The 115,343-nt window shown below is 41.2% G+C and carries 105 protein-coding genes and 1 riboswitch (1 of these 106 running past the window's edge); of the genes, 61 read left to right on the plus strand and 44 right to left on the minus strand.

Features of this window, described 5'->3' with window-relative positions:
- The first annotated feature begins 288 nt into the window (after positions 1-288).
- From G589_RS18325 to G589_RS0100090, 17 genes are all read left to right on the plus strand, one after another.
- Entirely contained in the window at positions 289-660 is a 372-nt protein-coding gene (locus tag G589_RS18325; RefSeq protein ID WP_330366603.1) for a phosphorylase family protein, read from the plus strand.
- Positions 661-712: 52 nt separating this feature from the next.
- Positions 713-1,936 carry a BMP family lipoprotein gene (locus G589_RS0100015; RefSeq protein WP_026520619.1) on the plus strand — a complete coding sequence of 408 codons (1,224 nt, stop codon included), beginning with the start codon at positions 713-715 and terminating at the stop codon, positions 1,934-1,936.
- Between the two features lie 120 nt (positions 1,937-2,056).
- Positions 2,057-3,571: an ABC transporter ATP-binding protein gene (locus G589_RS0100020; RefSeq protein WP_026520620.1), complete on the plus strand. Its 1,515-nt coding sequence runs from the start codon at positions 2,057-2,059 to the stop codon at positions 3,569-3,571.
- A complete protein-coding gene (locus G589_RS18330; RefSeq protein ID WP_035775025.1) occupies positions 3,571-4,722 on the plus strand; it encodes an ABC transporter permease in 1,152 nt (383 codons plus the stop codon). Before G589_RS0100020 ends, G589_RS18330 begins: the two co-directional genes overlap by 1 nt.
- Positions 4,722-5,663 (plus strand): ABC transporter permease, encoded by a 942-nt coding sequence (locus G589_RS0100030; RefSeq protein WP_026520621.1) that lies wholly within the window; start codon positions 4,722-4,724, stop codon positions 5,661-5,663. The genes G589_RS18330 and G589_RS0100030 overlap by 1 nt, the downstream gene beginning before the upstream one ends.
- A gap of 17 nt (positions 5,664-5,680) precedes the next feature.
- On the plus strand, positions 5,681-6,100 hold the full coding sequence (locus G589_RS0100035) for a cytidine deaminase (protein WP_035775027.1): 420 nt from the start codon (positions 5,681-5,683) through the stop codon (positions 6,098-6,100).
- Between the two features lie 106 nt (positions 6,101-6,206).
- Positions 6,207-6,557: a 50S ribosomal protein L19 gene (gene rplS / locus G589_RS0100040; RefSeq protein WP_022763985.1), complete on the plus strand. Its 351-nt coding sequence runs from the start codon at positions 6,207-6,209 to the stop codon at positions 6,555-6,557.
- A gap of 68 nt (positions 6,558-6,625) precedes the next feature.
- Positions 6,626-7,225, plus strand: a complete 600-nt coding sequence (gene lepB / locus G589_RS0100045; protein ID WP_026520623.1) for a signal peptidase I — start codon at positions 6,626-6,628, stop codon at positions 7,223-7,225.
- 14 nt (positions 7,226-7,239) lie between these two features.
- Complete coding sequence (gene ylqF, locus G589_RS0100050) at positions 7,240-8,112, plus strand: ribosome biogenesis GTPase YlqF (protein WP_022767106.1); 873 nt, start codon at positions 7,240-7,242, stop codon at positions 8,110-8,112.
- A gap of 31 nt (positions 8,113-8,143) precedes the next feature.
- Complete coding sequence (gene lepB / locus G589_RS0100055; protein ID WP_026520624.1) at positions 8,144-8,677, plus strand: signal peptidase I; 534 nt, start codon at positions 8,144-8,146, stop codon at positions 8,675-8,677.
- Positions 8,677-9,330, plus strand: a complete 654-nt coding sequence (locus tag G589_RS0100060) for a ribonuclease HII (RefSeq protein WP_026520625.1) — start codon at positions 8,677-8,679, stop codon at positions 9,328-9,330. The genes lepB (G589_RS0100055) and G589_RS0100060 overlap by 1 nt, the downstream gene beginning before the upstream one ends.
- Positions 9,327-11,057, plus strand: coding sequence for a flagellar hook-length control protein FliK (gene fliK, locus G589_RS0100065; RefSeq protein WP_026520626.1), 1,731 nt, complete (start codon positions 9,327-9,329; stop codon positions 11,055-11,057). The genes G589_RS0100060 and fliK overlap by 4 nt, the downstream gene beginning before the upstream one ends.
- A gap of 9 nt (positions 11,058-11,066) precedes the next feature.
- On the plus strand, positions 11,067-11,366 hold the full coding sequence (locus tag G589_RS0100070) for an EscU/YscU/HrcU family type III secretion system export apparatus switch protein (RefSeq protein ID WP_022767110.1): 300 nt from the start codon (positions 11,067-11,069) through the stop codon (positions 11,364-11,366).
- Between the two features lie 10 nt (positions 11,367-11,376).
- On the plus strand, positions 11,377-11,739 hold the full coding sequence (locus G589_RS0100075; protein ID WP_026520627.1) for a YraN family protein: 363 nt from the start codon (positions 11,377-11,379) through the stop codon (positions 11,737-11,739).
- Between the two features lie 24 nt (positions 11,740-11,763).
- A complete protein-coding gene (gene pgeF, locus G589_RS0100080) occupies positions 11,764-12,636 on the plus strand; it encodes a peptidoglycan editing factor PgeF (RefSeq protein WP_051192081.1) in 873 nt (290 codons plus the stop codon).
- A 104-nt stretch (positions 12,637-12,740) separates the two neighbouring features.
- Positions 12,741-13,436, plus strand: coding sequence for a response regulator transcription factor (locus tag G589_RS0100085; RefSeq protein WP_026520629.1), 696 nt, complete (start codon positions 12,741-12,743; stop codon positions 13,434-13,436).
- Positions 13,433-15,916, plus strand: coding sequence for a sensor histidine kinase (locus G589_RS0100090; protein ID WP_026520630.1), 2,484 nt, complete (start codon positions 13,433-13,435; stop codon positions 15,914-15,916). Before G589_RS0100085 ends, G589_RS0100090 begins: the two co-directional genes overlap by 4 nt.
- 44 nt (positions 15,917-15,960) lie before the next feature.
- Here G589_RS0100090 and G589_RS0100095 read toward each other — a convergent pair whose 3' ends face one another.
- Complete coding sequence (locus G589_RS0100095) at positions 15,961-17,157, minus strand: ribose-phosphate pyrophosphokinase (protein WP_026520631.1); 1,197 nt, start codon at positions 17,155-17,157, stop codon at positions 15,961-15,963.
- Positions 17,158-17,263: 106 nt separating this feature from the next.
- Here G589_RS0100095 and G589_RS0100100 point away from each other — a divergent pair, with 106 nt between their 5' ends.
- The 4 genes from G589_RS0100100 to G589_RS0100115 are packed head-to-tail and all read left to right on the plus strand — an operon-like array spanning position 17,264 to position 21,675.
- Positions 17,264-18,610 (plus strand): DUF512 domain-containing protein, encoded by a 1,347-nt coding sequence (locus tag G589_RS0100100; RefSeq protein ID WP_026520632.1) that lies wholly within the window; start codon positions 17,264-17,266, stop codon positions 18,608-18,610.
- Between the two features lie 16 nt (positions 18,611-18,626).
- On the plus strand, positions 18,627-19,955 hold the full coding sequence (gene der, locus G589_RS0100105) for a ribosome biogenesis GTPase Der (RefSeq protein WP_026520633.1): 1,329 nt from the start codon (positions 18,627-18,629) through the stop codon (positions 19,953-19,955).
- Position 19,956: 1 nt separating this feature from the next.
- Positions 19,957-20,637, plus strand: coding sequence for a glycerol-3-phosphate acyltransferase (locus G589_RS0100110; RefSeq protein ID WP_026520634.1), 681 nt, complete (start codon positions 19,957-19,959; stop codon positions 20,635-20,637).
- A gap of 15 nt (positions 20,638-20,652) precedes the next feature.
- A complete protein-coding gene (locus tag G589_RS0100115) occupies positions 20,653-21,675 on the plus strand; it encodes an NAD(P)H-dependent glycerol-3-phosphate dehydrogenase (RefSeq protein ID WP_026520635.1) in 1,023 nt (340 codons plus the stop codon).
- A gap of 49 nt (positions 21,676-21,724) precedes the next feature.
- Here G589_RS0100115 and G589_RS18335 read toward each other — a convergent pair whose 3' ends face one another.
- Positions 21,725-22,336, minus strand: coding sequence for a folate family ECF transporter S component (locus G589_RS18335; RefSeq protein WP_051192082.1), 612 nt, complete (start codon positions 22,334-22,336; stop codon positions 21,725-21,727).
- A gap of 60 nt (positions 22,337-22,396) precedes the next feature.
- A riboswitch (THF riboswitch) is annotated at positions 22,397-22,493 on the minus strand.
- Between the two features lie 107 nt (positions 22,494-22,600).
- Here G589_RS18335 and G589_RS0100125 point away from each other — a divergent pair.
- The gene (locus tag G589_RS0100125; RefSeq protein ID WP_026520636.1) at positions 22,601-24,094 is read left to right on the plus strand and encodes a carboxypeptidase M32; all 1,494 of its coding nucleotides are present in this window, start codon (positions 22,601-22,603) and stop codon (positions 24,092-24,094) included.
- 11 nt (positions 24,095-24,105) lie between these two features.
- On the plus strand, positions 24,106-25,326 hold the full coding sequence (gene tyrS, locus G589_RS0100130) for a tyrosine--tRNA ligase (protein ID WP_026520637.1): 1,221 nt from the start codon (positions 24,106-24,108) through the stop codon (positions 25,324-25,326).
- Positions 25,327-25,551: 225 nt separating this feature from the next.
- Here the strand turns inward: tyrS and fsa are convergent, their stop codons facing one another.
- Positions 25,552-26,205, minus strand: coding sequence for a fructose-6-phosphate aldolase (fsa, locus tag G589_RS0100135; protein ID WP_022767123.1), 654 nt, complete (start codon positions 26,203-26,205; stop codon positions 25,552-25,554).
- 165 nt (positions 26,206-26,370) lie between these two features.
- Here fsa and G589_RS0100140 point away from each other — a divergent pair, with 165 nt between their 5' ends.
- Genes G589_RS0100140 through G589_RS0100155 form a run of 4 tightly spaced genes read left to right on the plus strand, consistent with a single transcriptional unit; the run spans position 26,371 to position 32,824 of the window.
- Positions 26,371-28,935, plus strand: a complete 2,565-nt coding sequence (locus G589_RS0100140) for a heavy metal translocating P-type ATPase (protein ID WP_026520638.1) — start codon at positions 26,371-26,373, stop codon at positions 28,933-28,935.
- Positions 28,936-28,986: 51 nt separating this feature from the next.
- On the plus strand, positions 28,987-29,424 hold the full coding sequence (locus tag G589_RS0100145; RefSeq protein ID WP_026520639.1) for a dUTP diphosphatase: 438 nt from the start codon (positions 28,987-28,989) through the stop codon (positions 29,422-29,424).
- A 21-nt stretch (positions 29,425-29,445) separates the two neighbouring features.
- Positions 29,446-30,909 carry a glutamate--tRNA ligase gene (gene gltX / locus G589_RS0100150; RefSeq protein ID WP_026520640.1) on the plus strand — a complete coding sequence of 488 codons (1,464 nt, stop codon included), beginning with the start codon at positions 29,446-29,448 and terminating at the stop codon, positions 30,907-30,909.
- Entirely contained in the window at positions 30,899-32,824 is a 1,926-nt protein-coding gene (locus G589_RS0100155) for an ATP-dependent helicase (RefSeq protein WP_026520641.1), read from the plus strand. The genes gltX and G589_RS0100155 overlap by 11 nt, the downstream gene beginning before the upstream one ends.
- Here the strand turns inward: G589_RS0100155 and G589_RS0100160 are convergent.
- Complete coding sequence (locus G589_RS0100160; protein ID WP_022767128.1) at positions 32,758-33,129, minus strand: DUF1292 domain-containing protein; 372 nt, start codon at positions 33,127-33,129, stop codon at positions 32,758-32,760. The genes G589_RS0100155 and G589_RS0100160 overlap by 67 nt on opposite strands.
- Before the next feature lie 139 nt (positions 33,130-33,268).
- On the opposite strand from G589_RS0100160, the gene G589_RS0100165 reads away from it, so the two are divergent.
- The 29 genes from G589_RS0100165 (at position 33,269) to G589_RS0100305 (ending at position 68,454) form a co-directional block, all read left to right on the plus strand.
- Entirely contained in the window at positions 33,269-35,254 is a 1,986-nt protein-coding gene (locus tag G589_RS0100165; protein WP_026520642.1) for an alpha-amylase family glycosyl hydrolase, read from the plus strand.
- On the plus strand, positions 35,251-36,483 hold the full coding sequence (gene pepT, locus G589_RS0100170) for a peptidase T (RefSeq protein WP_026520643.1): 1,233 nt from the start codon (positions 35,251-35,253) through the stop codon (positions 36,481-36,483). The genes G589_RS0100165 and pepT overlap by 4 nt, the downstream gene beginning before the upstream one ends.
- 24 nt (positions 36,484-36,507) lie before the next feature.
- Positions 36,508-37,959 (plus strand): tRNA (N6-isopentenyl adenosine(37)-C2)-methylthiotransferase MiaB, encoded by a 1,452-nt coding sequence (gene miaB, locus G589_RS0100175; protein WP_026520644.1) that lies wholly within the window; start codon positions 36,508-36,510, stop codon positions 37,957-37,959.
- Positions 37,956-40,634: a DNA mismatch repair protein MutS gene (gene mutS, locus G589_RS0100180; protein ID WP_242826391.1), complete on the plus strand. Its 2,679-nt coding sequence runs from the start codon at positions 37,956-37,958 to the stop codon at positions 40,632-40,634. Before miaB ends, mutS begins: the two co-directional genes overlap by 4 nt.
- Positions 40,634-42,583 (plus strand): DNA mismatch repair endonuclease MutL, encoded by a 1,950-nt coding sequence (gene mutL / locus G589_RS0100185; protein WP_026520646.1) that lies wholly within the window; start codon positions 40,634-40,636, stop codon positions 42,581-42,583. Before mutS ends, mutL begins: the two co-directional genes overlap by 1 nt.
- The gene (miaA, locus tag G589_RS0100190) at positions 42,583-43,518 is read left to right on the plus strand and encodes a tRNA (adenosine(37)-N6)-dimethylallyltransferase MiaA (protein ID WP_026520647.1); all 936 of its coding nucleotides are present in this window, start codon (positions 42,583-42,585) and stop codon (positions 43,516-43,518) included. Before mutL ends, miaA begins: the two co-directional genes overlap by 1 nt.
- A complete protein-coding gene (locus G589_RS0100195; protein ID WP_026520648.1) occupies positions 43,508-44,794 on the plus strand; it encodes a methionine gamma-lyase family protein in 1,287 nt (428 codons plus the stop codon). The genes miaA and G589_RS0100195 overlap by 11 nt, the downstream gene beginning before the upstream one ends.
- An 80-nt stretch (positions 44,795-44,874) precedes the next feature.
- Positions 44,875-45,879 carry a rod shape-determining protein gene (gene mreB, locus G589_RS0100200; protein WP_026520649.1) on the plus strand — a complete coding sequence of 335 codons (1,005 nt, stop codon included), beginning with the start codon at positions 44,875-44,877 and terminating at the stop codon, positions 45,877-45,879.
- Positions 45,880-46,749, plus strand: a complete 870-nt coding sequence (gene mreC, locus G589_RS0100205) for a rod shape-determining protein MreC (RefSeq protein ID WP_026520650.1) — start codon at positions 45,880-45,882, stop codon at positions 46,747-46,749. It begins immediately after the preceding gene.
- 4 nt (positions 46,750-46,753) lie between these two features.
- Positions 46,754-47,278, plus strand: a complete 525-nt coding sequence (gene mreD, locus G589_RS0100210) for a rod shape-determining protein MreD (RefSeq protein WP_026520651.1) — start codon at positions 46,754-46,756, stop codon at positions 47,276-47,278.
- A complete protein-coding gene (locus G589_RS0100215) occupies positions 47,271-50,123 on the plus strand; it encodes a penicillin-binding transpeptidase domain-containing protein (protein WP_026520652.1) in 2,853 nt (950 codons plus the stop codon). The genes mreD and G589_RS0100215 overlap by 8 nt, the downstream gene beginning before the upstream one ends.
- Positions 50,124-50,131: 8 nt before the next feature.
- Positions 50,132-51,262 carry an FtsW/RodA/SpoVE family cell cycle protein gene (locus G589_RS0100220; RefSeq protein WP_026520653.1) on the plus strand — a complete coding sequence of 377 codons (1,131 nt, stop codon included), beginning with the start codon at positions 50,132-50,134 and terminating at the stop codon, positions 51,260-51,262.
- A gap of 4 nt (positions 51,263-51,266) precedes the next feature.
- Positions 51,267-51,662, plus strand: a complete 396-nt coding sequence (gene mgsA, locus G589_RS0100225; protein ID WP_022763947.1) for a methylglyoxal synthase — start codon at positions 51,267-51,269, stop codon at positions 51,660-51,662.
- Entirely contained in the window at positions 51,646-52,611 is a 966-nt protein-coding gene (locus G589_RS0100230; protein WP_026520654.1) for a D-alanyl-D-alanine carboxypeptidase family protein, read from the plus strand. Before mgsA ends, G589_RS0100230 begins: the two co-directional genes overlap by 17 nt.
- A 69-nt stretch (positions 52,612-52,680) precedes the next feature.
- Entirely contained in the window at positions 52,681-53,100 is a 420-nt protein-coding gene (locus tag G589_RS0100235) for a hypothetical protein (RefSeq protein ID WP_026520655.1), read from the plus strand.
- An 84-nt stretch (positions 53,101-53,184) separates the two neighbouring features.
- Entirely contained in the window at positions 53,185-54,765 is a 1,581-nt protein-coding gene (locus G589_RS18340; protein WP_196811828.1) for an HlyD family efflux transporter periplasmic adaptor subunit, read from the plus strand.
- Between the two features lie 86 nt (positions 54,766-54,851).
- On the plus strand, positions 54,852-55,373 hold the full coding sequence (locus G589_RS0100245; RefSeq protein WP_022767143.1) for a cell division protein SepF: 522 nt from the start codon (positions 54,852-54,854) through the stop codon (positions 55,371-55,373).
- A gap of 76 nt (positions 55,374-55,449) precedes the next feature.
- Complete coding sequence (gene aroB, locus G589_RS0100250) at positions 55,450-56,553, plus strand: 3-dehydroquinate synthase (protein ID WP_035775030.1); 1,104 nt, start codon at positions 55,450-55,452, stop codon at positions 56,551-56,553.
- Between the two features lie 13 nt (positions 56,554-56,566).
- The gene (lspA, locus tag G589_RS0100255; protein WP_051192084.1) at positions 56,567-57,109 is read left to right on the plus strand and encodes a signal peptidase II; all 543 of its coding nucleotides are present in this window, start codon (positions 56,567-56,569) and stop codon (positions 57,107-57,109) included.
- Positions 57,109-58,041 carry an RluA family pseudouridine synthase gene (locus G589_RS0100260; protein WP_026520658.1) on the plus strand — a complete coding sequence of 311 codons (933 nt, stop codon included), beginning with the start codon at positions 57,109-57,111 and terminating at the stop codon, positions 58,039-58,041. The genes lspA and G589_RS0100260 overlap by 1 nt, the downstream gene beginning before the upstream one ends.
- Positions 58,042-58,081: 40 nt before the next feature.
- Positions 58,082-58,717, plus strand: coding sequence for a cytidylate kinase-like family protein (locus G589_RS0100265; RefSeq protein WP_196811829.1), 636 nt, complete (start codon positions 58,082-58,084; stop codon positions 58,715-58,717).
- Positions 58,718-58,935: 218 nt separating this feature from the next.
- On the plus strand, positions 58,936-59,520 hold the full coding sequence (locus tag G589_RS0100270; protein ID WP_026520660.1) for a DUF6033 family protein: 585 nt from the start codon (positions 58,936-58,938) through the stop codon (positions 59,518-59,520).
- A 216-nt stretch (positions 59,521-59,736) separates the two neighbouring features.
- A complete protein-coding gene (gene dhaL / locus G589_RS0100275) occupies positions 59,737-60,357 on the plus strand; it encodes a dihydroxyacetone kinase subunit DhaL (protein WP_022767149.1) in 621 nt (206 codons plus the stop codon).
- A gap of 3 nt (positions 60,358-60,360) precedes the next feature.
- The gene (gene dhaM, locus G589_RS0100280; RefSeq protein ID WP_026520661.1) at positions 60,361-60,756 is read left to right on the plus strand and encodes a dihydroxyacetone kinase phosphoryl donor subunit DhaM; all 396 of its coding nucleotides are present in this window, start codon (positions 60,361-60,363) and stop codon (positions 60,754-60,756) included.
- A gap of 17 nt (positions 60,757-60,773) precedes the next feature.
- Positions 60,774-61,769, plus strand: a complete 996-nt coding sequence (dhaK, locus tag G589_RS0100285) for a dihydroxyacetone kinase subunit DhaK (protein ID WP_026520662.1) — start codon at positions 60,774-60,776, stop codon at positions 61,767-61,769.
- A 252-nt stretch (positions 61,770-62,021) separates the two neighbouring features.
- Positions 62,022-65,429, plus strand: a complete 3,408-nt coding sequence (locus tag G589_RS20755) for a starch-binding protein (RefSeq protein ID WP_051192085.1) — start codon at positions 62,022-62,024, stop codon at positions 65,427-65,429.
- Positions 65,430-65,551: 122 nt separating this feature from the next.
- A complete protein-coding gene (locus G589_RS0100295; RefSeq protein ID WP_026520663.1) occupies positions 65,552-66,391 on the plus strand; it encodes a CPBP family intramembrane glutamic endopeptidase in 840 nt (279 codons plus the stop codon).
- Positions 66,392-66,418: 27 nt separating this feature from the next.
- Positions 66,419-67,255 (plus strand): CPBP family intramembrane glutamic endopeptidase, encoded by an 837-nt coding sequence (locus tag G589_RS0100300; protein ID WP_026520664.1) that lies wholly within the window; start codon positions 66,419-66,421, stop codon positions 67,253-67,255.
- A 218-nt stretch (positions 67,256-67,473) separates the two neighbouring features.
- A complete protein-coding gene (locus G589_RS0100305) occupies positions 67,474-68,454 on the plus strand; it encodes a tyrosine-type recombinase/integrase (protein ID WP_026487773.1) in 981 nt (326 codons plus the stop codon).
- 13 nt (positions 68,455-68,467) lie between these two features.
- Here the strand turns inward: G589_RS0100305 and G589_RS0100310 are convergent, their stop codons facing one another.
- Positions 68,468-69,595, minus strand: coding sequence for an MFS transporter (locus G589_RS0100310; protein ID WP_026520665.1), 1,128 nt, complete (start codon positions 69,593-69,595; stop codon positions 68,468-68,470).
- 96 nt (positions 69,596-69,691) lie between these two features.
- Between G589_RS0100310 and G589_RS20760 the strand changes: the two genes are divergently transcribed.
- A complete protein-coding gene (locus tag G589_RS20760; protein WP_026487771.1) occupies positions 69,692-72,178 on the plus strand; it encodes an EAL domain-containing protein in 2,487 nt (828 codons plus the stop codon).
- A 273-nt stretch (positions 72,179-72,451) separates the two neighbouring features.
- Here the strand turns inward: G589_RS20760 and G589_RS18360 are convergent, their stop codons facing one another.
- Positions 72,452-72,703, minus strand: a complete 252-nt coding sequence (locus G589_RS18360; protein ID WP_051192086.1) for a helix-turn-helix domain-containing protein — start codon at positions 72,701-72,703, stop codon at positions 72,452-72,454.
- Between the two features lie 188 nt (positions 72,704-72,891).
- On the opposite strand from G589_RS18360, the gene G589_RS21550 reads away from it, so the two are divergent.
- A complete protein-coding gene (locus tag G589_RS21550; RefSeq protein ID WP_035775032.1) occupies positions 72,892-74,202 on the plus strand; it encodes an IS30 family transposase in 1,311 nt (436 codons plus the stop codon).
- A 259-nt stretch (positions 74,203-74,461) separates the two neighbouring features.
- On the opposite strand, the gene G589_RS0100335 is transcribed toward G589_RS21550, so the two are convergent.
- The gene (locus G589_RS0100335) at positions 74,462-75,586 is read right to left on the minus strand and encodes a D-alanyl-D-alanine carboxypeptidase family protein (protein ID WP_026520667.1); all 1,125 of its coding nucleotides are present in this window, start codon (positions 75,584-75,586) and stop codon (positions 74,462-74,464) included.
- Positions 75,587-75,718: 132 nt separating this feature from the next.
- Here G589_RS0100335 and G589_RS0100340 point away from each other — a divergent pair, with 132 nt between their 5' ends.
- Positions 75,719-76,795, plus strand: coding sequence for a tyrosine-type recombinase/integrase (locus G589_RS0100340; RefSeq protein ID WP_026520668.1), 1,077 nt, complete (start codon positions 75,719-75,721; stop codon positions 76,793-76,795).
- A gap of 4 nt (positions 76,796-76,799) precedes the next feature.
- Here G589_RS0100340 and G589_RS0100345 read toward each other — a convergent pair whose 3' ends face one another.
- Together G589_RS0100345 and G589_RS0100350 are read right to left on the minus strand one after the other, a co-directional pair.
- The gene (locus G589_RS0100345; RefSeq protein ID WP_026520669.1) at positions 76,800-78,323 is read right to left on the minus strand and encodes a DHH family phosphoesterase; all 1,524 of its coding nucleotides are present in this window, start codon (positions 78,321-78,323) and stop codon (positions 76,800-76,802) included.
- Between the two features lie 56 nt (positions 78,324-78,379).
- The gene (locus tag G589_RS0100350) at positions 78,380-78,799 is read right to left on the minus strand and encodes a LysM peptidoglycan-binding domain-containing protein (protein ID WP_026520670.1); all 420 of its coding nucleotides are present in this window, start codon (positions 78,797-78,799) and stop codon (positions 78,380-78,382) included.
- A gap of 174 nt (positions 78,800-78,973) precedes the next feature.
- On the opposite strand from G589_RS0100350, the gene lexA reads away from it, so the two are divergent.
- Entirely contained in the window at positions 78,974-79,591 is a 618-nt protein-coding gene (gene lexA / locus G589_RS0100355) for a transcriptional repressor LexA (RefSeq protein WP_026520671.1), read from the plus strand.
- Between the two features lie 70 nt (positions 79,592-79,661).
- On the opposite strand, the gene G589_RS0100360 is transcribed toward lexA, so the two are convergent.
- Positions 79,662-80,303, minus strand: a complete 642-nt coding sequence (locus G589_RS0100360; protein WP_026520672.1) for a hypothetical protein — start codon at positions 80,301-80,303, stop codon at positions 79,662-79,664.
- A gap of 106 nt (positions 80,304-80,409) precedes the next feature.
- On the opposite strand from G589_RS0100360, the gene G589_RS0100365 reads away from it, so the two are divergent.
- Positions 80,410-82,152: a hypothetical protein gene (locus G589_RS0100365; protein WP_026520673.1), complete on the plus strand. Its 1,743-nt coding sequence runs from the start codon at positions 80,410-80,412 to the stop codon at positions 82,150-82,152.
- Between the two features lie 2 nt (positions 82,153-82,154).
- On the opposite strand, the gene G589_RS0100370 is transcribed toward G589_RS0100365, so the two are convergent.
- The 34 genes from G589_RS0100370 to G589_RS0100535 all read right to left on the minus strand — a co-directional run.
- Entirely contained in the window at positions 82,155-85,667 is a 3,513-nt protein-coding gene (locus G589_RS0100370; RefSeq protein ID WP_026520674.1) for a hypothetical protein, read from the minus strand.
- Between the two features lie 12 nt (positions 85,668-85,679).
- On the minus strand, positions 85,680-86,528 hold the full coding sequence (locus G589_RS0100375; protein WP_026520675.1) for a zinc ribbon domain-containing protein: 849 nt from the start codon (positions 86,526-86,528) through the stop codon (positions 85,680-85,682).
- A gap of 36 nt (positions 86,529-86,564) precedes the next feature.
- On the minus strand, positions 86,565-87,476 hold the full coding sequence (locus G589_RS0100380) for a zinc-ribbon domain-containing protein (RefSeq protein WP_026520676.1): 912 nt from the start codon (positions 87,474-87,476) through the stop codon (positions 86,565-86,567).
- 15 nt (positions 87,477-87,491) lie between these two features.
- Positions 87,492-87,980, minus strand: coding sequence for a hypothetical protein (locus tag G589_RS0100385; RefSeq protein WP_026520677.1), 489 nt, complete (start codon positions 87,978-87,980; stop codon positions 87,492-87,494).
- 199 nt (positions 87,981-88,179) lie between these two features.
- A complete protein-coding gene (rsfS, locus tag G589_RS0100390) occupies positions 88,180-88,542 on the minus strand; it encodes a ribosome silencing factor (protein ID WP_022763914.1) in 363 nt (120 codons plus the stop codon).
- Positions 88,543-88,556: 14 nt separating this feature from the next.
- Complete coding sequence (gene yqeK, locus G589_RS0100395) at positions 88,557-89,138, minus strand: bis(5'-nucleosyl)-tetraphosphatase (symmetrical) YqeK (RefSeq protein WP_026520678.1); 582 nt, start codon at positions 89,136-89,138, stop codon at positions 88,557-88,559.
- On the minus strand, positions 89,135-89,743 hold the full coding sequence (gene nadD / locus G589_RS0100400) for a nicotinate-nucleotide adenylyltransferase (protein WP_022767162.1): 609 nt from the start codon (positions 89,741-89,743) through the stop codon (positions 89,135-89,137). Before nadD ends, yqeK begins: the two co-directional genes overlap by 4 nt.
- Before the next feature lie 31 nt (positions 89,744-89,774).
- Complete coding sequence (gene yhbY, locus G589_RS0100405) at positions 89,775-90,086, minus strand: ribosome assembly RNA-binding protein YhbY (protein WP_026518925.1); 312 nt, start codon at positions 90,084-90,086, stop codon at positions 89,775-89,777.
- Positions 90,086-91,435: a GTPase ObgE gene (obgE, locus tag G589_RS0100410; protein WP_026520679.1), complete on the minus strand. Its 1,350-nt coding sequence runs from the start codon at positions 91,433-91,435 to the stop codon at positions 90,086-90,088. The genes yhbY and obgE overlap by 1 nt, the downstream gene beginning before the upstream one ends.
- A gap of 73 nt (positions 91,436-91,508) precedes the next feature.
- Complete coding sequence (rpmA, locus tag G589_RS0100415) at positions 91,509-91,796, minus strand: 50S ribosomal protein L27 (RefSeq protein WP_022767165.1); 288 nt, start codon at positions 91,794-91,796, stop codon at positions 91,509-91,511.
- Positions 91,797-91,799: 3 nt separating this feature from the next.
- Positions 91,800-92,129, minus strand: a complete 330-nt coding sequence (locus G589_RS0100420; RefSeq protein ID WP_026520680.1) for a ribosomal-processing cysteine protease Prp — start codon at positions 92,127-92,129, stop codon at positions 91,800-91,802.
- Positions 92,130-92,149: 20 nt separating this feature from the next.
- On the minus strand, positions 92,150-92,458 hold the full coding sequence (gene rplU, locus G589_RS0100425; RefSeq protein WP_026520681.1) for a 50S ribosomal protein L21: 309 nt from the start codon (positions 92,456-92,458) through the stop codon (positions 92,150-92,152).
- A gap of 87 nt (positions 92,459-92,545) precedes the next feature.
- Entirely contained in the window at positions 92,546-93,718 is a 1,173-nt protein-coding gene (locus G589_RS0100430) for a ribonuclease E/G (protein WP_026520682.1), read from the minus strand.
- The gene (locus tag G589_RS0100435; protein ID WP_035775034.1) at positions 93,711-94,433 is read right to left on the minus strand and encodes a TIGR03936 family radical SAM-associated protein; all 723 of its coding nucleotides are present in this window, start codon (positions 94,431-94,433) and stop codon (positions 93,711-93,713) included. The genes G589_RS0100430 and G589_RS0100435 overlap by 8 nt, the downstream gene beginning before the upstream one ends.
- Positions 94,433-96,304 carry a TIGR03960 family B12-binding radical SAM protein gene (locus G589_RS0100440; protein WP_026520684.1) on the minus strand — a complete coding sequence of 624 codons (1,872 nt, stop codon included), beginning with the start codon at positions 96,302-96,304 and terminating at the stop codon, positions 94,433-94,435. The genes G589_RS0100435 and G589_RS0100440 overlap by 1 nt, the downstream gene beginning before the upstream one ends.
- A gap of 10 nt (positions 96,305-96,314) precedes the next feature.
- A complete protein-coding gene (hisIE, locus tag G589_RS21555) occupies positions 96,315-97,622 on the minus strand; it encodes a bifunctional phosphoribosyl-AMP cyclohydrolase/phosphoribosyl-ATP diphosphatase HisIE (RefSeq protein ID WP_026520685.1) in 1,308 nt (435 codons plus the stop codon).
- A 2-nt stretch (positions 97,623-97,624) separates the two neighbouring features.
- Positions 97,625-98,215, minus strand: a complete 591-nt coding sequence (hisB, locus tag G589_RS0100450; protein ID WP_022767172.1) for an imidazoleglycerol-phosphate dehydratase HisB — start codon at positions 98,213-98,215, stop codon at positions 97,625-97,627.
- 183 nt (positions 98,216-98,398) lie between these two features.
- On the minus strand, positions 98,399-99,688 hold the full coding sequence (gene hisD / locus G589_RS0100455) for a histidinol dehydrogenase (protein WP_026520686.1): 1,290 nt from the start codon (positions 99,686-99,688) through the stop codon (positions 98,399-98,401).
- Positions 99,689-100,327, minus strand: a complete 639-nt coding sequence (hisG, locus tag G589_RS0100460) for an ATP phosphoribosyltransferase (protein WP_022767174.1) — start codon at positions 100,325-100,327, stop codon at positions 99,689-99,691.
- Positions 100,328-100,338: 11 nt separating this feature from the next.
- Complete coding sequence (hisZ, locus tag G589_RS0100465; protein ID WP_026520687.1) at positions 100,339-101,454, minus strand: ATP phosphoribosyltransferase regulatory subunit; 1,116 nt, start codon at positions 101,452-101,454, stop codon at positions 100,339-100,341.
- Positions 101,455-101,545: 91 nt separating this feature from the next.
- Positions 101,546-102,085, minus strand: coding sequence for a Holliday junction resolvase RecU (locus tag G589_RS0100470; RefSeq protein WP_026520688.1), 540 nt, complete (start codon positions 102,083-102,085; stop codon positions 101,546-101,548).
- A 9-nt stretch (positions 102,086-102,094) separates the two neighbouring features.
- On the minus strand, positions 102,095-103,069 hold the full coding sequence (locus tag G589_RS0100475) for an RluA family pseudouridine synthase (RefSeq protein ID WP_026520689.1): 975 nt from the start codon (positions 103,067-103,069) through the stop codon (positions 102,095-102,097).
- Positions 103,070-103,077: 8 nt separating this feature from the next.
- Positions 103,078-103,677: a hypothetical protein gene (locus G589_RS0100480; protein ID WP_026520690.1), complete on the minus strand. Its 600-nt coding sequence runs from the start codon at positions 103,675-103,677 to the stop codon at positions 103,078-103,080.
- Entirely contained in the window at positions 103,674-104,327 is a 654-nt protein-coding gene (locus tag G589_RS0100485) for an HAD family hydrolase (protein ID WP_026520691.1), read from the minus strand. The genes G589_RS0100480 and G589_RS0100485 overlap by 4 nt, the downstream gene beginning before the upstream one ends.
- 17 nt (positions 104,328-104,344) lie before the next feature.
- Positions 104,345-105,076, minus strand: coding sequence for a pseudouridine synthase (locus G589_RS0100490; protein ID WP_026520692.1), 732 nt, complete (start codon positions 105,074-105,076; stop codon positions 104,345-104,347).
- Between the two features lie 11 nt (positions 105,077-105,087).
- Positions 105,088-106,143 (minus strand): N-acetylmuramoyl-L-alanine amidase family protein, encoded by a 1,056-nt coding sequence (locus G589_RS20775; RefSeq protein WP_051192087.1) that lies wholly within the window; start codon positions 106,141-106,143, stop codon positions 105,088-105,090.
- A 70-nt stretch (positions 106,144-106,213) separates the two neighbouring features.
- On the minus strand, positions 106,214-106,915 hold the full coding sequence (locus tag G589_RS0100500; RefSeq protein WP_026520693.1) for an ATPase: 702 nt from the start codon (positions 106,913-106,915) through the stop codon (positions 106,214-106,216).
- Positions 106,916-106,932: 17 nt separating this feature from the next.
- Complete coding sequence (coaD, locus tag G589_RS0100505) at positions 106,933-107,418, minus strand: pantetheine-phosphate adenylyltransferase (RefSeq protein WP_026520694.1); 486 nt, start codon at positions 107,416-107,418, stop codon at positions 106,933-106,935.
- A gap of 2 nt (positions 107,419-107,420) precedes the next feature.
- Positions 107,421-107,975: a 16S rRNA (guanine(966)-N(2))-methyltransferase RsmD gene (gene rsmD, locus G589_RS0100510; protein ID WP_026520695.1), complete on the minus strand. Its 555-nt coding sequence runs from the start codon at positions 107,973-107,975 to the stop codon at positions 107,421-107,423.
- Complete coding sequence (locus tag G589_RS0100515) at positions 107,972-110,209, minus strand: DNA gyrase/topoisomerase IV subunit A (RefSeq protein ID WP_026520696.1); 2,238 nt, start codon at positions 110,207-110,209, stop codon at positions 107,972-107,974. The genes rsmD and G589_RS0100515 overlap by 4 nt, the downstream gene beginning before the upstream one ends.
- A 12-nt stretch (positions 110,210-110,221) precedes the next feature.
- A complete protein-coding gene (locus tag G589_RS0100520; RefSeq protein WP_026520697.1) occupies positions 110,222-112,144 on the minus strand; it encodes a DNA gyrase/topoisomerase IV subunit B in 1,923 nt (640 codons plus the stop codon).
- A 35-nt stretch (positions 112,145-112,179) separates the two neighbouring features.
- Positions 112,180-113,049 (minus strand): DegV family protein, encoded by an 870-nt coding sequence (locus tag G589_RS0100525; RefSeq protein ID WP_022767187.1) that lies wholly within the window; start codon positions 113,047-113,049, stop codon positions 112,180-112,182.
- A 66-nt stretch (positions 113,050-113,115) separates the two neighbouring features.
- Positions 113,116-115,185: an ATP-dependent DNA helicase RecG gene (gene recG / locus G589_RS0100530; protein WP_026520698.1), complete on the minus strand. Its 2,070-nt coding sequence runs from the start codon at positions 115,183-115,185 to the stop codon at positions 113,116-113,118.
- 63 nt (positions 115,186-115,248) lie between these two features.
- Positions 115,249-115,343: the 3' portion of a DAK2 domain-containing protein gene (locus tag G589_RS0100535; protein WP_026520699.1), read on the minus strand. 1,684 nt of this gene lie beyond the right edge of the window; the window shows 95 of its 1,779 coding nt (coding positions 1,685-1,779); its start codon lies off the right edge, out of view; it ends in the stop codon at positions 115,249-115,251.

A 115,343-nucleotide genomic window follows, 5' to 3' on the forward strand; every position in this document is an offset into this window, starting at 1 on the left:
TATCTTTCCTATGGATGTGGTCTGAGGAACGGTATATCCCTTCTTGGGATCATACCTCCGCCCATGCTCGTAGTAAACATACTTTGTTCCCTTTATCGGCTTTTGCGATATGCCGTTTCCAACAGCCGGTGTTTCTACCGTTATATTAAGATACATGGCTCCTCCTGACGAGTGTTAATTAACTCATTATTATGATACCATATATCCAGGTTGCATGCAATAAAAACGCCGATTTTAAGCCTTTTCTTTGATAATTATCTCATCATTGTCCAACGAGTGTTAATTATCGTGGAAGTTCACATAAATGCACTGGTAAACGGTGCTAAGAGCGTAGGAGCTAAATATCACGTCGGAGTTGCTCAGTGCAAGGATTCATTCTTTGGACAGCACGAACCTGAAACCAAGCCCGTAGGACCTGAGCTCCTTTATAAGTGGGATGCCTGGATCAAATGCGGATGCCTTTGCTCAGAGATGGAGAGCTCAACACTTTTCATTGTAGGAAGCTACTTAAGACTTCGTACCGGAGCCGTTCTTTTGGTAGTTGCCAATCAGGAAAGAGCAAAAAAAGGCCTTTCAAATCCACAGGTTCATGATATGGACGCGGTCTACAAGACCACGATCGAGGGTATCAAGAACCTCATAGCTTTGGATAAAGCCTGAAAAGGTTTTATTATAAATGTTTCTATTATTTCATTACAAACGGAGGGAAATTATGAAAAAGAAACTTTTCGCAGTTCTTATGGCTGCAACAATGGTATCTTCATTAGTAGCATGTGGCGATACAGCTCCTGCTGCAACAACAGATACTGCAGAGACAACAGAACAGACAGCAGAAGTAGTAGCTGAGCCAGCTGCTGATACAACAGCTGAGGCACCTGCTGCAGAGGAAGCAACTGACATGAGAGTTGCTATGGTTACTGACTACGGCGATATCACAGACCAGTCATTCAACCAGTCAACTTATGAAGCTTGTAAGGCATTTGGTGAGGCTAACGGTGTTGACTTCACATACTACAAGCCTGAAGGTGATTCAGATGCTGAGAGAGAGGCTATGATCGATAAGGCTGTAGCTGATGGCTACAACGTAATCGTTATGCCTGGTTACGCTTTCGCAGGCGCTATCAAGGATACAGCTGATACTTATCCTGATGTTAAGTTCGTTGCTCTTGACGTTTCTGAGTATGACCTTGAAGGTGATTCTTCAGACTTCAACAATGAGACATTTGCTAACGTATTCTCAGCAGTTTATCAGGAAGAGCTTCCCGGATACATGGCTGGTTACGCAGCAGTAAAGATGGGCTACACAAAGCTCGGTTTCCTTGGCGGAATGGCAGTTCCTGCTGTTATCCGTTACGGTTATGGTTTCGTACAGGGTGCTGACGCAGCTGCAGCTGAGCTCGGCGCTGATGTAGAGATCAACTATGCTTATGGTAACCAGTTCTACGGCGATGCTGATATCACAGCAGCTATGGATACATGGTACCAGGGCGGCACAGAAGTTGTATTCGCTTGCGGTGGTGGTATCTTCACATCTGCTGGTGAGGCAGCTGCTAAGGTTGGTGGCAAGGTTATCGGTGTAGACGTTGACCAGGCTGCAACAATCGATGGAATGTTCGAGAAGGGCATGACTGTAACTTCAGCTATGAAGGGCCTTCAGGCAACAGTTAACACACTTCTTACAGCAATCAAGGATGGTAGCTGGGATTCTTACGCTGGCAAGATCCTTAACCTTGGTCTTGTATCTGCTGATGACATGAGCCTTAACTATGTAGGTCTTGCTGACAGCACAATCTGGACTGATGGATTTACTGAGGCTGATTACAAGCAGCTCGTTGCTGATATGGTAAGCGGTAAGGTTACAGTATCTAACGATTCTTCAGCTGAGCAGCCTTCAGCTACAACAGCTAAGATCAACTTCCAGGGTAACATTAAGTAATTAATTCCCTAAGTTAATAAGGGCCGGATGATTCATAGTCTTCCGGCCTTTTTTCTGACAATAAGAAAATATAATGTGGAGGGAAAACAGGTGGCAGGAAACAGCGAATATGCTATCGAAATGCTGAACATTACCAAGAGATTCCCGGGAATCATCGCTAATGATAATGTTACAGTACAGCTCAAAAAAGGCGAAATCCATGCTCTTCTTGGGGAAAACGGAGCAGGAAAGTCAACCCTTATGAGTGTTCTGTTTGGCTTGTACCAGGCAGAAGAGGGAATCATTAAAAAGGATGGCGTTGAGGTTAAGATCAATAACCCCAATGATGCTAATGACCTTGGAATAGGAATGGTGCATCAGCATTTCAAACTTGTACAGTGTTTTACTGTACTTGATAACATCATCCTGGGAGATGAGACAACCAAATATGGATTTTTACAGAAGGATGAGGCAAGGAAGAAAATTCTTGCACTCTCTGATAAGTATGGCCTTAAGGTAGATCCTGATGCCAAGATAGAAGACATAACAGTAGGTATGCAGCAGAGAACTGAAATTCTCAAGATGCTTTACAGAGATAATGAAATTCTCATTTTTGATGAGCCTACAGCTGTTCTTACACCTGCGGAGATCGATGAGCTCATGGAAATCATGAGAAATCTCTCCAAGGAAGGAAAGTCCATTCTTTTCATTTCTCATAAACTTGCCGAGATTATGGCAGTTGCTGACAGATGTAGTGTACTCAGAAGAGGTAAGTACATCGGAACAGTTAACATCGCTGATACAAATCAGGACGAACTCTCAAGAATGATGGTTGGCCGTGATGTACAGCTTGTTGCAACCAAGGAAGACAAGGAGCCCGGAGATGTAATTCTTCATGTCGAGAACATGACTGTTCCCAGCAAGCTCCATCACAATAATGCAGTTAAGAACGTATCTTTCGATGTCAGAGCAGGAGAGATTGTCTGCATAGCAGGTATCGACGGAAACGGTCAGACCGAGCTTGTTTACGGACTTTCAGGTCTTGAGAACTGCACTAGTGGCAAAATTACACTCTCAGGCAAAGATATAACACATGCATCAATAAGAGAGAGATCCACCAGTGGAATGAGTCATATTCCTGAGGACAGACATAAACATGGTCTTGTTCTTGATTATTCTCTTGCATATAACCTTGTGCTTCAGAGATACTTTGAGCCTCAGTTCTCAACCAAGGCAGGTTTCCTTAAAAAAGCTGAGATCAATAAATACGCCGAGAAGCTCATAGAGCAGTATGATATAAGATCAGGTCAGGGTGCGCCTACAATCGCGCGTTCAATGTCCGGTGGTAACCAGCAGAAAGCCATTATCGCCAGAGAAATTGACAAAAATCCTAATCTTCTTATAGCAGTTCAGCCTACAAGAGGTCTTGACGTAGGTGCTATTGAATACATTCATAAGCAGCTTATTAAGCAGAGAGATGAAGGACATGCTGTACTTTTAGTTTCTCTCGAACTTGAAGAGGTTATGAGTGTTTCAGACAGAATCCTTGTAATGTACGAGGGTGAGATCGTAGGAGAATTTGATCCTAAGAAGACTACACCGGAAGAGCTTGGTCTCTACATGGCCGGTGCTAAGAGACAGGAGGTGGGCGCATAATGAATAACAAAACTAAATCAAGCTTCCTATCAAAGCCCGCTGTTCAGTCAACTTTAGCAGCTTTATTGTGCATTATAATAGGCCTTTTGGTAGGATATATTGCGCTTCTTATCATCAATCCAAAGGGTGCAACAGAAGCTATAATAACAATCCTAAAAAACTATTTTACTTATCCATCACCTAAGGCAGCTATGAAGTACCTTGGAAATACTCTTGTTAAGGCAGCACCACTTCTTATGTGTGCCCTTTCAATCCAGTTCTGCTATCAGGCCGGTCTTTTCAACATCGGAGCAGCAGGACAGTATGTAGCAGGCGCCGGAGCAGCTCTTTATTGCGCACTTGCACTTCACCTTCCATGGATTGTCTGCCTCATTGCTGCATTTGTAGCAGGTGGTGTATTTGGAATCATCGTAGGACTCCTTAAGTCTTACCTCAACGTTAACGAAGTTATTTCGGGAATCATGCTTAACTGGATAGGACTTTATTCAGTAAACATGCTTCTTTCAGGAGTAAAAGAGACAGCCAGCCCATATACAGTACAGCTGGCAAGCACCAATCCAAGCGCTCTTTTACCATCACTTGGAATGGAAAAGCTCTTTTCCAATAATAAGTACGTAACTATAGCTATTCCTCTGGCAATTATTATTGCTATTGTGCTTAAGGTTGTTCTCAGCAAGACTGTATTCGGATATGAGATTCGTGCAACCGGTATTGCTAAGGATGCTGCAAGATACAGCGGTATGAAAGAGAAAAAGAATGTTATCATAACTCTTTTCATCGGCGGAGCTCTTGCAGGACTTGGTGCAGCATTTTTGTTCCTTTCAGGATACGAGCAGTGGTCAGTAACACAGTCATCCGTACCGAGCATGGGCTTTAACGGTATCGCAGCTACATTCCTTGGCGGACTTGATCCTATCGGAACCATATTTGCATCATACTTTATTCAGCATATTACCAGTGGAGGATCATATCTTGATAAGAATATTTATCCTTCACAGATTTCAGATTTCATTTCTGCGATCATTATTTATCTTTGCGGTTTTGTTCTTTTCTTCAAGCTTCATCTAAATAGCTATTTAAGAGCGAAAGAGGAGAGAAATAAACAAAAACCAAGTGTTAAAGCAAATAAAGAGGAAGGAGGTAACAACTAATGGTACTGCTTCTTCAATACACACTTTTATTTGCATCAGTTCTTATTCTGGTAGCTCTTGGAGGATGCTTTTCTGAGCACTCAGGTGTTATCAACCTTGGACTTGAGGGAATCATGGTTATCGGAGCTCTTGGTGGTGCTCTGACACTTAAGTATATAAATCCCGCAACTCCTAAGGCACTTATCCTTTTTGCTGTTTTAGGTGCTTCAATAGTATGCGGTGTTTTATATTCAGTACTTCTCGCCGTTGCCTGCATTAACTTAAAGGCTGATCAGACCCTTGTAGGTACAGCTCTTAACATGCTCGCAGCTGCAGCAGCAACAGTTATTGTTAAGTCCATCAACATGGCAGAGAACCCTGACAACGTATCATCAACAGTACAGTACATGGCAGGTAAAAAAGCTCTTGTTGTTAATTTTGGATCATTCCAGTTCAACTGGTTCATGCTTGTTGCTTTGATAATGCTTATCCTTGCATATATCATTCTTTACAAGACAAGATTCGGCCTTCGTCTCATGGCCTGTGGTGAGCATCCTCAGGCTGCTGACTCAGTTGGTATCAACGTTTACAAGATGCGCTGGGCAGGTGTACTTATTTCAGGTATGCTGGCAGGTATCGGAGGAATCGTTTATATCACAGCCGGTGTAAGTGAGTGGAAGTTTGAAGTCGGCGTTGCCGGATTCGGATTCCTTGCTCTTGCCGTTATGATCTTTGGACAGTGGAAGCCTTTAAACATCGGTCTTGCAGCTCTGTTATTCGGTTTCTTCAGAGCTCTGTCAAACGTTTACTCAGGCTTTGACTTCCTGGCAGCCCTTAATATTCCGGGCTCCGTATATAATATGATGCCTTATATCATCTCACTTATCGTTCTTGCATTTACATCATCCAATTCAAGAGCGCCTAAGGCAGAAGGTATACCTTACGATAAGGGATCAAGGTAATAAAGAAAGAAAAAATTATGGATTCACAAATACAGGAATTAGTAAAAACAGCTCTTTCCATGAGGAAAATGAGCTACACACCATATTCTCATTTTAATGTGGGAGCAGCACTGCTTGGAGCTGATGGCAAGATATATACCGGCTGTAACATCGAGAATGCTTCCTATACACCCACAAACTGTGCCGAGAGAACAGCTTTTTTCAAGGCAGTAAGTGAAGGCGTAAGAGATTTTACAGCAATTGCCATCGCAGGCGGCAAAGAGGATGCCACAGAACTGGACTATTGTCCTCCATGCGGAGTCTGCAGACAGGTTATGAGTGAATTCTGCAAGGATGACTTTAAGATATTCCTTGTAAAATCAGAAACTGAATATAAAGAGTATACTCTTACAGAGCTTGTACCTGAAAGATTCACTCCAAATAATCTTTTGGGTTGACGAATACGCGCTTTATATGTTATATTAAAATGCGTTGTGACAATCAGACGGTCCTCTGATGTACAAATGTTACATTTAAGAACGTCCATTGAATAGGAGAAAAGATATGAGTACTATTATCGAAGAGCTCGAGAAAGAGCAGCTGAACGCTAACGCGCCTCAGTTCCACACAGGTGATACTGTAAGAGTACACGCTAAGATCAAAGAAGGAAACCGTGAAAGAGTTCAGGTTTTCGAGGGAACTGTCAAGAAGATCCAGGGCGGTAGCAACCGTACAACCTTCACAGTAAGAAAAGAGTCTTACGGTGTTGGCGTAGAGAAGACATGGCCACTTCACTCACCTATCGTTGAGAAGGTAGAGGTTGTTAGAAGAGGTAAGGTAAGAAGAGCTAAGCTGAACTACCTTAAGGGACTTACAGGTAAGAAGGCTAAGGTTAAGGAGCTTGTTACCAGATAATATGTTTTTTGAAGGGCAGTTACTATTTAGTAATTGCCCTTTTACGTGTATAAGGCAGTGAGGCAGATATGAGATCAAGACGGAATACTTTTACATTTCACCAGAAGAAAAAGAGAATAACCTCAAAGCTTATACGAGAGATCTTTTCATGGTTATTTATAACCATTCTTGCAGCAGTAATTGCATTTGCGCTTGTTATTGCATTTGGAATGCAGGTTAAGGTAATCGGCGATTCCATGGAACCTGCTCTGTATAATTCACAGGCAGTACTTGTAGATAGAGCGCTTTCTAAGATAATCAGTCCTAAGACAGGCGATATTATCGTATTTTTGCCAAACGGCAATGTTAATTCCCATTATTATGTAAAAAGAGTTGTAGCAACTCCCGGAGATAAGGTCCAGATCATAGACGGTAATCTGTACGTCAACGATGAGATTAGGATGGAAGATAGCGATATCTATGATAAAATGGAAGATGAAGGGATAGCAGCAAATCCGATAAAGCTTCAGAGCGGAGAATACTTTGTCCTTGGCGATAACAGAAACAGCTCTGAGGATTCAAGAAGTGCCAATATTGGTATTGTTAAATCCGGTATGATTGTAGGAAAGGCCTGGTTTAAGCTAAAAAGCGAAAATGCATCAGGTGGCCCCATCTTGAATCACTACTAAAGAAAGGTTAACTTATGAATTATCAGTGGTATCCCGGACATATGACAAAAGCCATCAGAATGATGCAGGAAAACATCAAACTGATCGATATAATAATTGAGCTTACTGATGCGAGGATCCCTGCTTCAGGAAGAAATCCCGATATAGATGAGCTTGGCAAGAATAAATTCAGACTTATCATTCTTAATAAAGCAGATCTTGCCGATCCTGAGATTACAGCTAAATGGCGAGATCTCTATCAGTCACAGGGGATGTTCGTACTTGAAATGAACTCCAAGACCGGCAATGAGGCAGGAAAAGTAAAAGATCTGATCCTAAAGGCCTGTGCTGAGAAAATTGAGAGGGATAAAAAGAGAGGCATCGTTGGCAGACCCATAAGAGCTATGGTTGCCGGAATTCCCAATGTCGGAAAATCCACTTTCATCAATAAATTATCAGGCAGATCCTCTGCCAAAACCGGCAATAAACCCGGTGTAACAAAGGGTAAACAGTGGATTTCACTTGGCAAGAACATGCAGCTTCTTGATACTCCAGGCATCCTTTGGCCGAAGTTTGAAGACGAAACGGTCGGACTTCACCTTGCGCTTATTGGCTCAATGAATGACGAGAATCTTGATACGACAGAGCTTGCATGTGAACTGATAAAGATATTAAAAGAGCTTTATCCCGGCGTTATAGAGTCCAAATACAATATTACCGAAGATCAAATAAGAAAATTTGAGGAGGAACAATATGCAACTCCTCTAAGTGCATATCTCTCAGCCATTGCCGAGAGCAGAAAGCTGATAAAACAAGGCGCTATGCCGGATATAGACAGAGCATCCGCACTTATTTTGGATGATTTCAGAAACGGAAGACTTGGAAGACTATCTATAGAAAGACCATAAAAAGTGCTAAGCACGGAAAAGAGATGATGACATGAATAAAGTATTAAAGGAAATACTAAGTACAGTTCTGTATCTGCTGGTTATCTTTGCTCTGACATTTCTGTTTATCACATTTGTTGCCCAGAGAACAGAAGTTAGCGGACAGTCAATGGAGCCAACTCTCCATGACGGAGATTCACTGCTTGTAGATAAGGTTACTTACAGATTCTCCGATCCTGCAAGATTTGATATTGTAATTTTCCCTTATAAATATGGGAATAGACAATATTTTATTAAACGTGTCATTGGCCTTCCCGGTGAGACAGTAAGAGTTGATACCGATGGAAATATCTATATTGATGATACTCTTTTAACTGAAAACTATGGCGCCGAGGTTATATTAGACCCCGGAAGGGCTATAGACGGTGTAAAACTAGGCCCAGATGAATATTTCGTCATGGGAGATAACAGAAATCACAGTATGGACAGCAGAGATATCACCGTCGGAAGCATCAAAAAGAGTGAGTTTTTGGGAAAAGCTTTCATAAGGATCTATCCATTTTCTACATTCGGAGGTGTTGACTGATGCCTTCAGCTTCCGAACAAAAGAAATTAGAGCGCTTAAACAAAGAAAGAGAGCGCATCTATGAGCTTAGCAAATATGAAAGAGAAAACGGGCAGTACGGTCTGTTATGCGGTATAGATGAGGTTGGAAGAGGCCCTCTTGCCGGCCCTGTCTATGCTGCAGCAGTTATTCTTGACCCGGAAAAAGAAATCTTATATCTAAATGATTCTAAGAAATTATCCGAAAAAAAGAGAGAGGCCCTCTATGATGAAATCATGGAGAAGGCGCTTGCTGTCGGAATCGGATGTTCTTCTCCCGAGCGCATTGATGAGATCAATATTCTTCAGGCAACCTTTGAGGCTATGACCATGGCTGTTAATAACCTGAAGGTTAAGCCAGGAGCTCTTTTGATTGATGCTGTTCATATACCACAGCTTGAAGATTATAAGCAGATATCCATCATAAAAGGTGATGCAAAGAGCGTATCAATTGCCGCTGCCAGTATTATAGCCAAAGTGACAAGGGACAGATTGATGAAAGAAATGGCTCTTAAGTACCCTCAGTACGCGTTTGATTCCAATAAGGGCTACGGAACAGCCGCTCATATTGCAGCTTTAAAAGAATATGGTCCCTGTGAAATACATAGAAGGTCATTTATAGGAAACTTCGTATGAATGTCATAAGTAATGTATCACAACAAAATACCGTCGTTATCGATGGCAGACACTTCGGAAATCAAAAAGCTGAAGAACAGCCTTTGGAATTAAAAAGAGGTGGAACCATCCAGGGTACGGTTGTGTCTGTAGCTGACGGCGAAGGCGGCGAGAAAATCGCCACTATCAGCGTTGGTGATAATGTCATAAATGCAAAGCTTTCTGAAGGGATGGGCCTTAGAGAAGGCCAGACCCTTAATTTTTCTGTGCGAAGCACCGGTTCTTCGGGTGTTACAATAACTCCTCTTTATGCGAACACATCTATTGATCAGAGTACTTTAAAAGCTCTGACAGCTGCCGGGATTGAAATAAATAACGACACTGTTCAGATGGTTAAGGATATGATGGAAGCAGGCCTTCCTATTGGGAAGGATGCGCTTCTTGAAATGAACAAAAACCTGTCTGCATATCCCAATACTTCTATATCAACCCTAGTTGAGATGAAGAGTCTGGGAATTCCAATCAATGACAATAATTTAGTCCAGTTTGAGAGCTACAAAAACTATGAGCATCAGGTTACATCTGCCATGGAAGACATTATGAATGAACTTCCGGGCGCTTTTTCGGAGCTTACAGCTGCGGGTAATGACAAGGCAGCTCTTGACCTCTACGGCTCGGTTTTAAAGCTCTTTTCCGGAGAAGAGGGTCAGGTCACTTCAGAGACTGCAGTAGCGTCAGAAGAAGCTCTATTGCCAAATGCAGCAGAAACAGCGCAGCAGGGCGAAGCTGTAAATCCTGAAACAGCACAGGCGCAGGTTCAAGGCGAAAAGGTTGCAACAGATGGAGGCCAGGCACAGACTGCAAATACAGTAGCCAATGGAAATATTCTCTCTGATGGTTTCATACAAGACCTGAAAAATCTCGGTGTTCCTGAAGAGGCAATTAAAAATTACGAAAATGCTCTTAAGGAGATAAGCAAAAATCCGGAGGGCGATAATCCTGCAGCACAGACAAAGCTTGAGACTGCGCAAAAAGATCTTTTAAAAGAGCTCTCAGCAGCCTTTGAAAAATCAGATATAACTTCTGATCAGACTGCTCAGACCTGGAAAAATGTCTTTTCCAATAATGACTATACAAAGCTCCTTAAAGATAACATGTCAGCTCAGTGGCATTTAAAGCCCGGCGAAGTTGAGAAAAAGGAGAATGTTGAGCAGCTCTATCAAAGACTCGGAAATCAGGTTAAAGGTCTTACATCCGCGATAGAACAGCATTTGGGAGCAGAGTCAAAGCTTGGGCAGACAGCCAATAACCTGCAGAGCAATTTAAATTTCATGGATCAGCTCAATCAGATGTTCCAATATGTTCAGCTTCCTCTGCAGATGGCCGGACAAAATGTCCACGGAGACCTTTTTGTATATAAAAACAAGCATAAGAAAGTCAGTGAAGATGGTTCAGTAAGCGCCGTGCTTCACCTCGATATGGAGCATTTAGGCCCTCTTGATGTATATGTCAAGATGAAGGACACCAAGGTTTCTACCAATTTCTACGTAGCTGACGAGAGTATATTGGATCTTATAAATGACAACATTCATATTCTTAATGAAAGGCTTGAAAAGCGCGGTTATACCATGAGTGTCAAGATGATGCTCCACGATGAAATGGATGGTCAGGATGCAGCAGTTGATGAAATGCTGGATGTTATGAAAACACCGCTCCTTTCAACAGCATCTTTTGATGCAAGAGCTTAAGGATTATAAATGCCGGATAATAATGAAAAACAAAAAGTAAAAACCGCTGTGGCTCTGGCTTATGACCCAAATGAAGATGGAGCCCCCAAGGTCATAGCATCAGGTAAAGGTGCACTGGCAGAAAAGATCATTGAACAGGCAAAAGACAACAAAATCCCTGTTCATGAGGATGATAAACTGGCAGAGACTTTATCGCGCCTTGAAATCGGCGAAATGATCCCTCCGGAGCTATATGAGGTAGTTGCTGAAATCCTTGTATTTGTTGATGCAATGGACAAGATTAAAGCAAAAGATAAATCAAGACATTAGGAGTTAATAATTGAATAAAAGAGTAGTTGGCGAAACGAGAGAGCTTCTTGCCTGCAGTTATCTTACTGAAAACGGTGCGATAATCCTTCATCGCAATTTCAGATGCAGGTTCGGAGAAATCGATATTATCGCAAAAGACGGAAATTACCTGTGTTTTATTGAGGTGAAATTCAGGACAGACGACAGGTTCGGCGCTCCGCAGGAGGCCGTTGATACAAAAAAGCAAAAGCATATTTGCAAAGTCTCACAATTCTATTTATATTCTAAGTATAAGTCTTTAGATATTCCCATCAGATACGATGTAGTAGCAATTTCCCAGAAAGACAATATATTTGCGTTCAAATGGATAAAGAATGCATTTGATTATATTTAAAATGAGTATCGGAAAGGATTTACTATGGAAAACAATATAAAAATAAAGCGCTGTGGCGGCGAAAAGACCTTAGAGCTTAGAGACCACAACGGGCTGAAATACCTTGTATTTCCCAAAATAGAAGAACTAGGTATGGTAGATCATCTCTTTAGTACAAGACTTGGAGGTGTGTCAAAAGGGTATTATTCAGAATGCAACCTAAGCTATACAAGGGGAGATGATAAAGAAGCTGTAGATGAGAATTACAGATTAGTTGCAGATGCCTTAGGACACGGTAAAACTCTCGATGACTTTGTATGTACATTTCAGACACATACAACAAACATCAAGGTTGTAACAGAAGAAGACAGAGGTAAAGGCCCTGCACGTCTTCGAGATTATACGGACATTGACGGCCTCATTACCAATGTTCCCGGTATCATACTAGGAAGCTTTCATGCAGATTGTCCTCCGGTATATATAATCGATCCTGTCAAAAGAGCTATCGGCCTTGTTCACTCGGGCTGGAAGGGAACTAAAGGAAAAATATCCGCAAAAGCCATTGAAAAAATGAAGGAAAACTATGGTTCAAATCCGGAAGACCTTGTATGTGCAATCGGACCGTCTATCTGCGGACCTTGTTATGAGATCGGCAGAGACGTAGCAGAGGAATTCGGAAGCTCTTTTACCGAAAAAGAACTCTCTGAATATGAGATTCTGATTCCTTATCCGAATGATAAATTCAGGCTTTATCTCTGGAATGCAATTAAACTGACACTGCTTCAAAGCGGTGTTAAAGAAGAGCATATATTAGTTACCGATATCTGCACAAGATGCAATCCTGAGCTGTTATTTTCACATCGTATACACCATGAAAATAGAGGAAATCTATGTGCTTTTCTGTCAATCAAAAAATAATTAACGTATATTCGTCTATTTCTTAAGAAATCTTAAGAAATTTCGACGGTAAATCTTAAGATTTTAATGATTTAATAGTTTATAAGAGATTATGTGAGGATGCTATGGAGAATATTTTAGTTTGTGATGACGACAAGGAAATAGTTGATGCCATTGAGATTTATCTCGAGCAGGAAGGCTTTAAGGTCTACAAAGCTTATGATGGAGAAGAAGGGTTATCGGTACTTCGTCATGAGGAAATCCATCTTGCAATCATCGATATTATGATGCCTAAACTTGACGGCATCCATCTGGTAAAAGAGCTCAGGGAATTCAGTACCATACCGGTTATATTCCTTTCTGCAAAATCAGAGGATTCCGACAAGATCCTTGGACTTAATATCGGCGCCGATGACTATGTGACCAAGCCTTTTAATCCGCTTGAACTGGTTGCAAGAGTTAAATCTAACGTAAGAAGGTACACATCTCTTGGAAAAGTGGTTGAGAGAGCTAATGTCTATACTTCAGGTGGTCTTATGGTTGATGATAATGCCAAGAAGGTCACTGTATTCGGTGAAGATATCAGGCTTACTCCCATTGAATACAAGATTCTTGTTTTCCTTGCAAAAAACAAAGGCAAAGTTTATTCCATCGATCAGATCTATGAGAATATCTGGAACGATATTTCTGTGCGTACCGATAATACCATAGCAGTTCACATCAGACACATTAGAGAAAAAATAGAAGTAGATCCGAGAGAGCCCAAATTCCTTAAGGTGGTTTGGGGCGTCGGCTACAAAATTGAGGATGACAGAAAATGAAAAGTGTAACAGGAAAATTGAGGGCAATCAGGTTTTTTCAGCATATTCTGGCAGCACTTATTGCCTTCGTTATTGCTGTTTCAATAGCAGGAAGCAGCATTATGATACAGGGAATTAACGGATATTATTCCTATAGCCTGTATGATTCAGACAGAAGCAGGGCATACGAAGACTCTTATCTTTTCAATAATATTCTTGGAAACAATATATCCGATGTTTTGAGACATGTTGCCATTAAAACACAGATGGAAACAAACGGGGAATATGACAGCAGGAAAAAGGTTGATGTTACAGCTTATGTCAACAGAGGCGCAAACCTCACAGGCGATTATGTCACAGCTGTATATTACCTCTCAGATCTCTTAAAATGGGCTCAGAGCGGCTTTAATTATGAAACAAAGAACTTCACCGAAGAAGAGAGCGAAGAGTTTTTAAGTCCAACTACAACCTATACTCATTTAAAAAGTAATGCCTATTCAGGCGGACTTAATTCATACCTCAATTCTCAGATTGAGGGAAACAGCTTAAATTTTGCCATTTCAGGCAACTCAGCTCCAAAAGAAGGCGGTGAACATACCTATCTCATAAACAGATATCAGACCGTTGACGGTAAAAATATAGAAGATATTGTATCAACCTGGGAAGAATATAACCTTGTCTGTTCTTATGTTGAGGAAGCAGCAAAAGATCTTTTATCCAATTATGAGGAATATATTAAGGCTGAAGGTTACTATGATTATGCCACAACTAACCTCAGATACTATATTGTAAGGACAATAAACGGGAAAAATGATGTCTATACCAATATTTCCGAGCTGACCGGTGAAACAACGGGAAAAAACATCAAGTCTATCTTTGAAGGCTATGGAAAGTATATCTATTACTGTCCTTATGAGCTTAATTATGAGACAAATACACTGATAAAAGAGGGCGTACTAAGAACTATTGTAAAGTCATTTAGCTATGCTTATCCGGATCAGGTCAAGATGTATATTGCTGTTGATACAAAGGATTATCCTGCTTCGGATGCATTTACGGAAGGGCGTAACAACTTTAACAGGTTCATGCCCTACAAATCGCAGCTTTATATACTCGGTATAGTATTTGCTTTTATTTACATTTTCCTTTTTATTCTTTATCTGAGACTTATGAACAAAAAGGAAATTCCGGAGACATCTAAAGATGCTCCTGCTGAATCTCATGGTCTTTACACTGAGGGTGTATTTTTGATCGGTGTACTGATAATGGCAGTTCCGATTTTCGGAGGATTCCTTATTAGGTTTATAACCGGAAGTCTTTCGAGTATGATACGTGAGACGTATTTCCCTTACGCATGTGCTCTGGCGGGATTTATATTCAATATCGGCCTTTTGTTTGCAATATATGGCATTATTCGGAAGGTCAGGAATAAGATAGCATATCAGGATAGCTTACTCAGAACAATCATTCTTTCTGTTAAGAACCTGATAACCAATACAACAGACAACGGAAACGTGATAATCAGGACCTGGATTCCGTTCATATTCTTTGTTGTGATGAACATTCTTCTTACCAGAATCGGAATCGCCGGAATTGTAATTGCTTGTTTGCTTGATCTTCTTGTTGGAATTTATCTTTACAGGCAGAATCTTGACAGAGATAAGATCATAGCTGTTATAAACGATATCAAGAACGGAAATGTCAAATCTAAGGTAGAGGTAAAAGAGCTTCATTCGGACAATATTTCTCTTGCTGAAGCCGTCAATTCCATCGGTGAAGGAATTGAAGAAGCAGTTAACATTAGTATGAAGGATGAGAAGCTTAAGGCGGACCTTATTACAAATGTGTCCCACGATATCAAAACACCTCTTACCTCCATTATCAATTATGTAGACCTTATAAAGAGGGAAGATATTGATAATGAGAGAATAAAAGAATATGTTGATGTTCTTGAGCTTAAGTCGCAGAAATTGAAGCAACTTACTGAAGATCTGGTTGAAGCTTCTAAGATCAGTTCCGGAAATATCAGCATACAGCTGACCCGGATCAATTTTGTAGAGCTTGTTAATCAGACAATAGGAGAGTTCTACGAAAAGCTGGAAGATAATGGTCTTTCTGTTATCTTTAAACCCGAGCAGCCTAATATGACTATTATGGCTGATGCAAGGCATTTGTGGAGAGTAATCGAGAACCTTCTTAACAATGTATGTAAATATGCTCTTACAGGAACCAGAGTATACCTCGATATGCATTATGAGACTGTTGAAAATGCTGAAAAGGTTATTTTCTCAATCAAGAATATCTCAGCAAAAGAGCTGAACATTGATGCTTCAGAACTTGCTGAAAGATTTATAAGAGGAGATGAATCAAGAACAACAGAAGGCAGTGGACTTGGTCTTTCAATTGCCAAGAACCTCACAACAGCTCAGGGCGGAACCTTTGAGATAAGGCTCGACGGCGATCTCTTTAAAGTAGTTATTACCTTTGATGCCTGCAAATAAAACACAAAAATTAAGCCTCCGGAGAATATCCGGAGGCCATTTTATTATTCGTAAAGTTCAGGCGCTATAAGACCCTTATTGTATTTGTCTACAATCTCATGAATCTTGTCAGTTGGCATATTAACCGTTGACATTGATGCATCATGATTGAGGAAATCTATGATCGTAGCAAGGAATTTACCCATATCTGCGATAAAGATGTATTCTCTGGACTTAACATCATCGTTCATGTAGGTGAGGTTAGTAGTAATGACTGCATCGAAGAAGCCTTCCTTGTAACCTTCATCAAACTTCTTCATTCCATCTGTGAATAGACCGAAGGTTGTGCAGATAAATACTCGCTTAGCGCCCATGCTCTTAAGCTGACGGGCAGTATCGATCATACTTGATCCTGAAGAGATCATATCATCTATGATGATAACATCGCGTCCCTTGATGTCAGAACCAAGGAATTCATGAGCGACGATAGGATTGGATCCGTTTACGATGTGAGCGTAGTCACGCCTCTTATAGAACATACCGGTATCTGCGCCGATTACGTTGGCAAAATATACGGCTCTGTCCAAAGCACCCTCATCCGGGCTGATTACAGTAAGATGGTCTTTATCTACTGTAAGGTCATCGATATGTGAGAGAAGTGCCTTCATAAACTGATAGGAAGCAAGGAAATTATCGAAGCCTCCTAAAGGCTTAGCATTGGATATTCTGGGATCATGAGCATCGAAAGTGATAAAGTTCGATATGCCCATGTCATGAAGCTCTTTAAACATCTGAGCTGCATCAAGGGATTCCATTCCGGATCTCTTATGCTGACGTCCTTCGTACAGGAAGGGCATGATAACATTTATTCTTTTTGCTTTTCCTGTGATGGCGCCGATGACTCTTTTAAGATCCTGATAGTGATCGTCAGGAGATTTGTGATTCTCATAATTGTACATCTTGTAAGTGATGCTGTAGTTACATACATCAGTAAGGATATACACATCATGACCACGAACTGATTCATTGATCGTAGCCTTGGCTTCTCCGCTTCCGAAGCGGTCAAGAGAGTAGGCTATCTGGTAGCTGTCCTTGGCATATCCGTGAAAAGCCGGATCGCCTTCGGGCATTTGGTGTAGATTTCTTCTGAATTCTGCGATATACTTGTCAACGCTCTCACCAAGTTCTTTGGCTGACTCCATAACAATAAGATTGAGAGGAGCTACAGGAATGAGAGACTCAAGCTGGTGAAAATCTGGCATGTTTAATCCTTCCTTACGTTTTGTATGTCGGTACATATCTGTTTTACCATTCAAATTACTGACACGTCAAGGAGAATAAGTTATAATATGTTGATAAAGGTAAATTATGAAAAAACACAGTATTCACATTATAAAATCAATAGCGCCGGGTAGTATTGCCGAGGAAATGGGAATTGAAACAGGCGATCAGCTCCTTAAGATAAATGATAATGAGATTGAAGATATCTTTGATTATCAGTATCTGGTTCAGGACGATCACCTCGATGTTCTTATTAAAAAAAGTGATGGCGAGGAGTGGCTCCTTGATATAGACAAGGACTATGACGAAGATCTCGGCATAGAGTTCGAAAACGGACTTATGGACGATTACAGGTCCTGCAGCAATAAGTGTATCTTTTGCTTCATAGATCAGATGCCAAAGGGTATGAGGCCTACACTTTATTTCAAGGATGATGATTCCAGGCTCTCTTTCCTTCAGGGCAACTATGTAACCCTGACAAACATGTCCGACGCAGACATTGACAGAATCCTTAAATATCATCTTTCTCCCATCAATATTTCTTTTCAGACCACCAATCCTGAGCTTCGCTGCAAGATGCTGGGTAACAGATTTGCAGGAGATGCTCTTAAAAAGGTGGACAGACTATGCGCAGATGGCTCAGGTATAGAGCTTAACGGCCAGATTGTGCTCTGCAAAGGCGTAAATGATGGAGATGAACTTGAACGGTCAATAAGAGACCTCACCAAATATCTTCCGAATCTTCAAAGCGTATCAGTAGTTCCTGTAGGATTATCCAAATACAGAGACGGTCTGTATCCGCTAGAGCCCTTCACATCAGAAGATGCTGTAAAAGTGATAGAAACAATAGAGAGCTGGCAGAAAAAGGTCTATAATGAATACGGTATGCATTTCATCCATGCCAGCGATGAGTGGTATTTCCTCGCCGGAAGAGATTTCCCTGAAGAAGAGCGATATGATGGCTACCTTCAGCTGGAAAACGGCGTTGGTATGATGAGGCTTCTTATCAATGAGTTTGATGAGGCTTTTGAAGAGATCATCAAAAATCATTCAAAAGAGCTTTCGTCTATAAATAGAGATATCTCCATGGCAACAGGAAGACTTGTCTATCCCTGCATAAGAGATATGGCTAAAAGAGCCATGGACATATGCCCGGGACTTAACGTAAAGGTCTACGAGATAGTAAATGAGTTCTTCGGAGAGAGAATTACTGTTTCAGGTCTTTTGACCGGACAGGATATTATAAAGCAGCTTAAGGGAAAAGATTTGGGAACAATGCTGTATCTTCCCGAAAACCTCTTAAGAAGCGGAGAAGATTATCTTCTTGATGATGTTAAGGTCTCAGACATTGAAAGAGAGCTTGGCACTACGGTCGGCATTGCAAAGTGCGACGGAAGAGATCTTGTATGTGAACTATTTGGAATTGAAATTTAAAAGATAAGGAAACAGAATGAGTAAGAAAAATATTGTAGCGGTTGTAGGACGACCGAACGTAGGAAAATCCACCCTTTTTAACGCCCTGGCCGGTAGCAGGATCGCTATTGTACAGGATACGCCGGGTGTAACAAGAGACAGAATCTATCAGGATGTTGAGTGGCTTAATCACAGCTTTACTCTAATTGATACCGGCGGTATCGAGCCTGATTCAAAGGATGTGATCCTTTCACAGATGAGAGAGCAGGCGCAGATAGCCATTGATACTGCTGATGTTATCATCTTCATGGTAGATGTTAAGCAGGGACTTGTGGATGCTGATGCCAAGGTTGCAGATATGCTCAGGCGCTCAGGTAAGCCCATAGTTCTTTGTGTAAACAAGGTAGATAACTTTAACCGCGATTCTATGGATGTTTATGAGTTCTATAATCTGGGAATCGGAGAGCCCTTCCCGATTTCAGCTGCCAACAAGCAGGGAATCGGCGATCTTCTCGAAGAAGTTGTAAGCCACTTTAAAAAGGACTCAACAGCAGAGGAAGAGGATGATTCCATCAAGGTTGCCATTATCGGTAAGCCCAATGTAGGAAAGAGCTCGATCATCAACAGACTCATTGGAGAGAACAGACTTATCGTATCTGACATTGCGGGAACAACGCGAGATGCCATTGATACTGAGGTTAAGCACAACGGCAAAAAATACGTATTCATAGACACAGCCGGACTTCGCCGTAAGAATAAGGTAAAAGATGCTCTTGAGCACTATATGATAGTCAGAACTGTAGGGGCTGTTGAGAGAGCAGACATAGCAGTCCTTGTCATAAACGCAGAAGACGGAGTCACCGAGCAGGATGCTAAGATAGCCGGAATTGCCCATGAAAGCGGAAAAGCTGTTATCATAGCAGTTAACAAATGGGACCTGATTGAAAAGGACAATCACTCGGTTAAAGAATTTACCAAAAACATCAGAAACACCCTTGCCTTCATGAATTATGCAGAGATCATGTTCATCTCGGCAGAGACAGGTCAGAGGCTTGTTAAGCTATACGACATGATCGACATGGTAAGCGAAAATCATGCACTCAGAGTTGCAACAGGTGTCCTTAACGAGATCATGACTCAGGCAGTTGTAATGCAGCAGCCACCGAGTGATAAGGGTAAGATCCTAAAGCTCTTTTACATAACACAGGCATCCGTTAAGCCGCCGACATTTGTAATCTTTGTCAACGACAAAAACCTGATGCACTTTAGCTATACAAGATATATTGAAAATCAGATCCGTGAGGCCTTTGGATTCAGAGGTACTCCGCTTAGATTCATAATTAGGGAGAGAAAAGAGGACAAATAGTATGTTGGAGAGAATAATCTGTTTACTTGTAGGCTATGCTTTTGGTCATATTCAGACCGCTGTAATGTATGGAAAACTTAAAGGTATCGATATCAGAAAGGTAGGAAGCGGAAACGCAGGAACTACCAACACTTTAAGAGTAATGGGTGCAAAAGCCGGACTTATAGTACTTCTTGGAGACATGCTCAAGTGCATGGCAGCCATTTTAGTCACTTATTTCCTGTTTGGAAGAAATACTCCAAACCTTCAGATCCTTTACATGACATATACAGCAGCCGGAGCTGTACTTGGACACGATTTTCCTCTTCATCTTAAATTTAAGGGCGGAAAAGGAATTGCCTGCACAGCAGGATATACAATTCACCTTGGAATTGTCTTCCATTGGAGCTTCATTCTCATGGGAGTTATCGCATTTTTCCTGCCGCTCAATATCTGCCATATAGTATCTGTTTGCAGTCTCTGCTATTACACAGCGCTGTTTATCATGGTTATCATCTGCGGACAGAACGGCTTTTTCCTTGATAAGTTCGGAGCAGTTCCTCAGGGAGTTTTGATCGAAGTTTATGTTATACTTTTCCTTTTAACTGCTCTTGCTTATTTCCAGCACAGGGGTAACATCAAAAAGCTTCTTGCAGGGAACGAAAGAAAAACATATATTTTCAAAAAGAATAAAATTGATTAAAACTGGAGGGATTTTTTGAGTAAGCAGATTGGCGTCATAGGCGCCGGAAGCTTTGGAATAGCTCTGGCATTTCTTTTATCAAACAACGGACATGATGTAACCGTCTGGTCCAGAAGTCAGGCATCGGTTGATAAGCTTATTGCTTATCACGGTAATGAAGAAAAGCTTCCCGGCGTAATCTTAAGTGACAATGTTAAATTTACCAGCAGTATGCAACATGCAGTTTCAGGAAAAGACATGGTGGTTCTTGTAGTACCATCGGCTCATATGAGAGAGACTGTTAAGCTTGTTGCACCGTTCATCGATACCGAGTCTGATGACCAGCCCATAATCGTAAACTGTACCAAAGGTATTGAAGAATCTACCCTGATGGTTATGAGCGATGTTATCTTGGATGAACTTCCCGGAGCCCGTGTCTGTGTTTTATCAGGCCCTTCCCATGCTGAGGAAGTAGGTAAAAAGCTTCCCACAACCATCGTTGTAGGCGCATTTGATAAAGAGACTGCAAAAGAAGTTCAGAATGTATTTATGAACGATGTATTCAGAGTTTATATAAGTCCTGATATGCTGGGAATTGAAATCGGAGCAGCGCTTAAAAACGTAATTGCTCTTGCAGCCGGAATGGCTGATGGATACGGCCTTGGAGATAATGCAAAAGCAGCTCTTATAACCAGAGGAATCGCTGAGATCTCAAGACTTGGAATGGCCATGGGCGGCAAATTCGAGAGCTTTGCCGGACTTTCGGGAATCGGAGACCTGGTTGTAACCTGTGCTTCAATGCATTCAAGAAACAGAAGAGCCGGAATCCTTATAGGCCAGGGAAAATCCATGCAGGAAGCAATGGATGAAGTAAAGATGGTAGTCGAGGGCGTATACAGTGCCAAGGCAGCTCTTGCTCTTGCCCGTCAGTATGATGTAGATATGCCGATAGTTCAGGGAGTTAACGAGATCCTCTTTGAAGGTAAATCCGTTGAAGAGGGAATCACAGAACTAATGATAAGAGAGAGAAGAATAGAGAATTCATCTCTTGACTGGTAAAAAATAAAGCCGAAGTCATTGCCATATGGTAATGACTTCGGCTTTTTGATTAACTTACTTTCTTTTGCTTTAAAGATTTCAAATTTATACTAAGAGCTGGCTTGATAACCTTGTTCACAACCGGTAATAATATCATAAGAATAATTACATCGGCGGGAAGCTTACCGGCATTTGCTGCAATTCTTGGAACCATTATTGCCTTAAATGCATTTCCTGTGGTCATCATAACCCAGATAGTGTTAAGGCCGAGGTTGCAGAATACTTTTACACAGGCTTCTGCAGCAATAACTCTCCAGAGTTTAACAGGTCTTTTGTAAAGAAAGATACCGTATATAATGCCGGCCACAATAGCAGTAATGGTATATCCCGGGAAGAACTCACCTGTAGGATTTATGAACCATTTGATGATATCCATGGCGCCACCAAAGCAGGCTCCAATCCAGGGTCCGAACAAATATGCAACTATCTGATTTGGAATGCTGGAAAAGCCGATCCTCAGGAAATCGCCGATCCTGATAGTAGCTACTGTGCCAAGAACAATAGCAACAGCGCCCATTAGTCCGCAAAAGCACAGTACAGGAAGCCTTTGAAGTTCAAGCATTGATTTGTAGCTGAGTCTTTCGCTGTTTTTGAGAGTTAGGTCACTTCTTTTTTCAGACATAAAAACACCTCCTTTGCAGTTTCCTTTAACCACATCGGAGGACACGAACACAGTCGATGTAGCAGCGGGATGCGACATTAAAACCGCGGATAAATCCTTCGTCCTGATGACAACTCCCTGTTCAAAAGGCACTTAACGCTTTAACGTCTACTCTGCATAACATATTATTTTCGTGCTTATAATACTTCATTTTTACTTGTAATACAATACAATTTTGGTAAAATTGTTGATGGTGTAATTTTAAATTCGTAAGGAGCAGTACTGATGACTAAACTTGAAGAGTACAAAAAGATTAATAAAGAGCTCTCACACCTTGCGCATGCTGTAAATCTCATGTATTGGGACATGCAGACAACAGCCCCTGACGGAGCCAAGGAAAGACTTTCTGAGAGCATAACATATTTTTCTACTGAAATTTTTAAGAAATCAACCAGTGATGAGATCTACAAACTGGTTTGTGATCTTTCAGACCCTATAGAATTCGATAAACTTGATGATGTCATGAAATTCGACATCACGAAGGCTAAAAAAGACCTGGATGAAAAGAGAAGAATCCCTGCGGATTTTTATGAGGAATATGTAAAAACAACCACAAATTCCAGCATGATCTGGCCTAAAGCCAAGCAGACCAATGATTATGCGCTTTATGAGGAGCCTCTTAAAAAGACAATCGAGGCGGTTAAGAAATATCAAAAATATAAAAGACCTGACATGGAGGTATATGATTCCCTCATTGATCAGTTTGAAGAGGGAATGGATACAGCTACAATCGACAGAGTCTTTGGAGAGTTAAAAGAGGAGCTTGTTCCGCTGCTTGAAGATATTTTAAGCAAGCCTCAGCCCGATCACAGCAAGTTTACAATGTTTATTCCAGCACATAAACAGGCCGAGCTTTGCAAGATGCTTGTAGAGTATATGGGCATGGATATGAACTGTTTTGCGCAGGCTGAAACTGAGCACCCATTTACCACAACCATCGCTCCAAGAGATGTGAGGATAACAAACCATTATCATGAGAATGACATTATTCAGCCGATTTTCTCAGCAATTCATGAGGGTGGTCATGCAATCTTCGAGCAAAATGTAGATCATAAATATGATGATACAGCCGGCGGTCAGATCAATCTGATGGGACTTCATGAATCTCAGAGCAGATTTTATGAGAACATCCTCGGCAGAAACATAAATTTCTGGAAGCCCATTTGGCCTAAGGTTTTAGAAATCATTCCTGAATTTAAGGATATTACGCTTGAGGAGTTCGTCAGAGAGATAAATCATGTTCAGAACAGCTTTATCAGAACAGAAGCCGATGAACTTACCTATTGCCTTCACGTAATTTTAAGATATGATATTGAGAGAGCAATATTTATAGACGGTGCAGATGTAAAAGAGCTTCCTAAGATGTGGAACGAGCTTATGGAGAAGTATTTACACATAACTCCAAAAACTGATGCTGAAGGAATTCTTCAGGACATGCACTGGTCTGATGCAAGTTTTGGATACTTCCCATCATATCTGCTGGGCAGTATTTATGACGGAATGTTCCTCGAGGCTATAGAAAAAGACCTCGGAAGCATAGATGATATCCTGGCTGCAGGAGATATCAAGAAGATTACAAAATGGCTCAATGAGAATATTCATCAGTACGGATCCACAAGGACTTCCAAAGAGGTACTTGATGCTGTTTGTCATAAAGAGCTTTCAGCACAGCCACTGATCAGATATTTCAAAGAAAAATACAAGAAGATATACGGTTAAGGAGGAAAGAAATGAAGATTTTTGAGGAACTAAAAGCAAGAGGCCTTATCGCTCAGGTTACAGACGAAGAGCAGATAAGAGACCTTGTCAATAACGGTAAGGCTACTTTCTACATTGGATTTGACTGTACAGCCGATTCACTTACAGCAGGTCATTTTATGGCACTTACTCTTATGAAGAGGCTTCAGGAAGCCGGCAACAAGCCCATCGCTCTTATCGGTGGCGGTACAACAATGATCGGTGATCCTTCAGGAAGATCCGACATGAGAAAGATGCTCACAAGAGAAGACATCGATCACAATGCTGAGTGCTTCAAGAAGCAGATGGAGAAGTTCATCGACTTCGGTGAAGGCAAGGCAATGATGGTTAATAATGCTGACTGGCTCATGAACCTCAATTATATCGAGCTTCTTCGCGAGGTTGGTGCATGCTTCTCAGTAAACAACATGCTTCGTGCTGAGTGCTACAAGCAGAGAATGGAAAAAGGACTTTCCTTCCTTGAGTTCAACTACATGATCATGCAGTCTTACGATTTCTACTACATGTTCCAGAAGTACGATTGTAACCTTGAGTTCGGCGGAGATGACCAGTGGAGCAACATGCTCGGCGGTACAGAGCTCATCAGAAGAAAGCTCGGAAAAGATGCTCACGCCATGACAATCACACTTCTTACAGATTCTAACGGAAATAAGATGGGTAAGACAGCAGGAAACGCTGTATGGCTTGATCCTAACAAGACATCACCTTTCGATTTCTACCAGTACTGGAGAAATGTTGGCGATGCAGACGTAGATAAATGCATCAAGATGCTCACATTCATCCCTATTGAAGAGATTCTGGAGATGGAGAAGTGGGATCCTTCAAGAATCAATGAAAAGAAAGAAATCCTTGCCTTCGAGCTCACAAGCCTTGTACATGGAAAAGAAGAAGCTCAGAAAGCTCAGGACGCTGCAAGAGCACTCTTTGCAGGCGGCGGTGACATGGCAAACGTTCCATCCGTATCTCTTAAGGAAGAAGACTTTAGAGACGGCGTCGTAGACATCCTCCAAGTCCTCGTATCCGCAGGCCTCTGCGCAACCCGTAGCGAAGCAAGACGCGCAGTAGAACAGGGTGGCGTACTCTTCAATGACGAAAAAGTAACCGACGTAAAAACTACTTACACCAAGGAATCCTTCGGTGATGGAGTAATGGTTCGTAAAGGTAAAAAGAACTTCAAGAAAGTTACAGTATAATTAATCTATTCTTATACTATTTGATTGAATGCTTTACATTCTTCCACAATCCATGGGGGATCGGGTAAATATTTACATTTTTGTGAGTTATGCCCATGAAATGAGACTTAAAAAAGCAGGTGCCTATGCACCTGCTTTTTTGTATAAGGCTCATTGAGTGCTTGAGGCATCCGAGCAAAAATGGAAATATTTACCCGATACCCCAAGGCTTATCGATAACGTAGATTATTCACCGAATACTGCAAGGTAATCTTTCTGGAACTTTTCGATTCCGGCGTCGGTGAGAGGGTGGTGGGTCATCTGCTCGATTACTTTGTAAGGTACTGTTGCGATGTCAGCACCTGCAAGAGCGCAATCAGTAACGTGCATAGGGTGACGTACGCTTGCTGCAATGATCTCTGTCTGGATGTTGTGGATGTTGAAGATCTCAGCAACCTCTGAAATAAGGTCTGTACCACGAACACTGATATCATCAAGCCTTCCAAGGAATGGGCTTACAAATGCAGCGCCTGCTCTTGCACAGAGAAGAGCCTGATTTGCTGTGAAGATAAGAGTCATGTTAACTTTGATTCCTTCGCTTGAAAGAACTTTGCAAGCCTTAAGTCCTTCGATTGTCATAGGGATCTTAACAACCATATTCTTGTGGAGCTTGGCAATCTCGCGACCTTCTGTGATCATGCCTTCTGCATCTGTTGTTGTAGCCTTAACTTCCCCGCTGATAGGGCCATCAACTATAGAAGCAATTTCCTGAACAACCTCATAAACGTCACGGCCTTCTTTTGCGATAAGAGAAGGGTTTGTTGTAACGCCGCAGATAACTCCCATTTCATTTGCCTTTTTGATCTCTTCGATATTGGCAGTGTCTAAGAATAACTTCATTTTTCTCACTCCTTTTTAGCTGTGTTGTTTTATTTACCAAAAAACATTCTAACACTATTTACAGATTTTATGTGGTTAATTTTTGCTATTTTCCTATCAAATATCAAACAAATTACATAAATTGTTTACAATTTATTTTTAAAAAATTTGTGTTACAATAGACTCATGGAAAAATATATGATAACCGGCATGAGCTGTGCTGCATGCCAAGCACGAGTTGAAAAAGCAGTAAATAGTGTAGATGGGGTTTCATCCTGTAACGTAAATCTTCTTACAAACTCAATGGGCGTAGAGGGAAGTGCGTCAAAAGAAGATATTATAAAAGCCGTAGAAGAAGCAGGTTACGGAGCAAGCCTTATGGATGCAGAAGAGGAGGCTCTTAAGGATACGCAAACTCCGATTCTGAAGAAGAGACTGATCACCTCTTTAGCATTTCTGATAGTTCTTATGTACATCTCAATGGGGCACCATATGTTTGGTTTCCCGCTTCCTATGTTTCTTGCCCATAACCACATTGCTATGGGAATGACACAGATGATCCTTTCACTTATAGTAATGGTCATCAATAAGAAGTTCTTTACCAGTGGTTTTAGTGCACTTTTTCATGGTTCACCCAATATGGATACCCTGGTAGCTCTTGGAAGTTCAGCGTCCTTTATCTACAGTGTCTTTTCCATAATTCCGGGCAATGACCTGTATTTCGAATCAGCTGCCATGATAGTGACACTTATCACAGTCGGCAAAATGCTTGAAGCAAAGAGTAAAGGCAGAACCACTGATGCAATAAAGAGCCTTATGAAGCTTGCACCTAAGACAGCCACAATCGTTGATAATTACGGCAAGGAAAAAGAGATTCCCATTGAGCAGATAAAAGTAGGCGATGTCTTTGTTGTAAGACCGGGCGAGAGCATTCCTGTTGACGGAGTAGTTGTTGAAGGAAACAGCGCAGTTAATGAATCAGCACTTACGGGCGAGAGTGTTCCTGTAGATAAATTCATCGGCTCAGAAGTAAGCGCTGCTACAATGAATAACTCTGGATTTATAAGATGCAGAGCAACACGAGTAGGCAGGGATACAACACTTTCACAGATCATTAAGATGGTCAGCGATGCTTCTACTACAAAGGCGCCAATTGCCAAGATTGCAGACAAAGTTTCCGCTGTTTTTGTTCCGATAGTTATCTGTATCGCCATAATTACATTTATTATCTGGATGCTTGTGGGCGTTCAATTTGGCTATGCTTTATCAAGAGCTATCGCAGTTCTTGTTATAAGCTGCCCATGCGCTCTTGGACTTGCAACTCCGGTTGCTATTATGGTCGGCAACGGAATGGGTGCTAAAAACGGAATAATGTTTAAGACAGCAACTTCACTGGAGAACGCAGGTAAGACTCAGATAATAGCACTTGATAAAACCGGTACCATCACAAAGGGCGAGCCTATTGTCACAGATGTATTCACTGCAGATTCCATCTCGAGAAGCGGCTATTCACTGATAAACAATTCAGAAAATGAACTCCTTAAGATTGCAGGTCTTTTGGAAAATAAGAGTGAGCACCCTTTGGCAAAGGCCATTGTGGACTATGTAGGTGATCCATACTCTTATACAGAAGATCCTTTTGCTGAAGAGAAAGATGATGTGACGGATTTTGAAGTCCTTCCGGGCCAGGGCCTTAAGGCAAATTACAGAGGCAGCGAGGTAATAGGTGCATCCTTCAAATACATCAGCACTATATGCAAGATAATTCCTGAAGTCAGAGAAAAAGCTGTAGGCCTTGCAAATCAGGGCAAAACACCTCTATGTTTTGCAAAAGACGGGAAACTTATAGGTATAATCGCTGTTGCCGACTCCATAAAAGAAGATTCAGCAAAGGCAATTAAAGAGCTCAAAAACATGGGCATTCATGTTGTGATGCTCACAGGTGATAACCAGAGAACAGCAATGGCTATTGGTGATGAAGCAGGTGTTGATGAGATAGCATCAGAGATAATGCCTGAGGGAAAAGAGGCTGTTATCAAAAAGCTCTCCGAATATGGCAAAGTAGCAATGGTCGGAGACGGAATAAATGACGCACCGGCACTGACAAGAGCAGATACAGGAATCGCCATTGGCGCAGGAACAGATGTTGCAATTGATGCCGGAGACGTAGTTGTAATGAAAGGAAGTCTGAAAGACGTTTCCGCAGCAATAAGGCTTTCAAGAGCGACTCTTACAAATATTTATCAGAATTTATTCTGGGCATTCTTTTATAATGTAATAGGTATTCCTCTTGCTGCTGGTGCTTATATAAAAGCCTTCGGCTGGGAGCTTAGCCCCATGTTTGGTGCTGCGGCCATGAGTCTTTCAAGCTTTTTTGTAGTGACTAACGCACTTAGATTAAATCTTTTAAAGGTACATGACCCATCCAAAGATAAGCCACTTAAGAACGCGATTACCAAAGAAATACTTACAACAGAAGTACTTAATGAAATAAAAAGCCAGACAGATAAAACAATAAACGAAAGGAAGGAAAAAAATATGGCAACAAAGACAATTAACATTGAGGGAATGATGTGTGGACACTGCGAGATGTCCGTAAAGAAGGCACTTGAGAGCTTAGAAGGTGTTAGCACTGCAGAAGTAAGCCACGAGAAGGGAACAGCTGTCGTTACACTTGAAGGCGACATTGCCGATGACGTTCTTAAGAAGGCTGTAGAAGATAAAGACTACAAAGTTACTTCCATTAATTGATTTTTGTGGTATTATATTTAGACGGCCAAAATTTATGGGGAGGGGAGAAGTATGGAGAAAAAGATCAAGATCAAATACTTCAATGACAAGATTGAGAAGCTGCAGTATATCGACGGAAAGTCCGATTGGATCGACCTTAGAAGTGCAGAGGACGTTGATCTGAAAGAGGGAGAATTTCATCTTATTCCCCTGGGAGTAGCCATGGAAATTCCGGAAGGCTATGAAGCTCATGTTGTTCCAAGGAGCTCAACCTTTAAGAACTTCGGAATAATCCAGGCCAATCATATGGGTATTATCGACCATTCATATTGCGGAGATAATGACCAGTGGTTCGTCCCTGTTATTGCCATGAGAGATACTCATATTGGCTTTAATGACCGTATTTGTCAGTTCAGGATCATGGAGAACCAGCCAACCATCGTCTTTGAGGAGTGTGACCACTTAGAAGGCGCAGACAGAGGCGGTTTTGGTTCTACAGGAACAAAATAATCATCACAAAGAGGAGTTAAAATGACTAAGATTCGTACCAGGTACGCCCCGAGCCCAACAGGACGCATGCATGTGGGCAATTTAAGAACAGCTCTTTATGCTTATCTTATTTCCAAGCATGAAGGCGGAGACTATATTCTTCGTATCGAAGATACAGACCAGGAGAGATTTGTTGAAGGTGCAACAGAGATCATCTACAAGACTCTTAAGGACACAGGTCTTATCCACGATGAAGGTCCCGATATCGGCGGCCCTGTAGGTCCCTACGTTCAGTCAGAGCGTCAGAAGGCCGGAATTTATATGCAGTATGCAAAAGAGCTTATCGACAAGGGCGAAGCTTATTACTGCTTCTGTGACGAGGAGAGACTTAAGACCCTCGTTCAGAAGATTGAAGTAGACGGAGAAGTAAAAGAAATCAGCGTTTACGACAAGCACTGCCTGCATCTTTCCAAGGAAGAGATTGAGAAAAACCTTGCAGAAGGCAAGAAGTTCGTTATCAGACAGAACAACCCTACAGAGGGCACAACAACCTTCCACGACGAGCTCTACGGAGATGTAAGCGTTGAGAACAAAGAGCTTGATGACATGATCCTTATCAAGTCAGACGGCTATCCTACATACAACTTTGCCAACGTAGTAGATGACCATCTCATGGGAATCACACATGTTGTAAGAGGTAATGAGTATATTTCTTCATCACCTAAATACAACAGACTCTACGATGCATTCGGCTGGGAAGTACCCAAGTACATTCACTGTCCCCTTATCACAGACGAGGAGCACCACAAGCTCTCTAAGAGATCCGGTCATTCATCTTTCGAAGACCTCATAGAACAGGGCTTTGTTCCTGAAGCAGTTGTAAACTTTGTGGCTCTTCTTGGATGGTCTCCAGAGGATAACAGTGAGATCATGAGTTTAAAAGAGCTTGTTGAGAAATTCGACTATAAGAGAATCAACAAGTCACCTGCCGTATTTGACTACACAAAGCTCAAATGGATGAACGGCGAGTACTTAAAGAAGATGGACGAAGATGAGTTCTTTAACCAGGCACGTCCTTATCTTGAGAAAGCAATCAAGAAGCCTTTGGATCTTAAGAAGATTTCAAACATGGTCAAGACCAGAATTGAGATCTGGCCTGATATCGAAGCAATGGTAGACTTCTTTGATGAGCTTCCCGAGTATGACACAGCAATCTATGCTCACAAGAAGATGAAGACTGACAAGGACTCCTCACTTAAGGTTCTCAAAGAGGTTCTTCCTTTACTTGAAGCTCACGACGATTACACAAACGATGCTCTTTATGCGCTTCTTTCAGACTATATCAAGAAGAATGAGTACAAGAACGGTTATGTACTCTGGCCTGTAAGAATAGCAGTTTCAGGAAAAGAGATGACTCCTTGCGGAGCTACAGAGCTCATGGAAGTAATCGGCAAGGACGAGACCATTAAGAGAATTAAAAAAGGAATTGAATTACTTGAAACTTAATACATTAAACGATTCACAGCTACAAGCTGTAAGCCACGTAAATGGCCCTGCAATAGTACTTGCAGGGCCGGGAAGTGGCAAAACCAAGGTGATAGTGGAACGGCTCAGATACATGATAGAAAACAGCCGCATATCGCCTTCTGAAATTCTTGTTATCACATTTACTAAGGCTGCAGCCATAGAGATGCAGTACAGATTCTTAAAAATCACGGATAGTTCTTATCCGGAAGTAGTCTTTGGAACTTTTCATTCTGTCTTTTACAAGATCATTCGAAACAGTAAATCCAAAAGCGAAAAAAATATTGAAATAGCACCGGAAAAGATAAAATATGAAATCCTGAGAGACTGTTTGTCAATGCTTAGAAGCAAAAGAAAAATTGATGACCGCATCTATGAGGATTCTCTTTTAGAGCTCTCTGACATAATCTCTGAGATATCAAGGATCAAAAACCTTGGCATAGAGCCAAAAGAAGCTTTGGAAAGCTTATCTGTAAGCAGCGTATTTCCTGATGTATTTGAATATTATAATAAAAGACTTATAGAATTTGGCTTGATTGATTTTGACGACATGCTGGTAAGATGCAAGATGCTGCTGGAAGATAAGCCGGGTATCCTTAAACTTTGGCAGGATAGATTTAAATATATACTTGTTGATGAATATCAGGATATCAATCCTGTTCAATACAGCGTTTTAAGGCTTCTTCTTGGAGACAGGGCAAATATTTTCGCAGTGGGGGATGATGATCAGTCGATTTATGGCTTTAGAGGTTCAGATCCGCATATAATGCTTGATTTTAAAGACAGTTTTGCAAAGCTAAATCCAAAAGTCTTTAACCTCAGCATCAACTATCGATGTGGAAGTGACATTCTAAACAATGCTTTAAGAGTAATTGAGGAAAATGAGATCAGATTCAAAAAGATTCTTTCAGCATTTGAGGGAAACGGCAAAGGATCAGTAATCACAAGGCGTTATGAAAGCAGAAAGATTCAAAATGAGATGATATCTCTTTTCCTAAAAAAACACATGGATAAGCTTGATGACATAGCAATTCTCTTCAGAACAAACTCTGAAGCACAGCAGCTTGCGATGGTTCTAAATGGATATGGGATTCCGACAACTATAGATAAGAGTGATCAGAGCATTTTTAGCGCAAAGTCAGTTGAGCTTTGCATTTCCTATATGTCTTTTGCCTATAAAGGTCAGAAGAGAAGCGATTTCTATAAGATAATTAATAAACCAATGAGATATATTTCACGAGACTGTGCACCGGATGAAATAGTAAAGGAAGCTGTCATAAACAGGTTTTACAGAAACAATAACAACAGACTACGGACAGTCCGGGATTTCTTTTCCCAAATTGAGATGATAAGGCACTTAAGACCTACGCTTATGATGAGGTATCTAAGAAGAACGGTTGGAATTGAGAGTCTTTTTGCGGGTGAGACAGCTGCGCTTGATGAACTCGAAAGAATAGCACTAGACTTTACAGACAGCAGGAAATTTTTGGAATATTTACTGGCAAAAAGAGAAGAAGAAAGAAGTAAAGATTCTATAAAAGAAAACCGTGTATCAGATGGGAAAAGAGTAAATATCATGACCATGCACGGATCAAAGGGGCTGGAATTTGAGATTGTATGGCTCCCTGATCTTAACGAAGGTATAATACCGTCAAGGAGCGCAACATCAAAAGCGCAGATAGAAGAAGAGCGCCGAATGCTCTACGTCGCAATGACCAGGGCAAAAAAGGCGCTCGTAATGTCATATATTACGGGAAACAAGGAAAATCAGATGCTTCCCACAAGATTTATTCGTCCAATAAGAGATCTTTGGGAAAAGACCTATAAGAATCAGACTTCTTCTGAGCCATCTTCGGGAAGATCGATGAGCTCATCAAACTCTACATCATCGAGATAGAGGTTAAATGCCTCAGCTACAGCTTCATATTCTGCATCGTCGCTGATATATCCAAGCTCAGGCTCTGTATCGTCTCCATTTACAATAAATTCATAGAACCATACATTTCCGTCGTTGTTCTGGCCATTCTCATCGAGAGGTAGAAGAACGATATAATCCTTGCTATTTACGGTAAGAACAATGATGATAGCGCAGGTAACAACCTCGATCTTGCCATCTTTGGTCTCTATCTCAACATCAACGGTCATCTGCTCATCATTTTCAATCTTGGTGTTCATGTCAGTTGCAATCTTGGAAAATTCCATGCCGGCCTCCTTGGGTAATGATAAAAATTACTATTTATAGCCTTAGTATAGCATAAACATAGCGTTTTGGTGTGCATATTAAGGGCAAATGTGTTAAAATAATACGGCATATTGAAAAAAATGGGGAAACAGGTGCAAAATGACGTCTAATATCAAGATTTCAATGGAAAAACCTTATCCGCTGGGTTGTTATATCGACTATGACAAGAGCCTTGTTGTAAGAAGCGTATTCGATGACAATAAGAGCTGTGGAATAGTTCTTTATCCATCTGATAAGAATAAAGCTACAAATCCTCTTAAGATCGAACTTCCAAAGTCTCTAAAAAGAGGCGATATTTATTCGACTCGTATTTCCGGAATCGATAATATAGATGACTATAAGACCTATAACTACTTCTGCGATGAGGAGTTCTTTTGCGACCCTTATGCCAAGCAGTTCTACGGTCTTGAGAAGTTTGGCCACTTTGTTCCCGACGCCCTGATAAGAGCCAAGCTTGATAATAAGGCTTCTTTTAAGACTTCACACGATACCTTTGACTGGACCGGTGATGATCACACCTTCACCAAATACGAGGACAGCTTCGTTTACCTGCTTCATGTAAGAGGCTTTACGAGGTCTGCAAGCAGCGGAGTCGAGCTCTCTAAAAGAGGAACTTTTTCAGGCATACTTGAAAAGATCCCGTATCTTAAGTCTCTTGGCGTAACAGCTGTTGAGCTTATGCCTGCTTATGAGATGAATGAGATTGATGAGTCTTTAAAGAGGTCCGACAAGAGAAGAGCAAGCCTTTATTCAAACAACGGCAATATATCCGACAAAAATATGCTTGAACTAAGGCCTAATTTCTGGGGCTATAAAAAAGGCTATTACTTTGCCCCAAGAACAGCATACTGTGAGAATCCTCAGGATGCAGAAAATGAGTTTAAGAACTTCGTTAAGACCATGCATAAAAACGGCCTTGAAGTTATCATGCAGTTCTATTTTGACGAACATGAAAGCGGCACTCTTATCATAGATGCCCTTAGATTCTGGAGATGTACTTATCATGTGGACGGTTTTCACCTGAAGGGAAGCAGGATTCCTTTAAGACTCATAACAAACGAGCCACTGTTTACTGATATTAAGATCTGGAACGAGTACTTTAACTACGGCGAGATTTATGAGGGCAAAGCTCCTGCTAACAGGCTTCTTGCCGACTACAACAACGCATTTCTTTATAACAGCCGCAGATTCCTTAAGAGCGACGACAATGCAGTCTCTGACTTTATGAAAGCCATGATTGCCGGAAGTAATGACCACGGGATCATCAATTATATCTGTGATTATGAGGGCTTCAGGCTCGCTGACCTTGTATCCTATGAGCACAAGCACAACGAGGAAAACGGCGAGAACAACAAGGACGGAACCGACAACAACCTCAGCTGGAACTGCGGAATTGAAGGCCGTACTCGTAAGCACGACATTTTAAACCTTCGTAAGAAGCAGATAAAGAATATCCTGACCATGCTGTTCTTGGCTCAGGGAACTCCGATGATCTTTAGCGGAGATGAGTTTGGCAACTCCCAGAGCGGTAATAACAATCCCTATTGCCAGGATAACGAGATCGGCTGGGTTGACTGGAAAGCCATGGATAAGAATTCCGATATCCTTGATTATGTGAAGTACTTATCCAAGCTAAGATTCAGTCACAAGGTTCTTCATGAAAGTGCTCCGTTTAAGCTGATGGATTACATATCCTGCGGATATCCGGATCTCTCATGCCACGGCAGAGAGGCCTGGAGACCGGATCTTTCCGGTCATAGTCACATGCTGGGAATGCTCTTCTGCGGTCTTTATGAGGGCAAGGATCAGCCGTTTATCTATGTTGCATTTAACATGAACTGGACACCACAGGAACTGGCTCTTCCCGATCTTCCGGACGGATATTCCTGGAAGCTTGTCCTTGATACGGATGATAGAGGCATGAAGCCGGAATCCAAGCCAAAGACAGGAACCAGATCAAAAGAAAAAGAGCCTGAAAATAATGTATTTACAGAACTTCTTGCTGACAGATCAACTCGCATATACATGAGCGTTCAAAGCAAGAAGCAAACCAAAAAGAAAGTAACAGGTAAAAAGAACAAATGAGTAATATAAACGTTATTGAAGATTTTTTAAGATATGTGAAGATTGATACTCAGTCCGATGATACAACAGGAGCATCCCCTTCAACAGCCAAGCAGCACGATCTTGCTTCTTTACTGGAAAAAGAACTGATCGAGATCGGCGCAAGCGATGTTTTCTATGACAAAGAGCATTGCTATGTATATGCATCTATACCTTCAAATACAGGTGCAAATACTCCTGCTATAGGCTTTGTATCTCACATGGATACATCTGATGAAGTGAGCGGAAAAGATGTAAATCCAAGAATAGCCAAGAATTATGACGGAAAAGATATCGTACTTTCAAAGGATGGCAGCGTAGTTTTATCTCCAAGTGACTTCCCTGAGCTTAAGAATCACATAGGAGAAGATCTTATAGTTACAGATGGAACAACACTCCTTGGAGCCGATGACAAGGCAGGTATTGCCGAGATCATGACCATGGCCAAGACTCTTTTATCTGACCCGTCAATCAAACATGGCGATATCAAGATTGCTTTTACTCCCGATGAGGAGATTGGTGAAGGAACAGCTTATTTTGATATAGACAGATTCGGCGCCAAGTATGCTTATACCGTTGATGGTGGCAAGCTCGGAGAGCTTGAATATGAGAACTTCAATGCTGCAGAAGGTGTTATAAAGGTCCAGGGCAGAAGCGTTCATCCCGGAGATGCCAAGAACAAGATGGTTAATGCATCACTTATCTGTTATGAGTTCCAGTCACTTCTTCCTGCATTCCAGAATCCTATGTACACAGAGGGAAGAGAAGGGTTCTTTCATCTTACCGAGATAAACGGTGGCTGTGAGAGTGCTACAGCATCTTACATCATCAGAGATCATGATGAGAAACTCTTTGAGACCAAAAAGCAGCTCTTTAAGGATGCTGCAGAGTTTCTTAACAAAAAGTACGGAGAAGGCACTGTAACTGTAGAAGTCAGAGATCAGTACTACAACATGATCGAGAAGATTAAGCCTCACATGCACCTTATCGATAACGCCAAGAAAGTCATGACAGATCTTGGTATTACACCTATCGATAATCCAATAAGAGGAGGCACAGACGGAGCAGCCCTTTCCTACAAAGGACTTCCATGTCCGAATCTTTGTACAGGCGGATACAATTACCACGGAAAATATGAGTACGCATCAGTTCAGGAGATGAAACAGGTAGTAAAGATCCTTCTCGGAATAGTTGATGCTTACAAAGAATAATAGATTTAGAAAGAGTTTTAGTTAATGGGAATCAATATTTTAAACAGTAATAAAGCAGAAATACAGGACAGCGAGAGTTTAAAGCAGCTTGAGTACATTGAACAGGCAAAAGAGAAGGTTGCAGCCCTTGAAAAAGAGCTTGGAAGAAAACTCACAGCCTGCGTTGTAACCTTTGGATGTCAGATGAATGCAAGAGACTCAGAGAAGCTCCTTGCAACTCTTAAGCTTGCAGGCTATGAAGAGACTGAAAGCGAAGACGCTGATTTTGTAATCTACAACACCTGCTCAGTTCGTGACAATGCCGACCAGAGAGTTCTTGGAAGGCTTGGTCAGACCAGTAACTTCAAGAAAAAGAATCCAAATATGAAAATTGCCATCTGCGGATGCATGATGCAGGAAGCAGGCGCAGTTGAGAAGATCCAGAAGAGCTACAGATTTGTAGATCTTATTTTCGGAACTCACAATATCTACAAGTTCGCTGAGCTCCTTAATACAGTTCTTGATTCAGACAGAATGATAATTGATATCTGGAAGGAAACAGACAAGATTGTTGAGGATCTTCCTGTATTTCGTAAGTATCCCTTTAAATCAGGTGTCAACATCATGTTTGGCTGCAACAATTTCTGCACTTATTGCATAGTTCCCTATGTAAGGGGCAGAGAGCGCAGCAGATCACCCAAGGATATAATCCGCGAGTGTGAAAAGCTTGCTGCTGACGGAGTTAAGGAAGTAATGCTTCTTGGCCAGAACGTTAATTCCTATGGCCTTGATTTTAGTGATGATAATCCCGACAAGATCTCTTTTGCGAAGCTCCTTGAGCTTGTTTGCGAGGTTGAAGGAATTGAGAGAGTAAGATTCATGACTCCTCATCCAAAGGATTTCTCAGATGAGCTTCTTGATGTGATTGCAAGGAACCCTAAAATTGCAAGGCACATCCATTTACCGCTCCAGGCTGGTAACAGTGAGATCCTTCGCAGAATGAACAGAAAGTACACCAAGGAGAGCTATCTTGAGCTTGCAGGCAAGATAAGAGAGAAGCTCCCTGATGTAGCAATCACAACAGATATCATTGTAGGATTCCCGGGAGAGACAAAAGAAGCTGTCCTGGACACCATAGACGTTATTAACAAGGTTAAATTTGACAATGCATTTACCTTCATCTATTCAAAAAGGCCCGGAACTCCGGCTGCATCCTTTGAGGATCAGGTCCCCGAGGAAGTAGTTAAGGAGAACTTTGACATGCTCCTTAAGGTTGTTCAGGAAACAGCCAAAGAGCAGACAGCCAAGCTTCAGGGACGCACCGAAACAGTCCTTGTCGAAGGCGTTAACGAGCATGACAAGAGTCTTTTAACAGGAAGAATGTCAAATAATACACTGGTACATTTCCCGGGGGGAGAAGAACTTATAGGGGAGCTTGTGCCGGTAAGCCTTTTAGAATGTCATGGATTTTACTATTTGGGGAAGTTAGTTAAATGATTGAAAGTATTGATACCACAAAAGTATCTCCCATGATGCAGCATTATATTGCCACCAAGAAGGAGTATAGTGACTGCATCCTCTTTTACAGACTGGGAGATTTCTACGAGATCTTTTTTGATGATGCTCTTATTGCTTCAAAAGAGCTTGAGCTGACACTTACAGGTAAGGCCTGCGGCCTTGAAGAGAGGGCTCCTATGTGCGGAGTTCCTTTTCATGCTGTGGATTCATACCTCAACAAGCTTGTTTCAAGAGGTTATAAGGTTGCCATCTGTGAGCAGATGGAAGACCCAAAGCTGGCAAAGGGCATCGTAAAAAGAGAAGTCACAAGGATCGTAACACCCGGAACCAATCTTAATATGCAGTCCTTAGAGGAGAGTAAGAATAACTATCTTATGAGTATCTTTTACTCTCCTGATAATATTGGAATTTCCGTTGCTGATGTTACGACAGGTGATTATTACCTGACAGAGGTTGATTCTCTTCGCGCTGTCATGGATGAAATCGGGAAATATGCACCTACAGAGATCATCTGCAACAATGCATTTGAGTTTTCCGGCGCAGACCTTGATGAGATCAGAAACAGACTTAATATTTTTATCAATCCTGTAGATAACAGGTATTTTGATGAAGACTCCTGCAAGAGACTTCTTATGAAGCACTTTAAGGTTTCATCTCTTATCGGCCTTGGAATCGATGATTTTCCTAACGGAATTGTAGCTTCAGGAGCGCTTCTTCAGTACCTTGTAGATATGCAGAAGTCGGATATCAGCAATATCACTCATATATATCCGTATCTCACCAGCAAATACATGCTTCTTGATGGCTCCACCAGAAGAAATCTTGAACTTGTTGAGACCATGCGCGATAAGCAGAAGAGAGGCACACTTCTCTGGGTTCTTGATAAGACCAAGACAGCCATGGGTGCAAGAACACTCAGGAGCTTTATCGAACAGCCTCTTATCGACAAGGAAGAAATCCTTCTTCGCCAGAACGCTGTGGAGAAGCTGGTTAAAAACGTAGTCACAAGAGAAGAAATCAGAGAATATCTGAATCCTGTTTACGACCTTGAAAGACTCATGTCCAAGATCGTATTTAAGACCGCTAATCCAAGAGATCTTCTGGCATTTAGAAATTCAATAAAAATGATTCCTGCTATAATCACTGCACTTCAGGATATTGCAGGAGATCCCGGAATAGATAAGATATTTGGCGACCTTGATCCTCTTACAGATATTCATGACCTTATCGACAAGGCAATCGTTGAGGAACCTCCTCTTGCTATAAAAGAGAGCGGAATCATAAAAGATGGTTTTGATGCCGACATCGATCACTTCAGAGAAGCTGGCACAAACGGCAAACAGTGGCTTGCTCAGATGGAGGAGGAAGAGAAGGAAAAAACAGGTATCAAGAACCTCAGGATCAAGTACAGCAATGTTTTCGGTTATTCCTTTGAAGTAACCAATTCCTTCAAGGACAAGGTTCCCGATTATTTCATCAGAAAGCAGACCCTTACCAACTGCGAGAGATATACAACACCACAGCTTAAAGAGCTTGAGGACACAATTCTTAATGCTCAGGATAAGCTAAATAACCTTGAATATGATATGTTCTGCAAGATCAGGGACTCAATAGCTCTTGAGATTGACAGAATACAGACTACAGCTAAGGCTATAGCTCTTTTGGATGTATATGCATCCCTTGCTTACGTAGCTGAGTGCAATCACTATATCAAGCCAAGTCTTAACGATAAGGGACAGATCAACATCAAAAGCGGTCGTCATCCTGTGGTTGAGAGAATGCTTGATACAGCTGATATGTTCATCTCCAATGACACATATCTCGATAATAAGAAACACTGTATCAGTATCATTACAGGCCCCAACATGGCAGGTAAGTCAACATACATGAGGCAGACAGCCCTTATTGTACTGATGTGCCAGATAGGAAGCTTTGTACCTGCTGATAAGGCAGATATGTGTGTTGTAGACAGAATCTTTACCAGAGTAGGAGCTTCTGATGACCTCGGAAGCGGACAGTCAACCTTTATGGTTGAGATGAATGAAGTTGCTAACATCTTAAGAAACGCGACTCCCGATTCACTTCTTATTCTTGATGAGATTGGAAGAGGAACTTCAACCTATGACGGCCTGGCAATTGCCTGGGCTGTTACGGAGCATATCTCTAACAGAAAAATTCTCGGCGCTAAGACGCTTTTTGCCACGCATTACCATGAGCTTACCGAGCTTGAAGGTAAGATGGACAACGTCAACAACTACTGCATCGCGGTAAAAGAAAACGGCGATGACATTGTCTTTTTGAGAAAGATCATCAAGGGCGGTGCTGATAAGAGCTACGGTATCCAGGTAGCCAAGCTTGCCGGCGTTCCCGACATGGTCATTGACAGGGCAAAAGAGATTGTTGCCGAGCTTACAGATAACGACATAACAGATAAAGTTCAGGCTATTGCCAAAGAGAATAAAAATGACAGAAAGGTTAAGGTTAAACACTATGATGATGTTGATACCAACCAGATGTCACTTTTTGATACCGTAACCGACGAAGAAGTACTGCGTCGCCTTCAGGAGATAGATATCACAACTCTTACTCCAATGGACGCATTAAACACTCTCTACAAATTACAGAGTGATCTTAAGAACAGGTGGAAAAGCTAATGGCATTTATCAATGAACTTGATAAAAACACAATAGATCAGATTGCAGCTGGTGAAGTTGTAGAAAGGCCTGCCAGTGTAGTTAAAGAGCTGGTTGAAAACGCCATAGATTCCGGTGCAACGGCCGTAACAGTCGAGATCAAGGGCGGCGGAATCGATATGATAAGGGTTACCGACAATGGCTCGGGCATTGAGAAAAGCCAGATCAGGAAAGCCTTTAAAAGACATGCGACCAGTAAGCTAAAGAGTATAGAAGATCTCTTTTCCATACATTCTCTGGGCTTTAGAGGAGAAGCACTCTCGAGTATCGCTTCAGTTGCACAGGTTGACCTTATCACCAAGACCAGTGATGAACTTGTCGGAACAAGGTACTGTATAAACGGCGGCGAAGAAGCTGCATTTGAGGAGATAGGTGCCCCTGACGGAACAACACTTATCATCAGGAACCTTTTTTACAACACGCCTGCCAGGAAGAAATTCCTGAAAACGCCTCAGACAGAAGGCAGCTATATCGGTGATGTCATGGAGCATATGGCCCTTGATAATCCCACAATCTCTTTTCACTACATCAACAATAAAGACGACAAATTCTCAACCTCCGGAAACGGAGACTTAAAAGAAATAATATACAGGATCTACGGAAGGGACATTTCAGTAAGCGTTTTGCCTTTTAAAGCAGAAGAAGACGGAATGATCCTTGAAGGATATCTGGGCGAGCCGGCAATTAACCGCTCCAACAGAAACTTTGAAATATTCTTTGTAAACGGAAGATATATCAAGGATAAGGTCATGAGCAAGGCTCTGGAAGAGGGCTACAAACAGTATCTGATGATGCACAAGTTTCCGTTTGCAATACTTCATCTTAGGATTGACCCTTCCAGAGTGGATGTTAACGTACATCCTGCCAAGATGGAGGTACGCTTTAACAATCAGCAGCAGCTCTACGATTTCATCAGCCGCAGTGTGGATGAGGCTCTGAGTAAAAGAGAAATGATTCCAGATGCACTTCTTGGAGAAACCGATGAGGAAGAGGTAAAAAAGCCTGTACAGGCCGATACGCCTGTAGCTGAGGAAAAACCCGCAAAATCTATTGCACCTCAGCCCTTTGAGTCACTTCGCTTTGAAAAGCATAAGATCAGCGAGGATACTCCGATATTTGCAAAAGGCGTAAAAGCTGAGCCTATCAAGATCGAAGACAGCAACAAGTCAGCTGTATGGACAAGGATATTCGGAGATTCGGACGGAAGCATTGCAGAGAAAAAGGAACATCCATCGCCCATCATCAAATCCGACAACGCCGTTGTTGTTGAAAAAGTAACTCAGCTCGACCTCTTTGATGAAAAGGTTCTCACCAAAGAAAATGTCAAAGAATATGAAATCCTGGGACAGATCTTTGGAACCTACTGGATAATAGCTTTTAAGGATAAGATATTTATTGTAGATCAGCACGCTGCTCATGAGAAGGTCAATTATGAGCGCATGCTAAAGAGATACAAAAACGGCGAAATGCTTTCACAGATGGTAAATCCTCCTGTGATCGTGGCACTCACCAGCACAGAAGAAGAACTCTTTTTAAGCTACAGACAATATTTTGAAAAGCTTGGATTTAATATTGAAAACTTCGGTGGACGAGAGTATGCTATGAGAGCTATTCCGATTGATCTGTTCGGATGCGAGAGCGAAAAAGATATGTTCATTCAGATTCTGGATGAGCTCTCACACGAGACAGGTCTTGACAGGACGCCGGATGTCATCAACTATAAGATTGCCAGCATGGCATGCAAAGCTTCTGTAAAAGGTAATACCAAGATGAGCAGAGCCGAGATGGAAGCTCTTTTAGATGAGCTTCTCACACTTGATAATCCATACAACTGTCCTCACGGAAGGCCAACCATCATTTCCATGAGCAAGTATGAGATTGACAAGAAGTTTAAGAGAGTAGTTGAGTAATGGATAAACAAAAACTTGTTGTAATAACAGGTCCTACGGCTGTAGGTAAGACTAAGCTATCAATTGAACTTGCAAAAAGAATTGGCGGAGAGATAATCTCCGCTGATTCTATGCAAGTGTATAAGTACATGAACATAGGAACCGACAAGATTTCAAGGGATAAGATGGAAGGTGTACCTCATCATCTTATAGATTTTTTGGACCCACATGAAGACTTTAATGTCTTTATCTTTCAGAAACTTGTCAAAGAGGCAATCGAAGACATTGCCAAAAGAGGAAAGGTTCCGATCATAGTCGGAGGAACAGGTTTTTATATTCAGGCTGTCCTCTACGACATCGATTTTACAGAGACCGATGAAGATGAAACCTACAGACATGAGCTTGAGAAAAGAGCTGTTTCAGAAGGCGTACATGTACTCCATGAAGAGCTGAGGGCAGTAGACCCTGAGTCTGCAGATGCTATTCACGAGAACAACTCAAAGCGTGTTATAAGAGCGCTTGAATACTATAAAAAGACCGGCAAGAAGATTTCAGAGCACAATACTGAGCAGCATCAGAGAACATCGCCTTATGATTTTAAGTATTTTGTTCTGACAGATGACAGAGAAGTTCTGTATTCCCGCATAGAAAAGCGCGTCGATCAGATGATTGATGAAGGACTTGAGGCTGAGGTAAAAGATCTTTTAACTATGGACATTCCAAAAGCTGCAACATCCATGCAGGGTCTTGGCTATCGGGAAATGATAGGCTATCTCGAAGGAGAGTATGACCTTGACAGAGCAGTTTATCTTATAAAGAGGAATACAAGGCACTTTGCAAAGCGCCAGCTCACCTGGTTTAAGAGAGAAAGAGATGTAATCTGGATCGATAAGCGCGACTTTAACAGAAACGATGAAGAAATTTTGAAAGAGATGATAAGGATTTATGAACAGTAAGATTTACGAAGAACTTGGAATTTCAAAGAAAGTTATCGACTTTGGCCAGAATATTTTAGAAGGCTTAAAGGAAAGATTTGAAAAGATTGATGAAACTGCAGAGCTTAACCAGCTCAAGGTTTTAAAGGCGATGCAGGAGAACAAGGTAAGCGAAGCATGCCTTCTTGGAACAACAGGCTACGGCTACAACGACATCGGAAGAGAAAAACTCGAAGCTGTTTATGCTTCGGTCTTCCACACAGAAGATGCTCTTGTAAGACCTCAGATCACCTGCGGAACACATGCTCTTGCGCTTGCTCTTATGAGTAACCTTCGCCCCGGCGACATGCTCTTTTCCCCTGTAGGTAAGCCCTATGATACTCTTGAGGAGGTTATTGGCATCAGACCTTCAAAGGGATCGCTTAAGGAGTACGGGATTGACTATACTCAGGTTGATCTATTACCTGACGGAAGCTTTGATTTTGACAATATTAAAAAAGCTCTTTTAGATAATGCAAATATTAAGCTGGCAACAATCCAGAGATCAAAGGGATATCAGACAAGACCCACTCTTTCTGTTGAGAGAATAGGAGAGCTGATCAGCTTTATAAAGGGCATAAGACCTGATGTTATCTGTATGGTCGATAACTGCTACGGAGAATTTGTTCAGACCATAGAGCCTACGGATGTAGGTGCTGACATGGTTGTTGGATCGCTTATTAAAAACCCGGGTGGCGGACTTGCGCCTATCGGCGGATACATTGCAGGTAAGAAAGAGTGCGTTGAAAATGCCGCATTCAGACTTACTTCTCCGGGCCTTGGAAAAGAGGTTGGCGCTTCACTTGGAATACTTCCTCAGTTCTATCAGGGATTTTTCCTTGCTCCGACAGTTACAGCATCTGCGCTTAAAGGTGCTATATTTGCTGCAAACATTTATGAGAAGCTTGGTTTTGATGTAGTTCCCAATGCCACAGAAGACAGATTCGATATAATTCAGGCTGTTACCTTCGGAAAGCCCGAAGGCGTTATAGCTTTCTGTGAGGGAGTACAGGCAGCTGCACCTGTAGACAGCTTCGTTGCTCCCGAGCCATGGGATATGCCCGGTTATGATGCTCAGGTTATCATGGCTGCCGGTGCCTTTATTTCAGGCTCATCAATAGAGCTCTCGGCAGACGGCCCAATCAAAGAGCCCTACTCAGTATTCTTCCAGGGCGGACTTACCTGGCCACATGCTAAACTCGGTATTCTTAAGACGTTGCAAAAGCTTGTGGATAGAGGGCTTATTGTGTTACAATGAAGATTGCGATAGCGTAATCGGAGAAATCCTACTATCACGTGGTAGATTATTCAAATACATATAAATTCAAGGAGGCTGTTTTGGCTAATATATTTGGAATTGATCTTGGAACCAGCAATATCAAGATTTACAACAAAGACGACGACGGACTTACCGTAGAAAAGAATATGATCGCCATTGAAAACAAGACAAATGTTTTCGCTTATGGTAATTCAGCATATGAGATGTACGAGAAGGCTCCTGACAAGATCAAGATCTCTTATCCTCTTAACAGCGGTGTTATCGCTGATATTGAGCACATGGAGACTTTGGTCAAGCTCTTTATCACAGATCAGATGAAGGGCAATGTTAAGCCCTGTGAAGTTTACATCGCTGTTCCCAAGGATGTAACAGAAGTAGAGAGAAGAGCTTTCCATGATCTTATCAATGATGCCGGAATCAAGGCCAAGAAGATCATGATGGTTAAAAAGCCTCTTGCAGACGGCCTCGGAATGAATGTAGATGTCATGAATTCCCAGGGTGTTCTGGTTGTTAACGTAGGCTATGATACAACCGAGATTTCAATCCTTTCACTTCGAGGAATCGTTGTCAGCAAGCTTATAAAGGTTGGTGGCAAGAAATTTGATGAATCTATCAGAAACGTTATCCGTAAGGAGTTCGGTCTTCTTATTGGTGAAAAGACATCTGAAAATGTAAAGATTTCTCTTAAGGACCTTGAGAAAGAAGGAAAAGACGCTGTTGTATACGGCCGTGACATCGTTACAGGACTTCCTGTTGAGAGAAAGATCCCTACAGACCTTATAAATCAGTCACTTGTCGAGAACTTTGACGCAATCCTTGATAACATCAAAGCTGCTCTTGAGAAGACACCACCGGAGCTCGCTGCTGATATCTTTAAGCACGGTCTCTACCTTACAGGAGGTGCTTCACAGGTTGTTCACCTTGCACAGAGACTTAGCAATGGTGTAGGCCTCAATGTCAATATTGCAGAAAATCCAATTGGTTCTGTTGCTATGGGTCTTGCCAAGATTATTCAGGACGACCAGTATAAAGCTCTTGCATATGGAATTGAAGAGGATAAATAAATGAGTCCCATTGTCAAGAGAAGAGGAGAGGAATTTACACTACCAAGTAAATATCTCCTCTTTATTTTAACAATCGTTTGTGTAGGAATGATCATAATCACCTTTAACACCAGCTTATTTACCGGACCACTAAACTCCTTTGCTGGTGTTTTTGTTGTGCCCTTTCAAAAGGGAATGACTACGGTTGGTACATTTCTTCGCGACACAACCGATAAACTTTCATCAATAACAAAGCTCCTGGATGAGAATGAGGAGCTCAAAGCGCAGATTGATGAGCTTACAATAGCAAATACCAATCTCGAGCAGGAAAAATACGAGCTTACAGAGCTTCGAAACCTTTATGAACTTGATGCTCTGTATGAGAACTATCAGAAGACCGGTGCAAGGATCATCGCCAAAGATGCCGGTAACTGGTACCATTCCTTCGTAATAGATAAAGGGTCCGATGACGGAATCATGATAGATATGAACGTAATTGCAGGCGGAGGACTGGTTGGACGAGTCATAGACGTCGGTCCCGACTGGGCTAAGGTTCAATCCATAATCGCTGACAATGCAGCTGTAAGTGGAATGGTTCTTTCATCTTCGGATAATCTTATTGTTTCCGGCGATTTGGAGCTCTATAAGCAAGGCTTTGTAAGTTTTTCAAAGCTTGTAGATGAAGCTGACAAGGTAAGCATAGGAGATAAGGTTGTAACTTCTAATATCAGTGATAAATACCTTCCGGGCATTCTCATAGGCTATATTTCTACCATTGATGATGATTCCAACAACCTTACAAAGTCAGGCAGGATAACCCCTGCAGTTGATTTCGAACACATGAATGAGGTTTTGGTACTTCTTGATCAAAAGAAGAACATAGGTGATTGATTAAATGAATTTCAGACGTCCTTTATACAACTTCATACTGGTCATCGTCTCATTTATCCTGCAGACGACAGTTTTCAGGACGCTTGATTTTGGTGGTATTGCGCCTAATCTTATGATCATTCTGACCGCATCCACAGCATTTATAAAAGGAGATAAACCGGGGCTCCTTGTTGGATTTTTCAGCGGCCTTTTGATTGATATCTTTTTTGGTACATTTATTGGTTTCTATGCACTTATATACATGTACATAGGCTTTGTTGTCGGCAAGCTTCACGCAATATTCTTTACTCAGAATCTGGCTATTCCGATCGTGATAATAAGCTTTGCTGACTTTGTTTTTGGATTTATATGCTATGTTCTTATGTTCCTGTTTAGAACAAAGTTTGATATTGGCTATTATATGATGAATATCATTATTCCTGAGCTCGTTTACACAGCGGTTATAGCAATTTTCTTCTACCCGGTGATACTTTGGATGAATAATTCCATAGACGAGAGAGAACTAAGGAGCGCTAAGAAATTTGTTTGATAATTTTTGGGAAGAATTCAAAAAAATAATAACATCAAGAGCGATAATCATTTCTTCTGTTCTTGTTGTATTGTCCTGCCTTTTGGTCTACAGGCTCTTTTCCCTGCAGGTTATTAACGGAGAGTACTATCTGGATTCCTTCAAGCTAAAGATCAAGAAAGAAAAGACAATTGCAGCTGCCAGAGGAAATATCTATGACAGAAACGGTAATCTTCTTGCCTACAATGAGCTGGCCAATTCCGTAACAATAGAGGACGTATATAAGTCCGGATCAGGAAAGAGTAAGGCAATCAATTCAACACTTGATAAGCTTATCGACATCATTGAAAAGAACGGAGACAGCGTCGATCAGGATTTTAACATCATTTTAAATGACGCTAACAGCTTTGAATTTACCGTTGAGGGAAATCAGCTTTTAAGATTTCTTGCAGATGTCTATGGTCATAGTTCAATAAACGACCTAAAGTATGAGGAAAAGACAAAGACGGCTGACGAAGTTGTAGAAGACATGTGCAAGAGCTTCAAGGTCGGCGATACAGACGAGGCCACCGGTGATTTTATTGCTATGAAGGGCTACTCAAAGTCCAAGGCTCTTAAGATTCTCAACATCAGATACAATATGAGCCAGAACAGTTATCAGAAGTACATTGATACAACTGTTGCATCAGATGTCAGCGACAAAACCGTTGCTGATGTCATGGAAAATGCCGATCTGCTCGAAGGTGTATCCATAGAAGAGAGTACAGCCAGAAAATACGTTGATTCCGAGTATTTCTCACAGCTCCTTGGCTACACAGGCAAGATTTCTGAGGATGAGCTTGCGACTCTTTCCCTTACAAATCCCAGCTACGGCATGAATGATACCGTAGGAAAATCGGGTATTGAGCAGGCGATGGAGAGTGTTCTTCAGGGAACGAAAGGTTCTGAGACTGTTTACGTTGATAATACCGGACAGGTAATTGAGACCAGCAACTATGTTGATGCTGTTGCCGGCAATGATGTTTATCTGACTATTGATAAAGACCTTACAGAAGCCTGCTACAACATTATTGAGCAGTCACTTGCAGGAATCCTAGCTTCAAAGATCCAGAACGTAAAGACCTACACGTTCTCATCAACGTCCAGTTCCAGCAATATTGTCATTCCAATTTATGATGTTTACTATGCGATCTTTGATAACGACGTAGTTGATATAAGTCATTTCAGCGCAGCAAATGCGAAGGAAACGGAAAAAGCTGTCTATGATCAGTTTGTGACTAAGAACAGTGCAGTACTTGATAAGCTAAGGCTTGAGCTGACAGAGACTCATACGCCTTACGAGAATCTGACCAAGGAATATCAGTGGTACATGAGTCATATCGCTGCAATGCTTTATTCAAACGGTATCATCGATTCATCTAAGGTTGATAGAGATGACAGCGTTTATATCGCATGGACCAAAGATGAGACTATATCACTTGCCGAATATTTGAAATATACAATCGCCATGAACTGGGTTGATGTATCCAAGCTCAGTCTTGATAACCAGTACGCCGATTCGGAAGAGATATTTAATCATGTAGTTAACTATATTGAGAACACCCTGGAAGAAGACTATGATTTCCAGACAAGGCTTTATAAGTACCTGCTTCTAGACGGAAATATATCCGGAACTCAGGTTTGCAACCTTCTTCTTGAGCAGGATGCCATCAATATGGATCCTGATGAGCGATCTGTTTGGGAGAGAGGCGGAGAGTCTCCTTATACCTTTATGCTTAACAGGATATCAAATCTTGATATCACTCCGGCTCAGCTTGCTCTGGACCCATGTACAGGTTCCATGGTTGTTACAGACGTAAATACAGGCGATGTCTTAGCCCTGGTTTCATACCCCGGATATAACAACAACCTCATGGCAAACGGTGTAGATGCAGCTTATTACGCTAAGTTGAGAAGCGATAATTCAAATCCTCTCTACAACTATGCAACACAGCAAAAGACCGCTCCCGGTTCAACCTTTAAGATGGTTTCTGCCACAGCAGGCCTTAACGAGGGCGTAATAACCACGGATTCAGTAATTTACTGTGGCGGTCAGTTTGATAAGTTAAATCCGGGACCTAAATGCTGGATTCATCCAAGAGGCCACGGAGGACTTAATGTTACAGGAGGAATCAGAAATTCCTGCAACGTTTTCTTTTACGAAGTTGGTTACAGGCTCGGTCTTGTAGGAGGAAGCTATTCTACAGAGACAGGTCTTCAGAAGCTTGCAACTTATGCAGACATGTACGGTCTTACTGAAAAGTCCGGAATTGAGATAGCCGAGTCAGAACCCAATGTATCCGATCAGGACGCTGTACGTTCCGCAATCGGTCAGGGTACACACTCATATACAACCGTAGGTCTTGCAAGATATGTCACAACCGTTGCAAACAGCGGTACATGCTATGATCTTACACTAATCGACAAGACCACCGATTCAAACGGCAATCTTCTTGAGGATTTTAGCGCCAGTGTCCGAAACACAATAGATATGTCACCTGCTTACTGGAATGCTATACATACCGGTATGAGGCAGGTTGTTCAAGATAAATCATATTACGCAAACCTTGGTGTTACAGTGGCAGGTAAAACGGGAACGGCCCAGGAATCAGCCAACAGACCTAACCACTCACTATTTGTGTGCTATGCACCTTATGAAAATCCCGAGATAGCAATAGCAACGAGAATTGCTTTCGGATATACATCAAGCTATGCAGCTCAGATTACAAAAGAAGCTCTTTCATATTACTTCGAACTCAGAGACGAAGACGATATTATATCAGGTACAGCGCAGACACTTCAGGATGGTGCAACAAACGCTGACTAAGGAACAATATGGATTACTTTAAGAAATACAAGCTGGTTGACTATGACTTTTTTCTTGTGCTCATGGTCATCTTTCTTACAATCATCGGAATAATGGCGATCAGTTCCGCAGATCCCTCATCTCAGAACAAGCAGATAGCGGGTATGGTGATGGGAATATTTGCTATGGTTTTTATCTCGCTCCTTGACTATTTATGGTTCACGAAGTTATACATAATTGCCTACATAGCAAATATCGTTCTTTTGGGACTTGTACTGTCACCTCTTGGCAGTAGTACCAACGGAGCACAGAGGTGGATAAACCTCTTCGGTATCACTTTCCAGCCTTCCGAGACAGCCAAAATTTTATTGATTTTATTTTATGCGCAGTTTATTATGAAATATAAGGATAAAGTCAAGAACTTAGGATTTATCGTTATTTGTCTGCTGTTTTTGGCTCCTCCTTTAGGTCTTATCGCCTCTCAGCCTGACCTGTCAACCTGTATCATGGTAATGGTTATTTTTGCATCAATTCTCTATGTTGCAGGTATTAACAGGAAGATTGTCTGGGCAGTACTTGGAGTTACGATTCCAGCTGCACTGTTTGTTATTTACAATGCAGTACAAGGTGAGAGCAGTCTTTTACATGATTATCAGCAGAGGCGTATTCTTGCATGGCTTCATCCTGAGGATTATGCCAATTCTGATGCTTATCAGACACTGAATTCTATGATGGCGATAGGCTCCGGCCAGCTTTATGGCAAGGGTTACAATACGAATGAGATCAGTTCGGTTCTTAACGGTGGTTTCATTTCAGAGTCTCAGACGGACTTTATTTTTACGGTTATTGGTGAAGAATTTGGATTTGTAGGTGCATGTCTTGTGGTTGCACTTATTCTTCTCATAGCCATCAGATGCTTTATGATATCACTTCGTGCCAAGACCAAGGCAGGTGAGGTGATAGCAGCAGGTGTCGGCGCTTGGATCGGATTCCAGGGATTCCTTAATATGGGGGTTGCTACCGGAGTTATGCCTAACACAGGTATTCCGCTTCCTTTCGTAAGCTACGGACTTACTTCTCTAATAAGTATTTACGCAGCTGTTGGATTTGTCCTAAACGTGAGACTTCAAGGCAATAAATATATTACAGGGAGGGTATAAGTTAATGAATATCGCACTTATAGCACATGACGCAAAAAAGAGACTTATGCAGAACTTCTGTATAGCATATAGGGGTATACTAAGTAAGAATGATCTTTTCGCAACAGGAACAACGGGGCGTTTGATAGAAGAGGTTACAAATCTGACAGTACATAAGTATCTTGCCGGACATCTTGGTGGCTCACAGCAGCTTGGCGCTGCAATCGAGCACAATGAAATCGACCTCGTGATCTTTTTAAGAGATCCACTTACTGTTAAGTCACATGAGCCTGATATCAATAATGTCATGACTTTATGTGATATGCACAATATACCTGTTGCAACCAACCTTGCATCAGCGGAACTACTGATCAAATCACTTGACAGAGGAGACCTTGAGTGGCGTGAGATGTACAAATAAGCTGCTTAGAGCTTTTAGTATTGTTTTATTGGGGATTTTTTGTGTTACAGGTTGCTCCGGACTTTCGTATTCATCGAAATATGCAGTGACCTCATCACAAGGAGATAACAGAAAGACTCTTTATTATCCTACATTTGCTTCAGATCTGTGTGTTGCAGACCAGGATGTTAATACATCCGAGGTCTCCATAGAAGACGTGGCATGTGGAGGACTTTTTGACTTGAACAAAAAAGAGACTCTCTTTGCTAAGAACGTCAATTTGCAGGTTCAGCCTGCTTCTCTTACAAAGGTTATGACAGCGCTTGTTGCGCTCAAATACGGATCTCTTGACCAGGTTCTGGTTGCCGGATCCGATGTCTATGTCAATGAGAGCGGAGCCCAGAAGATTGGTCTGAAAGAGGGCGACAGACTCACTCTTGACCAGGCTCTTCGAATTCTTCTCATTTATTCAGCCAATGATGTAGCCAATTTAATAGCTTCAAATGTAGGGAGTTCAATTGAGGATTTTGTAGGACTTATGAATAAGGAAGCGCAGGCTATAGGCGCCACTAATTCTCATTTCCAGAATCCACACGGTCTTACTGCCGATGAGCACTATGTTACAGCATATGATATGTATCTGATCTTTAATGCCGCAATGCAATATGATACTTTCAGCGAGATCATCAATACTACAGAGTATTCAACCAGTTATCTCGACTCCACCGGAGCATCAAAAGAGGTAACTGTCAGTACCACAAATGCTTATTTAAAGGGTGATAAACAGCAGCCGGCAGGAGTTACCGTGATCGGTGGCAAGACAGGTACTACTCAGGCTGCAGGACATTGTCTTATTCTTCTTGCAAGAGATACTGCTTCTAACCCCTACATTGCAGTAATCATGCGAGATACAGACTCCGGGCTTCTTTACAGCGATATGTCTTCATTGCTAAATGAAATCGTGAATTAAGGTTGTCTTTTGGGTATTAAAGACTTATAATATTTTTATAAAAATTTCTACTTGCAGGAGGGTATGCCGATGGTTCAGTTAATTGTTGGGAAAAAGGGAAAAGGAAAGACAAAATGCCTATTAGACAAGGTTAACACCGAGGTAAAGAACGTTCTTGGAAGTGTTGTATTTCTTGACAAGAACACCAAGCACATGTATGAGCTTAACAACAAGATCCGTTTAATTGTAGTACCGGATTTCAGTATCACCAATCCAGATGAGTTTATCGGATTTGTCAGTGGTATCATTTCACAGGACCATGATCTCCAGCAAATGTATTTTGATAGCTTTTTGAAAATCTCTTGTCTTGAAGGAAAAGACATCTCAGAAGTTATTGAGAAATTAGACAAGCTCAGTGAGAAATTCGGGGTAGAGTTTGTACTTAGTCTCTCATTGGATGAATCCGAACTTCCGGAGTCAGTAAAATCAAAGGTTGTCATTTCACTTTGATGAATTTTTAATAAGACTATTCTTATAAGCCGCGGCTATCCGCGGCTTATATTCTGAAAAATTCAAGTTAAGGGCAGGTAACAGATGGCGGGGAGTCAGAATCGAAAGGTTACCAAATATCCCAGAAATATCAACAACATAAATATTGGAATGGTGTTTTTTGCCGTAATGGCAATCTATATCATCATCAGTGTTATTACGTATTTTCGCAGGGATCATATGGTTGGTTATGAGGTTAAGGAAGGATCTCTTTCCACCAACAACATCTACGATGCTGTAGCTCTACGTACCGAGGAGATTGTAGAGAGTGACACAGCCGGATATGTCAATTATTTTGCCACAGAAGGCGGAAGAGTGGCTGTTGGAAACCTTGTTTATACCGTTGATGAATCAGGACAGCTCCTTGAGTATCTAAAGTCACAGGGAAGTGAAGAAGTATCCTTAAGCGAGGATGACCTTGCCGAGCTTCGTACTCAGATTGTAAACTTCGAATCTTCCTTTGACCCTCATAATTTCCATCCTGTATACGATTTTAAAGTTAGCATTGACGGAACTGTTCAGAAGCTCTCAAACAACAGTATCCTTTCAAACATCCAGTCGCTTAATTCCAACAGTGCAACGCTTCAGTCCATCAATTACAAATACGCACAGAATACCGGTATTGTAATCTATTCAATTGACGGTTATGAAGATCTTGCGCTGGAGAATATGACTTCTGCAGTATTCGATGAATCAACCTATGAGAAGACACAGCTTATCAACAATACTCTTGTTAAATCAGGAGACCCGGTATATAAGCTCTGTACAAACGAAGAGTGGTCCGTTGTAATAAAAGAGGATGATCCTGAGAAGGTACAAGAGCTCCTCGATCTTGAATATGTTAAGGTGCGCTTTATCAAAAACCAGCATGAATCCTGGGGCAAGGTTTCATCATATACAAATCCGGAAGGTGAAACCTTTGTGAAGTTTACTTTTACCAATTCAATGATCACCTTCTGCAGAGACAGGTTTATTAACATTGAACTTATAACCGAAGATGAGACCGGACTTAAAATTCCCAATTCATCCATAGTAAATAAGAACTTCTATCTTGTACCAAAGGATTACATTATTAAGGGAAATGATGGTAAAACAGGAGTTCTCAGGGTTAAATACGATGAACAGGGAAATGAAACCTCTGAATTTATAAACGTTGATATTTATAATGAATCAGAGACCATGTATTATCTCGGCACAGAGAACCTAAGAAGCGGAGATAATCTTATCCTGACCGACTCAAACCAGCGATATACCATAAGTAGGACAGATACTCTTATCGGAGTTTACAATATCAATAAAGGCTATGCTGATTTCAGACAGATCAGTATTCTGTACCAGAATGATGAGTATTCCATAGTTAAGTCCAATACTACTTACGGACTGAACGTATTTGACTACATCGTTCTTGATGCATCAACTGTAGATCAGAACTCTTCAAAAGAAACAACAGATGAGTCAGCAAGTGAATCTTCACAAGCTTTATCTGAAGATTCTGAAGAACCTGTAACAGAGGAAACTACAGAAGGAATCACTCAAGAGAGCTCTGAAGAACCCTCGGAAGAGATTCAGGAAGAAAATTCTGACACAGAAGTCACAAATGAGGAATCCTCAGAAAATGGCGGATAAAAATCTTAACTGTATTTGACAGAATGTGTCATTTTACGTTAAAATTATAAAGGTTTGTTGGGATTAATTGCGAGGAGTATATTGTTATGAGCTTTATGGACAAGTTTTTAAATGCAATTCAACTTAATGGGGAAGAGGACGGCTATTATGATGAGCCGGACGAGGGATTTACTTCCAAGGTAGATTCAATCAATAATCAGGCACCTATCGGAAAGGATGACCCGAGCATAGAAGTAACTGAAGAGAAGCAGAAGAAATCTGCTCCCAAGGTTGCTCCAAGCAGAACAAAGAAATCACTGTCTGCTTCAGGCATGGAAGTTTGTGTTATCAAACCAACTTCTGTAGAAGATGCAAGAGAGATCACAGAGACACTTCTTGCTAATCGCACGGTTGTGCTTAACTTAGAAGGTCTTGATGTAGATATCGCACAGAGAATAATTGATTTCACATCAGGTTCATGCTTTGCTATAGCCGGTAACCTTCAGAAGATTTCAAGATATATCTTCATTATCACACCTGCTTCTGTTGATATCTCCGGTGACTTCCAGAATATCTTAAGCGGAACCTTTGGTGGTGGCATTTCAGAAGGGCCACAGCAAATAGACTAAATATCAGGCTGTTGACATGTAGCTTTACAGTCAACAGCTTTTTATTTTGATTAAATCAGAAAGAGAAGAAACAAGAATGGATAACAGACTTACCGTTAATTATCAGGAAAAACCCTGCTACGATATTGTTTTTACAACAGACTTTTCCGGACTTTCAAGCGAAGTAGAAGCACTTGGCTTTAAGGGAAGAAAGATTGCAATAATTACAGATTCAAACGTTGGGAAAATCTATGGCGAAGAAGTAAAAACAAGCCTTGAAAGCATTTCAGACACAGTTGTCATTTATGAAATTCCTGCAGGAGAAGAAAACAAACAGCTTGACGAGATCAAAAAGATCTATGAGTTCCTGATGGAAAGACACTTTGACAGACATGATCTTCTGGTAGCACTCGGCGGCGGAGTTGTAGGCGATATGTGCGGCTTTACTGCTGCAACTTACCTTAGAGGTATCTCTTTTGTCCAGATACCTACCACACTTCTGGCTCAGTCAGATAGCAGCGTCGGAGGCAAGACAGGCGTTGATCTTGAAGGCGTAAAAAACATGGTCGGCGCATTTTACATGCCTCGCCTTGTATATATCAATGTATCAACTCTTAAGACACTCAGCGACAGACAATATGCTTCAGGTTTTGCTGAAGTTATGAAATACGGTCTTATCAAGGATCAAAAATTCTATGAGTTCCTCATTGATAACATGTACGAGATAAATGATAAAGACCCTGAAGTAGTAATGGATATGGTCAAAAAGAGCTGTGATATCAAGAGGGCTGTTGTTGAGAAGGATCCAACCGAAAAGGGTGAGAGAGCTCTTTTAAACTATGGTCACACCCTTGGCCATGCCATTGAAAAGCACAAGAATTTCGAGCTTACGCACGGAGAATGCGTTGCACTTGGCTCAATCGCAGCAGCATTTATTTCCTGGAAAAGAGAACTTATCTCTATGGAAGAATACTACGAGATCAGAGATATGTTTGTTCCATTCAATCTTCCGATTTCAATTGAAGATGTTGATAAGGAAGCTGTGCTGGAGCTTACAAAATCAGACAAAAAAGTCGATTCGGACAAGATTAAATTTATTCTTCTTAAGAAGATCGGAAAAGCCTTCATTGATGAGACTGTAACAAGAGATGAGATGAGCAAGGCTCTTGATGAAATTATCTATATTGAAAATAACGATTAAAAGGTTTTAAGCTATGAATACAAAAATGTCAAAAAAGAAAAAAATCTTCCTGGCAGTTGATCTGATCATGATCATTTTACTTGTTGCACTTGATCAGTTCACAAAGTATCTTGCATGTGAATATCTCCAGGATAAACCTGCAATACCTATTATAAAGGGTGTACTCGAACTCAACTTTTTGAAAAACAGCGGAGCAGCTTTCGGTATGCTTCAAAATCAAAAGGTCTTTTTCATCCTTGTTGCAGTGCTGATATTATTTATCATTGCATACGTTCTGTTCAGAATGCCTGATGATAAAAAGTATAACGTCATGCATGTTCTTCTTGTAATGATAGCAAGCGGAGCTGCAGGAAACATGATAGACAGGATCAGACAGGACTATGTTGTTGATTTCATTTATTTTGTGATAATCAACTTCCCGATTTTTAATGTTGCGGACATTTATGTTACTGTATCAACCTTCTTCTTTGTGATCCTTTTCCTTTTCTATTACAAAGAAAACGACTTCAATTTCCTTAGCTTCAAACAGCAGAAAAAATACAGGGAAATAAAATAATGGAACGCGAAAACGACAGATTTGAATTTGTTGTTACAGACGAATATGAAGGCCTAAGAATCGATAAGCTTATAAGTGAGCTTATGGATTCTCTTTCACGTTCCTACATCAAAAAACTGATAGACGATGATAAAGTAAAATGCAACGAAAAAAGCGTAAAGGCCAGCTATAATGTTTCAGAAGGCGACAGGATCGAACTCGAGATTCCGCCTCTGGAAGTACCTGAAATTGTTCCTCAGGATATTCCTCTTGATATTCTGTATGAGGATAACGATGTTCTTATCGTCAACAAGCCTAAGGATATGGTTGTACACCCTGCAGCCGGACATTATGAAGGCACTATCGTCAATGCAGTAATGTATCATTGCAAAGACAATCTCTCCGGAATAAACGGTGTTATGCGCCCGGGAATTGTTCACAGAATTGATAAGGACACTACCGGATCTGTAATAATATGCAAGAATGACAATGCGCATATCAAGATAGCAGAACAGCTCAAAGAGCATTCAATAAATCGTGTATATCACGCTATTTGCCACGGTATAATAAAAGAAGATGAGGGCGATATTGACGCTCCAATTGGAAGAAGCCAGACTGACAGAAAAAAGATGGCAGTAGTAAAAAGCGGCGGAAAAGAAGCTTTTACTCATTTTCGCGTTTTAAAGCGATTTGAAGAAGATAAGCTGACTTATATAGAATGCAGGCTAAAAACCGGCAGAACACACCAAATTCGCGTGCATATGGCTCATATCGGCCATCCGCTTCTTGGGGATGAGGTATATGGTCCATCCAAAAAAAGCAAGTTTAAAACAAACGGCCAGTGTCTCCATGCCAAGACCCTTGGTTTTATCCATCCTACAACAGGAGAATATGTGGAAGTGGACGCTCCACTGCCTGAATATTTTTCCCATTTGATTGAGATTCTCAAATAGTATAAAATGAGATTATAAAAATACGAAGGAGCATCTGCGTATGAATACAATTATTACAATCGGCCGTCAGTTCGGCTCAGGGGGAAGAGAAATCGGAGAGAAGCTTGCAGAGCATTTCGGTATCAAATGCTATGACAAGGAGCTTTTAAGCAGAGCAGCCAAGGAGAGCGGATTCTGTGAGGAAATGATCCAGAATCACGACGAGAGGCCAACAAATTCATTTTTATATAATCTGGTCATGGACACCTATTCATTTGGCTACAATGCATCAAGCTTTGTAGATATGCCCATAAGCCACAAGGTATTTCTCGCTCAGTTTGATACCATCAAAAAGATTGCTGATGAAGGCCCATGCGTAATTGTCGGCAGATGTGCCGATTATGCGCTGGCTGATTACGATAATGTCTTAAATCTCTTTATTCATGGCAACGAAGAGTGCAAGATCAAGAGATTAAAAGAGCGCTTTGATGACATCACAACAGATGACAAGGCAAGAGAAATGATGAACAAGAAGGACAAGCAGCGTCAGAGCTACTACAATTACTACTCATCCAAGAAGTGGGGTAGAGCCGACAGCTATGACCTTTGCATCAACTCCAGTATTCTCGGTATTGATGGTACAGTTAAGTTCATCATCCAGTACATAGAGGATTTTGAGAATTCAAAAAAGGCATAATAACAGTTTTTTGAAATTTTACTTCCGGAAGACTTTCTGTTTTCCGGAAGTTTTTTTCATTTAGGGGCAAATTTAATACATATTTAATAATATTTTCAATAACATGATGATACACTGAGCCTAACAAACAATAAGGGTAACTGTACCCTGCTAAAAGAGGAACCAATTTACTCCATCCGCAGAATGGAATCTGCGTGTATCTTTCAAGGAGGAAGCATATGGCTAACAACATAGGAGGTAGTATCGGCCAGCTCTTTCGCGGAAATGATCCGGGAAATATAAAGACTGGTAAGGTAGCGGGAAAAGTTAACACGTCGTCCAAGGCAGGTAATGGTGGGAAGCTACAGAAAGCTGCAAATCCTTTTGGTGAGAGCGCCAAGGTAGAACTTTCACCTGAGGTTGAGATGTACGGCAAAGTAGTAGATCTTTTGCAAAAGAAATACGACAATGCCGACGTTTTCGTGGCAGGACCCGGAGATGACTTATCACAGATTGGCGGAGATTTAGAATACAGCATCATCCTCTCAGAGGATGAAATGAAACTCCTTGCTTCAGATGATCCAAAGGATAAAGAAGCAAAGGACAAGCTCATGGGTCAGATAGATGACGCTATGAAGACCATATCTGACATGAGCGAGAAGATCGGTAGTAATACCGATGAACAGGATGAAATCTCAAATTTCGGTATCAGAACGGATAAAAATGGGGTGATGAATTTCTTTGCGGATATAAATGGAGGTTCATTCAAAGCAGATACCGTAGATGACCTGATCAAGAACTTTATGGCTTCGAAGGCCAAATAATAAGAGAAGTCTGTCAGCATATCTGGCAGGCTTCTTTTTTTATGCTTATTTTTAATCAAGAGAAGCAATAGATTGTAAATATAATACAAAGGATATTTCAAAATTGTTTAAACAATTAGCCATTTTACACACATTATGTATGGAAATTCCATACGGTTTTGTTATAATATACTAAGCAAGGCTTTTACAATAACAAATCGGGAGGACAAATTGCATATGTCTACTAGAATCTATGAATGCCTAAAGTGTATCGGAGAAAAGATTATTGAAAACAAGGATTTTTTGACCGACCTGGACAGAGAGATCGGCGATGCTGACCACGGTGTAAACATGGCAAGAGGTTTTACATCCGTTATTGAAAAAGTTGCTCAGGACGATCCGGATATTGGAGCAGCGCTTAAAAAGACAGGAATGACACTTCTGTCAACAGTTGGTGGAGCTTCAGGTCCTTTATACGGAACAGCATATATGGAAGCTGCAAAAGTGCTTGCCGGAAAAGATTCTCTTTCCGCAGAAGATTTTAAGCTTGCTCTGGAAGCAGCTATTGCGGGTATTCAGAAGAGAGGAAAAGCTGAAAAAGGTGAAAAGACCATGCTTGATTCCTTAATTCCTGCACTGGATGCATATTCAGCAAAGATTGCAGAAGGCGGAAGCCTTTCAGACGGACTCGATGAAGCATGTAAGGCAGCAAATGAAGGTATAGAGTTCACTAAGACCATTGCTGCAACGAAGGGACGAGCAAGCTATCTGGGCGATAGAAGTATCGGCCACCAGGATCCGGGCGCAACATCAGCAACTATGACACTTGAAGTTATCAGAGATTTTATTAAGGGGTAAGCCATGGTAGGACTTGTTTTAGTATCACATAGTAGCAAGATTGCTGACGGTATAAAAGACTTAACCGACCAGATTGCATCAGGTCATAAGGGAATCATCGCTGCAGGTGGAATGGAAGATGGCGAGATAGGTACTGATGCAGTCAGGATATCAGAGGCCATTAAGGCAGCAAACGACGGTGACGGAGTAGTTCTTTTAGCCGATCTCGGAAGCGGAATTATGAGCGCGGAAACAGCTATAGAGCTCCTTGACGGAGAAGGCATAAATGTTAAACTTGCCGATGCTCCGATTGTAGAAGGAGCTATCGCTGCAGCTGTTACAGCCGCATGCGGTCAGAATATGGACGCAGTAATTGCAGCCGCTGAGCAGACGCGGACTGTAAAAAAAATAAATTCATAATTTAAGGAGGCAGGGACATGAAGAAACTAATCAATGGGGTTGACAATGTAGTTGACGAGATGCTGGATGGTATGATAGCAGCTTATCCTCAGTACCTTAAGAGACTTGATGGATTTGATGTTGTTGTAAGAGCCGGCGGATCAGCCGGCAAGGTTGCTCTTGTTTCCGGTGGAGGAAGCGGACATGAGCCGGCACACGGAGGCTACGTTGGAAAAGGTATGCTTGACGGCGCTATTGCTGGCGCAGTTTTCACATCACCTACTCCTGACCAGATCTTTGAAGCTATCAAAGCCGCTAACGGCGGAAAAGGCGTACTTCTTGTAATCAAGAACTATACCGGTGACGTTATGAACTTCGAGATGGCTGCCGACATGGCAAGAGATGAAGGAATCGAAGTAGATCAGGTTATCACCGCTGATGACGTAGCAGTTGAGAACAGTACCTGGACAACCGGTAGAAGAGGAATCGCAGGAACAATCTTTGTTCACAAGCTCGCAGGCGCATGCGCTGAAGCAGGTGGAAGCCTTGCTGATGTAAAGGCTGTTGCTGAGAAGGTTATCGCTAATGTTCGTTCAATGGGTATGGCTGTTGATGCCTGCACAGTTCCTGCAGCAGGAAAGCCAAGCTTTGACCTTGCAGAGGATGAGGTTGAGATCGGTATCGGAATCCATGGTGAGCCAGGCACACATCGCGAGAAGATCAGTCCTGTTAATGACATCGTAGATAAACTCCTTGGCAAGATTCTAGCTGAAGGTATCTACAACGCAGGTGATGAAGTAGCAGTTATGGTTAACGGAATGGGCGGAACACCTCTTATGGAGCTGTTTGTAGCTAACAAGCACCTTGCAGATGAGCTTGCAAAGAAGGATATCAAGGTTTATAAGACTCTTGTAGGAAACTACATGACATCCCTTGATATGGAAGGCTTCTCAATCACACTTCTTAAGGTTGATGATGAGCTCAAGAAACTCCTTGATGCTCCTGCAGATACACCTGCATTTGTTCAGGCATAAATTGTATATTGTTGAAAAGCTCTGTCACATTGTGGCAGAGCTTTTTTATGTCTAAATTTTCATATGGTAAACGTTTAACCTAAAATACAGCAAATTAACCATTTTTACTAAGCATAATTAATAACAGGTCTTTGAAAGATTCGATATTTATACACAATTGACAGTAAAAGGGGACAAAAAATATAATTATCTTGTTGGGAGTTAATCGATTAACAGTACTAGCAAAAAACTTTAATCAAATTAGGAGGTGTCATGAAAAAGAGTAAGTTGTGGCTAAGGAGTTTGGCTGCTGCAGGCCTTAGTATGTCTGTATTTCTGAGCACTTTGGGAAGTGTTCCTGTTGCAGCTACAGAGGTAACTGCGATTGAAAATACTGTAAAAAACGATGATCAGATCAATGCTGATGATCAGACTACAGTAGATTCAGACGAAGCAGTAAAAAATGATGTTAATGAAGTTAAAGAAGAAGTAAAAAAAGACACAGAAGAAGTTGAAGAAGTTGAAGAACTTGAAGAAACTGAAGAAGAGAAAGTTGAAGAAGCAGAAGAAACTTCAGAAGATGATGTAACTTCTGAAATCAAAGCACAGAAATTTACAGTAACTGCTGCAGACGAAACAGTTACTATACATCGTGCTTCAAGAGATCCAAGGCCATCAGATAATGCTTCAGTAAATAGAGGCAACATTCACGACGGCGCTATTCTCCAGGCATTTTGCTGGAGCTTTAACACAATTGCAGATAATATGGCTGATATTGCTGATGCAGGTTATACAGCAGTTCAGACATCACCTATAAATGAATGTCTAGATACCAACCCAGGCATGAACCTCCACGGTCCCGACGGAATGTGGTATTACCATTATCAGCCCACAGACTGGGTAATCGGTAACTACCAGCTTGGAACAAGAGATGAGTTCAAGCATATGTGTGATGTTGCAGATGAATATGGTATCGCAGTCATCGTTGATATCCTTCCAAATCACACAACTCCTTCAATGAGTAATGTGTCTGAGGATCTCATCAATGCAGCAGGCGGAAAAGATGCTCTTTATCATACAACAGGTATGATCGGTGGCGGATATTCAGACAGACTCGAGCTTACATATTATGCTATGGGTGGACTTCCTGATGTAGATACAGAGAATATCAGCTTCCAGGAATACTTCTATGAGTTTTTAAAGGACTGTGTATATCTTGGTGCAGACGGATTCAGGATTGATACAGCTAAGCATATTTCACTTCCAGACGATCCGGTGCCTTCAGATTACACAGATACTGATAGAAATACATTCTATCCAAATATGAGAGAAACTCTTAATGAGTATTCTACAGAAGTTGGTACTAAGAGCTATGATGAGCTTTTCGTTTACGGTGAAGTTCTTCAGGGTGCAAGCGACAGACTTCCTGCATATCAGGAATATATCGGTGGCACAACAGCCAGCAATTATGGTTCAAGCCTTCGTTCAGCTCTTGCAAGCGGTAATCTTTCCGTAAACAAGATCACAGACTATCAGATTGGCAATGAGACTGTAAATGGAAGAACCTATGAAGCAGACGAAGAGAAGCTTATCACATGGGTTGAGTCACACGACAACTACATGAATGACTCAGAGAGCTGCTGGAAATCTATAAATGATGAGCAGGTTATCCTTGGATGGTCATTTATCGGTGCAAGAAAAGCAGGAACACCTCTTTTCTTCTCAAGACCTGATGGAAGCTCACAGGATAATCCATATGGTAATAACCTTATGGGAGCAGCTGGTAGCGATATTTATAAAGCACCTGAAGTAAAGGCTGTAAATCTTTTCCGCAGACAGATGCTTGACGCTGATGAATATATTTCTAATCCCGGTGGAAACATCCAGACAGTTATGGTTGAGAGAAAAGGCGCTGATGTACAGGGTGCTGTAATCATCAACAGTGGACTTGGCAGAACAACAATCAATGCTGAGACCGTTCTTGAAGATGGTACATATACCAACATGGTTGAGGGAAGCGATGATATCTTCCTTGTAAAAGACGGTGTTATCTACGGAAGTGTAGATGCAAGATCAGTAGCAGTTCTTTCCGATAAGCAGGATGGAACAGGAACTATCGTTTCTTTCTACAATTCAGAGAATTGGGATAATGTAGTAGCAAATGCAAACGGTGAGAAACTTTCAACAGTAAACGATAACGATGGATGGTACTGGGCAACAGTACTTGATGATGAGTTTGATGTTACTTTCGAAAACAGCGACGGAAGCAAGACTTCACCTGTTTACGAGGTTTCCGGTACAACAGGAACATATGCAACATTCGAGTCAAATAACCTGTATTACAGCAAGGAAGAGGCTGAAGAAGCTATTGGAATCCATACATATCCTGTATACTTCTTTGGTACTGAAGGCTGGGCAAATGTTAACGTATACGGATGGCTTTCAGACGGTGCTCAGCTCTTTGGCGGATGGCCCGGCACAGCAGCAGTAAATGAAGGCGAAGGCTGGTGGAGAGCTGACGTAAAAGTTAAGGGCGATATAGACTCTTTTAACGTAATATTCAATGATGGTGGCAGCAAGCAGACTGTAAATATTGAGAATATCACACCTTCAAGCAAGGATATTTATGTAGCACCTGATGCTGAGAAATCAAACGGACAGGTCGTAGTAAACAGATTTACCACAAAAGAAGCAGCAGAAGAGGCAGTTGGTGTATCAGGAAACTTCACAACAGCATACTTCTACAACACTCAGGGATGGGAAACAGTTTGTGCATACACCTGGGGTGCAACATCTCTCGGAGAATGGCCCGGAACAGAGATGACTCAGGAAGAGGATGGATGGTACAAGATCGTACTTAATGCAGGTGCAAGCGAAGACCTCAACATCATCTTCAACAACGGCAATAACGGTAAGCAGACCAGTGATATGAAGATCACTGATATGAAGTACAGATTCTTCTTACACAACGGAATCAGCTTCCAGAAATACGGTTCCAAGAAGGATGCACTTGCTGCAATCGCAACAGGTGAAGACGTTAGCTACACAACCGTTTACTTCTACAATGAGCAGTCAGAAGATGAAGCTTGGGAGAATGTAGCCCTTTACATCTACGGCGGCGAAAACGGAGAGTACAACAACCTCATTGGCGGATGGCCCGGAAAAGGCATGGACCGCGAGGAAGGTACAAACTGGTATAGCGTAGAAGTTCCTACAAAGGCTATTGAGACAGGTACACTTACTTACATCTTTAACAACAACGGTGCCGGTTCACAGCTTGCAGATAACAAAAACATCACTGTTGAAAAGAGCTTCTTTACAAGCAGCTCAACAGATTCTTTTGAGAGCAAAGAAGCAGTACTTAAGTTCCTTGGAATCGAAGTGGTTGAACCTGAAGATCCAACAAATCCTGATGATCCTCAAAATCCTGATGATCCCGGAAAGGTAGAGCCTGAGGATCCTACAAATCCCGACGATCCGGGACAGGTTGAACCTACAGAGCCTACTGAGCCCACAGAACCTGATGAGCCCACACAGCCAGAAGAGCCTACTCAGCCAGAGAAGCCTGTAGTAGTAATTCCGATTGCTAAGATCATTGCACCTGTTGTTAAGGTTGTTAAAACAGTTCTAAAAGCTGTAGTATCTGTAGCAGCTAGTATCTTAAAGAGATTGTTCTGGTAATTAAAACATATAAATCCCTATATTGTTTAAGTAAAAGGCACTCCCGGTAAGTTTGAGAGTGTCTTTTATTTTGATATAATATATTTGTAAATAAGTACAATATTATTCAGGAGGAACTCCCAATGGCAAGAAAACATACTATTTTAGATCATCCAATTATCGGATATTTTATTCTTTTAATCTTTGTTTTGGTTTTCTCATCTATTGGTGCAGACCTGATAGATAAACCACTTTCAAGCGTTATACCGGGTTATGCAAAAGAAATGTCCGGATTAGGTTCTACTGTGACATCTGCGAACGGTGTTGGAGCCGCTATATTTGTCATTTTAGCAGTTATTATATTTACATTTTGGTTCAGGCCCGGCTTCAAAGGCGTTCTTGGCCTGAAAGGCTTTTTGTGGGGCATTGTGGTCATGCTTCCTTTCCTTATTGCTGATTATATTGGTGCAGCTATTGATCTTCATACATTTGGATTTGGCAATGTGCTTGTTGCGTTTTTATCCGCACTTTCACCCGGATTTACAGAGGAAGCAGCATTCAGAGGGCTTGGTGTAGCTAACTACATGAGAACTATCAAATCTGAGAAGCAGATTAAACATATTTTCTGGTTGTCGACATTATTGTTTGCGGGCATACATATAACCAATATCTTTTCGGGCGCAAATCTTGTGGCTGGTATTTTTCAGCTAATATATTGTGTCGGAGTTGGCGCAATTTTGGGTGCGGTATATTTGCGTACTGCTAATCTATGGGTTGTAATGATCGCGCATTTTACACTGGATTTTGCCGGGCTTATTAACGGTTACTATTCTTCATCAGGTGGTCTTTCGGCACAGCTTGTTGCAAGTGACTGGGTTAATCTTGTTGCATCTGCGATTGGAATAGTTACTTCACTTATCCTTTTATCGCCGAAGAACTATCCGCAGATCATGGAACTTTGGAAAGAGAAGTGGAGCCAATAATTTTATTATCAGAGAAGGAGAATAAGAATGCTTAAAAAGTATATTGAATTTTTGAAAAAATCTCCGATTATAACAGCTGCGCTCTGTATAGTATACGTGGTTGTGTGTTTCAAGACGGTATATACAGAGACAAATTTTCAGTTTTTTATAGTAAGAACCATGCTTTGCGGAGCTGTATGCTTTTTCCTGTACCAGATATCAGGAGATAAGACCTTGACGTCCAGTTATGTTTCAACAGGATATGTCATCAAGAATTCTATAGGGTTTCTTTTGATGTCACTTATAATGGGTACAGTATTGATGATCTCGAATATACAAGAGCAGACCCCACTGATGGATAACCCGATATTGGAATTTGTCATTGTATTTCTTATGTTCATTTCCGTGGGACTTTTTGAAGAGTTGGCTTTCAGGGCAGTTATAAACGATGCGATAATCTATAAGTTCAGGGAAAAGAAATATGTTTTTGTCCTTAGTGCAGTAGTATCTTCGCTAGTATTCGGGGCAGCACATATTATTGGAGAATTTGATGCCACATCCGCCATAGCATGGGGGCAAGCTGTAGCCAAGACGTTGGAATCAGGCGTTTTCGGACTGGCCCTTCTTATTCTGTATTGGAAGACCAGAAATATATGGGCCTGTGGTATCACACATGGATTGTTCGACTTTTTTGCAGGCTATACAGAAGGTCTTTTTGTTCCAATGAAAAACTCCGGTTCATCGTATATTAATACCGGTGAAGACGGAGTTCGGATCCTTATAACATATTTTGCAATTGCTGCAATAAATATAGTCCTGACGTTTATTGTATGGAAGAAGGTTGGAAAGACTATCGATTTCGAAAAAATAAGGCGTGAGTGGTGATGGGCAACTATTCGCAAAACACAGGTTTTATGAATAGTTGATACAGGATTTTACCTAAATTAGCTCCTAGAATGAAGTTTTTATCGCAAGTTTAGACATTAATTAGGGCTAAAATGGTTGCGTTAACCTCTTCACTGTTCGTGGTATAGGTTGCGATCTATAATTTATCTATGGATAAATTATCTAAAGATCAACTTACAATTCAAAAAGCAAACAGAATGATTGATGAGCATATGCCGGAATTTGCCAGAAGGTTCTTTAATGACAAGAAACAAACCATTAAGGCAAGTTCCTATTATGCATATACTTTAGAGCTGAAGGAATTCTTTGATTACCTGGGGACTTCATCTTATGACATAAGTAAGATGAAACTTTCAGACATAAATAAGATTACATCAGAAGTGATTGAAGAATATGTTGAATACTTAAGATCTGCAACTGTAAAAGGAAAGCCAAAGCTATCCTCAGAACAGACTCTTAAAAGAAAGCTATGTGCGCTATCTTCTTTCTTTGACTACTACTTCCGGGAAGGCTTCATTGATTATAATCCGCTTTTGAAGGTAAACAGGCCAATGGTATCAAATAGGCCTTCTGAAGGATCAAATATGCAGGACAACCTTAAGCTACTGGAATATGTCGAGAAAGGTGATCTGCCAAGCGATGATATGATGAAGTATCAGAGTAAACTCAGAAACCGTGATACTGCTATCCTGGCGCTTATTTTGGGAATAGGGATCAAATCATCTGAGTGTATCAATTTAAACATTCAGGATGTCGATCTGGAAAATAACTGTCTTACCATTAAATCCAGGCGAACAACTAATAAGATCCATTTTTCAGCATATATAAGCAAGATTCTTGGAAGATATCTGGATGAAAGACTCGAAATGATAACTTTTTATGGCCATGATGATGCTTTATTCTTGTCTCTCCAAATGAAACGACTTGGCGTAAGATCAGTTGAACTTTTGCTAAAGAAATACTCTTCAATCCTGTTTGGAGCTGAGAACAATATCAGGCCGAAAGATATGCGGAATGCATTTATGAAGGATGTATTTATAGCTAATAAGAATCTTTTTATAACATCTGAACTCACCGGTAATACAACAGGCTCTCTTCTGCTCTCTTACTCGCCGTATATTGAGGACTATGAGGCTGAAAAAGGAAATGATTTTGATCCTGAGAAGTATAGATCATAGACCTGCAAGCTTCTCAATCTGCATGGATTCTAGATAAAATGAGTACTGAGATCAGTGACAATATGAAAAATGCAGACAGTGCAAGCATCGAACCCTGTAGTCCGATCCTGTCTGCCATAAATCCGGTCAGAGCTGTGAAAACAACGCCACCAATTCCGGTTGCCGTAGTTATCATGGCTGTGGCCGTTGCTTTTTTGTTCCCGGAGAATGCTATGAGCGTCGATAATACACTGGGATAGATAGCTCCGCATGCAAAACCAAGCGGGATTATCAAAGCTATAACAAAACGAGCGTCTGTCATCATGGTTATGAGCCAGGTTATCAACGGAATAGCTATTATGGCTGCTATAAGTATCTTTTTTGCATGTCTTGAAAAAAGACCTACCAGTACCCTTGAAGGTATCATTACTACCCAGAACAGCGAAATGGCAAACTTGCCACTTGAAGAATTCAGCACTTCTGCAAACATAGTGTACACAAAGAACGCAAAACCATTCTCGAATCCTACATATATGCACATGACAACACATAGGAGCAGAACTCCTGTTATTACAAATCTTCCGCCTACGAAATCTGTATCTTCACTCTGCCCCTTCTCTTCTGCTTTATAATTCCTAAGAGCAAATACCCCTAAAAAAGCAATAACAGAACCGACCATCAGTGCCAGGAAAACCAGTCTCCAGCTAAATCCATCATCAAGGAGTCTGTCAACAATCAGAGGAGCTACAAACGCACCCAGAGCATACATAGAGGTCATAAAGCCGATCTTTCTTTTACCGCTTACAGGATACGCCTCCATAAGTGCAGCTATGGAAATAAACTGCAAGGCACTGGTTGTAAGGCCTAAAAAGAAGATGCAGCCTATAAACAAGGGCTCAACGCTGCTGGCAAACAGTGTAAATGCGAATACTATCTGTATTCCCAATAAAACAAGAAGAAATTTAAGCTTATGGCTCCTGTCTGCAAGGCTACCCAGTACCAGAGGCGCCAGCATAGTCGCAAACAGCTCAACGGAGGCAAAGAGCCCCATACTGGTCACCGAAAGGTCATATACCTGGCCAATACTGTACAGACTTGCCTGATATCCTCCGGCTTCAAAGCCATTAAAGAACACTATCAAAAACAGGTATAACCAGAGCATAATTCCCTTCCTTTCATGAAATATATTTATTTATAATTATACTGGAATTTATTGATATTTAATATACTATGCAATGATATTTGGTATACTTAAATCATGGATAATAATGCGATTTTTGAATACGTTACTACTCATATAGACGAAGCTATTGAAAAGGAATGGATCAAGGTTTACTATCAGCCTGTTGTACGTTCTCTTACGGGACAACTATGCAGTGCTGAATCTCTGGCCAGGTGGATCGATAATGAAGTCGGATTCATTCCTCCTGATAAGTTTGTCGGTGCTTTGGAAGAAAAAAAGCTCATCTATAAACTTGACTGTTTCATTGTAGACAGAGTATGCCGTGACATCCACGACCATCTTTCAAATGATCTTCCCACTGTTCCTGTATCCATAAATATGTCCAGACTCGACTTTATCATGTGTGACATGCTTAAGGTCTTGGAAGATGCTGTTGAAAAATATGATATTCCAAGGGATTATCTTCATGTTGAGATAACAGAGAGTATGATCGTTCAGGATGAAGACCTGATGATCGACATAATAACAAAGTTCCGTACCAGAGGATATGAGATATGGATGGATGACTTTGGAAGCGGCTACTCTTCTCTCACACTGCTAAAAGACTATGAGTTTGACCTTCTTAAGATGGATATGCGCTTTCTTTCAGCAATGAACGAGAAGGCCAAGACTCTTGTGCGTTATACAACCGGAATGGCAAAAAGCATCGGTATCAAGACCCTGTGTGAGGGTGTTGAAACAGTTGAACAGATCGAATTCCTTAAATCAATCGGATGTGGAAAACTTCAGGGCTACTATTACAGCAAGCCTCTTCCTCTGGAAGAAATGCTGGAAACAATAGATAAAAAAGGTATCACTATTGAAGAGAGACAATGGCGGAATTATTATGAAGCTGCAAGTATCACTGTCCATGACACTGATTCACCACTGGCTATAGCAGAATACAAAGAAGGTCATTTCAAGACACTTTTTGTAAATGATCCTTTCCTGCAGCAGATAGGGATTAAGACAAAAGACTTAAGCCTTATTGATGCATCTTTATATAATCCGGATTCTCCTTCCATGAAGAAATACATCAGCTTTGTTCAAAAGGTTGTTACAAGCAAAAGCCAGGAAAGCTTTTATTATACAAACAACGGAAACTACTTCCAGTTGAAGATCGGTCTTGTGGCTGAAAATGAAGGAAGCTATCTGTTCAAAGCTTCAATCAATAACATTTCTCATGACGAAAACGCTGTAGAAAAAGACAAGCTGGATCTTAGGCTACGAGAGCTCAATAACCTTTATGAAGTAGTACACCTGGTAAACTACAGGGAAGATGTTATCCTTCCTCTTGTAGGCAATTACATCTACATGAGCGGAATGCCTGTTACTGAGATGCGCATGGAAGATACTCTCCGCCATTTCGCTGAAAACTATGTATATCCTGATGACAGGGAGAACTACCTTGCCTTTATGAACCATGGTAAAAACATTTCCCGCAAAGACATACCATCCCGGGAATTCATAAAGATCTGCATCAGGATCAAGCAGAGAAATGGAGCATATGAATGGCGTGAGTTTTCTCTCCTGGCTATCCCCGGAACTGATGGCGATGAATTCCTTCTAACTGTCGGCAAGGTAGCTGATGATATATCCGAAGCGCTTAATGCAAGAAAATACTCTCATTTATCAGGCTCAGACAATGATCCGAATTCAGTAAGGAAAGAATATGCTCTTATCTGGGATACGCTTAAGAACAACTCTTCTTATAAGCTGTTCTGGAAAGACAGAGACAGGCGCTTTAGAGGCGTCAGCAATGCATTTCTTGATTTCTATGAGATTGATTCTCTGGATGATATCATTGGCAAAACCGATGAAGAAATGCACTGGCATGTAGATGACGGGCCATATCAGGGCGATGAACTTGATGTGCTCGGCAAGGGCAAGGTCGTATATAATGCGCAGGGACAATGCATAGTGAACGGCGTTGTTCATGACATCATATGTAACAAGATGCCCATATATGACGATGGTAAGATCATCGGTCTTGTTGGTACTTTCGATGACATTGACCAGGAAGTATACAGGGTTCAGAAACTGATCAACCCTTCCCGAATGGACACTATCACCAGACTGATGAACAATAAGAGTTTCATCAATGTCATGGTCGATTACTCGGATCAGTATAATGATGGAGGCAGGAACTACGGATACATTGTTCTGCATAACGCAAACCATCATCGACTTGAGGCCACCTACGGAAGTAAGTTCTCTGCAAAGGTCCTAAAAGAGATCGGTGAGCGAATCATCGATGTTGTCGGGCAAGGGGGGGTGGCAGCCAGGATCAAGGAAGCTTATTTTGGTGTTATGCTTTATGAAGATTCCAAGGAAAAGCTAAAAGAATTTGCCATGAGACTCAAGGACCATATCGAAGAGGTCAACGCCATAGAAGGCAAGAATGTAACACTCAAGATGACTACTGTATATCACCTTCGTTCAGATGAAGGTATCACCGATGAGTCAATACACATGATCTCAATCAGTGAGATCGATAACTTAGAATCAAAAAGCACCAAATGATCAAAGCCCCTGATCGGATCAATTCCGTTCAGGGGCTAATCTTTGCGTATGTAAACTCTTCTGTTCACAGTTCAGAGCAAAAGAAATAATTTGATTCTATGATGGCCAAGGGCCTTGCGCAGGCAAAAGCAAACGAAAGCCGCCCGGCATCAGAGGTTCTCTCAGACATAAGAAACAACATCAAGGAGTGGACTAAATGAATGTATTTAACGTGAAAGTTACCACTCAGGCCGAGGAACAGATACTAATAAAAGCAGCCAATAACGGCTGCTTTTATTCTTTATTGTCAACAAAAGTATCAGCGTGAATAATTCCCGCATCAAGAAGTGAAAGAAGTCTTGCAGAGGGGCCATTTGGTATGTTTGTTCCCAACTCCCATGCCTGTACTGTTTTTTTTGATACACCCAGCCATTTAGCCAGGAACCCTTGTGTGGTTCCTGTTTTTTTGCGGATGTCTTTTATGTCTTTTGCAGTATACTCTTTCACCGGTTCTACCATGCAATATGCATTGTACTTATCTTTCATCTCTCACTCTTTATCCGAAAAATGTATTTTGAGCCATAGATTATTAGTATGACTAATATTTGCCTACTCTTAATTATATTTTCTCAGGAGCGTTTTGTATACTCATCAAAACAGTACCATTTAATAGTATTGATTTGCTTTAAAATGTGCCTATGGGGAAATCTAAAACTGCTCAAGATTGGGGGAATATGTCTGAAAAAATATCCAGAATGAAATTTGATGACAGAGAAACTATCGAGATCGGCGTTGCCAGAATGCAGCCTTTACAGCGGATTGCCGAGCTTTTAAATCGCCATGTTGCTTCTGTTGCCCGGGAAATAAAAAGACATCGTATCTTTATTCCTGGCAGCTATTTTGCCGGTAACGACTGCAAAGGAGCAAAAGGATGCACTAAGAGGCACCTATGTGGAGATGATTCATGTCCGATGTACTGTTACACATGTGCAAAAGACTGTCATGTTTATTGTGATGAATATATCAGCACTAAATGCACTAAATATGATTTTCCGCCTTATGTGTGTAACGGATGCGAGAAAAGACGCAACTGTAGCGATGACAGGTATTTTTATGACGCTAAAGTTGCTGACAGAAAATCTATTGATACAAGGAAGACATCGCGCGTGGGTATACATCTGTCAGATGAGGAACTTGCTGATGTGAACAGGATCCTATCAGATGGAATAAAGAAAGGTCAGCCACTTGCTCACATATTTGCAGTACATGAACAGGAAATACCGATAACCAGCCGAACAGCATATATTTACATAAATGATGGCATTCTCGATGTGCGCAACATAGATCTTCGCAGACAGACAAGATACAAGAGAAGAAGGAAAAAGAAATCCGAATCAGGTATCCTTACGCATAAATTCAGACAAGGACGCACATATCAGGACTTTATGGCTCTTATGAAGAATCGCTCTGAAAAGGACGTGTGTGAAATGGACACGGTCAAGGGAAAAAGAGGTCAGAAAAAAGTATTGCTGACTATGCTCCTTCGAAGAAACAGCGTGATGATCGCATTTCTTATTCCTGACTGTACAGCTGATTCCGTTATAGACAGAATCAACTACCTTGAAAGAGGACTTGGAAAAGACTGCTTTAACAGACTGTTTGGAATTTGCCTCACAGATAACGGCAGTGAGTTCAAAGTGGTAGATGGACTTGAGGCTTCAATCGAGGTTGAAGGAGCTCTGAGGACCAATGTCTATTTCTGCGATCCGATGCAATCCGGACAGAAAGGGCGACTGGAAAAGAACCATGAATATATCCGCTATGTTATCCCTAAAGGGACCTCATTGAATTCCTACACACAGGAAGATATCACTCTGCTTGTCAATCACATCAACAGCACAAAAAGGCCTGGTCTGAACAACCTATCGCCCTATGAAATGATCCCGGATGATGATGAAGACATGCGCAGGCTTATGAAGCTTCTTGATCTTAAGGAGATTCCTGCTGATAAGGTTAATCTTACAAAAGAACTGCTGAACAAATGATTTTTGATTAAAAGTGTTTTCTGAGCAGCTAATATCCCCACCAATTTCATAATTCGTGATGCAAATGGGTTGCGATAACTTTTTCAAACTTATCGTGAGTCGTCTTCTTAGATTGCGAACTTAACAGGGTGTATTTTTTAAGTTGCCCATTTCTAGGCACTTTTAGAAATAAAAAATGACCTGATCATAACATTTTTCAGGTCATTTCGTAATACATACGCTATTTGGTTGCGTTGACTATTTCATTCAAGCACCTAAATTAGCTGGTATATGTCTTGTAGATATCTACCTGGTCATAGATGCATCTCCATGAGCTCCAGGCGTCTGCTGTTACACAGATATAATGGCTTCCGTCATTGGATATCTGATAACTTGCTCCGCAACATCCTGATTGATTTACAAAGCCTGTTTTTGCACCAACAACATCACCGTTTGTATCTTTATCCTCAATTCTTCTAAGGAACCAGTTGGAAATCTGAAGTCCTTCAGGATGCTGTAATGTTGGTGATGTTAAATATGTTCTTGCATTTAAGATTTCATGACACAGGCTGTTTTCTTCAGCAGCCTTTAATATCATGGCCATATCCATCAGTGTACAGTAATGATCCTCGTTATAAACGCCTACACAATTGGTAAAATGTGCTGTATCAGAAAGGCCAAGTTCCTTAAGCTTATCATTCATAAGGTCCACAAAAGCTTCCTGGCTACCGGCAATATATTCTGCAAGACACATTGCTGCATCGGCTCCGGACGGAAGAATTGTTCCATACAAAAGATCTCTGATCGGTATTTCCTCGCCAACTTCAAATCCAACTGCACTACAATCGTTCTTAAATACGTAATCTCCTATTTCCCGAGTCATTGTGAAATGATTGTCAATGTTGTCAAGATGTTCAACAGCAACAAGGAGCGTCAAAATCTTAGTCATTGATGCAGGATTTATGCGGACATTACCGTCTTTAGAAGCTACAACCTTACCGGTATCAAGGTTAATAAGAAGTCCGTATGAACTCTGTACCTCTTCGCTGGCAATATACGCAGTGTTCTCATCCTGTTCAATAACATAGCCGTCAAAGAAGTTCGCAGAATCGTCTGATTTAAGAAGATACTCATTCTCCTCTTCTATTTCCACATCCTCTACGACCGTATCAATTATTGTGACTTCTTCTGTGGAATTATCCTCGACTATCTCAGCTTTTTGCGGCTCAGAAGACTTGTGAGTTACCTTTACGATTATAAAAATGCTGGTTCCGATAAGTGCTAAGAATATTGCTGACAGCATGCTAAGATGCAGGATTATTTCTTTTTGACGCCTTTTTCTATATTCAGCTGCGGTCAATCTCTGACCGTCTTTTCTTCTGTAATTTGCCCTAGAATTTCCCAAAACTTTTTTCCACCCAAAATAGAAATGTACAGGCTATATATTACCATTTTTGCCATACCTTCATCAATATAAAAAAGCCACAATATTTGGTGCGTTATTTTAGGTAGAATCAATTAGTGGTATAATTGACCTATGCAAAACAATAGAAAAGATGAAAAATACTATAACGAACAGGACAAATTAAACACTATCAGGATGCGAGAAGTCTTAGATACACTTCCAAGGTTCTGCAGACAGTATTTCAGAGGTATCGAGCAGAGAACCTCAGCCAGGACCAGACTTGGATACGCCTATGATCTTCGCATCTTTTTTGAGTTCCTAAAAAACAACAATCCATCTCTTGCCAATACTCCTATTCCTGAATTCTCACTGGAGATCCTTAACAGAGTTTCTCGTGAAGATCTCGAGGAATATATGGAATATCTATCACTCTATGAGAAGGATGAAAAAGAGCTTTCAAACACTGAGCAGGGTAAGAAGAGAAAAATGTCTGCCCTCCGCTCCATGTTTACATACTTTTATAAGAGCGAACTTATAGAACGCAATACAGCAGAACTTGTTGATATGCCCAAGCTCCATGAACATGAGATCATCAGGCTTGAACCAAATGAGGTAGCCATATTATTAGATCAGGTTGAAGCCGGTGAAAAGCTCACCAAGTCACAGCAGAAATATCATGAAAAGACCAGACTCAGAGATCTTGCACTGTTAACTCTGCTTCTTGGAACCGGCATTCGCGTTTCTGAGTGTGTTGGAATTGATATTGACGATATCGACTACGATAATAACGGTCTTAGCATTCATAGAAAAGGTGGTTATAACACAACCATCTATTTCCCTGACGAAGTAAGAACTGCTCTTCTTGATTATTATGAGCAGCGAAAGCTCATTCCTGCTTGTGAAGGAAGCGAAAATGCATTTTTCTTATCTCTTCAGAACAAGCGTATAACTGTAAGAGCTGTTGAAAACCTCGTCAAGAAATATGCCAGAAATGTTACTACTCTCAAAAAAATAACTCCTCATAAACTGAGGAGTACTTTTGGCACAAACCTGTACAGAGAATCCGGAGATATCTATCTGGTTGCTGATGTACTTGGCCATAAGGATGTTAATACAACAAGAAAGCATTACGCAGCCCAGGAAGACGAAAACAGACGAAGAGCTGCTCGTATGGTCAAACTAAGAGAAAATAAAGATAATCCTGACTAAATCTCTAGGCATTTGCATAAGTCTTTCTGAAAAGAGATTTCTCAACTATAAAAATGTCATGTGGATCATCTACGCTGACAGCTATATAATCGCCTTTCTTACCCACCATGTATGTTTCTGATTCCCAATATGGAAACAGCTTGGTGGTTTTTTCTAACTTCTTGGCATACACATTCATCTCGCCTGTTGAGATGCATCCCTTTGCATCAGGAACAAGGGGATAAATCTTTCCATTATCAGCATCCTTAATTGTTGGCGTATAATCCAAATTAAGCTTGAATTTCTTGCCTGTTGTTGTATATGCACTTTCAAATTTTTCTTCAGATATAGCGGTTACATCTCCGCCAATACCTATTATCAATACGGTATTGTCCTTAATCTCGACGTTTACATCGCCCTTAAGTGTTCGAACTATTGCCATGTTTCCTGAAGGCACATGCTCCTGTGGACGTACATATCCTACAACCAAAGGACTCTTTACATACTTTGTCATATTGGCTGTATCAAGTTTGGCTTTTTTGGCATAGATGATCTCTGAATTCTCAAAATAATCATTCATGCGATCTTTTATTATATTTGAAATTGAGTATTTAGCAGAATCATCATCTATTTCTATAAATTCAGGGTAAACCTTCTTAATCAGCTCATTTTTAAGAAGTCCGCCGGCTTTCTCAGTGTGTCCTCCACCGGAACCTATTTTTGCAGAAAGAAATGCTGCAAGTTCATCGGCTCTTGTCTCCGGAACACAGCTTCTGATTGAAAACTTTGTTCCAAAGTTAAGCACTGTATAAACAATGCAAACGTCAATTGTATCTACAGCGACGATAAAGTCTCCAATTAGACCCAGGATATTCGGATCACATGGTTCACTCCTTAAAATTGCATAGTTATTGTCCTTGTGGTATTCAACGCCAAGCATTGCAACACCGGCTATTCTTGCTTCCTTAAGTGTAAGGTTCATATTCTTAAGACGAAGAATAAGTGCCTTATCATAGTCAAGTGAATCGATCATGTCTCGATCCAGAGGATGTGACATCTCGGAAAAAGCATTAGTATCAGAATAAAGACCATAGTAAAGAGCTGTTGAGACTTTTTTGTCCAACAGTTTATCTTCATCTTCAATCTTTAATAAATTCCAAATTACAGTACAGGAGCTTCCAAGATTACTTCTAACTTCATTAATCTTGGGGAGATTTCCGGATACCTGATGGTGATCGATAACTGCAATTTCCTTTGCACTAAACTTACGTACATTTCCTTCACCATACTGGCAATCCGTCATTAAGAGAAGTTCAGGCTTTGTTTTTAAATTCTGAACATATTCGATTGGTATACGTAATTTCTTAATCAGATATACAAGATTACTCTTACTTATCTCAAAATTGCCGGAATATATAAATCTGACCTTTTTGTGATAAGACTGAAAATACCTGAATAGAACATATCCTGAACAGATAGCATCAGCATCTGGATTATCATGACACTGAATAACTATTGAATTGTATTTTAAAAGACTTGATAATTTCATACGTTTCCCCTTGATACTATATTATATCAAGAGAAAACATAAAGCTATAATAAATATTATTTAAATTCAGCTGAATAATACGGTACAATAATAGCTTCTCCTGCATTAATTGTGTCAGGATCAGAAATTGCATTTATCATACAGATCTCACCTATATATTCATTGAGATTGTCATAATTATCTGCTGAAAAATTTGCGTTGGCAATATTCCAGAGTGTCTCATCACTGTGTACGGTTACAGTCTTGTAATACTTAAATGATGGTTCATATTCATCTGACTGAGCTGATGACATAACAGTTGTTCCTATAAATGCAAAAAGGAAAATAACAAGAGCAATTGTAAGGCCAAGAAGGAAATACTGTCTTCTTACAATTCTCTGACGTCTGATCTTGTTCTGCTGAATTCTGATCTCGCTTACACTGTTATATCTTGGGTTGTTATAAAGACTTGCTGCTGCTCTCATTGCCTCGCTCATATCTCCACCTCATCAAAAACCAAACACATGTTACGAACAATTGTTCTGATATAAATATATCGAACATACTTTCTGTTGTCAATAGTTTTTCGAACATATTTTCCGAACAAACATTTGCTTTGCCAAAAAAGCTGTGCTATACTTAATTCAGAAAAAAAGTCAGGAGGGACCATTATGCCAAAAGGAAAAATTTCGCCCAAACAGCAGGAAATTCTCGAATACATCAAAGAGCAGACTCTTTCAAGAGGTTTCCCACCGGCTGTACGTGATATATGTAAGGCAGTTAATCTTAAATCCACATCTTCCGTACACTCTCATCTTGAGACACTTGAGAAGAACGGATATATCAGAAGAGATCCTACCAAGCCCCGTGCTATAGAGATCTGTGATGATGGCTTTAACATGGTCAGAACCGAGATCGTCAGCATACCGGTAGTCGGACAGGTAGCTGCCGGAACTCCTATTTTGGCTGAGGAGAACATCGATTCCTACATTCCTATTCCTGCAGAAATGTGTCCTAAGGGCGCAGATGCCTTTATTCTTAATGTTAAGGGTGATTCAATGATAAATGCAGGTATTTACAACGGCGACAAACTCTTTGTCCAGGTATGCAACACTGCCAAGAACGGCGACCAGGTAGTTGCCCTTATCGATGATTCAGCCACTGTTAAGACCTATTACAAGGAAAAAGATCACATAAGACTTCAGCCCGAGAACGACACCATGGATCCGATAATTGTAGATGACTGCAAGATCCTGGGTAAGGTATTCGGCGTAATGAGATTCTATTGATAATTCAACATAATAAATTTAGAGGCCTTCTCCATTGATGAAATTCATCTTCGGAAGGCCTCTTTTAATACTAATATTTTATTTCTGCTTTCTTACATCTACTGCTTATGTAATCCCAGACAAAGTCAAAGTCTTCACTTTCGGCATAAATCTGATTATGCTCCATTGGCTCAAATAATTCTATCGCGTTAAAATTCTTGCGTTTTCTGACTTTCTTTACCAAACCAAAATTTGAAAGTGACATGTCTTTGCTTGTCGCCATTATTCCGGATCCCATCGCTATCATATTACCGGCTGCTGCTCCTGCCATAGCAGCAAGCCACCCAAGAGCTTCTGCTTTCTTGAACTGCCTTGGCAACTGTTTATGAGCTATTCCTTCTTCGTTCATTTCAAAGAGAACTATATATTTAAATCCATATACTGCAGCGGTGATAAAATAGCCCAATAACGTCAGCCCCAGAAGTATCCCGGGCAAGATAAAAAACTGTGGCGTTAGCAAAAAGTCTTTTATCCACCCACTGACATCCCCGTCAAACACTTCAATAAGAAGTTCAAAGATTGTAATTGCTATAAACACGATTCCAAGGACCTTCAGGATAGTCAGCGCAATCATCGGATTTTTGAGCATATTCAGCTCATATATCCATCTGTACTTTCTATCAGGGCATTTATAAATATTTTTTGTTACCTTTTCACCACTGATCTTATCCATGATTTACCTCCTGTTTTGTGACAAAATTCTGTCATTTATAAGTGTAGTCACACAAGCATGGTGATATACTGAATTTATAGATTATCGTTTACACGGGGGCTAAATTATGTTTACAGAGAGATTTAATATTCTTTTAAATGAACTGGGCGCATCCGTTATAGCGCTCTCTTCTTATGCCGGTTTTGACCGCACAAATATCAGCAGAATAAAAAGCGGAAAACGCATTCCAACACCTTCAAGCTCAACAGCAAGCAAGATTTCACATGCTATATATTCATATTCAAAGGACAATCGTTCATACACAAGACTCTGTAAAACAATAGGTATTAACTCAAGCTCTAACCGGCCTTATGTGGAGTCAAAGATAATTGAATGGCTCTATGAAGGCAGCGAAAACATAATAGCATCTTCAGGTAAGGCACGTACGACTACGCTCCTTAGAAAGCAGAAAAAAGATGCTTTTGGCAATCGTTTCAATATTTCCATGGAACTGGCTGATATTTCAAATAAACGCCTCAGCCAGTTAGTACATGCCGACCCTTCTCTTATCAGCCGCTACAGAAACGGCGTGCGAACCCCAATATCCAACCCTGAGCTTTCTACTCAGCTAAGTGAAATACTTTTTTCAAAAATCCTATCTTCCGATAAGTCAAAAGAACTCTCAGACCTCATGAAATGTCCCGAAGATGAACTCGACGAGGACTCTTTTTCTTCGTGGCTCTATGACACAGATGAAAAAACAACTGACGACTCCTTAACTGCTGCTGAAAACTTCCTTGATATCTTTGATTCATTCCGTCCGGATAATATCCCTAATTTATATTCGCCAGAAGATGCCATGAAAGGAATACCGATTACCGAAGACTCGGTCTATATCGGAATAGATGGCCTTCGTATGGCAGTTTTGCGATTTCTGTATACTGCCGTTTCACTTCATGCAAAAGAGCTCTATCTTTATTCTGATGAAAGCCAGGAATGGATGACACATGATTCATCCTTTTTGCTAAGATGGGCTTCTCTTATGGCAAACCTTGTTAAAAACGGTACCAGGATCATGATCATACACAATCTTGACAGGAGCCTTTCAGAGATGAATGATGCAATAAAAAGCTGGCTTCCCCTGTATATGTCAGGTATGATCGAATCCTACTACTGCCGAAAGCAGAAGAATAACAGATTTTCTCACACCGTATTTTTGAACCCCGAATCCGGATGTATCAGCTCTTTTCATGCTGCCGGAACAGATAAAAACAACATTTATCACTACTACACTGATCAAAGATTTCTGGATATCTGCATGGATGAGTACAAAGTTCTTTTAAAAGATTCATCACCGCTCATAAGGCCTGTAAAATCCAATGTCTTATCCGAAGTATCCGATATTACTGTGGTACAAGATGTGCTTTCACTAAGTACCATGTCAAAAGAGCTTGTCACAAGCTTTAATTCTCCTGCTCTTATCAGTCAGTGGGAAAGCTTTCACACTGCTCTTATTGAGAAGCTTGAAAACAATACAGTCAGGGAATGTATTCCTCTTGCCAAAAAGGAAAAGGTTTTAGCAGGTATTGTCCCAATTTGGCAGGCTCAGGGTGTAGAAAAAATATTCTACACCGCCGAGCAATATAATATGCATCTTAGAGATATCAGAGCTCTTTCTGAGAAATACGATAACTACAGATTTTTCCCTTTAGCAGAGTCACCATTTCCAAACATTGAGCTCATAGTCTCAGAAACACTGACAAAGATAACTCCTGGGCCACGCCCCGGATTCTCTTTTGCTTTTACACATGTGCCCATGTGCAGGGCATTCATGGACTATACCGAAACACTTATAAAACAAAATGCCTGAAATCAATCTTTTTTATCAACAGTCGGACGCACTACAACCTCTTTAGCGTAGAGAAGTTGATCCTGGGCATCAAAGATCACTTGTTTATTCGGCAAGATACTGTCTCGCAGGTCAGCTAGACTGTTGATCTCAGGCTTAGGAGCTTTGAACAACTGGTTCATCCATCCAAAAGCAAAGGAATAGAGCATGTCAAAAACTATTGCAATATTGTTCACAACCGAAAATACAACTTCATAGCCGCAGAAACCGACTATAAAAGTTCCCTTCTCAACTCTAAAGGATGACAACCCTATTGTCTTTTCAGATACAAGAACCATGTTTTCTGGCACAAATCCAATAGACTCAAAGAACAACGTTAAAAGCGCTTCATCCGTAGTTGCACCTAAAGGTTCTTCTCCGCCAAACATTTCCATCCAAATATAGTTGATAATAGCAGCAATCGGCATATCAACTGCTTTTCCGATTGCTTCTGCGGACATTTTATCTGAATTATAAAGAATCACTTTCAGGATTTCCTCAGTAGATTCTTTTACATTTTTCTTGGCTGCTTGTGCAGCTGCGTACTCCGCATATCCTATTCCATCCTTAATAGTGGAACGTATTTGGGACTCGAATGCCTTATCCCCTGCAAATTTCATTGCTTTTTGAATAACTCCGTTAAAGAAAGATGAAAGCTTGCCTCCTATCCAGGTACCTAACTTATTATATGTTTCTTCCAAAGTTTTTTTATTCTCGGTCAGCTTATCGGAAATAAACCCTTTTAGAGAATTAAGGCCAAGATCTCCCACTGCACATAGTACAGATCTGTATACATCGCCCTTTTCGTTTTTTTCACCGTAGTAATAGTGATTTGCATATGAATAAATGAGATAACATGAAACAACTATTCCCATTGCTTCAGGCGTTGGCCTAAGATCTCCGGTCATAAGTTCGCCCAGGGTATCCTGAACAGCAGACAAGAAGGTCTTCATTTTTTCTACATTTTCTACACCGTTTTCAGGTTCTGCGCCCAGGCCATAGTACATTCCAATCCATTCAAATAACATGTTTTTAAATGGATTGATAAATGCAGCTGCAAGTTTACCGGTACCTCCCGGATAATAAGTATTAAGTATTACCTGAATGGCATAATCTCCGGCCTTGACCATAGATCCTGCCACAAGTTCATATCTTTGACAAAGATCAGCAAATTCTATTTCTGCCTTACTATAATCCTCGTAAAAATGAAGCGACAGAAGAATGATATAATATCTCAAAAATTCTATATCCGCAGGAGAATAGAATTCGATATTCCTTATCATTTGCCTTATTTGAGGTTCTGGGCCTATGCCGAATAATTCAACTGTCTTTCTTAGCCTCTTTATTGCTTCTTCTTTCTCAGCCTGACTAGGTGGAACCGGCTTATCTCCCCAAAATTCTATCGGAAGGTCGCCTTCCAAACAAGCTCCGTCTTTGCCCTTGTAGATCAACCTCATTTTGGCTTCATATGGCTTGCCAAACATCGGAAGTGTAGACATCGGGAAGAAGTCAAATCCACCAACACCCATATGTACAATCCTGTAAGTAAAGTTCTCCTTAAAGGTGTTTCCATACTTTCCTTCATCATCAGGATCCTTAAAGCTCATTGAAGGATTTTTTATTATGACATTTTCGTCTGCCTTTTCATTTCTGTAGCATACAAGTACATCAAACGAGGATGGCATAAGCTCAAAATCTCCCGGCTTTGGATCCTCATCTGGAACCGTATTGACCTGAAGAATATCATTCTTAAAGAACTTCGTATTTGGTATTACGGAGATTCCATCCGGATAAAGAGCTATAACAAAGTAATTACTGATAACTGTTCCGTTATTAAGCTCTGCTTCTATGGTTATCCTGACATCCTTCTGATCTGCAACGATATCGTTAGTCTTCTCCATCATTTCGCTGCAGTTTTCGACCACTGCATAGTAGCCATTTTCGTATGTCGGCACCTTCTCGAATGTAACCTTAAAGGACGAATTTTCTTCTGCCCTCAGCTCTTTTGGCTCCTCATACAGATTTGCAATATAGAAAGGAACCATATCTGTGCCACCAAGACCTGCAATGAGCGTAGCTTCACCCTTGAAAGATGTGACAGCCCAGCTTACGCCGTCAGATGCAATCTTAGTAAATACGATTTCAGGATCTCCAAGGGAAATCTTAAACTCCACATGCCTTACGTAAGTTCCGCCTTCACCTGACAATGTAAAGCTCACCTTACCGCGCATTTTTTCACAGTTTTCGGGCACACTGACAGAAGCTGCTTTGTATCCGTTTGTAGTCATTCCTGCATCTGATACCGTCAGAACATTATCACCGGAAAAGACTCTGATCCTCTGTGTCAGATCATCTCTTTCTTTCTCATAACCGGACTCTTCAACCTGTACAATGCGAGCGTACACATACTTTTGCTGGTCGTTTTTGCTAAGGACATCTCCAAATTCTTTATTTACATACATCTTGTATGTAGCAGATGCCTTTTTCTCTTCTTTGTTTTTATCTTTATCTTTTTTATTCTTCTTAGTCTTTTTGTTTTTGGAAGTACCACTGCTTACTGCAGCACCACCTGCAATAAGTGCTCCAAGTCCACCTACTGCAGCTGCCTCAGGGAGTGAAGCATCGCCTCCTTCAAAGATTTCATCAATTATGGAAGTACCCTGATCCTCACCTAATGTGCTTGATGCATCAGTAAAATCTTCCTGAAAGACCTTCTCGTCAGTCTCTTCTTCCTCTTCAAAATCTTCAGTTACATCTGTTGCTTCATCTAAACTGCTATCTGTTATCCCCTCATCTTCTTTATTATCTGTTCCTGGCACAGGTACTGCTTCTTTTACAGAGGTATCAACCCATTCATAGATCCAAAGAGTATCTGTCCCGGCACCGGAAAAGAGGATGGCAATTTCGTCACCATCTTCGTATCCTTTTCCCAAAGTAGCCTTTACTTCAGCATTGGGATTTGGTGTATTACCGATCGTATCCAGATAAACCTTGTTTTCCTTTCCTTCTACAGTAGGCGAAAATCTGGACGGCGCATTATTCATAATTGCAGTTCGTTCCTGATTTGGTTCACCATATCCAACAGCACCGTATAACGACCAAAGCAGATAATATCCTTCAAAGCTGATATTCGCTGATAGACTGAAAACCACTTCATCATCAGGGTATATGATCTGTGGCGGCGCAGAACAACTGACAGACATATTAGCACTTCCGGATCCGTGATAATCAGTTGCCGGCTGGCTTACCCTTTCTGTATGTGTAAGCTCTGTTCCGGAATAATAGTATGATGCATATCCATCTTCACCAATATCATTATCCTGCGACGTAACATTGGTTTCCTTAAGCTTCCAATAACCACTACTCTTATCACTTGTAGCATATACAGTTTGCGGACGTATAAAAATACACATCAGTATACTTGTCAAAATGAACATTGCCATCAACAAATATGATAAAAGCCTATATCTGACATTTTCTTTTTCAAAAAATATCATACGCGCCTCCTATCAAAGAAGTGAGGAAAGTGCTGTGATTGTTCCAAAACCTGCTACTGATCCAATGAGCAGGCTTTTGGTCTTTCCACCCTGAGGCATTCGAATGCCATTACTCTTTTTAGCAGTAAAAGATTCTGCCAGAGAATATATAAGTCCACTCTTACCACCAAGCGCCTGAAGTGATAGAATGATGCCGGATATTCCGGCCATCGTCGATTGTGCATTAGCTGTATCAAACCCAACAAAAGCGAAATTTGTTACCATGCCGATAAGATAGCCGATTATTATTGATAAGAATCCCATCTTACCTTCTGTCTTTTTAAATATTGCCGAGATACCGGAAAAGAGCTTTGGAACGCCTCCGTTAAAGAGCGATAAGAACATTGCTCCTACGGCTCCTTTTCCAAATATTCCACCGATGGTTCCAAGAGCATCGCTTCTGTCCAGTCCTCCCTGTGCAAAGGTCAGCCACGAAAGAATCTTTATTATACTTTGATCTGAACTATGCGCCATTCCCAGGAATATCCATAAAACAGCTAAGATAAGTACAGGGATCAGCATCTTAGGCTTAAGCAAAAGCCCAATACTTCCTCCAAGTATCGACTTAACGCTGTCCCAAATTGCGCCTAAAGGTGACAAAACCTGTGAGTCCTTTGCATCAATAGTAGCAGCTGAAGTCATATCGCCGCTTCCATCTGAATTGCCAATGGTAAAATCCATAACCTCAAATTCACCCGCTCTGTTTAGCGCAGAAATGTCTGCATCTGCTGTTATTATCTGATTTCCGCAGTATCTACAGAATTTAGCTCCTTCATTTAGCTCTTTTCCGCAATTAGAACAATATCTGATCTTGCCAGCCATATGTCATTCCTCCTTTAAAGTGATTAAATCAATAACTTAAGGTCTGACGAAGAAAATAAAGCCTATCTTTTCATCACCGTTATAAACATCGCCCATTGCATATTGCGCTTTGTTGTTTTCAGAGAACTGGTTAATATCAATACGAAGCGCTGTCTGATCGCTTTTAGCTTCTATGCTTCCAAAACTGGCATCCCATTCGCCTCTAAGTTCCATCACCCAGCCTTCATCCTTTGCAACCAACTGATAATCTGTTGGGTTTTCTTCCGGATACTCATATCTTTCCGTAACATCCAGATAAACAGTTACTTTATCACCGTGGTACTGGATATCTGCCTCGGACAGCATGATTCTTCCCATCACATCACCACTTGCAGAAGCATTTAAAAGACATTTCCACTTTCCGCTTGCTTTATCGATATCCTCGAACTTAGTAGTACCATCAGGAAGTGTTACGTCAACCCATGAAAAATCGCTAAATCCGGCTTTTCCATTGGGTTCGTAAACATTTGTCTCAGAGTCACTTACAACTTCATTTTCTGAGTTTTCTATATTGTTTACAGGTTCTTCTTTTGATTCTTCCGTGACAATATCCTGCTTAAGGAAATCTTCCACTGAATTGTCCTGCACTAATTCATTTTGATCATTCTGTGCAACCTGAGTTTGAACCTCTTCGGTTTCTTTATCTGTTTTTTCAAGCTTATCCTTTTCTTTTATGCCAACAAAAGCCAGCACCAACACACATGCGACTGCAATTAGTACAACAGATGCAAGTACAGTTACGACCTTATTTGATTTATTGTTTTCAGGTTCGGTGTTTGCCTGCTTCTCTGGACGAGGCTGCATTTTAACTGGTTCATCAGCTGCTTTGGCATTGTCGATTTTAGTACCGCAAAATTCACAGAACACACTGTCATTTGGTATCTGCTTTCCACAGTTCGTACAAAACATAAGTATCTCCTGTTATCAATTAGTCTTTTCAAACAAAATAGTCATGTTTTTACCATCAATATCAAATAAAAAAGGAATTCTCTCGCTCGTCACTACATTGGTTCCAACACTGGCAGTGCTTCCATCATCGGATGCAAGCCCAAGAGGTATCACTACAGAAATACTCTCTGTACTTATACGCAATTCATGGGCCACATCATACCTGACATCAACGCTGCCAACGGGAGGCAGATTCCCACTAAGGAAGGTATATTTACACTCCTGTTTCCCTGAGGGAAGTCCTGCCAGAGCAGATAATTCCTCATCAAAATCTATTTCCACAGACACTCCGTCTCCGTTAAAAGACATCTCTCCATGGTCTGATACAAATCGTCCAACATGCGGATCCGGCGCAGGTGTATCCGGTTCGTAAGGCATATTGGCAGAACCGGCTCCGCCTCCGCAACCTGCCAGAACCAAAACAACAGTCATCAATGAAATAAAAGTCTTAAACCTAAAGCTCATACAGTTCTCCTATATTTCATTTGAATCCACTCGCAATTATGAATACTCCTTATAATATTTTACGTCACATAAGTACCTCAGTTTGTTTGTGACAAGCATTTGTCAATGACAATTTAGTCACACCTTCTATGCACAAAAAATGAGCTATCGCACACAGCTAGCGCAATAGCTCATTACTTAATCGTTTCAATTTTTGATATTACTTTAGATCAGCAGTATCTATCTGCTTACCGTCTCTCCAGATTCTCTCAAGATCGTAGAAAAGTCTGTTCTCGCTGTCAAAGACATGAACTACAATATCTCCGAAATCAAGGAGTATCCAGTTAGCTCCCTCATAGCCTTCTACATTCTTGGTCATGTAGCCTGCTCTTCCGAGCTTCTCCTGAACGTTATCAGCAAGAGCCTGAACCTGGTTTCTGTTGGTTCCGGCAGCAATAATGAAGAAATCGCCGAGAGTTGAAATCTCGCTTATATCAATTACGCGAATATCCTCGCCCTTTCTGTCTTCAAGAGCATCAACCGCCATAGCAGCCATTTTCTTTGAAACTTCAATATCTGACATGTAAACCTCTTTCTTTATATGTAGAATTTTTTATAGAATTCGTAGGCGTTCATAGTCGCCTCATCAACTTCTTTTCCGATTGTCTTAAGATAGATCACTGAATCATGCAGAATATGCGCAAGACACTTGTCGAGATCGGTAAATGCCTCTTTTCTGATCTCAGCCATATTCTCAAGCGGTCTTCTGTTTGGCTCAATGAAGTCGGCGATATATACGATCTTCTCGAGAAGAGTCATATCCTCTCGTCCTGTAGTGTGCCATCTAATGGCTCCCAGGATCTCAGGATCATAGACATCGTACTTTGTTCTGGCCAGATACATACCGACTTTTGCATGTAAAAGAGAATGGTTCTTTCTCTCTACTTCAGTAATCTCAATATCATTCTTTTCACATATCTTTATCTGTTCTTCATGAGTCATGCACTTGGCACAGTCATGCAGATATCCTGCGATAAGAGCTTTTTCAATATCAGCGCCGTACAAAAAAGCCATATTGGCAGCTGTATAAGCAACTCCCAGAGTATGGTCAAATCTGTCGGGTTTAAGTTCGTTTTCAAGCTGCTTGCGCAGTTTCTGAGACACTTCGATTATCTTCATCTGTATAATCCCTTTATACACATAAATTCAATACACTCATCAGGTAAAAGATATCTTACAGATCTTCCGGTTTTAACACGCTGTCTTATGTCTGTAGACGAAATGTCAATTCTGTTAAAAGTCATTATCCTGATATCCGCACCAAATCTTGTATTGAGCTCACGTCTCTTTCTGTCGAGAGCAGGAAGATCGTCCTCTTCTCTGACTGCAGCAAGAATCACGCAGGATTTCAAAAGCTCATCTGCCTTATACCAGGAATCAATACCGATTATTGAATCTCCGCCGAGAATAAGATAAAGCTCATCGCCCGGATACATAAGCTTAAGTTCATTGATGGTATCAATGGTATATGTGCCTTCAGGCTTATCAATTTCAAGTCTTGAGCAGGTAAAATACGGGTTATCCGCAATTGCCATTTTTACCATCTGATAACGGGTATCACCGCTTGAAATCTCAGTCCTGTTCTTTAAATGAGCCAGATTGTTTGGCATAAAGATTATTCTGTCCAGAGAAAACTGCTCTCTGGCAGACTCTCCAAGAAGAAGGTGTCCATTGTGAATAGGATCAAATGTACCGCCCAGTATACCAATCTTTCTGCATTCCATATTAGTGCCTCCAACATGGTATATTTTTGATTTATTCAGCCTTTTTAGTCTTTGGAAGGATTATCTTAGGATCATCCTTAAAAGGCTTATATAATACAAATTTTCTTCCGATCACCTGAACAAGATCAGATCTTGTTCTCTCAGCAACAGTGTTAGCAACTTCCTTAACATCTGCAAGGCAGTTCTTAAGCACAGTGATCTTAACGAGCTCATGTGTGTTAAAGGTCTCTGCAATCGCGCTGGTGATCTCGGGTGTTACAGTAGCTTTTCCAATCTGGAAAACCGGCTCAAGGTCAGCTGCAAGTCCCTTTAAATAAGCTCTTTGTTTACTTGTTAATGTCATTATTCTTCATCCTCATCTATTGTCGAATCATCTGCAGGTACTGTGTCTGCATTTCTGTAGTACTCAAAACTGTATCCATACATTCTTACAGTATCGCCTTCCTGAATGTGAAGACTCTCAAGCTGATCGAGAATTCCTGTGTCTGCAAGGAATTTCTGGAAGAACGCAAATCCTTTCTCGGATTCAAGGTTTGTATAGCCAAGCATTTTCTCAATCTTAGGGCCTTCAATAACATATTCAGCCTCATCCTGATCGTAATAAACAGAAAATGCCTCATCAGCTTCTGTTGCCATATCTTCAGGGAAGAATTCCTGCTCGAAGGTAATAGGTTTGTCCTCAATCTCAGAAAGGGTCCTACTTACATAGTATAACAGTTCCTTGATACCTTTTCCAGTTAGTGTGGAGGTTGCAAACACTTTTACACCTAGAGGTTCGTACTTTTCTTTGATCTTTTTTATGATCTCAGCATCCTCACCCTCAGGAAGCATATCAACCTTATTTGCAGCAATAACCTGGATTTTCTTGGTTATATCTGCGTTGTAGTTCTTAAGCTCATTGTTAATGGCTTCCAAATCCTCAAGAGGATCTCTGCCTTCTGTTGAAGCTGCATCAACAACATGGATCATCATTCTGGTTCGCTCGATATGTCTTAAGAACTCATGTCCAAGTCCTGCGCCTTCGGATGCCCCCTCAATAAGTCCGGGTATGTCTGCAACAACAAAGCCCTTAGCACCGTCAAGATCAACAACACCCAGCATTGGAGTAAGCGTTGTGAAGTGATAATTGGCAATCTTGGGCTTAGCGTTTGAAACCTTCGAAAGGAAAGTTGATTTTCCAACATTAGGGAATCCAACAAGGCCCACATCTGCGATCACCTTAAGCTCAAGTAAAACCTCAAGCTCTATTGCCGGCTGACCGGGCTGTGCATACTTAGGCGCCTGCATGGTTGAGGTAGCATAATGCATGTTACCGTTTCCGCCTTTTCCGCCCTTTAAGATCACAGCTTCCCTGTTATCACCGCTCATATCTGCGATTACTTTACCGCTGGTTGCTTCTTTTATAACAGTTCCTTCAGGAACCTTTATGATAAGGTCAGCGCCATTTTTTCCATGGCAGCGCCTTTTATTTCCGTTTTCACCATTTTCAGCTTTATACTTGCCGCCGTAATGGAAGTCTGAGAGCGTATTGATACCTTCATCCACTTTAAAGATGATATCTCCGCCCTTTCCGCCGTCTCCTCCATCAGGACCGCCGTTGGGAACGTATTTCTCTCTTCTGAAAGAGATATGTCCGTCTCCGCCTTTTCCGCTCTGTATAAAGATTTTAGCTTTATCTACAAATACTGGCATATTAGTACCTCAAAATACAACTAGTTAAAAATAGGCTTCAAACAAAAAGTTTGAAGCCTGTCTTTTGCAAAAATTACTTATTCTCTACAGCATAAACGCTGGCCTGTTTCTTATCTTTGCCCTTGCGCTCGAATCTAAGAACACCATCAACAAGTGCAAATAATGTGTCATCGCTACCGATTCCAACATTAACACCAGGATGAATGTGTGTTCCACGCTGTCTGTATAAAATATTTCCGGCCTTCACGAATTGTCCATCAGCTCTTTTTGCTCCAAGTCTCTTGGATTCTGAATCTCTACCGTTCTTGGTTGATCCAACACCCTTCTTATGAGCAAAAAATTGAAGGTTCATATTCATCATGACTTATTCCCTCCTAAATTTAATGTTCAAAAATTTCTTACCATACTGTTCGTATATACTGGTGACACCGAGCTCGAAAGACCTTAATAAAAGATCTGCTTCCTTTGAAGGAATATCCTCAAACTCTAATCTCAATATACCTTTTTCTTCATTCTGGCTGGTCAATATCTTATCATCCGTGAACTTCTCAACAGAATTGATAGTATTGATTGTCAGGACCGAGATCGCAGCACATACAATGTCTTCACCATATTCAGCAAATCCTGCATGTCCGTTGCATTCAATCCATTTGTAACTGCCATCTGAAGCTTTCGTAATTGTAATAGTCGTCATCTGTATATTGTCAGCTTAAATTACATTGTGATCTTGTCGATCTTAACAGTTGTGAATGGCTGTCTGTGACCGTTCTTCTTGTGATAGCCAGTCTTTCTCTTGTACTTGTAAACAACAACCTTCTTAGCACGTCCCTGCTCTACAACTGTTGCGCTAACCTTAGCTGAGCTAACATCGCCTGCAACCTTGAGTGTATTGTCGTCGCTTACTGCAATAACATTATCAAATGTTACTTCTTTTCCAGGCTCTACATCAAGCTTCTCTACCTTGATCTCATCGCCCTCGGAAACTTTGTACTGCTTACCACCAGTTACAATAATTGCGTACATAAGTTACCTCCTTCTTCAAAAAACTCGCTAACTTCGGCGGGGATAGACCCACTTAGGCCTAGTTAAGCGGCATACCATGGTATAATATCATTCATTTTCCATGTTGTCAACACTTTGATTGTTATTTTGTAATATTTCTTTTAATGATTTATCGTTTTTGTTTCTTGTGAGCTCAATAATGCCAAGCCCGGTTATATCGACAAATTCAGTGTGTACCACTTCTTTTCTGGCAAGAGCTCTTACATGATCACAAAGTTTTTGCACATCTTCTTTGTCTTTCATGTTAATGAAATCTATAAGTATCATTCCCGTAAGATTTCGAAGCCTTATCTGTCTGAATATTTCATCGGCAGCTTCTATGTTGACTTTATATGTAATATCTGTCTTGCCGGAAATTGCTTTTCCTGTATTTACATCTATGGCATTAAAGCTTTCAAGCTGTTCGATGATAAGGAAAGCTCCTGATTTAAGCCACACCCTGTTATAGAGCAGCTTATCCATATCTTTTTTAAGACTGTAAACTACGGATTCATTAAGAATACGTGGTTCATCTGAGGTTTTGGTCCTGATGAATGCCCTTGCTTTTTCAATGTGATATGCTTCATCTGCACTGTCATTTTTCTGAAGACAGGAAAAGACCTTTCGGCTCTTTGCCACACTCAGAATATCGCAGATTTTGTCTATACATGCCTTTATATCATCTCTAATGTTCTCATCTATATCATCCTCTGAAAGACGAGCAGCTTCAGTCCTTACGATAACACCAAAATTAGTACCGGATAGCTTTTCAATATATTCATCCGCCAAGTCTTTGTAATGTTTCTTAGCACAATTTATCAGTCTGTTTCTGTCTTCCTGAGAGATTTTCAAAGACGCGCCGACACCTTTTCTACCCAACGTAACAGCAACAAATTTACCCGAGATAGAAAGCCGTGATGAAAGTTTTGCTTTCTTAAGCTTGAGTGGTTCTGCCTCAACCTGAAGAACAATCTCATCACCTTGTCTTAACTCCGATGGCGAAGTGATCTGTCTGTTAACAACGGTAATAGGCAGTATGTTTTTGAGCGCAACATAACCCTGCTCGTCATCGCGATACCTCACAAAGGCAGAATCAATATTCTTCAGGATATTCTCCACTCTGCATAAATAAATATCACCGAGCACCGAATCACGGACAACAGAAATAAACTCCAGCTTATTGTCTATATAAGCTGAAACAACCGGATAATTATCATAGTTTGAAACAAAGATATCAGCCATTTATATATATTCTCTCGTCTGTATCACCGGCTATGAATGGTTCGATGTATGTTTTATCGCCTTCCTGAAAATCGCGGTAAATATCCACTCTGTGTATATCGAGCCATACGGTGTTAAACTCTTTTCCCAATGATTTATAGAAATACTCAAAGAGCAAAGTCGGCTTTAATGTAACTTTGCTGCTCATCATAAGCAATATATCAAGATAGTCTTCTCCGAACTCATAATTTAATATCATCGGCTTCATATCAATCTCTTTTTCGCCGCTCTTTGTCTTCTTGACGGCGGGAAGAGTTTCTTTTTCAAGATAAGACTTCATCTCGCTTACCCAGTCGAAGTCAGGCTTTGAATTCTCTCTGAATTTCAGATGATATTTAGCAGCGTATGAAGTTGTCATTGCTTTTTCTTCGCGCTCATCAAGCTCAGCAATGGCAACGATCTTAATGCCTTCATTCATAACACTGTTAAGTCCGTCCATGATATCCTCAACACTGCTCATGGAATTGACAGTCATATCAAGATATTCACCATCACTGGTTGATCCTACGCTAAGGGGCTGCGCAAAAGATAACACCTGATGTGGGCTAAAGCCTTCTGAATACTTGATATCAATACCTGCTCTTCTGATGGCCTTTTGAAAATATCGCATGACATCCAAATGACCTATGAACTTTATTGGTCCGTTTTTTGAAAATTTCAAACGTAATTTATGCATTATTTACTCTCCGTGCAAACTCCGACTCCGTAGGAAGCTGCACCACATCCCAAACATCCTTGTCTGCAATTTATTGATTTCTTACCTGCAAGAGCATTTTTCCATTCTCTTAACATAAAGGCCTTGGTTACGCCACAGTCGATGATATCCCATGGGAATATCTCGTCATCAGCTCGTTCTCTTGTGGTGTAGAAGAAAGGATCAACTCCGCATTCCTTGAAGGTCTCCATCCATGTGTCAAACTTGAAGTACTCACTCCAGGCGTCAAAAACGCAGCCCTTTTCATAAGCTCTGAGAATAACGTCGCAGAGCCTTCGATCGCCTCTTGCAAAAATGCCTTCCATCATGCTTGCGTCAGCTTCATGCCAGTTGTATTTGATATGCTTCTGGTTAAGCTGTGACATGATTCCTTTTCTGGTCTTATTGGCTTTATCAAGGAACTCTTCCTTGGTGTTCATGGGCGCCCACTGGAACGGAGTAAAAGGCTTAGGCACAAAGAATGAAGTACTTGCTACGATGTCTATCGTACGCCCGCCTCTCTTTTCCTTGGGCACAGTCTCAAAATATTCCACAGCTACTTTATTGGCTATATCACCGATGCCATAGATATCTTCATCTGTCTCTGTAGGAAGTCCCAGCATGAAATAAAGCTTAACTTTATTCCATCCGCCAAGGAACGCCTCGTGTGATCCTCTCAGAATATCCTCCTCTGTGAGACCTTTATTGATAACATCTCTCATTCTCTGGGTTCCGGCTTCCGGTGCAAAAGTAAGAGAGCTCTTTTTTACATCCTGGACCTTACTCATTACATCCAGAGAAAATGCATCAATTCTAAGTGACGGAAGAGATATGTTTATCTTCTTTTCATTGCAGCTCTTTATCAAAAAGTCTATAAGCTCAGGTAGTTTTGAATAGTCACTGGAACTTAAGGAGCTTAAAGAGATCTCCTCATATCCGGTGTTCTCAAGAGCTTCTATGGCAATTTTCTTAAGATATTCCACATCTTTTTCACGAAGAGGTTTATAGAGCTGTCCTGCCTGGCAGAATCTGCAGCCTCTGATACATCCTCGCATAATCTCAAGCACAACTCTGTCCTGAGTGATCTTGATGTAGGGAACTACAGGCTTAGTCGGATAAAACTCGTGAGAAAGGTCAGTGCACATCTCCTTTTTGATGGTCTTTGGAATATCATCAATAATCGGCTCCATGGATGCAATAGTCCCGTCTTCCTTGTACTTAACATCATAAAATGATGGTACGTAGATACCGGGAATCTTAGCAGCTTCATGAAGAAAATCTATTCGGCTGATACCTCTTTTCTTCGCATCCTTATACAGGTCAAAGAGCTCGCGATATCTTGTCTCACCCTCTCCGATATAGAAAATATCAAAGAAATCCGCAATCGGCTCAGGGTTATAGGTACAGGGGCCACCACCAATGACTATTGGGTCATCCCAGGTCCTGTCAGCAGTTTTAAGAGGAATGCCTGAAAGATCCAGAACCTGCAATATGTTCGTGTAGCACATCTCATACTGGATGGTAAAGCCCAGGAAGTCAAAGTCCTTTATCGGGTCCTGAGATTCAAGCGCAAAAAGAGGAATGTTCTTTTCTCTCATAAGTGCATCCATGTCCATCCATGGAGAATACACACGCTCGCACCATACGTCGTCGTAAGAGTTGAACATTCCGTAAAGGATCTGAATGCCCAGATGGGACATTCCGATCTCATATACATCAGGAAAACAGAAGGCAAATCTTATATCGATCTGCCCCTTATCCTTAACAACACTGTTTACCTCATTGCCGATGTATCTCTCGGGCTTTTCGATAGTAAGCAGCGCCTCATCTGTTAATGCCAAATTATAATTCATACTTTTTCCTTTATCGTCTTGACAGTTCGTCTGTTATATCCTCCCAGCTGACATTTTTAACAGCCATGAGGACCATCATATGATACAGGAAATCACTCATTTCGTAAATAACTTCATTTTCATTCGGGTTTTTAGCAGCTATAACCATCTCGGTTGCCTCTTCACCGACCTTTTTAAGAATCTTGTCGATTCCTTTTTCGTAGAGATAATTGGTATAAGAACCTTCTCTTGGGTTTTCTTTTCTATCCTTTATAACCTCAAATACTGAATCAAGGACCTTCTGAGGATTCTTTTCGGAATAATCCTTTTTAGCTATCTCGTTAAAGAAACATGAATAGCTTCCGGTATGGCACGCAGCGCCAATCTGCTTAACCTTGGCAAGAATGGTATCAAGGTCGCAATCTGCTGTAAGAGACTTAACATACTGGAAGTGTGAACTGGTTTCGCCCTTAATCCAGAGCTCATTTCTGCTTCTGCTAAAGTATGTCATCTTACCTGTTCTAAGCGTATTGCTATATGCTTCTTCATTCATGTAAGCAAGCATCAGAACCTGATCCGTTCTGTAGTCCTGAACAATAACAGGAACCATTCCGTCAGAATTCTTTTTAAGCTGATCCCATGTAAATGCAGGTTCCAGAGCGCTTATCTTAATTCCTTTTTCAGTTAAAAGATCTTTTATCTGATTTATGCGCTGTGCATTGGAATTCACATTTATTCCGGACACAGCATCAATAAAGTCATATTTGAAAAAGAGCTCTTCAGGATGGTCTTTATAGGGCAGATCATCAGCATCAAAAACTGCCATAACAGGAAGGCCAATGCCCGGATCTGTTAGCTTTTCTTCATCCTTTGTAACGAGTACAAGTTCAGATGCAAAGGTAAGGACATCGTCTTTTCTTTCTGTCACGGAAGAAGCGTCTTCGTAACAGATAACAATCTTGTCCTTGCCGAATTTCTCTGATACTTCCTTAAGGATATCAGCGTTACCTTCTTTTGAAAAGTTAAGGGCAGCTCTCTTACAGCCTGCATAGAGGAGCTTTTTGATATCCTCCATTCTCTTGACATTGCCTGCGCCGATAACAGGGACATCAACAGCCTTACAGATATCCTTGATCACATCCAAAGACTCTTCATGAGCTTTATCATCGCCTGCCGGGGAAAGATCAAAAATTATGATCTCGTCAGCATTTGAATTTGATAATCTCTCGCCTTCGGAAACTGCATCAAACTCGCATACCTGGTCGGTTCCAAAACCTTTCATTGCACGACCGTTTTTCAAATATATTGCACCGACTATTTTTTTAACACTGTTCTTCATGCTTAAAGTGCTCCTTTTGTACTGAGTACGCCTTCTATTCTCGGATCTATCATTGACGCTTCATCCAGCGCTTTTGCAAATGCCTTGAATATCGCTTCAATCTTGTGGTGATCGTTAGATCCGTTTAAAACCTTGATGTGAAGATTCATTGCTGCAGAATATGAAACTGCATAGAAAAACTCTTTTACAAGCTGTGTGTCGAAATCACCTACCATAGGTGCTGTAAATTCAGCATCCATCACAAAATACGGCCTTCCGCAAAGGTCTATTGCACACATCACCAAAGTCTCATCCATGGGAAGGATCATACTTCCGTAACGCTTTATACCCTTTTTGTCGCCCAAAGCCTTAGAAATAGCCTGTCCAAGCACGATTCCGGTATCCTCAACCGTGTGGTGACCATCAACATTTAGGTCTCCGTTTACTGTGACATCCATGTCATAAAAGCCGTGTTTTGTAAATCCCTGAAGCATATGATCAAAGAATCCGATGCCCGTTGTTATGTTTGAAGCTCCTGACCCGTCAAGGTTAAGTAAAACCTTGATGTCAGTTTCTTGCGTTTTTCGTGTCACTTCTGCAACTCTTTTTTCCATAGCTTGTATCTCCTTATATGCAGTTTACAAAATATTGTAAATTCTAATTATAAAATATATGTAAACTTGCATTTTATATACGTTTTAGAAAGTAAACTTGCAATTTTGGTGCACTTTTCAATGATTACAAGTGTAATTTTTAAGTATTGACCAGATCAGTCACATTGACCATATCAGACAATCTTATTCGAACCTTACAGCAATGGAATTAGCGTGAGCTGTAAGCCCTTCCTGCTTTGCAAAGAGTTCAATATCATCATGTACTTTCTCAAGTGCTGCTCTTGAGTACGAAATAATACTTGTTTTCTTTACGAAATCATCAACAGAAAGCGGTGAGAAGAATCTTGCAGTTCTGTTGGTAGGAAGAATGTGATTAGGGCCTGCATAGTAGTCTCCGAGAGGTTCTGAAGAATAATCCCCAAGGAAAATAGCGCCTGCATTCCTAATTTTTGTCATTGTTTCATACGGATTAACAGTAATTATCTCAAGGTGCTCAGATGCAACTGCATTGGCTGCTTCGATGGCATCCTCCATATTCTCTGCTACAAAAATATATCCATAGTTATCTAAGGACTTCTTTATTATATCCGCTCTTGAAAGAGTCTGCAAAAATCCGTCGATCTCTTTTGACACATTATCTGCCAGTTCCTGAGATGTAGTAATTAAAATAGCACTCGCCATTTCATCGTGTTCAGCCTGTGATAAAAGATCTGCAGCCACATATCTTGCATTGGCGCTCTCATCAGCAAGAACAAGAATCTCACTGGGGCCTGCGATTGAGTCAATCGAAACATGTCCAAAGCATGCTTTCTTGGCAAGAGCAACAAAGATATTTCCGGGTCCTGTTATCTTATCAACTTTAGGTACAGACTCTGTTCCAAATGCCATTGCAGCGATAGCCTGAGCTCCGCCTACCTTATAAGCTTCCGTAACACCTGCTATATCAGCTGCAACCAATGTTCCGGGATTAACCTTACCATCCTTGCCGGGAGGTGTGCACATTACAATTTTCTCAACGCCAGCAACCTTGGCGGGAACCACGTTCATAAGAACGCTTGATGGATAAGCTGCTTTTCCGCCCGGAACATAAACACCTGAAATCTCTATTGGAAGTATTCTCTGTCCCAGGATGCTTCCGTCTTCCTTGGTATCGATCCAGGTGTTCCTCTTTTGCTTCTCGTGAAAGGCTCTGATATTCTCAGCACTTCTCTTCATAACTTCTACAAATTCAGGATCAAGTGCCTTGTATGCCTCTTCTATTTCCTGCCTTGTTATCTTTATTGAGTTTGCATCAATAATGCACTTATCAAACTTCTCTGTGTACTCAAATAAAGCCTTATCTCCGTTATTTCGGATATCATTTATTATTCCATTTACTGTTTCTTCATACTCACCATAGCTTCCGGGATTTCTGTTTAAAAGATTTCCAAGAAGTTCTTTTTTGGTTTCTTCTGTAAGTTTAAGTGTTCTCATTTACTCCAAATTCTCCTTAATGTCATTTATGAGCTTTCTGATTCTTTCAGTCTCCATCTGCATGCTTACCTGATTTACGATCATTCTTGCAGAAAGGGGGCATATTTCCTCAAGAACCTCAAGACCATTCTCTCTGAGTGTTGATCCGGTCTCAACAATATCAACAATCACATCTGAAAGATTAACAATAGGTCCAAGCTCTACCGAGCCGTTGAGTTTAATTATATCAACTGTCTGATGTTTTTTATTGTAGAAGTAATCTTTTGCAATATTGGGATACTTACTTGCAACCCTGATCATCTCTCGATGCTCTAAAAGCTCTTTTGCCTCATGAGGTCCACAGACGCACATTCTGCACTTTCCAAAGCCAAGATCCAGGACTTCGTAAACTCTTCTGTTCTCCTCAAGGATAGTGTCAGCGCCTACAATTCCGATATCCGCTGCACCGTATTCAACATAGGTCGGAACATCCGGTCCCTTTGCCAAAAAGAACTTAAGCTTAAGCTCTTCATTGGTAAAAATAAGCTTTCTTGTCTTTTTATCTAAGATCTCCTCGCACTCAATCCCGCACTTATTAAGTATCTCCATGGTTGAGTTGACAAGGCGTCCCTTTCCAAGGGCAAATGTAAGATATCTCATAAATTCACCACTCATGCCTTTCTGTATGCCAAAGCCACCTTCTGGCCTGATTTTCTCATTTCAATAGCTTCAGAGAGCTTAGCCTTAAAGCTCTCTTCATCAAACTCAGTATATACAGTCTGCTTCTCATGTTCCATTTCAACGTTCTGTCTGTAAAGAGCTGACAAAAGGTCATCAAGCAGAATTACGAAGCCAATAGCAGGTGCTTCCTGACCATATTTTCCAAGGAGGTTGTTGTATCTTCCGCCCTTGGCGATAGCATCGCCTACTCCGTAGGTGTATGCACTAAAAATGACACCTGTGTAATAATTGAATTTACTCAGCATTCCAAGATCAAATGAAACATACTGGGTAACATCATATTCTTTAAGTACCTGATAAAGCCTTTTAAGGCGCTTTATAGCGTTTAAGCTTCTCTCGTTTGATACCTGTTCCTGAGCCTTATCAAGGGCCTCATCTGAGCCGATAAACTCAGCCACCTTGACTATCAGGTTTTTGTACTTTTCCGGTATATTTCTCTCAGCAAGGATGCTCTCAGCGGCAAAATAATTCTTCTGAACGATCTGCTCCCTGATCATGACCTCTGTCTCTGCATCAATACCGGCTTCCTCGCAAATGCCTTTATAGTACTCTGCATCACCGATGCTGACCTGGAAGTCCTTCAGACCTGAGCTTAAGAGAGACTCTATTAAAAGAGCTATCATCTCAGCGTCAGCATATACAGAATCATCCTTAAAAAGCTCAACACCGATATTATTTGTCTCTTTTAATTTACCCTGAAGGCTTGAAGTATTAAGAAATGTACTGCCCTGATATACAACTCTCACAGGCATTGGATTTTCAAGCATTACCTTTGATGCGCATCTGGCAATAGATGGTGTAAAGTCCGGTCTTAAAACCATTGTATTTCCGTCTTTATCAAAGAACTTATACAGTTCTCTTGCATCGCTGGCATTTATCTCCTGAGCAAATACATCGAAAAATTCAAATGTAGGTGTTTCTATATCCTCATATCCGTACAGCTTCATCTTCTCATGGATCTTGTCTCTTACGATAAGTCTGTCGCTGCATTCTGAACCATAGATATCTCTTACTCCATCGGGAGTATGCAAAAGTACTTTATTCATGTCTACCTCACTTTAGTAATGTACAGTGCTACTATGGTAATTCACTACCACAGAAAAGAGTTTACATTATATCAAACAATATGTCAAACAATTATTCTCTCTCTTCAAGGTCAATCTGCATTGCATCAAGATACGGGATCAATAACCCCGGATCCTTGTGACTCTTTATTACATATTTAGGGTCCAGTTCATCATGGCGAAAGCTCTTTCTGCCTCCTGCCTGTGCTCTGTCCCAGAAAACGCGTAAGTTTCTGTAGGGAAGGTAATAGAATTCGTCTAAAGACGTAAAGTAGATAAGAAAAAATGCAACTCCATTCTGCTCCTCAAAGCTTTCCATGAAGTTAACCTGGTGCTGGTGAATATTTTGCAGTGCAAAAGATGTTGTTGCACATTCCTTGGCATCAAAGCACACAGGAATACCCTGAACTGCACCAATGTAGTCCACGGTTGACTTTTGATCAAAGTAGGCAAGCGTTATGTGTCTTGTTTCCTTCTCAATATTTATTGGCGTTATGGGCGTGGGAATTTTCTGAATAAGACAAAGTCCAAGTTCAAGGTACCTCTCATTTGTTCTGTTGACCATGTCTTCGAGCGTGGATCCCCTGAGTCCACGAGATTTCCATGTAGGCATAATTACCTCTTATTCAAATACATTAAATTCCTTTGGCAAAGGAGCTGTAAACTCCTTACCTGAAAGCTCTTCAAAAGGCTCTTTTAAATTCTTTGGAAACTCAAGCCTGTAGCTGTGGAGAAGCTGAAAGTTAAGTCCCTTATAAGCTTTTCCGCCGTATTTTATATCTCCGAGAATAGGATGCCCTATACCGGCTAAATGAGCCCTTATCTGATGAGGCTTACCGGTGATCAGTTTAACCTCCAGCATAGTCATATCCTTTTCTCTGTTAAAGGATACAACATGAAACTCGGTTTCAACATAAGAATATGCCGGGTCATGCGGATCCTTATCAAGAATTACAACCTTGTTTTTCTTTTCATCCTTGGACAAAAAACCTTTTAGCGAAAAGTCTGCGTCGATCTTGCCCTTTACAATTGTTCGGTAGAACTTCCCAACGCTTCTGTCCTTGATAAGCTCGTTCATCTTACGTGCGCCTACAAGTGATTTGGCGCAGATCACAATACCGCTGGTATTTCGGTCCAGCCTGTTGCAAATAGAAGGCCTGTAGGTATCAAGGCTCTCTGCTGTGATGTCACCCTTATTCAAAAGATATCCGATAAGCCACTCATTTAAGCTGTCATCATCCTTCTGCGATTTCTGTGAAAGAACACCTGCAGGCTTATCTACAAGAACAATATTGTCATCCTCGTAAATAACGTTAAGATCACCAATCTTTTTATAAGATAAAAGTTCAGGACACTCTTTATTGGCACCCGACTCGTTTCCGCGAAACTTATTCAAAGTATCATCAGTAAAGAAGATCTTTATTACATCTCCTTTTTTGAGCTTTTCCATTCCGTCTGACTTTTTGTCATTAAGGGTAATGTTCTTCTTGCGCAGCATCTTGTAAATAAAGCCGCCTGAAGCCTCTTTCAAATAGCCCTTAAGGAATCTGTCAAAGCGCTTATCCTGTTCGTTTTCGCCAACTATGATCTCTTTCATTTAACCGCCTATAATGATATTGATAAAAGAATTCCCGCCGGTGTCTGAGTCGTTCCGGGAACCCATGCATCCTCGATCGCCTGAGGGTCTATGTTTTTCTCAGCCCTTAGCTTCTCAAGCTGATCAAGCCTTCCAAGGAAAGTATCAAGCTTATTAAAGACCTTGATGCTGTAGCTTGAATATCCGCTCTGAGCCATCATCTTTTTAATATGCTTCTCTATATCTTCACAATCTACTGACTTATCAGAGCAGTAACAGCAAATGTTCTTATCAAGTACCGTGGAAGCTGCCACGTTATAATTCTTGTCATAGCTGGTAATAACAAGATCATAATACACAAGTAAGTTCCCTTTATGCGCCTCAATCTGGCTATGATCACTTTCACTGCAGCCCTTTGCCCTTATGAACATGATCATGTTTACAGCGCTCCAACCTGTCGGAAGACAGCCAAGAGCAGCTATTATGGAAAAGACATTTTTCTGAGTCCCGTTTATCACAAGACCGATTACAAAGATCGCAAGCGTAATAGCCTGACACACAGCCGTTCTTATAATCGTAACCTTTTTCCTGTATTCTATATATCCAAAGTCGCCTTTATATTTCTTCATCCTTCAGTAAATCCCCAATAATCTTCTATATAGTCATCTGCCAGCTCTTTCTTAAGATCATCGCTGTGCCTTGAATAATCATCACTTACTGCAACAACAGTCATGCCGGCATTCTTGGCAGCCTTGATGCCATCCACAAGGTCTTCAAAAACAAGACATTTTGAAGGTTCAGCTCCCAGTTCATCCGCAACCGTAAGATAAATGTCAGGCGCAGGTTTCCCCTTAACTACCTGGGTTCCCGACTTGATACTCTGAAATTTATCCATTATTCCGTGTGAAGAAAGAACCTGTTTTATCAGCTCTGTTGAATTGCTTGAAGCAATACCAAGCTTAATACCGTTTTCTTCGCACTTTTCCAAAAGGTCTGATACACCTTCCTTTAGAGGTACTTCGCTTGTGTATTTATCCCATGCCATTTTGTTCCAGTCATCGCCGATCTTCTCAACAGAATCCTTAAGGTTAAATCTCTCCTTGAAGTAAACAGCAGTCTCAACAAAGCTTCTTCCGCCTATATCCTTCTGGAGCGTGCTCGGAGCCTCTATTCCATGCCCCGCCAAATACTCAATATCTATAGCCTTCCACATCCACATGGAATCTACCAGTGATCCATCGAGATCAAAGATCACTGCTTCATAATCATTAAGCTTTATATCTTTCATAAATCATCCTATTTCTTTAATTCATTTATTTCTTCTTCGGTCAGAGGCCTGTATTCACCGACAGGAAGATCGTCGCCAAGCTCTAAACTTCCCATAGAGATTCTGCGAAGGAACATTACTTCATTCCCCACAGCTTCAAGCATTCTTTTTACCTGATGGAATCTGCCTTCATGAATGGTAAGGAAAATCACCGGATATCCTTCTTCGTCCTTATCCTCATAAACTTCAACCTTAGCAGGAAGCGTGTAATCAATGCTTCCGTCATCCTTCTTATCACCGATATTCACGCCCTTTTCAAGCTTCTCTATATCAGCAGGTAAAAGAGCTTGTCTGATATGCACTTCATAGACCTTATACACATGTTTTTTAGGTGAAAGGAGTCTGTGGATCAGATCACCGTCATCTGTTATAAGAAGCAGCCCTTCTGTGTCGATATCAAGCCTTCCGCAGGGAGAAAGACCTTTTACATTTTCTCCGGATAAAAGATCAAGCACCGTTTCGTTCTTTCCATCTCTTGTGGCACTCACAACGCCTACGGGCTTATTTAGCAAATAGTAATGATACTTGCTGTAACTAAGGACTATTCCGTCAAAAGCTATCTCATCACTGTTTTCATCGATATGCATATCAGCCTTTGAAGCAGGTATACCGTTTACAGAGCATCTTCCGTTTTTTACATATTCTTTTATCTGCTTTCTGGTACCGATATTTTGTTCCGAAAGAAATTTATCAAGTCTCAATGTCTTTTTCCTTAATAATTGAATGTAGCCGCTACCTGAACAGGATTACTTAAAGTACCCTTTTCATAGTTGTTGTAAGCAGCACAGACTATTGTTGGATTTACAGTTCCGCTAGGAACCTTAACGTTAAATGACTGTGTCGACTTACTCCTGTCCCACATCTGCAGAGTATTAAAGGTCTTACCGCCATCATAGCTGTATGTAAAGTAAATAACAGGGCTCTGGCTGTCCTTGGTCGTCATTTCAACAAGTACATTTCCGCTGGCAAGGTCGTAAGCAAGAACCTTGATCTCGCACTTCTCAGGTCCTGTTTCATCCTGATAAAGAACTTTGCCGGGCTTTTTAACTGAAGTATATTTAAAGCCTGAATAATCAGCTCCTGTAGTGCTTGATTTAAGCTTAAAGTATTTGGCAATTGCTGTTGCGTCAGCTGCAGCAAGCTTGCCAATAAAGTCAGCAGTCTTGATCTTGGAGACATCCACGCCATGATCAAGGTATGCATGCTCCATGATAACGCAAGGGATATTCCTTGCAACGCAGGCTCTGATGATTCCGTAGTAGTCCTTACCGGATGAGCCTACCCTTGTCTTGACACCTTTTTGATAAAGACCGAGTCCGTTCCATTCTGACTGAAGAATATTGCCGAAGTTAGCACCTGCTACATAGTAATTACCAAAGGTAGATGTCCATACTTCTGAGCCATAAAATGCATGATCGCTTGAAGCATTGAAGTGAATACTGTATACGAAATCCGCTCCGACACTCTTTGCATATGCTGCTCTGTCTTCAAGTGAAATGGCTGTGTCAGTGGTTCTCGTGGTATATACAGTAACTCCGTCATATTTCTCAAGCTCAGCCTTCAGGGCATTGGCAACCTGAAGAGTAAGGGCCTTTTCTGAAAGGCCGTTATACTGGGCACCAAGGTTTCTGTCTCCCTCTCCGCCGTGTCCCGGGTCAATAACAACTACCACATTCTTAGATGCTGCATTTGTATCGATCGAAGTAGCTCCAAATACAGCTGTGAATACCATAACAAAAGTAAATACATATGAAATAAGCTTTTTCATAATATCCCCCAAACTCCTATTAAAGATAAAAAGCTGTCGCAATAATGCGGCAGCTCTTAGTAATCGCTACTTAGTTAAGCATATCAAGATTTAAACTTCCATCATCCGAAGCCGCGCCCTGATCTTCAGTTGTAACAGCTGCGCCGGTTCCTGCAGAAGCACCGCCAACAGGTGGACGAAGGTCCGCTCTGTTTGACTTGATGATCTCACTGTACTGAGTAAGTGCAGAGAGAATGCTGTCATTGCTCTGAGTTACCTCTTTTACAATATTGATGCTGTTCTGCTTAACTGACTCGATGATCTCGTCGTTATTCTTGCTGGTTGCATCAATTGACTGATTTATGATGGAATCAACGTTCTCAAGAAGCTGATCTGTGTACTGTACAGCAGCTGCCTTCATCTCATTGGCCTCAATTGTTGCCTTGTCAAGGATGTCCTTGGCCTGGGCAGCAGCCTGTGAGATTACTTCATTGGCCTGAGCGTATGCCTGCTGCATGATCTCATGCTCGTTAATAAGTTCATTGGTATGAGCAGTTGCCTCGTCAATGAGCTCCTGAGCCTTCTTGCGCGCGTCATTTAAAATTGCTTCCTTGTTGCTGATGATCTTCTGATATCTCTTGATCTCCTCAGGTGTCTTGCTGCGAAGTTCTCTTAAAAGCTCATCAATCTCTTCTTTGTTGACAATGATCTTGGTCTGAGACAAAGGCTGTGGTTTGCAATTATCTATATATGTCTCGATCTCGTCAATAAGCTGTTCTATTCTGCTGGTCATGATAAGTACCCCCGAATTTATTTGAATCCGTATTTTTTGTATAGCTCTGTGGCTATAAATTCCGGAACGCAGGTTGTAATATCCCCATTATAACTTGCGATCTCTTTTACAACTGAGCTGCTAAGGTATGAATACTCAAGGCTGGTTGTAAGGAATACGGTATCCACCTCATGGTGTGATAACTCTCTGTTGATCTGTGCAATCTGAAGTTCATATTCAAAATCAGTTATGGCACGTAACCCTCTGATAATGATATGGATCTGATTCTCCTTGCAATAATCAATAAGAAGTCCGCCAAAAGACTCGATTCGTACATTTGGCAGGTCCTTCACAGATTCTTTTAACATTTTAACACGTTCATCAAGGGTAAACAATGGAGTTTTAGATGAATTGCACATTACAGCTACGATCAGCTCATCAAACATGGTGGATGCGCGCTTTATAATGTCCAGGTGTCCAAGTGTTACCGGATCAAAACTTCCCGGATATACAGCAGTCTTCATAATCAGTTGCCCTTTCTGTAGAGGAAAACATGTTTGTTGCTCTTGTACTCTTTCTCTTTGCGAACCTCGAATCCATAGTCCTCTGCAAAAGAGAAATCGTAGTCCTTGTCACTCTCGACAATGATCATTGTGTTCTCAGTAACATAGCTCATCTGAGAGAGCTGGGAAAGTGTTCTCTCATAGAGCTCTCCGTGATAAGGAGGATCTATAAAGATTATATCAACTTCACTTTCCTTAATGCCGCGAAGCGCCAGAACAACATCCTGCTTAAGGACCACAGAATCTTCCTCGAAATAAGTGGTCTTAAGGTTCTGCATTATGCACTTGTAGGCATTTGTGGCATTCTCAACAAAGTAAGCCTTGCTTGCACCTCTTGAGAGTGCCTCTATTCCGATTCCGCCGCTTCCTGCGAACAGATCCACAAACACAGCACCAGGAACCTGGTTCTGGATCATATTAAACAGGGTTTCCTTAATACGGTCCTGTGTCGGCCTTGTATCATTTCCTTCAGGAGTCACAAGTCTTAGTCTTCTGGCAGATCCTGCAATTACTCTCATAGTCTTACCTTTGTTCCCTTTGTATCTCTGCTGGTTATCTTAAGGTGCCCAAGATGGAGCTCCTTACCGTTGTGTTCAATGCTCTTTTCCTCCATGTCATTAAGGAAAAAGACATCTCGGATGTAGTCATTCTTTGTAAGCCTCATACCTCTTACGCCGACTGCTATCTTCTTTTTCTCAGGTACTGTTTCAATGAGGAATCTGAGGAAGTATCCATCGTTTGTTCTGAGCACAACCGTCTTCTGAGTCTTGATAACCTCTACGCTTACAACTTCATCTCCGTCAAGGAGCTTGGTGGCAGCAACGGTTCTCTTTGAAACATCAAACTCTCCGCCGTCAACAACCTTCATCATGGACATCTTGGTTGTAAACAGGAGCCTGTAGAGATTAAGGTCTGACTGGCTTGAAGCCATGACAATTGTCTCTTTTGAAGTGTCAAAGTTGCTTACATTGTCGATAGGAATACCCTTATCTCTCATCTTGCCCTGAGGAAGATCCATAGCTTTTACAGTATGGAGATTACCTGTATTGGTAAAGAAACAGATCTTGCCGGTGTTCTTCATGATAAATGAGAACTTAAACTCAGCCTGGATAGTCTCTTTATTCTTCTCATAGGTTGAAGCATCGATGGTCTTGGCATATCCGAATCTGTCCATGATAAATGCAACATCGATCTCTTCAACGGGCTTTTCTTCGTAAACTGCATTTTCCCTGTTGTCGATTACAGTTCTTCTGGGTCTTTGATATTCTTTCTTTATCTTGATGAGCTCATTCTGGATGACCATTGACATGGACTCATGGCTCTCAAGAATATCCTCGTATTTGTAAATATTGGCTACTGTCTGCTCATGTTCCTTGATAAGAGCATCAAGTTCAAGGCCGATGAGTTTGTAGAGTCTCATCTCCAAAATGGCATCTGCCTGAGCTTCTGAGAACAGGAGCTGTGCAGCCATTGCCTTGGACTCTCTGGACTTAAAGTTAATGCCTTCTGTGTTTCCATTTACAAGGCAGTCCTTAGCCATTGCTCTGTCCTTGGAGCCTCTGAGGATCTCAATTACAAGGTCGATCACATTGCAGGCCTTGATAAGACCTTCCTGGATTTCTTTCTTGTCCTGCTCTTTTTTAAGAAGTGTCTGGTACTTTCTTGTGGCGATTTCAAACTGGAAGTCCGCACAGGCTCTCATGATCTCTTTTAAAGACATGGTCTCAGGGCGTCCGTTATCAATAGCCAGCATGTTAACGCCAAAAGTATCCTCAAGCTTGGTCTTCTTGTAGAGAAGGTTTGTAAAGTTCTCTACGTCAGTGTCCTTCTTGAGCTCTATTACAATTCTGATTCCTTCCTTGGAGGACTGGTTCGAAATATCAACAATATCATTTGTGATCTTCTTCTCAGCAAGCTCGGCAACATCAGCCATGAACTTGCCGATGCCGGCTCCGATCATGGTATAAGGAATCTCTGTGATGATCAGATTTATGTGTCCGTTTTTACCTTTTTCGGTTTCAACCTTACCTCTTATCCTGATCTTACCGATACCGGTCTCATAGATTTCTAATAACTCGTCTTTGTTAATGACAACTCCGCCTGTAGGGAAGTCAGGTCCCTTGATGTACTTCATCAGGTCTTTTGTTGTAAGAGAGTCATTCTGAATGTAGGCGATCTGTGCATCAATTACCTCAGCAAGATTGTGAGGAGGTGTACTGGTTGCCATACCTACTGCGATACCTTCGCTTCCGTTTATGAGGAAGTTGGGAATCTTAACAGGGAGCACCGATGGCTCTTTTTCTGTCTCATCAAAGTTTGGGAGGAAATCAACTACGTTTAAGTTTAAATCCTCAAGGAAATTCTCCTGAGTTACCTTTGAAAGACGCGCCTCGGTATAACGCATGGCAGCAGCGCCGTCGCCTTCGATGTTTCCGAAGTTTCCGTGGCCGTCAACAAGAGGAATAGCCTTTTTAAAGTCCTGGGTCATTACAACAAGACAGTCGTAGATCGAGCTGTCGCCGTGAGGGTGATATTTACCCATGGTATCGCCGACAATTCTCGCGCTCTTTCTGTAAGGCTTGTCATATCTGATGCCGAGTTCATACATGTCATAGAGAGTTCTTCTCTGAACCGGCTTAAGTCCGTCTCTGATATCCGGAAGTGCACGAGCCACGATTACGCTCATGGCGTAATCTATAAAGGACTTCTGCATGATCTCGGAATATTCAGTTCTGATAATTCGATCTTCCATTTATAACCATCCTTAAATATCCAACTCAGCATCAGTAGCATGCATGTGAATAAATTCTCTTCTGGGCGGAACATCTACACCCATAAGAAGTTCCGTCATCTGTGATGCCATCTTGGCATCCTCGATTTCTACCAGCTTAAGAAGCCTTCTCTCAGGATCGAGTGTAGTCTCCCAAAGCTGCTCAGGGTCCATCTCACCAAGACCTTTATATCTCTGAAGCGTAAAGCTCTTTCCCTTATGGGCATTTCTGTACTTGGCAAGAGCCACGTCATCATAGAGGTACTCTTCCTTACCCTTTGCAGGAAGTGCTTTATAAAGAGGTGGCATGGCAAGATAAACATGGCCCTGATAAATAAGCTCCGGCATGAATCTGTAGAAAAGTGTAAGCAGAAGCGTTGAAATATGCTCACCGTCTACGTCGGCATCGGCCATGATGATGATCTTGTCATAGCGAAGCTTGTTGATATCAAAGTCATTGCCGTAGCCTTCGGAAAATCCGCAGCCAAAAGCATTTATCATGGTCTTGATCTCTGCGTTTGCAAGAACCTTGTCGATACTGGCTTTCTCAACGTTGAGGATCTTACCTCTGATAGGAAGAATTGCCTGATAATTCCTGTCTCTTGCCATCTTGGCAGAACCACCGGCGGAATCTCCCTCTACGATAAATATCTCACACTTTGTCGCATCCTTGCTGATGCAGTTTGCAAGCTTACCGTTTGAATCGAAGGAATACTTCTGCTTGGTAAGCATGTTGGTCTTAGCCTTTTCCTCAGTCTTTCTGATCTTGGCTGCCTTCTCGGCACAGCCGATGATCGACTTAAGGATCTCGATATTTCTGTCAAAGAATCTTGTAACTTCGTCATTTGTAACCTTGGATACAACCTTGGCTGCGTCCTGGTTATCAAGCTTGGTCTTGGTCTGACCCTCAAATCTGGGGTCCGGATGCTTGATTGAAACAACAGCTGTCATTCCGTTTCTTACATCGGTTCCTGTGAAGTTTACGTCTTTATCCTTAAGAATGCCAAGTTCTCTCGCATACTGGTTGATTATGTTTGTGAACATGGTCTTAAATCCGGTTAAGTGAGTACCGCCTTCTGCATTGTAGATGTTGTTACAAAATCCCAGAACTTCCTCGTGGAACTCATTTACATACTGGAAAGCTACCTCAACCTCAACGCCGTCACTCTCTCCGCTAAAAGAGATAACGTCGCAAACAGCTTCCTTGGACTTGTTCATGTCCTGAATAAAGCCTGTTATTCCGTCGGGCTCGTGGAATTCTATGTACTCTTCCACACCGGGCCTTTTATCAACGAAAACTATTGTGAGCTCAGGGTTTAGATATGCAGTCTCGTGGAGCCTTGACTTGATATCATCCTCTCTGAACCTTGTCTTTTCAAAAATGGTGTCATCCGGAAGAAAGCTGATGGTAGTACCGGTTTCCTTGGTTGTTCCAACCGGTGTTAAAAGGCCGTTGTCCAATTTGACGGTAGGATAGCCTCTCTCGTAGGCATCCTCATAGATATAGCCCTCTCTCTTGATCCTTACCTTCAGCCATGTTGAAAGCGCATTAACAACGGAGGAACCTACACCATGTAAGCCTCCGCTGGTCTTATAAGAATTATTATCAAACTTACCTCCCGCGTGGAGCATAGTAAGTACCACACGCTCGGCAGTAAAGCCCTTGGCATGCATACCAACAGGAATTCCTCGACCGTTATCCTCAACAGTCGCACTTCCATCAGCCTCCAAAGTGACTGTTATCCTGGAACAATACCCTGCCAGATGCTCATCGACAGCATTGTCGACGATCTCATATACAAGATGATTAAGTCCCCTGGTTGTAACGCTTCCGATATACATTCCGGGGCGCTTACGCACCGCCTCAAGTCCCTCAAGGACTGTAATACTGGAAGCTCCATAATCTTGCATAGTCATTAAATATAACCCCTTTTATTTCATAAATACTTTTTTCATAAGTGAAGCTTTCTCGAAACTGTTACAGCGAGAGCTCCGGGCCCTATATGGCATCCTACTGAAAGCGAAAGCGGATCCATGTGCATCTCATGTCCCGGGAAGGCAGCTTCAACCTCCTTTTTCCATTCCTGTGCAATTTCCAGGTTGTTGGTGTATGCACCGGCAATAAGGAAATCACCGGCTTCCATTCCGCCGAATCTGTTCTCAATATCTGCCTTAATGGCATTTATCATAATGCTCTTGCCTTGAGCTGTGGTCCTTGCCTTGGCAAAAGCATCAAGCTTCTCTCCCTGGATCTGAAGAACCGGCTTAAGACGAAGGAGTGTACCAAGAGCAGCTGCAGCGGGAGTTATTCTTCCGCCCTTCTTAAGATAATGGAGTGTGTCAAGCATTATGTAGATACTTGCATCAAGCGCCATCTCAAGTAGCTTGTCCTTTATCTGCTCAGCTGTATATCCCGCATCTGCCATAGCCTTGGCATCGAGCGCCGACTGCCTTTGTGTTACGGAGATTCTCTGATTGTCGATTACAAATACCTTGCCCTCGTACTCCTCCTGAGCAAGCATATATGCGCTCTGACATGAACCTGATAGTCCGCTGCTCATTGGGATATAAATGATCTGATCGTAATCTTTAAGCACCTTGTCCCAAAGAGTTAAAAGAGATTCCGGCGTTGGCTGCGAGGTTGACACACTGGCATCTTCAGCAAGTTTTTCGTAGAACTGATCCTGAGTCAGGTTAATATCCTCAAAAAAGTCTTCACCGTTTATCATAAATGGCATAGGCACAACAAAAATGCCGAGTTGTTCAGCTTCTTTTTGGGTGATACCACTGTTACTGTCGGTAATGATCGCTATCTTAGACATACAATTGGCTGGCAAATGCCAACACTCCTCCTATTTTCTACCTTATTTACTAAAAATATCTTACTTTTATAAAGTGGTAAAGTCAACAAAATTTGCCGATTTTGTGCTTATAAGCTCCTTAAGTACTGTATGTTGTGGAAGGTTCATCTCCGGATCCTCTGACAAAATTCTGTCAGCATCCATGGCGGATTCTTTTACCAGATCACTGTCATGATAAATGTCTCCAACCTTAAAGCAAAGTTCTCCCGACTGTCTTACTCCAAAGAGATCTCCGGGGCCTCTTTGCTTCAGATCCTCCTCGGCAATTACGAAACCGTCATTTGATCTGTTCATGATATCAAGTCTCTTAGCCGCATCCTCATCATCGGATGAATTGATGAATATGCAGTAGGACTGTTTATCGCCTCTTCCGACTCTTCCCCTCAGCTGATGAAGCTGTGAAAGGCCGAATCTCTCAGAGTTTTCTATCATCATGACTGTAGCATTCGGAACATTGATTCCGACTTCAATTACAGTTGTGGAAACCAAAACATCTATGTCTTTTCTAGCAAAGGCTTCCATAATGGCATCCTTCTGCGCAGGCTTCATTTTGCCATGAAGCATTTCGACATTTACAGACTCCGGAAGTGTAGCTCTGAGCATCTGAGTATAGCTCACAACATTTTCAACTCCGTCCAGTTCTCCCTCTTCAATCATCGGACAGATAACATAGACCTGACTTCCTCCGGCAACCTGATCAGCTATGAACTTATAAGCCGTCGGTCTGTAATTCGTTCCGACAACACAGTTCTTGATAGGTTTTCTTCCTCCGGGAAGCTCGTCCACAACTGATATTGACAGATCTCCATAGAGGATAATTGCAAGGGTTCTTGGAATCGGCGTCGCACTCATGGCAAGGACATGTGTCTTTTCACCCTTTTCAGCAAATGTCCCCCTCTGTCTTACACCGAATCTGTGTTGCTCATCGGTTATAACAAGTGCCAGATTCTTATAGGTAACTTTTTCCTGAATAAGCGCATTCGTACCGATTATGCAGTTAACTTCCCCCTCTGCGATCTGCCTCTGTACTTCTTTTTTATCCTTGGCAGATAACGCCCCTGTTAAAAGAGCTATCTTAAGGCTTGTAATATTGTATTTCCTGATAAGATTTTTAAAACTCTCATAGTGCTGCGCGGCCAAAACTTCGGTAGGCGCCATCAAAGCCCCCTGATAACCGTTAGCAGCTGTAGTTATAAGAGCAAGAAGAGCCAGAACCGTTTTACCGGAGCCAACATCTCCCTGTATAAGACGGTTCATTACAAAACCGCCGCCGAGATCTCTTTTTATGTCATCCCAGGCACGTAGCTGTGCTCCCGTAAGCTTATAGGGAAGCTGTTCAATCAGCCTTGTGGTATCTGCCACCTCGATCATTGGATAATTGTTTCTTATCTCTTCGGAATTCTGCTTAAGAAGGCGCAGCTTTAGCACAAATACAAGAAATTCGTTATAAGCAAGTCGCCTTCTGGCATTTTCCAGATCCTCAGCATTCTTTGGAAAATGTATGGAATGAAGTGCTTCGGAAAATCCAATAAGATCAAGCCTGTCACAGATTTCCTTTGGCATAAACTCCTCGAGCCTTCCAACATTTATAAAAGCCTTTTCAACAGCTTTCATAACGGTATTGTTGGAGAGCCCTTTTGTAAGAGGATATCTGGGCTGAAGGCTTCCAATAAGAGGAGCATATTCCTCAACCTTATACATCTTAGGGTGATCCATGGAAAAGAAATTTCCCTTTTTGCGAACTACTCCTCTGAATATATATGTGCTTCCGGATTTAATGGAATTAACAAGATAAGGCGCATTAAAGAAGGTCATTTTGACCCTTCCTGTCTCGTCTGCAGCTTCAAAAGCAACAATAGACAGATTCCTTACATGGCGCCTTGTTACAGAACCGATAATGGTCAGTTTACAGGCACAGATTATATTTTCCTTAAGGTCGCAAGCTCTTTTGGGCGCATCGAAAAGATCGTACCCCCTTGGAAAGTAATAAAGAAGGTCTCCTAATGTCACTACGCCTATCTTGTTAAAGAGTTTGCCGGTCTTTTCTCCTATTCCCTTAAGTTCAATTATGTTTTCCTGTAATTCACTTCTCCCCAAAGCTTTACCCCCATAGTCTAACGGACAAAAAAAGCCGGACTGTTAAGCCCGGCTTTAAAAGCTTTACTCAGCGGAAACAACATAGTAGTAGATCGGCTGACCACCAAACTGAAGCTCCACATCACACTGTGGATACTGGGTCTGGATTCTGTCTCTGA

The organism is Butyrivibrio sp. VCB2001 (assembly GCF_000423965.1).
Taxonomy (GTDB): Bacteria; Bacillota; Clostridia; order Lachnospirales; family Lachnospiraceae; genus Butyrivibrio.

Coding starts and splice junctions, on each gene's coding strand:
- G589_RS0100380 (WP_026520676.1), bottom strand. CDS start 87,476: ATGTTTTGTACGAACTGTGGAAAGCAGATACCAAATGACAGTGTGTTC.
- rplU (WP_026520681.1), bottom strand. CDS start 92,458: ATGTACGCAATTATTGTAACTGGTGGTAAGCAGTACAAAGTTTCCGAG.
- G589_RS18330 (WP_035775025.1), top strand. CDS start 3,571: ATGAATAACAAAACTAAATCAAGCTTCCTATCAAAGCCCGCTGTTCAG.
- G589_RS0100525 (WP_022767187.1), bottom strand. CDS start 113,049: ATGTCTAAGATAGCGATCATTACCGACAGTAACAGTGGTATCACCCAA.
- G589_RS0100015 (WP_026520619.1), top strand. CDS start 713: ATGAAAAAGAAACTTTTCGCAGTTCTTATGGCTGCAACAATGGTATCT.
- G589_RS0100500 (WP_026520693.1), bottom strand. CDS start 106,915: ATGACCAGCAGAATAGAACAGCTTATTGACGAGATCGAGACATATATA.
- G589_RS0100435 (WP_035775034.1), bottom strand. CDS start 94,433: ATGCATAAATTACGTTTGAAATTTTCAAAAAACGGACCAATAAAGTTC.
- lepB (WP_026520623.1), top strand. CDS start 6,626: ATGAGATCAAGACGGAATACTTTTACATTTCACCAGAAGAAAAAGAGA.
- G589_RS0100350 (WP_026520670.1), bottom strand. CDS start 78,799: ATGAGCGAGGCAATGAGAGCAGCAGCAAGTCTTTATAACAACCCAAGA.
- fliK (WP_026520626.1), top strand. CDS start 9,327: ATGAATGTCATAAGTAATGTATCACAACAAAATACCGTCGTTATCGAT.
- hisZ (WP_026520687.1), bottom strand. CDS start 101,454: ATGAATAAAGTACTTTTGCATACTCCCGATGGAGTAAGAGATATCTAT.
- G589_RS0100340 (WP_026520668.1), top strand. CDS start 75,719: ATGCAAAACAATAGAAAAGATGAAAAATACTATAACGAACAGGACAAA.
- lepB (WP_026520624.1), top strand. CDS start 8,144: ATGAATAAAGTATTAAAGGAAATACTAAGTACAGTTCTGTATCTGCTG.
- rplS (WP_022763985.1), top strand. CDS start 6,207: ATGAGTACTATTATCGAAGAGCTCGAGAAAGAGCAGCTGAACGCTAAC.
- G589_RS20755 (WP_051192085.1), top strand. CDS start 62,022: ATGAAAAAGAGTAAGTTGTGGCTAAGGAGTTTGGCTGCTGCAGGCCTT.
- miaB (WP_026520644.1), top strand. CDS start 36,508: ATGGGAATCAATATTTTAAACAGTAATAAAGCAGAAATACAGGACAGC.
- pepT (WP_026520643.1), top strand. CDS start 35,251: ATGAGTAATATAAACGTTATTGAAGATTTTTTAAGATATGTGAAGATT.
- dhaM (WP_026520661.1), top strand. CDS start 60,361: ATGGTAGGACTTGTTTTAGTATCACATAGTAGCAAGATTGCTGACGGT.
- G589_RS0100305 (WP_026487773.1), top strand. CDS start 67,474: ATGATTGATGAGCATATGCCGGAATTTGCCAGAAGGTTCTTTAATGAC.
- G589_RS18335 (WP_051192082.1), bottom strand. CDS start 22,336: ATGTCTGAAAAAAGAAGTGACCTAACTCTCAAAAACAGCGAAAGACTC.
- G589_RS0100385 (WP_026520677.1), bottom strand. CDS start 87,980: ATGAGCTTTAGGTTTAAGACTTTTATTTCATTGATGACTGTTGTTTTG.
- yqeK (WP_026520678.1), bottom strand. CDS start 89,138: ATGAAGATAATCGAAGTGTCTCAGAAACTGCGCAAGCAGCTTGAAAAC.
- aroB (WP_035775030.1), top strand. CDS start 55,450: ATGGATAACAGACTTACCGTTAATTATCAGGAAAAACCCTGCTACGAT.
- hisIE (WP_026520685.1), bottom strand. CDS start 97,622: ATGAAGAACAGTGTTAAAAAAATAGTCGGTGCAATATATTTGAAAAAC.
- nadD (WP_022767162.1), bottom strand. CDS start 89,743: ATGGAATGCAGAAAGATTGGTATACTGGGCGGTACATTTGATCCTATT.
- mreC (WP_026520650.1), top strand. CDS start 45,880: ATGAGTCCCATTGTCAAGAGAAGAGGAGAGGAATTTACACTACCAAGT.
- G589_RS0100125 (WP_026520636.1), top strand. CDS start 22,601: ATGACTAAACTTGAAGAGTACAAAAAGATTAATAAAGAGCTCTCACAC.
- G589_RS0100345 (WP_026520669.1), bottom strand. CDS start 78,323: ATGAAATTATCAAGTCTTTTAAAATACAATTCAATAGTTATTCAGTGT.
- lspA (WP_051192084.1), top strand. CDS start 56,567: ATGAATACAAAAATGTCAAAAAAGAAAAAAATCTTCCTGGCAGTTGAT.
- rsfS (WP_022763914.1), bottom strand. CDS start 88,542: ATGTCAGATATTGAAGTTTCAAAGAAAATGGCTGCTATGGCGGTTGAT.
- G589_RS20775 (WP_051192087.1), bottom strand. CDS start 106,143: ATGAAAAAGCTTATTTCATATGTATTTACTTTTGTTATGGTATTCACA.
- G589_RS0100145 (WP_026520639.1), top strand. CDS start 28,987: ATGGAGAAAAAGATCAAGATCAAATACTTCAATGACAAGATTGAGAAG.
- yhbY (WP_026518925.1), bottom strand. CDS start 90,086: ATGACATTAACAAGTAAACAAAGAGCTTATTTAAAGGGACTTGCAGCT.
- G589_RS0100440 (WP_026520684.1), bottom strand. CDS start 96,304: ATGAATTATAATTTGGCATTAACAGATGAGGCGCTGCTTACTATCGAA.
- G589_RS0100480 (WP_026520690.1), bottom strand. CDS start 103,677: ATGAAGAAATATAAAGGCGACTTTGGATATATAGAATACAGGAAAAAG.
- G589_RS0100420 (WP_026520680.1), bottom strand. CDS start 92,129: ATGACGACTATTACAATTACGAAAGCTTCAGATGGCAGTTACAAATGG.
- hisB (WP_022767172.1), bottom strand. CDS start 98,215: ATGGAAAAAAGAGTTGCAGAAGTGACACGAAAAACGCAAGAAACTGAC.
- G589_RS0100520 (WP_026520697.1), bottom strand. CDS start 112,144: ATGACTATGCAAGATTATGGAGCTTCCAGTATTACAGTCCTTGAGGGA.
- G589_RS0100165 (WP_026520642.1), top strand. CDS start 33,269: ATGACGTCTAATATCAAGATTTCAATGGAAAAACCTTATCCGCTGGGT.
- ylqF (WP_022767106.1), top strand. CDS start 7,240: ATGAATTATCAGTGGTATCCCGGACATATGACAAAAGCCATCAGAATG.
- G589_RS18340 (WP_196811828.1), top strand. CDS start 53,185: ATGGCGGGGAGTCAGAATCGAAAGGTTACCAAATATCCCAGAAATATC.
- mgsA (WP_022763947.1), top strand. CDS start 51,267: ATGAATATCGCACTTATAGCACATGACGCAAAAAAGAGACTTATGCAG.
- G589_RS18360 (WP_051192086.1), bottom strand. CDS start 72,703: ATGAAAGATAAGTACAATGCATATTGCATGGTAGAACCGGTGAAAGAG.
- fsa (WP_022767123.1), bottom strand. CDS start 26,205: ATGAAGTTATTCTTAGACACTGCCAATATCGAAGAGATCAAAAAGGCA.
- G589_RS0100235 (WP_026520655.1), top strand. CDS start 52,681: ATGGTTCAGTTAATTGTTGGGAAAAAGGGAAAAGGAAAGACAAAATGC.
- G589_RS20760 (WP_026487771.1), top strand. CDS start 69,692: ATGGATAATAATGCGATTTTTGAATACGTTACTACTCATATAGACGAA.
- hisD (WP_026520686.1), bottom strand. CDS start 99,688: ATGAGAACACTTAAACTTACAGAAGAAACCAAAAAAGAACTTCTTGGA.
- G589_RS0100295 (WP_026520663.1), top strand. CDS start 65,552: ATGGCAAGAAAACATACTATTTTAGATCATCCAATTATCGGATATTTT.
- G589_RS0100300 (WP_026520664.1), top strand. CDS start 66,419: ATGCTTAAAAAGTATATTGAATTTTTGAAAAAATCTCCGATTATAACA.
- lexA (WP_026520671.1), top strand. CDS start 78,974: ATGCCAAAAGGAAAAATTTCGCCCAAACAGCAGGAAATTCTCGAATAC.
- mreD (WP_026520651.1), top strand. CDS start 46,754: ATGAATTTCAGACGTCCTTTATACAACTTCATACTGGTCATCGTCTCA.
- G589_RS0100095 (WP_026520631.1), bottom strand. CDS start 17,157: ATGCCAGATTTTCACCAGCTTGAGTCTCTCATTCCTGTAGCTCCTCTC.
- G589_RS0100140 (WP_026520638.1), top strand. CDS start 26,371: ATGGAAAAATATATGATAACCGGCATGAGCTGTGCTGCATGCCAAGCA.
- G589_RS0100265 (WP_196811829.1), top strand. CDS start 58,082: ATGAATACAATTATTACAATCGGCCGTCAGTTCGGCTCAGGGGGAAGA.
- obgE (WP_026520679.1), bottom strand. CDS start 91,435: ATGCCAGTATTTGTAGATAAAGCTAAAATCTTTATACAGAGCGGAAAA.
- G589_RS0100310 (WP_026520665.1), bottom strand. CDS start 69,595: ATGCTCTGGTTATACCTGTTTTTGATAGTGTTCTTTAATGGCTTTGAA.
- tyrS (WP_026520637.1), top strand. CDS start 24,106: ATGAAGATTTTTGAGGAACTAAAAGCAAGAGGCCTTATCGCTCAGGTT.
- G589_RS0100370 (WP_026520674.1), bottom strand. CDS start 85,667: ATGATATTTTTTGAAAAAGAAAATGTCAGATATAGGCTTTTATCATAT.
- G589_RS0100030 (WP_026520621.1), top strand. CDS start 4,722: ATGGTACTGCTTCTTCAATACACACTTTTATTTGCATCAGTTCTTATT.
- G589_RS0100475 (WP_026520689.1), bottom strand. CDS start 103,069: ATGAAAGAGATCATAGTTGGCGAAAACGAACAGGATAAGCGCTTTGAC.
- dhaK (WP_026520662.1), top strand. CDS start 60,774: ATGAAGAAACTAATCAATGGGGTTGACAATGTAGTTGACGAGATGCTG.
- G589_RS0100090 (WP_026520630.1), top strand. CDS start 13,433: ATGAAAAGTGTAACAGGAAAATTGAGGGCAATCAGGTTTTTTCAGCAT.
- rsmD (WP_026520695.1), bottom strand. CDS start 107,975: ATGAGAGTAATTGCAGGATCTGCCAGAAGACTAAGACTTGTGACTCCT.
- dhaL (WP_022767149.1), top strand. CDS start 59,737: ATGTCTACTAGAATCTATGAATGCCTAAAGTGTATCGGAGAAAAGATT.
- G589_RS0100020 (WP_026520620.1), top strand. CDS start 2,057: ATGCTGAACATTACCAAGAGATTCCCGGGAATCATCGCTAATGATAAT.
- mutS (WP_242826391.1), top strand. CDS start 37,956: ATGATTGAAAGTATTGATACCACAAAAGTATCTCCCATGATGCAGCAT.
- G589_RS0100365 (WP_026520673.1), top strand. CDS start 80,410: ATGTTTACAGAGAGATTTAATATTCTTTTAAATGAACTGGGCGCATCC.
- gltX (WP_026520640.1), top strand. CDS start 29,446: ATGACTAAGATTCGTACCAGGTACGCCCCGAGCCCAACAGGACGCATG.
- G589_RS0100220 (WP_026520653.1), top strand. CDS start 50,132: ATGGATTACTTTAAGAAATACAAGCTGGTTGACTATGACTTTTTTCTT.
- G589_RS0100070 (WP_022767110.1), top strand. CDS start 11,067: ATGCCGGATAATAATGAAAAACAAAAAGTAAAAACCGCTGTGGCTCTG.
- G589_RS0100110 (WP_026520634.1), top strand. CDS start 19,957: ATGTTGGAGAGAATAATCTGTTTACTTGTAGGCTATGCTTTTGGTCAT.
- G589_RS0100100 (WP_026520632.1), top strand. CDS start 17,264: ATGAAAAAACACAGTATTCACATTATAAAATCAATAGCGCCGGGTAGT.
- G589_RS0100375 (WP_026520675.1), bottom strand. CDS start 86,528: ATGGCTGGCAAGATCAGATATTGTTCTAATTGCGGAAAAGAGCTAAAT.
- G589_RS21550 (WP_035775032.1), top strand. CDS start 72,892: ATGTCTGAAAAAATATCCAGAATGAAATTTGATGACAGAGAAACTATC.
- mutL (WP_026520646.1), top strand. CDS start 40,634: ATGGCATTTATCAATGAACTTGATAAAAACACAATAGATCAGATTGCA.
- hisG (WP_022767174.1), bottom strand. CDS start 100,327: ATGAGATATCTTACATTTGCCCTTGGAAAGGGACGCCTTGTCAACTCA.
- G589_RS0100060 (WP_026520625.1), top strand. CDS start 8,677: ATGCCTTCAGCTTCCGAACAAAAGAAATTAGAGCGCTTAAACAAAGAA.
- G589_RS0100430 (WP_026520682.1), bottom strand. CDS start 93,718: ATGGCTGATATCTTTGTTTCAAACTATGATAATTATCCGGTTGTTTCA.
- G589_RS0100470 (WP_026520688.1), bottom strand. CDS start 102,085: ATGCCTACATGGAAATCTCGTGGACTCAGGGGATCCACGCTCGAAGAC.
- G589_RS0100085 (WP_026520629.1), top strand. CDS start 12,741: ATGGAGAATATTTTAGTTTGTGATGACGACAAGGAAATAGTTGATGCC.
- miaA (WP_026520647.1), top strand. CDS start 42,583: ATGGATAAACAAAAACTTGTTGTAATAACAGGTCCTACGGCTGTAGGT.
- G589_RS0100270 (WP_026520660.1), top strand. CDS start 58,936: ATGGCTAACAACATAGGAGGTAGTATCGGCCAGCTCTTTCGCGGAAAT.
- G589_RS0100195 (WP_026520648.1), top strand. CDS start 43,508: ATGAACAGTAAGATTTACGAAGAACTTGGAATTTCAAAGAAAGTTATC.
- pgeF (WP_051192081.1), top strand. CDS start 11,764: ATGGAAAACAATATAAAAATAAAGCGCTGTGGCGGCGAAAAGACCTTA.
- rpmA (WP_022767165.1), bottom strand. CDS start 91,796: ATGATGAATATGAACCTTCAATTTTTTGCTCATAAGAAGGGTGTTGGA.
- G589_RS0100260 (WP_026520658.1), top strand. CDS start 57,109: ATGGAACGCGAAAACGACAGATTTGAATTTGTTGTTACAGACGAATAT.
- der (WP_026520633.1), top strand. CDS start 18,627: ATGAGTAAGAAAAATATTGTAGCGGTTGTAGGACGACCGAACGTAGGA.
- G589_RS0100035 (WP_035775027.1), top strand. CDS start 5,681: ATGGATTCACAAATACAGGAATTAGTAAAAACAGCTCTTTCCATGAGG.
- coaD (WP_026520694.1), bottom strand. CDS start 107,418: ATGAAGACTGCTGTATATCCGGGAAGTTTTGATCCGGTAACACTTGGA.
- G589_RS0100515 (WP_026520696.1), bottom strand. CDS start 110,209: ATGGAAGATCGAATTATCAGAACTGAATATTCCGAGATCATGCAGAAG.
- G589_RS0100160 (WP_022767128.1), bottom strand. CDS start 33,129: ATGGAATTTTCCAAGATTGCAACTGACATGAACACCAAGATTGAAAAT.
- G589_RS0100245 (WP_022767143.1), top strand. CDS start 54,852: ATGAGCTTTATGGACAAGTTTTTAAATGCAATTCAACTTAATGGGGAA.
- G589_RS0100360 (WP_026520672.1), bottom strand. CDS start 80,303: ATGGATAAGATCAGTGGTGAAAAGGTAACAAAAAATATTTATAAATGC.